A 115,343-nucleotide genomic window follows, 5' to 3' on the forward strand; every position below is an offset into this window, starting at 1 on the left:
CCCCGCCTCGCCACCCCCCTCTCGCCCCTCTTTGTTTTTTTTTTTTTTTTTTTTTTTTCCCCCCCCCCCCCCCCCCCCCCCCCCTCCCCCCCCCCCCCCCCCCCCCCCCCCGCCCCGCCCCCCCCCCCCCCCCCCCCCTTTTTTTTTTTTTTTTTTTTGGGGGGGGGGGGGGGGGGGCCCCCCCCCCCCCCCGTCCGGTCGAGCATTCCGAAGGAGCTCGAAGAGCGGCTGGCCTTACTCCTCGATGCCCTTGGTGCCGCGCCGCTTGAGGTAGGCGTCCCAATAGAAATCGTCGGCATTTTCCGCGGTGACGATGGAAAAGCCGTTGTCGACGAAGGGCACGCTCATGGCGTTGAATCCCGACCGCCGGGCGTCGTTCATCGGGTCGATCAGTTCGGGATGCTTGGCCATCCACAGCAGCATGAACCCCATATAGCCCTGCATGCCCTGGTTCGGGTTGACTGAGCCAAAGATTTCGCCGGCCTTTATCATGTCGAGGATCTTGGCGTTGACGTCGGCCAGCATGACCCGGATCTTGCCGCCGCCTTCCTTGGCGGCCTGAGCTGCGCCGATTGCCGAGTTGGCTTCCGGCATGAACACCGCGCCCAGATCGGGATGCGCCTGAGCAAGGCTGAGCACGGCCTGATAGGCCTTCGTCGCATCCTGGTTCGACGCCGCGCGGCCGACGAGCTTCATATCCGGCCATTTGGCCTCCATGCGGGCGATGAAGGCGGCAATGCGCTTGTCGTGATTGTCCTGTCCGGGGTTTTCGAGAACCGCGTACTCGCCCTTGCCGTCCATCGCCTTGGCGACTGCATCGGCAGCATAGGTGCCTTCGGCGACGTTGTCGGAGGTGATGTAGGACACTCGTTTGGAGTTGGGCGAGTCTGCGGCGAATGTGACTACTGCCGTTCCCTGCTCAATGGCCCGATTAATTGGCTCGATGAAGGGATCGGAGTTCATCGGATGGACCAGGATGCCAGCCGGCTTCTGAGCCAGCGCCTGGTCGAACGTCGCTATTTGCTTGTTCACGTCGTATTCGGGGGTCCCGGTATATTCGGTCTCGCAGCCGAACTGTTTTCCAGCCTGCTTGAACATCTCGTAGACCGGGAACCAATATTCGACGCCGGAAACCATAACGTTCATCACGTATTTTTCACCCGGCTCGCACTTGAACGGGTTAGCGGCCTGGGCAGCGGCGTGGCTTGCCCCCAACACTGTGGTGGCGGCTGCCGAAATGGCGAGCATGCTCAAAAATTTGCGCAAGAGTCCTCCCTCGGCCGAAGCCTGGTCAATTGGGCGGTCGGACACTTGCGTGCCGCCGCTTGTGGTTGATGAGGCCGAACCTCCTCCCGAGGCCCAGCGGTTGATCATTCGCAGCAGTTGGCTCGAGTGTCAATAAAATTCACATACAGAAATATATTTCACAACTGCTCGTACACCCGCCCAGCCGAGACGACAAAGCGCCGCCATCGCAGCGGCTGTCCTCGTTCACGAGGACCGGCGCCGAAGCCGTTAGGGTCGCCAGTGTTGGTGAGTGAACAGCCAGGCAAGCTCAGGTCAGCGGTTTCAACTGACCTGGCGATGCTTTCCTGAATGACCTACGACCGTTGTAGGTCAAGGCAGGCAGGGATTGAATGTCAGGGACGGGCCTTCTTCCCCTCTCAGGGGACTTCAGATCGTCCAGCCTTAGACATGCACGGCAATCGAATTGCGCTCCACCAAGCGGGCCGCCAGGACACGGTGCTCGAAAGGTAAGGTGGCCTCCGCCAGCCTCTTCAAGAGAAGCTCCGCCGCCGCCGCTCCGATCAAATGGGCGGGTTGCGCGATGGCTGTGATACCTTGTGCCACGAACTGCATCCAGTCGAGATCGTCGAAGCAAAGCAGCGAAACGTCTCCTGGAATCGCAAGCTTCAGTGCGGAAGTCGCCTCCAGAACGCCTGTCGACATCACACCGTCGGCGGTGAATAGAGCGGACGGCGCATTGCGCATCGTCAGCAGATCGAGCGCCTCTTTGCGGGCCGCCTCGCTGGAGTAGACCGTCACGCGGCGGATCAACGGCAGATCCGGCTCGATTCCTGCGGCACGATGGGCTTCCAGATACCCCAACAGCCGTTGCCAGCTTGGATGGAGGTAGCGAACGTCAGCGCTGGAGAGATCGACGTTCGCCACAAACGAGACGACATCATCGCGCTGGCCCGGACCCAGTTCGGCCAGTATGCCGATGCGGTTGTGTCCGGCCTCAATCATCGCAGCGATGCTGCTGCGCGTTACAGACACGTTGTCGACCACCACGGTATCGGTTTCCAGGCCCGCCACGATGCGGTCGAACTGCACCACGGGACAGCGGGCCGCGACTGCCTCACGAAGATGATCCGGCTGATCCGCGAAGGTCGACGAAACGATCAAACCGTCGACCTGTTTTTCCAGCAGCAGTTGCACTGCCTCTCGCTCGAGTTCGGCATTTTCGTCACTATTCGTAACGATAACCCCGAAGCCGCCACGGCGCGCGACATCTCCTATTCCACGCAAGACGCTCGCGTAGAACGGGCTTTCGATGTCGCCGACCACAACTCCGATAGTCTGCGTTTTACCGGTGATCAGACCTTTTGCCAGGCGATTGGGGCGATAGCCGAGCGCTGCTGCGGCGGCGCGCACCTTCTCCTGAACCTCGGGGCTGCTGTAACCGTAGTCGCCAAGCACACGCCCCGCCGTGGCGGAACTGACCCCGGCCCGGCGAGCAACCTCTATGATGGTTGCGTTTTTTGACGATCTTTGAATCACTCAGCAAGCTCCGCCGCCCATTCGTGCGTCGTAACGACGAGCTAGTGGCAGTTAGGTCCACCCCGCAAGCCCGAACACAGCAGCACTCGCCGTTGCACACACTATTGCAATCAGAGCACCTCAGACAGAAAGCGCCGAAGACGAGGGCTTTGCGGATTGTCGAAAAGGTCCGCTGGTCGCCCTGCCTCGACAATCCGTCCCTCGTCCATGAATACGACCTGGTTTGCAACCTTGCGAGCGAAGTTCATCTCGTGCGTAACGACGACCATCGTCATCCCGCCCCGTCCGAGGTCGGCCATCAAGTTCAGGACACCCTTCACCAATTCCGGATCGAGGGCGCTGGTGACTTCGTCGAACAGCATAATTTCGGGCTCGAGGGCCAGGGCTCGCGCGATGGCCACCCGCTGCTGCTGTCCGCCCGAAAGATTTGCCGGCCGATGGTCTTTGCGCTCCAAGAGTCCGACTTCATGCAACCTCGCTGAGGCCGCGCGCTCAGCCTCCACGCGCGACATGCCTCTTACCTTGCGCAGCGCCAAGGTGATGTTGGCGAGCGCACTGCGGTCGGGGAACAAATTGAATTGCTGGAAAACCATGCCGACACGACGCCGGAGCTGGTCAGGGGTCTGGCTGTAGATGCTTTCGCCATCGAGGAGGATGTCTCCGGCCCGACATTCGACGAGGCGGTTGAGGCAACGCAGCAAGGTCGACTTGCCCGAGCCGGATGGCCCGATCAGGCAGGTGACCGTCCCGGGCTCCACTTTCAGACTGACGTCATGGAGCACCTGGATGGCGCCGTAGGCCATGTCGATATTCTTGACCTCGATGCTGCCACCCTTGAAGCGTGCGGGCGCCTTGGCTGCGCCCGGTAAACCGGCGTCAGCCAGCTCGGCGACTTCCTTGAGGCCGCTCTGCACGCCGCTGATACGCTTGCCGACGCGCATGCGCGCGTCGATGTAGTTGACGAGGTGGGTTAGCGGCACCGTGATCACGAGATAGAACACGCCGGCCAGCAAGAGTGGTGACAAATTGCCGGTCAGCACGGCCTGGTCTTGTCCGACACGAAACAGTTCGCGTTCGGAGGCGAGCAGGCCAAGGAAATAGACCAGGCTGGAGTCTTTGACGTTGCCGATGAACTGGTTGACCAGTGCCGGCAGGACGCGGCGGATGCCTTGCGGGATCACCACCAGGCGCATGCCTTGGCCATACGTCATTCCGAGAGTACGGGTGGCGTCGATCTGACCACGCTCGACGCTCTGAATGCCGGCCCGGAAAATTTCTCCGATGTAGGCGCCGGCAATGAGGCTGAGTGCCAGAATGCCCAGCGGATAAGGCGATGGACCGAACAGATCGCGGCCCAACCGCGCGAAGCCCTGGCCAATGATCAGAATAGTCACAATGGCGGGAAGCCCACGAAAGATATCGGTGTAGACCCGTGCGAGGAGTTTCAGCGGCCGGTTTTCGGAAATCCCCATCACGGCGAGGACGATACCGATCAGCGTCCCGAAAAACGTCGAGGCGACGGCAAGGATCAGGGTGTTCTTGAGGCCGACCATCACCATGTTTGGCAGAACGTCTGCCATCGCCTGGAAATCAAGGAAGCTGCGGGAGAAGGTATCGAACCAGCTCATATCAGGTCCATCTATAACTCGGCCGGGCACCGTTGCTCACGGGCCCGGCCGGAAAACACAGCGAAGTCGCTCGAATTCACTTCTTGGGCAGATATTGATCCGGCATCGGGGTGCCCGCGAACCATTTTTCGTGCAGCCGTTTCCAGGTGCCATCGTCCATTGCCTCGCGCAGCGCCTTGTTCAGTGCCTCGCGGAAGTTATCGTTGCCTTTCTTGACGACGAACCCGGCTGGCGCATCGAAGGACGGTACGTTCATTGTTATCTTCAGGTTTTTGTAGCGTTCTACATACTGCTTGGCCGACTCATAGTCGGTGAAATGGCCATCGATCGTCCCGTTGTTCAGCGCCGCCACTGCGGTGTTGTTGTCGGGGAACTTGACGATGTCGCCCTTCAGATTCTTCTCGGCATAGATTTCCTGCAGCGTCCCCTGGATGACGCCGATGCGCTTTCCGGCGGTGCTCTCATTGCTCGTCAGAGCCGGATCGGCCGAAATGATCGACAGATAGCCGGCGATATATCCGTCGCTAAAATCCACGGTCTTCTTGCGCTCCGCGGTCGTGCCAATCGCGGCGACAGCGACGTCGAAGCGGCCGTTGGCGACGGATGGCAGCAGCGCCGAGAATTCCTGGCCGGTGAAGACGACCTGCTCCTCCTTGAACCCGAGCCGGCGCGCCACGTCGCGGAAGAGTTCAGCATCGAAGCCGGTGAAGTTTCCATTGGCGTCGGTGAAGACGTAAGGTTTCGCATCGCCCATCGTTCCGACGCTGATCGCCATCGGGTCGATGAGATTGTAGGGGTTGTCGCTCGCCTTTGCCTGCGTGGACCAGGCCAATGTGCCAAATCCTGTCACCAACGCGACGGTCAGCGCCAGCCCGCATTTCACCAGGTGGCGCCTGCTCGAATTTGTTTGCATGTCTTCTCCTCTTAATCGGCCGAACCCGGCCTTGCGGTTCCACTCGACGTCTGATCCATCAAAAATGCTCTTAGGTGGCGTTTCGTTGAGCGGATGAGAACGTTATCACTTCCCCTAGCATTATCCGTTCCTCGCGTCAATTGTTTCGGAGAATTTCGCAGCTAGACAGCTTTCCCGGGTGGAGCGTGCCGGGCCCCGCGGGGGATCTCGGGCGTCATGTTCCCGATATCTATTGCTGACGCATGGCCGATTGCGCCGTAGTACTGGCAGGTTGCAGCCGCCGCCTCTGCGGCATGTCGGAGAATGTCCTGAGGCGCCTCTTCGTTAAGCAGGCCGAGTAGCGTTCGGGCGATGAAGGTGTCGCCCGCGCCCAAGGTGTCGACGGGTTCGACCAGCCGCGCCGGAGTGTGGTAGGAGACCGAGTCTCTGTGAAGCACCGCGCCGGCTCGACCGCGAGTTACCAAAACCCACTTTGAACCACATGCAAGCAGCTCGGATACGATTGCGGCCAATTCCTTGTCGTCGAGACCATCCCCTGAGACGGAAGCCAGATAGCAGTAAGGTCCAATCTTTCGCCGATGCTCCGGTTCCCGTCGCGTAGAAAGATCGTAAGATAATAGAGAGTTACCTGACACTGAGGCAATCCACGGGTCTAATCCGCTGGACTGGCCGATATGCACGGCCTGAAAGCCTGAGAGAAAATCCAGATCTTCATGCGTCGGCGTGAACATCGAAACACCGAGGTCGAAATCCAGGAAAATCCGATCGGCGTTGTGGTGACCTATGAGGCAGTAAGCGGTCGGCCCTTCGAGGCGCCGCAATCGGGTGATGTCAACGCGCTCCGACGCCAGTGCGGTGCAGATCAGGTCCCCGGCCCGGTCTTTTCCGATCGCTCCAACATAGGCCGACTGCCCGCCGAAGCGGCTCAGGTGGACTGCAACATTGAGGCAGTTTCCGCCAGGATACATCTCGCCGCGATCAAGGTAGCAATCGACCACGTTATCGCCCATCGCGGCAATCTTGACCATTGCAGGACTTTCAGCTTATAGGATGTGATAACGTTCGCACAATGACTGCTACCTGTCAATTGCGCGCCGACCCCAACTCTGTCAGCGAGACGAGGATGCTCATGATTTCCGCCCTGCCTGCCGACGTAGAACGCGCTCTGAACGCCACCGCGGGCAGGCGGTTTTCGCACCTCTTTCTCGTGGCGTGCGGCGGCTCGCTCTCGATCATGATGGCAGGCAAATACTTCCTCGACCGCCACAATGGGACATTCGCCTGTGACAGCTACAACGCGGATGAATTCGTCTGCCGAGATCCGCGGCGGTTGGGACCTGACACGCTCGTTGTCCTTTGCTCGCAGACAGGAACCACCAAGGAGACAGTGCGGGCGGCCAATCATGCCAGGACGCGAGGCGCAACGACAATCGGCATGACGCTCGACCAGACATCGCCCCTCGCGCGGGCGGTCGACCACCCGATTGCCTACCAGGCTTCGTACACGACGGGCAAAGCAATCGATGCAGCCTACAGCAATTACGGCGTGCTCTACATGCTGCTCGCCGGTTTGATCGATGCTCGGGAGGATGGCGGGCTAACCGGTGACCTGCTGATCTCCCTGGGCCATCTTCAACCGGCCATCGAGCGCGCGCACTGGGCCTACGCAGACCGGTTCGAGGCGTTTGCCCCTCGCTTCGCACCTCGAGAGGCAATCTACACACTAGCCAGCGGTGCCAGCTACGGTGCGGCCTATTCCTACGCCATCTGCGTGCTCATGGAAATGCAGTGGTACGACTCGCAGGCAATACACGCGAACGAGTTCTTTCATGGCCCATTCGAAGTCGTGGATAAGGATGCTTGCTTCATTGTCTTGCTGGGTTTGGATGAGACGCGGAGCCTTTCCGAACGCGCCCGCGATTTCCTTATCGAGTACGGCAGCCGGGAAAACATCCTGGTGCTCGATGGAGCCGAACTCGACCTCAGCGGTATGTCCGAACACATCAAACCCTATCTCGTGCCTTTGGTCTTCTTCGACACTCTATGGCGTTTTGCCTACAAGCTGGCCGGTTTGCGCGATCGGCCAATGCTCGAGGGCCGGCGCTACATGAAGAAGCTGTCGGACTACTAGTCCCGCCGCGCGTGTGGCGATCTCACACTCAGCCCATCTTCCGCGTAGAAGGATTTCTCTATGACTGCATCCCCTAAGCCGCGTCATGTCGTCGTTGTCGGCGCAGGCATCTTTGGCACATCGACCGCGCTGCACCTCGCCCGCCTTGGCCTTGATGTGACCATTGTCAACGACGGCGCGCCGTCCAATGGTGCATCCGGCCGTTCACTTTCCTGGCTGAACTCAGCGCGACGCGCGGACACTGCCTATCACCGCTTGAGGCTTGCAGGCATCGATCGTTATCGGACCCTGGCCGCTACAAGGCCGGAAGCCGCATCGTGGCTTCGCTTTGACGGCGGCCTCACCTGGGATGCAGATGACGAGGCGAACCAGATCGCGTCGATGTGGCAGTTGGAGCAGGATATTGGTTATGACTCGCTTCTGCTCGACCCTGCCGAAGTTGCCGCAGTGACGCCCGGCATCGATGCCAACGCGATCGCCCCGCAGGGCGCCATCTTCAATCCTGGCGAAGGATGGGTCGACCTGCCGTCTTTGATCGATCGGCTGCTCAATGAATTCCGCTCCCGCGGCGGCAAGCTTGTTCAGGACGCTGGACGCGTGCGGATAGTTGCCACAGGCGGTCGCGCACGTGGCGTCATCACTGCTGGCGGTACGCCGGTCGAGGCGGATGCAGTCGTCCTTGCCGTAGGGCCAGCGACGCCTTGCATGCTTGCGGAGATCGGAGTCCATGTCCCCGACGCCACCCCGATTTCACTTCTCTTGAAGACCAAACCGATCAAGACCGACCTCCGTGCCGTGCTGAATACGCCGCGTGTTGCGGTGCGCCCGACGCCGGATGGCGCACTTGTTTTGGATTCGGCATGGTCGGAGGAAGAAGTCATGGTCAACTCAGACGGCACTTACACCGTGCACGACAAAACCGTAACGGGACTGCTCGACGAAGCTACCGCCGTGCTCGACGGCAATCCGCGGCTCCAACTCGCAACCTACGCCGTTGGCCCGAAGCCTATCCCCGGCGATGGCGAGCCGGTGCTTGGCTCCGTCGAGACCGTCGCCGACCTTCACGTCGCTTTTAGCCACAGCGGCGCCACGCTTGGACTGATCGTCGGCGAATTGCTGGCCAAAGAAATCGCCTCCGGCAATCCGCATCCCATGCTTGCAACCTTCCGCGCCAACCGTTTCGGCTAAAAGGGCAATCGCGGCCGAGATCGAACTGTCCAGATGAGCCGCGGTGGCATTGTCCAGATGACCGCCTTCGGAGGTTGATCCGCGAAGCTGACTAGGATAACATGACAATCGTAGTTTAGTTTTAGCCGCGGCCGCAGCAAGGCTGGCCCTTCACGCGCGGCGCCATCAAAACCTTTGAAACTCAGCGCAGAGCGCCTGCCCGGCGTCTGTGCGACATGGCGTCCGCAACAAATGATCGACAAGAATCAGATTGCAGCAGAACAGGCAACGTTTCGAGCCTTCGCAAACAGCTATTTGCGTGAGCTGAATTCCGGGATTCCGGTGTTCCACCGCATCGGAGAACGGAACTTCGATTGCGTGGAGATTTCCCTGCCGTCGCGGCATGCCGTGCTGCGCATCGAAATGAAATCCCGATCGCTTTGCGGAATGCACCTGTTTGGACAGATCTGGATTCGTCAGGATGCAGGTCCGAACTGGCACGAGATAGAACCGATCCTGGCCGTGCATCTGCTTGTGCTGGGAGCCAGAGAAGCCGGATCGGCCACGCACCGACAAGCCGATGTGGAGCTCCTCGAACGGGTTCTTCAGAGCTGTCAGGCGACGAAGCGTTACCTCGATGCCGCCGATCGGGCGCCGCCACCGATCGGCTTTATAGCCGCGGAACAATCCCTGTATTTTGGACATCCTCTGCATCCGACGCCCAAGAGCCTGCAGGGCATGTCGAACTGGCAGCAGGATGTCTATGCCCCCGAATTGCGCGGCGGTTTCCAACTGGCCTATTTCGCCGCCGCTGCCGACCTCGTCCGCGAGGATTCCGCCGGCATCGCGGTGACCGCGATCGTCAGCTCACTGCTGGGGAATGACGCCGGCAAGGTCGCCGCAGGTAACGGCGAGATGCTCCTGCCCATGCATCCGCTTCAGGCGCAAGCGTTGATGCTCGACCCGGCGGTGCGCGCGCTCATGGATTCAGGGCAGATCCGGTATCTCGGCCCGGCAGGGCCGGTGTTCACGGCGACTTCTTCGGTGCGCACGGTTTACAGCGATGATGCCGCCTGGATGCCGAAATTCTCGCTGCCCATCCGCATCACCAACTCGAAGCGCGTCAACAGGCGGCACGAGCTGGAGGCGGGCGTTGCGGTGGCGCGCCTGTTCGAGCGCGCCGGGATCGACATGTTCGAGCCGCGCCTCGGCTTCCTCCACGACAGCGCATACGTGACGCTGGATTTTTCCGGGCAGGCCGAGAGCGGTTTCGAAGTCATCTTCCGCGAAAACCCGTTCCGGGGCCGCGCCGACCACCCGGTGATCACCGTTTCGGCACTGACGGCCGAACCACGTCTCGGGCACAGCTCATTGTTCGAAACCGTCGTCCGGCGCGTCGCGCAGGATCAGGATATCTCGGTGCGGCAGGCGTGCCGTCGCTGGTTCGAATGCTATCTCGACTGTGCGCTCGATCCGCTGGTCAAACTCTACGATCGGTTCGGCGTCGCGCTGGAAGCGCATCAGCAAAACAGCTTGCTTGACCTGTCGCAGCAGGGGCTGCCCAGCCGATACCTCTATCGCGACAGCCAGGGGTTCTACCTCTCGAACAGTTTCAGGGCCCGGTGGTATGGCCTGATGCCCGAGGTTGTCCAGATCCGCAGTCTTTTCTTCGACGACCGCGAGATTCGCGAGCGGCTCTCCTACTATCTCATCGTCAACCAGATCTTCTCGGTCATCGCGCGCGCCGGGCATGACGGCCTGGCAAGCGAGGCCGAACTGCTCGCCATCCTGCGAGCGCGGCTCAAGAAGCTGGCGCAAGAACTCACTGGCGCGGGCGGGGAGTTCGCGACCAGCCTGCTGGACAAGCCGCACATCACCGCGAAGGCCAACCTGGCAATCCGACTCGGGGATGTCGATGAGCTGGCCGAGGGCGGCAGCGCCGTCTACACGCATTTTCCCAATCCACTCAGCCGTGTCGGGCTATTTGTCGCCGCGGAGCAGGCACATGCCATTGCCTCTTGATCTCCACGGCATCCCCGAGCTGCGTGTGATGCGCCAGCTCGCGGAAGCCCTGGTCTATGAGGGCCTGGTCGATTGCGCGGTGTCGCGAGACGGCGGGAAAGCCCGCTTCGAATGGCGCTGCGGCGGCGCCTCGATACGCTGCGAGGGATCGATCGGCGCCTTCGGCCGGGTCAGGGTTGTCGCCGAGACGATCGAGCGGGGCTGCGCCGACCAATGGCGCCCAGCGACGCTCGGCGATCTGCTTGCGAGCATAGACACCTGCCCCGAACGGCGCGCGCAACTCACGTCCGAACTGGATCGGACGCTCGATTTCAGCGCCTGGAACCAGCTCAATCTCCGGCCCAGACCGCGCCGCGATCTGCCATTTGCGCAACTCGACAGCGCGATCGATGAGGGTCATCCCTATCATCCGTGTTTCAAGGCGCGCACCGGCTTCGACTACGCCGACCACGCGGCGTACGGCCCGGAAGCAGGCAACGCCTTCCAACTGGCCTGGCTGGCGGTCGCGCCCGAACGTCTGCACTCGGCGTTTCCCACGGACGAGCAGGCTTTCTGGATGCACGAACTCGGCACCGAAACCTACGCGCTGCTGGACGAGCGCCGTGTCCGGCTCGGCGACAATGCAAGGCGGTTCGGCCTGATGCCGCTGCATCCCTGGCAATGGAAAGCGTTACAGGGCTCGGAGCTGTCGCGCTGGCTGGCGGAGGGCTCCGCCGGTTTCCTCGGCCATGCCGGCGATCGCTATAGCGCCAGCCAATCCGTGCGGACGCTGTTCAATCGCGATCACCCGCGACGCGCCAATCTCAAACTGCCGATGAATCTCGTCAGCTCGTCGGCCAGGCGCATCATCGAGCCGCATTCGGTGTGCAGCGCGCCGTCGATCAGCCGCTGGCTCAAGGACATTGTCGCCAGCGATACGCTGTTCGAGGCGCGCTATCCGCTCACGATCCTCGCCGAATATGCCGGCACGATCGCAGATCGGGAAGGACCGCTGGCAGGACAGATCGCCGCGATCTGGCGGGAGGACGTTACGAGCAGCCTCCAGCCCGGCGAAACCGCGGTGCCGCTCAACGCGCTGATGGCCTTGGAGAGTGACGGCCAGCCGTTCGTCGCGGACTGGGTCGAGCAGTACGGGCTGGACGCCTGGCTCGACAGGCTTGTGGCTACGGTGGTGATGCCGGTGTTTCACCTGCTCGTCGGCCATGGCATCGCGACGGAAGCGCATGGCCAGAACTTGATCCTGATCCATCGCGATGGCTTGCCCGTGAGGCTGGCGATGCGCGACTTCCACGACAGCGTCGAATATGCGCCGGGCTTCCTGCGCAATCCCTCCATTGTTCCCGACTTCCTCGCCTTGAACCCCGCCTATCGTGACGCCGCGCCCAACCAGTACTACTGGATGGAGAGCGCCGATTTGCTCGGCGAGCTCTGCCTGGACGCGCTGTTCGTCTACAACCTCGCCGAGATCTCGCATCTGCTGCGGCATTTTTACGGCCTCGACGAAGACAGCTTCTGGTCAGGCGTCGGCAGGCAGTTGCAGGACCATTGCCGGCAGTTCGGACTGACACACCGGCAGGCCGCGCTTGGCCTTTTCCAGCCACGCATCCGCACGGAATCGCTGCTGCGACGCAAGCTCGCGCCACCGGGCACCGAATGCGCTCACGAAATCCCAAACAGCCTTGCAGTCGCGTAAGGAGACAGAAAAATGATCACCATCAACGACACGGTCTTTGATCGAACCTATTTCCGCGACGCGGCGGATCGCATTGCGGCCGCGGTGCAACTCGACAAGCGCGCAGGCGACCGTTTTGCGGTCTGTTTCTCCGAGGCGCAGGATTGGCTGGCGTTCTTCTTTGCCGCGCGCGCGGCCGGCGCCAGCGTGCTGCCGCTGCATCCCTCGACGCCATATGCCGCGGCGCGCCGGCAGGCGGAGACGGCGAAGTGCAACTGGCTTTTCTACAACCGGCTGGATGGCGAGCCGATCTGCGAGGAGCGCGCCAGCGAAGCTGGACAGCTGCTGCAGATGAGTTCTGGCACGACCGGCGAGCCGAAATGCATCGCGCGCGCCTGGAGCGACATAGACGACGAGATCGACAGCTACACCTCGGCGTTTGTCGAGCCACAGGACATGACCCCGTTGATCGCCGGCCCAACCACCCATTCATATGGCTTGATCTGCGGCGTAATGGTGGCGCTGAAGCGCGGCCAGTCGCCCGCCATACTGGACACCGGGAACCCAAAATTCCTGCTGCGCAAGCTGCGCGAAACGGAGCGCCCCTATCTGATCTCGTCGCCAGCCATCCTTCACACCCTTGCCAGGCTTTTGCCGGCCGGCGAGCAGATCCACGCAACGATGACATCCGGCACCCTCTTGCCCGACCCCTGGTTCGGGCAGATCAGGGCCAAGTCCAGGCACATGTTCCAGCAGTACGGGTGCTCGGAATCCGGCTGCATCGCGATCAACCCTGATGTGCAGTCGGCTAATGAAATCGGCTCTGTGCTGCCGCGCTTCGCGTTGCGCGACGCCGGCACGGCCATTGAGCCGAAGGAAATTGCCGTCGAGCGCAAAGGCGTGGTCGTCGAGACGCGCGACCTGGGCTACCGCCGCGACGACGGCATGCTGGTCTTCCTGTCGCGTCTCGACGACCTGATCAACGTCTCGGGCCTCAACGTCTATCCGAAGGAAGTCGAGGACGTGGTCATGACGTTCGCCGGCATTGGCGACGCGGTCGTGTTCCGCAAGCAGGATGCATTCGCGGGCGAGCGCGTCGCGCTTCTGTTCAGCGCCGAACATGCGGTCGACCGGTCGCAGCTTCGACAATGGTGCGCCGAGCGGCTTGCAGCACACCAGATGCCGTCCGAGATCGTTCAGGTGGAGCGGATCCCGCGTCAAGCGAACGGCAAGATCAGCAGGCGCGACGTGGCTGCGCGCTACGGCACGGGCGAATTCGCGCCGGCACGGACGGAGGCAGCCTGATGACCTACGATCAGATAGTCGACGCGATCGGGACGGTCCTGCGCGACAGGCTCGACAACCAGCACATGGATGGCTTCGCGCCGCAAGCCAGGCTGAACGAGGATCTGTATCTCGATTCCGTGCTCATTCTCGAACTCATGCTGGCGCTTGAACTCGACCACGGTGTCGCGCTTCCCGAGGAGGTGGTCAGCCGTCAGGATCTGGACACGGTGGACGACCTGGCGCGGCTGTTCGTCAACGCCTCGGAACAGAATGGAACACTGATTAAGCCGGCTAAGGAACTTGCTCTCGCTTGCGCGGAACAAGAAGCGGCTGAGCGGATCGGCGTGCATGGCGAGGACTTCGTCGACATCAAGGTGCATTGCTTCGTCAGCAATGTCTGCCACGCGGTGAAGCAAAGGCAGCTTGATCATCGACCTTTCTTCTTCGGCGTCTGGGATGCGGGTTTCGCCGTCGATAAAAGCTGGCGGCTGGCGTATCACGCGCCTGAAATCAACCACGACTTCTTCCGCGATTGGTTCGAGCGCCTGTACGGCGCCAAGGTCCGCCAATGGTATCGGCCGGACGCAGCCAAGGTAGAGAACCTGGCGACGATGCTGGAGCTCCTGGAACGCAAGAAGCAGAGCGAGTACCTGATGGTCATGCTCGATCTCTTCCACCTGCCGGAGCGCGAGAACAAGTTCAACCAGAATCCGTTCCCGCACTATCTGATGTTGGAACACACCGAGGATCCGGCGGTTTGGATGGTTCTAGACCCCGATTTCCGCTGGGAAGGCAGGATCGAGAAGCAGAAAGTCATCAATGCGATCATGCAGCCGACCGTTGCCGGCGGCTTCATCTTCGACGCTGCCGACATCAGGAAACCGTCCGCCGTCGATCTGCGCGACTATTTCCTTGCCTGTTTCCATGAAGACGACAATCTGCTGACGCGCGCAACGCGCGAAGTCGTTCGGGCGCATTTGGAAGGCCGCGACGGCGTGAAGCTGCCCGAGTTGTCGATTGCGCTGCGCGAGCTGCCGGTAATCTCGATCCGCAAATACGCGCTGGAGCACGGCTTCGCCTTTTTCTGGCGATCGCTGCAGCTTTCCAACGCCGGGTTCGACACGATCTGCGACGACATCGAATCCCTGATCCAGGAATTCAAGGCGCTTCACTACGCCGTCATGAAGCTCAGCCAGACAGGCGACGAAGCCCTGGCGCCGCGGGTGTTCGAGAAACTCGATATGCTGGACGCAATGGAGCTCTCGCTGAAGCGCCGCCTTGCCCAAACCTATCGGGTGTGGTGCGACACGCGCGGCCTCCTACACGCGCCGCGCCACGATGTCGAGGATGCCGTGGCATGAGGCTGTCGCTCTGCACGATCACGTTCCGCCATCACCTGCTGTCGCTGGAGGACATCGCGCGATGGGCGGCGGCGAACGATTTCCAGGGCATCGAGCTCTGGGGCGCACACGCACGCAACATGCAGCATATGACCGACCGCAACGCCGACTGGATGGCGGCGTTCGGCCTTTCGGTGCCGATGCTCAGCGACTATCTGCCTCTCGATGAGGATCTGGCGTCGCTGCGTCACGCCACGTCGAACCTCTGCCGCCTGGCCGGCCGCTGGGGCGCCCGCAAGGTGCGCACGTTCGCCGGCAAGTCGGCAAGCAGCGACACCTCGCCCGAAGCGCGCTGGCGACTGTCGGCGCGGCTCAAGGACGCCTGCATGATGGCGCAGGACCAGGGCTGCCAGTTACTGGTGGAGACACATCCGGGAACGCTTGCCGATACACTGTCGTCGACGCAGCGCCTGCTCGAGGAGGTCGACCATCCGGCGCTGGGCATCAATTTCGACACCTTGCACGTCTGGGAAGGCGGCGCCGATCCGGTCGCCGCGCGTCGCGCCCTGTTGCCGCATATCCGGCACTATCATCTGAAAAATGTCCGCTCGCGTGCCGACCTCGCCGTCTTCGAGCCGGCAAACGTCTATGCCGCGGCCGGAAAGCGCACGGGCATGACCGCACTTTTCGACGGCGCGGTGGACTATCTGCAATTCCTCGACGAATTGTTCGAACGCGAGGAGGTGGATGCCTCGCTGGAATGGTTCGGCGGCGACTGCTTCAACATACTCGCCAACGACGCCCGCAATATGCGCCTGCTGCGGGCGGACCGCGAAGCACCGGTTCGCGCCGGCGTAGCGTAAGCGACCGCGTTTCGAGACCAGTTTCAGGGCCGGCACAGGTCACTCCCGCGCCAGCCTTTTCGACGCGCCGTGGCGCTCCGGGTCAGAACCGCGCCGTGACGCTCAGACGGAACGAGCGGCCCGGATCTTTGTGTGGTTCATTGCCCGGCCCTAGTTCCGCAAAATCCTGACCGTAGGCGGCTCGGTCCGTATAATCTTCGTCGAATATATTGAGAGCGTCGGCGCGCAGCGTGAAGTTCGGCTTCGAAGGCGGCGTCCATTCGACATAGGCGTTCACCACCTCATAGCCCGGCAGTTCCTTCTTTGCGCTTGTCGGGTCGGTGTCATGCCGCACCAAGGTCCTGTCGGTCCTCAAGGCGATTTCGATGTCGCCACCGACGTTGAGGCCCCAATCGTCGAACGTGTAGCCGCCGCCGATCATCACGATCTGACCGAGAGGTGTCGTCAAATAGCGGCCGATCTCCGTATCGGCCGGCATGCCGTCGACGTCGGCATTGATATCGGCATATTTCACACTGACAAAGCCGGCGTCCCAATCATAGCGGCCGCCGATTTCCCAGCCCTTCGAATCGAGATCGAGCGTTCGGATCGATGTATCCCCGGGAAGGTATGGCGCGCGTCCGTAGACCGGCAGGCGTGCGTTGTCGATGTTCGTACGGAACAAATTGGCCTCGAAAGTGAAGCCGTTGTAACGCATTTCCAGCCCCGCAGTGTAGTTGTCAGATGTCACCGGCTCTGGACCCTCGCCATAGGTCCAGACTGGATTCTGGATGAAGTTCTCCGCCAGCGGAACACCACCCCAGACATGCGAGGTGCCGGCCTTGACCGTCAGGAATTCCGGTACGAGGTCGTATTCGCCGGAAATGTTGCCGCTCAGGCCCGCATTGTTCCAATCCGAATCATCGACGCCGGTGAACCATTGATGGTCCCCACGTGCGCCGAAGGAGATCCTGGCCCGATCGAACGGCTCCAGGCGGGCTTGGGCATAAGCCCCGACGTTGCTGGCGCGTTCGTCGGCAAATTCGAAGAAACCGGGGAAGCGCGAATCCAGTGCTGCCTTGTCGCTGTAGAAATCGAGACCCGCGGTGACGCTTCCGACGTCGAGCGAAAAGCGGTTTTCGACCTTGCCGTTGAGGCTGGTCGTTTCTCCGAAGGCTGGCCCAGTGACGCCTGCCTGGGGACCGCGAGGGGCCGTAACTTCTGTGCCCAGTTCGGTCCGGGAATATGCAAGCACGATCTTCGGATCCCACCAGCCTTCCGGTGAGGTGTCGGTATATGTGAAAACCGTATTCTGTCGGCGCAGATCGTAGTTGCGGGTCACTGGCTCCGCGCCATTATCGATATAGACATTGGCGCGATAGGGGCGCAGTTCGTCGTCGCGGACCTGCTCGTGGCTGAGCTCGAAACGATGGCCCTCGACGCTCTCGTAGGCGATCTTGGCCAACCCGCTGATCAGATCGGTGCCGGTCCCCAGCATCTCCTGGCCGTTGCCGGCGGTGAAGTTGTCGCCACGGCCGTAGTTGATGTAGCCGAGATACTCGAAGCCGTCCTGCCGGCCGAAGCCGCTGACGCCGGTGGTGAACGTCTCGCTGTTGGTGTCCCATATGCCGGTGACGAAACCGCCAAAATTGCCGCCGGGTTCGAGCAGATCGACGGCGTCCTTGGTCTCGAATCCAAGCGAGCCCGCCAGTGCGCCCGGACCGGCGTCGGCCGGCGCGACGCCTGCCTGCACCGACGCGGCCTTTAGAAGTGCCGGGTCGAGCAGATAGGTGCCGTTGTGGTGGAACACCTTGTTGTTCTGTCGTGACCCGTCGACAGTCACGGCCAGATTGTTCTCATCGACGCCGTTGACGTAGATCTTCTGCGTGCTGGGGATCGCGCCGCCGACGGCGATCTGCGGCTCACCGGAGAACACCTCCCTCAAATCCTGCGGTTTCTTGCGATCGATCTCCTGCTGGTCGATGGTGATCAGGTTGGCGCCGGCCGTCGCGTTGGCGCCCGCCCCCACATCCACGACGAGAATGGTGTCGAGTTGCGTGCCCCCAGCGGGAGCTTGGCTGTCTTGATTTTCTTCGGTGGTGCTCGTTCCGGCTTCCGCCTCCGGGGCGGGGGCAGACTGCGCCAGCGCGTCGGGACACAAGAAAATGGACATCGCGGTGCTGACGGTCAGCGCGCGCAACAGATCTGATGACATCGGCTAAATCCCCTCGAATACGGTAGCCCCGGCTGGCGCGAACCGCGACTGTTGGGACTGCCTTAACCCATCGGTTGCGCTGCGGCAATAAACTTGATAATAAAAATCCAGTTATGCAAGCCGTTGTAAGTGCTGCGGTTCGAGCGCTGCAGCCGCGGAGCTTACTCAGGCGTGGTGCAGGACGGTCAGCCGACCGGCGATGTTTTCGACCCGCATCGAGAAGCCAAAAATGCTCTCCAGTATATCCGGCCGGATGATGTCGCCGGTTTCGCCCGATGCGATAACGGCGCCGTCCTTCATCGCGACGATGCGGTCGGCGTACGAGGCTGCATGATTGATGTCGTGGAGCACGATGAGCACCGTCTTGCCGTGCTCGTCGGCGATGCGTCTCAGTGTCCGCATCAGGTTTCTTGCATGAAACATGTCTAGGTTGTTCAGCGGCTCGTCGAGAAGGATGTAATCCGTCCCCTGGCAGAAGGTCATGGCGACGAGGGCGCGCTGCCGTTGCCCGCCTGACAAGGTGTCGATGAAGCGCAGCGCCAGGTCGCTGAGATCGAACTGTTCGAGCGACGCCGCGATGATTTCGCGGTCTTTCGCGGTCAGCCGCCCGCGGTTGTGCGGGAAACGACCGAACCCCACCAGTTCGGCGACACGCAGGCGGCTTGCGACGCCGGGATCCTGTCTCAGGATGGCCATGATCCTGGCCAACTGCCGGCTCGGCGTCGTATCGACCGGCAGCCCGTCGACGGTGATGCGGCCGCTTTGCAGGGGCCGCAGGCGGGCGATCAACGACAACAGGCTGGACTTGCCAGCGCCATTCGGTCCGACAAGCGCCGTGACGCCGCCCTTCGGCACGGTCAGGCTGACATTATCCAGAATGCGGCTGCCGCCAAGAGCCAGGGAGACGCCTGCAATCTCGATCATTGCCGGCCCCCGGCAAACAGAATGGCGAGGAACACGATGCCGCCGACAAACTCCACGACGATGCCGAGGCTGCCTTCCCCGCCCAGAGCATGCTGGAGGATTGTCTGGCCGCCGACGAGCACGATTATCGCCGTGAGCGCGGCTGCCGGCAGAAGGATGGCGTGCCGGTCGGTGCCGACGATGCGCTCAGCGAGCGAAACCACCAGCAGCCCCAGAAACGCCATCGGTCCAACCAGCGCCGTCGACGCCGACACGAGCGCGGCGACAACAACCAGCAGCCCGGCAGCCGTGACGCGCCACGCCACGCCGAGCCCAATGGCTGTGTCGGTGCCCAGCGCGAGCACATCGAGAACATGTCGCGCCCGCCAGGCGATGGCGACACCCGCCACGGTGATCAGGCCGGCCAACAGCAGGAGATCGGGTTCCACCGCATTGAAGCTGGCGAAGACCGTACCCTGCAGTACGGCGAAATCGTTCGGATCCAGCAGCCGCGCCAGCAACGTCGTCATCGATCGGAACAGCACGCCCAGCACGACGCCAGTCAGCAGCATCAGCGTCAGGTCGAACCGCCGGCGAAGCATCGGCAGGAACAGCGCCAGCGCGAGGCTGGTCATTGCCGTGAAATTGCCGAAGAAGTGCAGGCTGGGATCGATGCCGGCAAAGCCGAAACCGCTCAGCGCAAAAACCAGCGCCGTCTGGCAGAAGACGTAAAGCGCATCCAGGCCCATGATCGACGGCGTGATGATGCGGTTGGCGCAAACGGTCTGGAACACGACCGTCGAAACCGCCACCGCCACGCCGACCAGAACCATCGCAGCCAGCCGCGCTGCGCGCAGTTCGACCACGAAGGCGAGATCGCCGCGCAGGCCGATCGTCATGAAGGCCACGCCGACCAGCACTGCGACTGCCGCCATTATCACGAGGCGGCCCTCGTGCCGCACCAGGCCGCGTTGCATCAAAACTTCAGTCATTGCTGTTTCGGCCAAGCAGCAGGACTAGGAACAGCACCGCCCCGACGACGCCGAGGATCGTGCCGACCGGAACCTCGTAAGGGAAACGGATGAGCCTGCCCATGATATCGCAGGCAAGCACCAGCGCCGCGCCACCGCCGGCGACCCATGGCAAGGTGTGGCGCAGGTTTTCGCCGGCGAAGCGCGATACGATGTTGGGCGCGACAAGGCCGACGAACGGGATCGTACCGACGACGACCACGGTCAGCGCGGTGATGGCCGAGACGATGACCAGGCCGAGCCGAAGCATAGCGGCATAATTCAGGCCGAGCCCTATGCTGACGTCCCTGCCCAGCGAAAGCATCGTCAGGCGGTCGGCCGTCCACCAGGCCAATACGACCAGTGCGCCCGCAACCCACAACAGTTCATAGCGCCCGCGCAGGATGCCGGAAAACTCGCCCGTCATCCACACTTCGAGATACTGCAGAAGGTCCAGGTGCCAAGCGGCAAAGATCGCGGCGGCGCCAATGACGCCGCCATAGACCAATCCGAACAGCGGAACGAGAAAAGGTTGTGTCGGCGGCAACCTATGCGCGAGCATGAGGAAAACGGATGTCCCGGCGAGAGCGGTCACCGCCGCGCCGGCTGCCTTCCATCCAAGCGATGCATCGGGCCAAACCAGCGTCACCACCAGTATGCCGAGTGCCGCCGATTGCGCGGTTCCAGCCGTCGAAGGCTCGACGAAACGGTTGCGGGCAAGCGTCTGCATCACAAGCCCTGCGATGGCCAGGGCGCTGCCGGCCAGAAGTGCCGCCAACGTCCTCGGCAAGCGGCTGATCATGATCAGCCGCAAGGCTTCCGGATCGGAGGCCAGACTGCCTATGGCAAGCTCTCCGACGCCGACGAACAGACTGGCCACAAACAGCGCCAGCAGGGTTGCGGCGCCGATTGCCTGATAGGCGAAGCCTTGAGAGCCAAGCGATCCGGCGGTCATTGGGTCCGCGAGAAAGCGTCTCGAATGGTCTCAAGCACGCGCTTCGTCGACTGGACGCCGCCTGCAGCGATGTAGAAATCGGCTGCCGGCATGTAGACCACCTGCCCTTTCTTCCAGGCTGTGGTTTCGGCCACCAGTTCATTGTCCAGCGTCGCCCTGGCGTTCTGCTCCCCCGAGCCGATCGCCGCGGCGCGATCGAGCACGATGAGCCAGTCCGGATTGGCGTGGCGGAGGAACTCGAAGGAGATCGCTTCGCCGTGGGTGGCGGCCTCGACATCCTCGACCGCCGGCGTGAGCTCGAGCGCCGAATGCAGCCAACCGAAGCGGGACTCCTTGCCGTAGGCGGTCACCTTTGGGCCGCTGGTCATCAGGATCAGTGCCGTGCCCTTGCCCTTGACGGCGGCACGTGTGGACGAAAGCGCCTCATCGAGTTCCGAAGCAAGCGCCGCCGCCTCGGCCGGCTTGCCGACGAGAGCGCCGTAGGCCGTCAGGCGCTGCTTCGCCTGCGCGAACAGATCATCGCCATTCATCGTCATATCGATGCTCTGCGCAATCTGGCTGGTCGCCGCCAGTTGCGGCGATGAGCGCCCGCCGACAATGATCAGGTCCGGCGCCAGCGCGCTCAGCGCCTCCAGATCGGGCTCGAAGATGGTGCCGACGATTTCCGCGCCGTCCTTCAACCCGGCGAGTTCGGGCACATAGAGCTTATCGGGCAAGCCGGCGATCTTCACGCCCAGGCTGTTCAACGTATCGACCGCCGCAATGTCGAACACCGCGAGCGTTTGCGGCGTCTTGCCGACCGTTACCGGGCCGTGCGCGGTCTCGATCTCGGTTGCGAACGCCTGAACGAGGAAAAGCGCCAATGCCGGCAAGGCCAGGACCGGCTTGAGCCATCTCATGAGCATGCTCCGTAGCGAAGACGACGCTTCAATCGCGCCAGGCCAGCGGCTGGAGATTTTCGCGGAAGGCGAACCGGACGAGATGCGATTCTATGACCTGCTTGGTCTCGGTCAATGCGGTGGTGTCGGCCGCTTCCACCACTATGTCCAGCCGTTCGAGACCGGCATTCATGGTAGCCGTGCCGCAGGAGAAGCGGCACTGCCCATGCCCATCGCCATAATCGACCTCGACCTTGTGCGCGAAATGCTTGCAAAGCTGCTGGAGATATTTGCCCGCATTCGGCGTTTCGCAGCGCGTGGTTGCAGTCAGCATCGAGACCTCATAATATGATGTTTACACTCCACTTATCGTAAGCTATCCGTTCGGACAAGTCGGCGTCGCTGAGCAGTCCGCCGCAAGAAATGCCTGTAGCGACAGCCCCTCGCGTAGCCATGCTCCTGGCAGGCCAGACCTTCGAACAGAAAAGCGTCCCAATGCTGCGCAGATTTTTCGCCTACTACCGCCCCTGGAGAAGTCTGTTCATCCTGGATTTCTGCTGCGCGGTTCTGTCTGGCCTGCTGGAACTCGGGTTTCCGATGGCCGTCAAGCTGTTTGTCGACGAGCTGTTGCCGACTCAGCAGTGGCTGCTGATCCTTGCTGCGTCGGCCGGCCTGCTTGCCATCTACGTGGTGAACACCGGACTGATGGCGGTCGTGGTCTATTGGGGCCATATGCTCGGTATCAACATCGAGACCGAGATGCGCCGGAAGAGCTTCGATCACCTGCAGAAGCTCTCGTTCCGCTTCTATGACAATCACAAGACCGGTCACCTCATCGCCCGGGTCACCAAGGACCTGGAGGAAATCGGCGAGGTTGCCCATCATGGCCCGGAAGACCTGTTCATCGCGATCATGACGTTCATCGGCGCCTTCGCGCTGATGTTCCTGGTCAATCCGCAGCTTGCGCTGATTACGGCGGCAATTGTGCCGCTGGTCGCCTGGGTGACAAGCCGCTATGGCGCGCGCATGACACGCAACTGGCAGGCGCTTTACGGGCGGGTCGGCGATTTCAACGTTCGCATCGAGGAGAATGTCGGCGGCATGCGGGTGGTGCAGGCTTTCGCCAACGAAGACCACGAGCGCAACCTGTTCGCGCGCGACAACGCCAGCTACCGCAAAACCAAGCTCGATGCCTATCGCATCATGGCCGCTAGCACGTCGCTGAGCTACATGAGCATGCGGTTGATCCAACTGGTGGTGATGATCGCCGGAAGCTACCTCGTGCTGCGTGGCGAACTTTCCAGTGGCGGCTTCGTTGGCTTCCTGCTCCTGGTCAATGTGTTCTTCCGGCCGATCGACAAGATCAATTCGGTGATTGAAACCTATCCGAAAGGCATCGCCGGATTTCGCCGCTATGCGGCCCTCCTCGACACTGAGCCGGACATCGCGGATCGGCCCGGCGCATTTGACGCACCGACGCTCAAAGGTGCCATCAGCTACCGGGACGTCAGCTTCGGCTATAGCGGCGAACGGCCGGTTTTGAAGAACATCAATCTCGACATCGCAGCAGGACAGACCATCGCCTTCGTCGGGCCATCCGGCGCCGGCAAGACGACCCTGTGCTCGCTGCTGCCGCGTTTTTACGAGGTCGACAGCGGGTCCATCACCATCGACGGTCTGGATATCCGCGATATGACGCTGGCTTCGTTGCGCGGCCAGATCGGTATCGTCCAGCAGGACGTGTTCCTGTTCGGCGGCACGATCCGCGAGAACATCGCCTATGGCCGGCTGGACGCGGTCGAGAGCGAGATCGTCGAGGCGGCGCGCCGGGCGCGCCTCGACGAACTCATCGCCTCGCTGCCGGAAGGCCTCGATACGATCATCGGCGAGCGCGGCGTAAAACTTTCGGGCGGTCAGAAGCAGCGCCTGGCAATCGCGCGCATGTTCCTGAAGAACCCGACCATCCTCATCCTGGACGAGGCGACGTCGGCACTCGACACGCAGACCGAGCGGGAGATCCAGCAGTCGCTGGCAGAGCTTGCGCAGGGCCGAACGACGCTGGTGATCGCGCACCGGCTGGCGACGATCCGCAATGCCGATCGCATCGTGGTGGTCGCCGATACAGGCATCGTCGAACAAGGTCCGCATGATGAACTGGTGGCGCGTGGCGGTGCTTACTCACGACTGGGCGCGGCTTCAGATTAAATGAGATGCCGCTCGCAAAGCTCGGGCCGAGGAGAGTTCTCCTGAAACGCACCCGATCGGGCTGCGCAACCAAGGCCGCTCCAGCCCACGCTACGAGATCGAAAAGGATTTTCCCTCCGCTGGGCGTGAGGTGATTCCAAGCGGCGGGCGAGCCCGCCGCATGGAAGTCGAATCCCGACCGTGTGGCCGAACGCTGTTATCGGCTCCCCCACATCCCCTGTCCGTAACCCGGTGCGGGCTTATCGAAGATCGATTTTCCTGCCGAGGTCGGTGCGCTGTCGGTCGTGTCGACACTCGCTGTGCCGCTCGGGTCGAGCGCGTAGCCGTTGTCGGACACCATCGAATGGTCACCGGTCTTCGGATAGAAGGAGCCATGGCTGTAGTCGGAGCCATAGTGGTCGCTGCCGGCAAAAGCCATGCCGGAGGCAAACAGCAAGGTGGCAGTGGCAAGAACGATCTTGAGCATTTCAATTCTCCATTTTTGAGGGTTAGCGTTTGGCCTCAACGCGCCGTGCCCCGCACCGCATCGATGAGGCCGTCTTTTCATGCCCTTTGGGCAAACCGACCAACCGCTATCCTCCTGGATGTGCGGCGGCAGGTTGTTCAGCGCACGGTCTCTTGTTGCGTTCGTGCGCTGTTCGGTGGGCTGCTCAATGGCAGCCGAGATCATCACCAATCGGCAGTGTCAGCGCGGCCGTACGAATGGCGGCTGTTGCCGATCAGCCGTCGCGTAGCGGGGTTGACGTCTGCCCCTTGTCGATCATGGCGTTGCAAGAGCCGGCGAGCCCCTTCATGGCCCGGGTGGTTTTTGCCAACAAGGCTCGCGCGGAGCCGGTCGGGGAAATCGTATGAAGCAACTGGCCTATGCATTTTGAACCTCAGGTTTCGGAGCAAAACGTGTCGCCCCTCGCCAAGACTAGATGTTCGGTCTTAGGCTCTGGATATTTTCGTGCCGTCCGTTTATTCTTCCGCGTCTTCGGATCTTATTGTCATACACCGCTTTCGTTTCAGGCGTTTTTCTGCATCGCGGTGGGAGTGTTTCGTTTGTTTCAGAGGCACGCGCGACGGGCGGGACGCATTTTGTGGATGATCGTCCTCGATGGCGCGACACCGGCTTGCGCATGCCACAGGCCTGTCCGCCTCGGCTCGACCCAAGGACAGACAGGCTCAGCCTCGGCTTACGGCCGGATGTTGTGGTTGACGCGGAAGAGGTTCGCCGGATCGTATTGGCGCTTGGCCGCGACGAGCCGCTCATAGTTGGCGCCGTAGGCGGCGCGTACACGCGCCTCGCCTTCATCATCCATCATGAAGTTGATATAGGCGCCACCATGCGGGTTGTGCTTGTGCACCGCGGCCCAATACTCGCTTGCCCAGCGCCTCAGTGCGGGCGCCTTCGTCGGGTCGGGGTCGATGCCGGCGATAACCATGGACCAGCGCGCTCGCCGCGCTCCCCACGCGGTAGCGTCCGGAGCCACTTCCTGGGCCGCTCCGTCGATGGGGTAAAGATGCATCAGCGACAGCACGCTCGGGGTCTTCGAGCCGTGCTCGGCATGGGCTGCGATGGCCGCATCGGACAGCTCGTCGACATAATCGCCCTTCCAGTACCACTGCAAGCCCCTCGGCAGCAGCGGATCAAACAGCGCCTGCAGATCGACGAAGGGCATCTGCATCATACCGTCCATCAGAGGCCTGGGAAGCGCGTCGCGCACGGGCCGCATCGCCCGGACGCCGTCCTCCTCAGCGCCGTTGTAGCAACTGATCAACGCGCAGACGCGCCTTCCCCAGATCTCGCGCGGGAAAGGGTCGCAGGAGGGCACCGTCTTGATGCCGAAGAACATCCCGAGCTCTCGCTGCGCTCCGGGCAGGAAGTCACGGTACCAGCGCATGATCTCTGCGGCATGTGCGATGTCGAAGAAGATCGGCCCGGCATAGACATCCTTCGCCGGATGCGCCTGAAATGTGAAGCGCGTCACGACGCCGAAGTTGCCGCCGCCCCCGCGCAGCACCCAGAACAGCTCCGGGTGTTCGTCCTCACTTGCCGTCACGACGCTGCCGTCGGCCAGTACGACCTCGGCCGCAAGCAGATTGTCGATGGTGAGGCCGTGTTTGCGTGTTAGATGACCGGTGCCGCCGCCCAGCGTCAGTCCGGCGATGCCTGTGGACGAGACGAGGCCAGCCGGCACCGCCAGCCCATGAGCGCTGGTGGCGCGGTCGACATCGCCTTGGGTGCAGCCGGCCTCGACGCGGACCGTGCTGGTCCTGAGATCAATATCGACCCGTTTCATCGGCGACATGTCGATGACCATTCCGCCGTCGCAACTGCCGAACCCTGGACCGTTGTGGCCGCCGCCGCGAATGGCAAGAAGCAAGTGCTTGTCTCGGGCATGATTGACTGCCGCGACGACGTCGGCGACCTCGGCGCAGGGGATGATCCAGCGCGGCCGCTTGTCGATCATGGCGTTGTAGAGCCCGCGTGCCTCTTCATAGGCCGGATGGTTTTGGTCAATGAGGCTCGCGAGGAGCCGGTCGGGGAAATCGTGCGAAGTAACTGGCTTATCCATATTGAACCCTCAGGTTTCAGAGCAAGACGCGTCGACACTCGCCAAGACTAGATTGTTCATCCTGGGCGCTGGACATTTGCGCTTCGCCGGTTGAATTTGCCGCATCTGCGGCTGTTCTTGTCATACACCGCCTTCGTTTCAGGCGTTTTTCTGTGGTGTGGTGGGAGTGTTTCGTTTGTTTCAGCGCGCGCCCCACGGGGATATCAGGCGACACGTCAGCGCCGGCGATGTCTCCCACGCGCCGAAACAGTTGAAACAAATCACGCGTCGCCCGAACGCGTGCTGAAACAAAGAGGGGCTATTATCCGCCCTCGCGGGATCACGCGAACAAAGGGAACGACCATGCGGCCTGATAATCCGGTGCCATCCACACACACAGGCTATGCCCTTTTTGACGCCAACCATGTTCTCGTCGACAGCAATCCGCAGATATTTGGAAGCCGGCGGCTCGACCGCGGCGAGATGCAGCCGACGGACGCCATTGCCGCAGTCGCCGAAGCCCTATCACGTCTAAAGAGTTTCGACGGCCGCCCCATCGAGCCGGGCAACGCATTTGTTGAAAGCGCCGCAGCGCGATGGACGCAAATCGACGACGCTCCAGTTGAAGCCGAGACATTGGATGGCCGATGGAAGTTGCTCACCGCACATCCTCGGCCGGATGGCGGCATGGCCCTGGTAAGCGTCGACATTACCGAGATGAAGCGAGCGCAGATCGCGCACCAGGAGAACGCCGAGATATTCCGCTGCATCACGGACAGTCACCCGCTGCCGGTTTGGGTGGTGGACGCGGGAAGCGGGCACATCCTCTACGAAAGCCTCGATGCGTCGAACCTGCTTGGCCGAAAATGGACGCCGAACGAGCCGCAATTCCTGACGGATCATTTCGTGAATTCTGGCGAATTCGATGAAATCAGTTCTCTCGCCAGCAACAGCGAGATCGTCCGGGATCACGAAATCCAGCTCAGAAACACAAGCGGATCGGCCGTCTGGTGTTCGACCAACTGCCGTCGCGGCGTCTATGGCGGGCGCCCCTCGCTCATCATCGGCGTATTGGACATCACGGAACGCAAGCAGCGCGAGGATCTGTTCGGTTTCCTGATCAAGCATCACCCGTTGCCGGTATGGATGAACGATGCAAGTTCGGGGGAACTCATCTACCAGAGCAATGCTGCCGAACGGCTGCTTGGATGGAGCAAAAAGGCGCAACGCGAGACGGTGCGGCTCGGCGATTACTTTGTCGACCCCGAGAAACACCGGGAAATAAATCGCGAGCTCATGCAAAAGGGCGTCGTCGAAAATTGCGAGGTGCTCCTCAAAAGACCCGACGGCCAGGAGTTCTGGGCCACGGGCAATCTCAGGATCGTCGAATTCCAGGGCCGGCGAGTGGTTCTCGCCGGCATCGCCGATGTGACCAAGCAGAAGAAGCGTGACGGTGAAGTCGCCGCGGCGCGGGAGATGCTCGCGGACGCCGTTGAATCACTCTCCGAAGGATTCGCACTGTACGACGAAGACCACCGCCTGGTCATGTGCAACAGCCTTTACCGCGAGCTGAACCACCCGGTGCGGGATCTCGTCGAACCGGGTGTGGAATGGGACGAACTCCTTCGCGAATCCGCCAAGCGCGGCGTGTTCCGCAATGCGGTTGGGCGCGAGGATGAGTGGCTCGACGAGCGGATCCAAAGCCGGATCGAGTTCCATTCCCATTTCGAGGTGCCCCTCTCCGACGGCAGATGGCACTCGGTATCGATACATCCCACCGATCTTGGCGGCTTCGTCGTAACGCGCGCCGACATCAGCGAGCGCAAGAAGGCCGAGGCATTCGAGCGCGACGCCACGACACTGCTGCAAAAGGTGCTCGATGCCTGCCCTTCGCCGATACGCATGACCACGTTCGAGGGAGAAACGCTCTACCGCAATCCTGCCACCAGAGATCTCTACGCCGACCGTCCTCGGATAACCGACCATTATGTCGATCCAGACTACAGCGCAATGTTGGAGCGCACCCTGGTCGAAAAGGGCAGGATCGATGATTTTCGGGTCCAGCAGTACGACACCGAGAACAAGGCCTTCTGGGCTTCGATTTCCGCTCGCCTGATCGATTTCCAGGGAAGGCAGGTGATAGTGTCGAACACGACTGATATCACCGACATGATCACCGCCCAGCAAGAAACGCGCAAGGCCAACGAGCGGCTGATCGACGCGATCGAATCTCTGGCCGAAGGGTTTGCCCTCTACGACAGGAACGATTGCCTGGTGCTGGCCAACAGTAGGTACCGCCAGATGCACGCGATAAGCGCGGATGTGCTCATTCCCGGGGTGAACTGGTTCGATTTCCTCCGCGTGACCGCAGAGCGCAACCAGTTTCCGGTTCCACCCGACAAGATCGACGACTGGCTTGCCGAGAGGGCAAGGGACCGCCGCGAATTCCGGCAACAGGAATTCCGTCATACGGACGGGCGTTGGTTTTTCGTCTCGAACTGTCCGACCCGCGAAGGCGGGTTCGTGGTCACCCGTGTCGACATTACAGAGCGCAAGCGGGCCGAGGAGGCCGCCAAGGAAGCGGACGAACTGGTCCGTAAAGTCCTCGAAGCCTGCCCCGTCAACATCCAGATGACCCGCGCGCATGACGGGAAGCTGCTTTACCGCAGCCCCGCCACCGTTGAGCTGCTCGGCGACGTCACCAGCGCCGTCGACTATTATGTCGACCCTTCAGAGCGGAGGCGATACGTTGAGCGGCTGCTCGCGACGGGGTTGGTCGACGATTTCGAAACCCAGCTCAAACGCAAGGACGGTGGTACCTGCTGGTGCTCGATTTCGTCTCGACTGATCGATTACCACGGTGAGAAGGTGATCGTTTCCCACGCCTACGATCTCACCGACCGTATCGACATGCAGCAGGAATTGGAGCGGCAGCGCGAGACGCTGCACCAGAACGAAAAAATGTCGGCGCTCGGTGGATTGCTGGCCGGGGTGGCGCATGAGCTCAACAATCCGCTCTCGGTGGTGCTTGGCCTGTCATCGCTGTTGAAGGAGACCGCTGCCGACGCCAAGGTCGTGGAACGCGCCGACAAGATAAGCAAGGCAGCCGAACGCTGCGCCAGGATCGTCAAGACATTCCTGGCTATGGCCAGACAGCAGCCGACGCGAACCTCAAACGTTGCGATCGATGACATCATTTCCGAAGCGGTCGAAGTGGCGAGCTATTCGATTCGATCGTCGGACATCGGGCTTTCAGTTCATCTTGAACCTGGTCTTCCCCTGATCTGGGCGGATCCCGATCAGCTTGGCCAGGTGCTGATCAACTTGCTTGTCAATGCAGAACAGGCGTTGCACGGCTGGGAAGCACGACGGACAATCACGGTTTCAACGCGGCTTCATCCCACAACCGGCAACATAGTCGTCAGCGTTGCCGACACGGGTCCGGGAATTCCCAAAGAGATACGTCCCCGCATTTTCGAGCCGTTCTTCACGACCAAGGAGATTGGGGCAGGGACTGGGATCGGGCTGTCCTTTTGTCATCGGATCGTTCAATCCCATGGAGGAACCATCGAGGTCGAATCCCCCGAGGGGGGTGGCTCGACCTTCATACTTTCGCTGCCTGCTTCGGACCGTCTCGACGAAGGAACCGAAACGGCCGAAGACGAGCTCCCGAATTCAACCGGCATTGCCTGTCTGGTGGTGGACGACGAAGAGGAAGTGGGTGAGCTGGTTGCTGAGGTGCTCAGGCGAGATGGTTTCAACGTCACCATTGCCAAATCCGGCGAAGAAGCGCTGCTGCACCTCAAGAACCGCACTTTCGCGGTGATCCTGAGCGATCTGAAAATGCCTGATATGGACGGACGGGGATTGTTCAACCAGATTGCCAAGCTCCATCCGGCCGAACTCGACAGGTTAGCCTTCCTGACAGGGGACACGATCAGTCCGGACGCGCAGATGTTCCTGCGCGCCGCGAAACGGCCCTACCTTGAGAAACCGATCAAACCGAACGAGCTCCGTTCGTTTGTCTCAAATCTGGTCAACAACAATGCTTGACAGACCCGTTGATTTGCACGTCACTTTAGAGGCAGCTTATCCATTAGGCTGGTTGCTCGGTGGTCGATTTTGACGACGCACGCACATGTAGTGGTCTGCGATGACGAACCGGATATCCGCTACACGGTAGCGGAATATCTGGAGCACCATGGCTATGCCGTGACGCCCGCCAACGCGGGGCCTGCCCTGCGTGAACTTATTGAGAGCCAGCACGTCGATGTGGTCATATTGGATATCCGAATGCCAGGTGAGGATGGCCTCTCCCTGGCGCGATATCTACGAGAGCACTCAGACGTTGCCATTATCATGCTGACCGGATCGGCGGAAATCGTCGACCGCGTTGTCGGATTGGAGATTGGCGCCGACGACTATGTCGCGAAGCCCGTCGACCTGCGGGAGCTGCTGGCGCGGGTCAAGGCCGTGCTGCGCAGGACATCGGCGAGCGAACGCGCTGCGGGGAAAGCGAGTACTCCGGGCCCTCACCAGCTCCAGTTCGGCAAGTGCCGCTTCGACCCGGACGCACACAAATTATACAATGCCGAGGGAATCGAAATAGCGATCACCCCGATGGAGTTCCGGCTTCTGAAAGTATTCAGCGAACATCGCGGACGCGTACTCAACCGCGATCAACTGCTCGAACTCGCCCATGACCGCGGGTGGGATCCCTTCGATCGCAGCATCGACATTCGCGTTTCGCGCCTGCGGAAGAAAATCGAGGTCGATCCCTCCAAGCCGGAGGTGATCAGGACGATCCGCGGCATGGGTTACCTCTATTCTTAAGCGCGCCGCCGCCCGGCTAGACCAGCGCCTCACCCCTTGCGGCTTAGGTGTTGAGATTTTGTGGCTCCAGGGATAGCCCCGCTCAAACTTCTGAATTTCGGGGATCCAGCTGCGTTGCCCTTGGCGTCCACTATCACGTGTGGGCGCTGAAATGCTGGCATGCAGGCCAAGCCTGCCGCTCGACACCCGGGATCTGGGATGGTGCCGCAGCCGCCAGAATTGCGAGGCTGCGACACGTTTCCTGCGCCGACGACGCCGGCACCTTGAGCGCGGGTCAGAGCCGTTCGATGCCGAGAAAGTCCGGCGCTCCCACCCAGGCGGCCTTGAAACGCGCGTCCATCTCTTCGGCGTCCGCTGTCCTGCCGGTCCTGCGGAAAACCTCGCGCAGGCCCCAGAGCGCCCAGGCGTTGTTTGGGGTCTGCTCCAGCACATGCTCGAAGGCTGCCGCGGCCGCCTCGTGCTCGCCTGTGGCCATGTAGACCGCGCCGAGGGTCTGCCGGACCGGATAATACCAGTAGGCCGGTTCCATATAGGCAAGGCCGTCCTCGATCGCGACCGCCGCCTCAAGCTTGTTGCGCGCTTCCCGCAGGTTGCCCTGGTGCTGGGCAATGCGGGCCTCCACGATCAACGCGCTCAATTCCAGCAGGTCCGGCGCCGGAAGTCCTCCCGCCGTCTCCGTGGAAAAATCGGTCTCGGCGGCGAGCTTGCGGATTGCGGCGGTCTCGGCGCGCGCCGCCTCGCTCGCACCCTTTGCGGCGAAGGCGACGCCCCGCGCATATCGCCAGGTTGCCTCGACGTAAGGCAGGGCGTTTGCCGGCACCGGCAGCGCGAGTATGACCTCAGGATCGCTGTACTGGGCGTGCGCAAAATAGGCGGCCGCCTTGATCGGCTGCAGCCCGGCCACCTTCCTGGCAGTGGTGTTGGAGACCAGGGATTCGAGCTTTTTGGTCGCCTCAGCGATTGCCTCGACGTCGCCCGCCATCTGTGCGGACGTCATCAGGAAATGCAGGTTGTGCGGATAATAGCCGTCCGTGTAGACACCGGGCGTGCTCTCCGGTGCTATGCCGACGCGCTCGAAATAGGCCTCGTCCGCTGCCACCGCCTCGCGGTTGATTTCCAGGCTGTCGATCCACCGGCCGACCTGGTGATAGATGTGCGCTGGCATGTGCACGATGTGTCCGGCGCCGGGCATGAGGGCGGCAAGCCGGTCGGCATGGGCTTCGGCCCTCTCCGGCGTCGCGGACGCCTCGACGGCATGGATATAGAGATGGATCGCGCCGGCATGATCCGGATTGCGCGCCAACACCCGCTCCAACGAGGCCACAAGCTTGACCGTGTCCGGCTTTGGCGTTGCTCCGCCGTCAAGCCAGTAGTCCCAGGGCATCAGGTTCATAAGCGCGTCAGCGTAGAGCGTGGCGATCTCGTCATCCTGCGGATGGCGGTCTGCAAGTTCCGCCATCGCCGCGGCATAGGCCTGGTTCAGGGCGCCCTGGTCGGCCGAAGTATCGGCGCTGTAGCGCTTGGAGAGCGCGGCGATAAGGTCCTTTTCCCGGCTGGAGGCGAGGTGCGCTAGCTTGCGCGCCTGAGCGACGGCTTCGGCGGCGTTCGCGGCCGCCTCCTGGCCCATGCTGGCGTTGATGTTGGGGCCGAGCACGTAGGCCTCGCCCCAGAAACACATGGCGCAGGTTGGGTCCAGCTTCTGCGCGGCCCTGAAAGCGCGCTGCGCTTCGGCGTGGTTGAACGCCCACGCCCAGCGCAGGCCCTGGTCGAAATAGGCCTGCGCCAGCGGGTTGGCGGTGGTGACAGGATAGGAATGGCTGCCGAGGTTTTCGAAAAGCGGGACACTTGTCGAATCCTCTCCAACCGCCGCCGCCTGGGCCTGGCGATGCGGAACGCCCGTTTCATGGGCATTGGCGGCGGGCGCGGCCAGAAGGGCGGCCACGCTGGCACAGGCCATTAGCGGGAGCCTAAATGAAAGCTTCATGGTTTCAGCCCGCCTTGTCTTGTTGGCCGCGCTTCGAGCCGCGGACCACCAAACCAATTTCGGACCGGCTGATCCCGATGTCCCTCAAGAAGGCATCGTCCATTGCCGCAAGGGTCCGTTCCGCCATACGGTGAATCCGGTAATTCCGGAAAGAGCGGTAAGCTGCTCGCATTATCGACATTGCAACACTCCATTGATTGGCGCCGCGGGATGCAGCGGTGCCATCGCATTTAAACCATCCCTGTTTCAGGCGTTTTTCCGCGCCGACAGCGAAGTGTTTCGTTTGTTTCAGCGGCGGGGAGCGCTTCCCACGAAGTGTGAATTCCGAGCTGCCAGAGTCGCACGGGTCCTGGTGATGAATGGTGAAACCGGCGCCCGTGATCAGCCACGCTCGCTCGCGCGTCAGATGGCAGCACCGGGAGCCAGCCCCACAGTCCGTCAAGACGCCTTTGCAGTGTGCTCGAGCGGCGTTTCCCCGCCGCCATGCTCCATGAACACCAGCCGCCGAGCTTCAGTACGCGGCGGAACTCAGCCAACGCGTCCTTCGGGTGCGGGATGGGACAAAGCGATTAGATGACGACTGCGGGATCGGCCTAGTATTAGCCAGAACGTCTAAGGCCGTTGAAGCTGGAGGAGGCATCGCCGGCGCCCTGCCCTTTGAAGTCGATGATTTGCCTTCGAGGCATCCGCCGAAACTTCTGCTTCGGCAAAATTCTGTGAATCGGCTCTGTGCTGTTCAAGCCCGGAAGGGACCAGAGATAATGCAGCCCGCCTATCGATCTAATCGCCGATTATCTGCTGCCTTCCGAAACGGCACAATGCGCCAACTCTGGTTTTTCCCCAGTGATGCTCCGAGGATTGTATGCATTTCGTTGGGCAGCGCAGATCGTTGCACGGCAAGCAGCCTAGCGTCCGGGCTTGCGCAATACAGGCCGTCAGCGAACCCTGTAGAACGGATTCGGCAGCAGGAACAGCTTCTCGGCATGCCCCCCGAACAGGTCGGATGGCTGGTCACCGATATTGGCAATTATCGTGTAGCCGGCCTTTTCGATTTCGGCTCTTATGGGTGCCTTGAAATCTGCAGCGGAAGCATATTTGGCTCCAGGCTGGACCATGTAAAGTTGCTCATAGCCGGCATAGCCCGCCGATTGCAGGTTCTGTTTGGTCGCCTGACGCTGGTCCTCCGGACGTCCGGTGATGAAGAATACTGCGACTTTCGCCGTTCGCGCCTGCCGGAAGACCTCCAGCACAGGGTCGATGGCCGGATCCTTCGCGAGTTGGTCCCAGGCGGCCCAGCCACAGGGACCGTCGATTGCGATGTCGCAGGCGCCCCCGATCGGACGGCCGAAGTTGTCGCGTGTGATCACCTCCCAGTTGGCCAAAGCCGTCTCGTCGATATCGAGCACCAGCGCGGGGCGAGGCACCTCCATAGCGCGCTTGACGACCCAATCGCCTGCCTGCTTCGCCACTGCCGCAAGGTCGCGATCATAGTCGCCGGAATCATGATAATTGGCGGCTGCCAGCATCGCGTCGCCGACATTGCCTGGCTGGGACGGGCTTGTGAGAAGGAGTGAGCCGTCGGCACGCGCCGACCCGGGCACATTTGTGCCAATCATCAGGACGATTGCCCCGGCGGCCGCACCACGCGCAATTCTATTCCAAATAATCGTCTGCATCACGAGACATTGCGGTCGCGAGAAGTCCTCTGTCAAGCAAGGCAAGGCACAGGTCCTCGAAACTGCGGCGCTGAATTAGAGGATTCCGAAATAACCGACGCACGTCCTGAATGCGCCAATTCCATAGTCCGGCCGCCGACGACCATCACTCAAAACCACCTCCTCAACGAGACGGTGGACCAGCCAACCGCAGCGGAGTAAGGGTGCGGTGTTCGAGGCTGTTTGGGTCATCTTACGAAAGCACGTGGCGCCGCATGACGTGCAAACGTTGCGAATGCGATTAGACCGACTATCGGTGGAGTAGTCATGAAGAAGACTGTCGTTAGAGTTGTCTGTGCCATCGGCCAAGCGGGACAGCTCGGCCTCAAAGGGGGCCTTCCCTGGGAAGGCAACCGATCGCCGGAGTTTGTCGCTGACGTTGCGCGATTTTTCGACCTCACCAGAGGGCACGTCTTGCTCGCCGGTCCCAAGACGATCGCGAGCGTTCCCGATTTTGCTCGCGCGGATCGGGAACTTGTCGTCGTTCGCTCCAGCATGGATCCGGAGGACACGCTCCAGCGCTTTGCGGGCCGCGTCGTCTTCATCGGTGGCGGTCCACCGGTGTGGGAAGCCTACGCGCGCTTCGTTAGCCACTGGGATGTCACGCGCCTGCCCTATGACGGGCCGGCGGACCGCTGGTTCGACGCAAGATGGCTTACGGCGGGCGGCGACGTCGCCAGAAATCACCCCGACCAATGAAGGCTCGGCACGTTTCGATCTGGGGAACATTTAGACTACTGGGCGACCCAAGTTCCGATCCGCATTTTATGCAACTTTGACCTGTAGCGGCTAAGTTAAAATGTCCTGGTCTGGCAAAGTAGGAATCTCGCTCCTGCTTATGTTTGCCGATCTCTCGCGTTCGACAGCACAGGAGATTGCAGGTCGGGACTGGCGTGATGAGCGAGCGGGAGCTGCAAGGCAGTGTTGTCGAGAGTTATAGAGCGGCGGATGACGAGCATTGCCAAATCTTGCCAATGCCGCCCATACAACGGCGCGAACAATCGCGCCCATCCCTGAGTGGCTGTTTTTCGCGCTCACCTCATTTTGCCAAGGATACTGTCCGATGTCTGCGACGCCGTGCCTTTGGCCAAAGCCATGACGGATCACTCCGCCGCCACTCGATCAATGTCCCTCGCGAGCCTGGGATGGACGGATTTTTTCGGCGATCAGTTGGGTCCGCATGAGGCAAACCTCGTCCCAATGCGTATTGCAACGGTGCACCGTGATCGCCTGACCGGCATATCTCAAACAGGGCAAATGGATCTGACGCTGCCGACGCATACGAATACTGGCGATTACGCCGTTGGCGACTGGGTCCTTGCCGATCCCCATGCCCACCTGCTGCACCGCCGCCTGACGCGCAAGGCAGTGCTGGAACGCCGCACGGGCACCAAGGTGCCGCAGCTTGCCGCAGCCAACGTCGACACGTTGTTTATCGTCACCTCATGCAATGCTGATTTCAACCCCGCTCGGCTAGAGCGCTATCTGGCGCTGGCGAACGAGGCCGGAACAAATCCAGTGATCCTGCTGACCAAGGCCGATACCGTGGCTGACGCCCGGGAGTACGAAAAGCAAGCCGCCGCACTACAGCGGGGGCTGATCGTAGTGACGTTGAACCCCCGCACGGCTGATGCCGCAATCGCCTTAGCCGCCTGGTGCGGCGCTGGACAAACAGTTGCACTGGTCGGTTCCTCCGGCGTGGGCAAATCGACTCTGGTGAACACGCTGGTCGGATCAGCGCAGCAATTGCCTCAACAGACCGGAGACGTTCGCGAACACGATGCCAAAGGACGCCACACCACCACTTCGCGATCTCTGCACCCCATTGCAGGTGGCGGGTGGGTGATCGATACGCCAGGAATGCGAACGCTGCAGGTTAGCGATGTGGCTTACGGCATCGACACGCTGTTCGCCGAGATTACCGAGCTTGCCCCGCTCTGCAGGTTCCGCGACTGCACTCATGCTCATGAACCGGGCTGTGCGGTACAAGCAGCTTTGGCCGCTGGTACGCTGGCTCCCGAGCGCCTTGCTCGCTGGCGCAAACTCACCGACGAAAACCGCAACAACACGCCAGTTCAAACCCGGCCTCGTGGCAGCAATCTCACCAGCGGTCACGGCAAACGGCGTTGAACGACAAGGCTTGAGCTCAGGCACTGTCCTCAAAGACACTGGAAGCAGCGCGGCACAAGGCCGAGGTAGGCGCTCAGATCGTGGGTCGCCTGAAGCAACCGGGATCAACCACTGCGAGCGACGTGGCGGGCGTTGCCGTTCAACGGGCACCGCGGTGGAACGACCGCGGTGCCGTAGTCTGTACCCGCACACCTAGCAGTTCGCTCCAGTTTGCGGATCGCACGCTTTGTTTTCTTGCTTCTGTGGTTTGGGCTTGGCCGCCTGCTCAGGCTCGGCCTGCTGCTGCTCGGCGGCGGGCTGCTCCTCGGCCTTCGGCTTCTCAGGCTTGGCCGCCTGTTCCGGCTCGGCCTGCTGCTGCTCGGCGGCCGGCTGCTCCTCGGTCTTCCGCTTCTCAGGCTTGGCAGCCTGTTCCGGCTCGGTCTGCTGCTGCTCGGCGGCAGGCTGCTCCTTGGCCTTCCGCTTCTCAGGCTTGGCCGCCTGTTCCGGCTCGGCCTGCTGCTCGGCAGCGGGCTGCTCCTTGGTCTTCGGTTTCTCAGGCTTGGCCGCCTGTTCCGGCTCGGTCTGCTGCTGTTCGACGGCCGGTTGCTGCTCGGTCGTCGACTTCTCAGGCTTGGCGGTTTCTTCCGGCTCAACCTGTTCGCCGGTCGCCGGCGCCTGTTCGGTCGCTGCTGCGCCTTCGGTCGGCTTCGATTTCCGGCCGGCCTGAACCTGCCTCACCTCCTCGATGTCTTTGAGCTCAGCTGGTTTGGCATCGGGATCGGCTTTCACCTCACCTTCAAAGACCGTGACGGTATTGTTTTCCAATTTGCCGGCCTGCTCGGGCGTCTCGGTCTCGCTGACCTCGACGACAGTCACCTGCTGGTTCGTCTCCTTCTCGATCACATCGACATCAATGACTTTGTTGATCACCACGGTGTTCTGGATCGTCACGTCGCCGGCCGGCTCGGCCGCCTCCACAATGCGCACAAACTCCGGCTCATCACGGATAACGACGACAGAAATGTCGTCAGCAAGGAATTCGCGGGTGGGGACCACTACCCAGTAAAAATCCGGCGTGGTGTCGATGGTCACCTCGATCGAAATCAAATCGGGATCGCGGCGCGGCGGCAGCGGAGCCCAGATGACGTGCTCCCTTTCGCGCCGCCAACTCACCCATGCTGGCGCCCAACGAGTGCCGGGAACCCAGTACCAGCCGATGTCGTCGGCATAGCCCCAGCGGCCGTAATGGTAGGTCGCCCACCCGAACGGCTCGTCGGACACCCAGAGCCAGCCATACTGCTCGGTATAGACCCAATGCCCAATGGTATATGGACGCCAATCGTCAGGTACATCAACCGGGACGAAAACGGTCGCTCCCCGGTACGAAACCCAATCACCATGGGAAGACAGTTCATCGTAAAATGTGCTGATCGAAACGGAAACGTCGGTGGCAGCCCTCGCCTCGGACACAAGCGACAATGGCGCCACCGGGCTGGGAATCTCGACGACCGTGAGCAAGCCGGCGGTTACGCCGCCCAGCATCAGCCGTACAACGTTTTGGGCAAGGACGCGTTTCATCGCAGTTTCCTCCGAAACAGATCGCCCTTCATCGTGGAAACTCACCGGCTGTCGAATTGTTCCGGCTTGGCATCACCGCGCCTTGCTACAGGGTCGTCTTGACTTCCCCGATCTCGGCACCAACTACGGTTATATGAACGCCACAAAAAAGACCCGTCGCGATTTTCTTTTCCGGGTTTGCCCCATCGCGGGATCGTAACCCCCGGCTCGGCTGCCATGTGCCCCGGGCCGCGGGGCAAGCACATAAAATCGACATCGAACGTAGGCAGGCCAGCACCGGCTCTGGGGCATCGGTTTTGAGCAAGATCTGCCTCGAATTGGCCCGTTAAACCATGCTTGAGGCAGCCCGCTCAACTGAGAATACGAGTATTCGAAAATGCAAGGTAACATCAAGGCGCGGCGCAAGCCGACCATCCGCATCTCGAAATCGGACCATGCGCGTTTATCGGCGCTTGCGAGCACCGTGGCCGCACGAAATCCGCAGGCTTCCGATGACCTGCTCGCCGAACTCGAGCGAGCGCGCATCGTTTCCGATGGTTTGATGTCCGCGGGCGCCGTCCAGATGGGTTCGATGGTGACGTTCAAGCCCGATACCGGTGATGCGAAAACGGTGACGCTGGTTTTTCCTGGCGATGCGGACATCTCCGAAGGCAAGGTTTCAATCCTTACGCCGATCGGCACGGCCCTGATCGGCCTCTCGGCCGGACAGTCGATCATGTGGACCGCGCGAGATGGGCGCCGGCATGAATTGTCGGTGCTTGCCGTGAACCGGCCTGCCCGCGAAGGCGATGCAGCCGATCAGCGTGCACCAGCACCTTCAACGACGGCGGGCGACTAAAGCGCGTCGCGTTTGACCGGCCTCATGCGGCGCGCTTTAGGTTGTTGTTTGTTTCCGCGAAAACTGCGGGCATCAACGAGGACCTCAAGCGCCTTCTCCACGAACGCCTCGTGATATGGACAACCGGTGCTGAAGCAAACGGCCCGGCCCTACGCCGACCCGCTCTTACCAGCCGGCGGTTGGATGGATCGACTCGGGTTAGGTGGGCCTTGCCGCGTGGCAAAAAAATAACAGGTTGGCTGTCGGGAGGCGCACCACTTGTTCGTCCTGTGGACACGAAGCAACGAAACCAGGTGAAAGACCCGTGAGCGAGTTTAGATCATCGAACACATATGCGGTCGATGTAATCCAGGCCGACCTTATGATGGCGTTCATCGGTCCCGTTCAGGCCGGCGAGCCGCCCAAGGGCTGGTTCGACTGAGGTCTGATAGTCGCGGCACGAACAAATACCACCCAAGAACCGAGGAGATTAAAAATGACGAAACTCGTGACCTGCCTGTGGTTCGACCACGGCGAAGCGCGCAAGGCGGCAGAGTTCTATGCCGCCACCTTTCCCGACAGCCATGTGGATCGGCTGAATGCGGCCGCGTCGGACTATCCCGGCGGCAAGGAAGGCAATGAACTGACGGTCGAGTTCACAGTGCTCGGCCAGTCTTTTCTAGGCCTGAACGGCGGCCCGAATTTCAAGGCGAACGAATCCGTCAGCCTGATGGTGCTGACCGAAGATCAGGAAGAGACCGACCGCTACTGGAAGGCGATCGTTGGAAACGGCGGCAGCGAGAGCGCCTGCGGATGGTGCAAGGACCGGTGGGGCTTCTCCTGGCAGATCACGCCGAAGCGGCTGATGGAACTGACGACCAGTCCCGACCGCGCCAAGGCCAAGCGCGCGATGGAGGCGATGATGACGATGAAGAAAATCGATATCGCGGCGCTGGAAGCCGCAGCAGCAGGCTAACCCGATCCACGGCAACGACGCCCTGGTGAACTCAACGAATGGAGATGACCATGCCCAACACCGTTAAACTGCACCGGGTTCTCGCCACCAAGCCCGAAAAGGTCTACCGCGCATTTCTGGAACCTGACGCGGTCGCGAGTTGGCTCCCGCCCTTCGGTTTTACCTGTACTGTGCATGAGCTTGAGGCGAAGGAAGGCGGCAAGCACAGAATGTCGTTTCGAAACTTCACGACCGGGCACAGCCATTCCTTCGGCGGCACCTATCTGAAACTCGTCCCCGGCGAGACGCTCGTCTACAGCGACGTGTTCGATGATCCGAACCTTCCGGGCGAGATGAAAGTGACCGTCACGCTGACGGCCGTTTCAGTCGGAACGGAGATGACGGTGGTTCAGGAGAACGTGCCCGATCTGATCCCCGTCGAGGCATGTTATCTCGGTTGGCAAGAGTCGCTGCGCAAGCTTGCTCACCTCGTCGAGCCCGAAATCACGCAATAAACCGTCTGCGTGATCTCGTCCGACTGCGACAACAAGGAAACCAAATGACCAACCAGCAGATCACCATTGCCACCACGATCGCCGCGCCGATCGAACGCGTCTGGGAGGCCTACACGACGCCCGGCGATATCACGCGGTGGAACTTCGCTTCCGACGACTGGTGCTGCCCAAGCGCGGAAGCCGATCTAAAGGTGGGCGGCGGCTACACGGCGCGCATGGAAGCCAAGGACGGCAGTTTCGGCTTCGATTTCGAGGCGGTGTACGAAGAGGTCGAGCCGTACAAGGCGATCGCATTCGCCATGAGCGACGGGCGCAAGGCGCGTACGACCTTCGAAGCCGCAGGCAACGGTACGAAGGTGACGACCATATTCGATGCCGAGACGCAGAACTCCATCGAGATGCAGCGTGACGGCTGGCAGGCGATCCTGGACAACTTCGGGCGTTATGTTGAATCCAGCGCAGGACATGAGCAAGTTCAAGGAGGTCGCTGAACTCCGCCGGAAGCAGTTTTTTCAAGCCCTGTCGGCGGAGACGATCGTCGAGATGATAGCGCTCTAAACGCCCGAGGCGATGATCGAGATCGAAGCCATAGCAGCCGTGGCTGCAGACGACGGTCTATTCGCCTCGGGACCTTTCAATCACTATCCGCTGCAGTCCTGACCGGTCGCGCTATGCACTCAAGCGAAACCGTGTGACGTCAATGGCCGCGGCCATCAGCGTCTGCGTGTAGAGTGCCTGCGGATTGCTGAAGATCGCCTCGGTCGGCCCTTCCTCGACGATCTTGCCCTGCTTCATGACGATGATGTAGTCGGCCATGGCACGCACGACGGCGAGATCGTGGCTGATGAACAGGTAGGACAGTTCATGGTCGGCCTGCAGCTTGCGCAGCAATTCGACGATCTGCTTCTGGACGGAGCGGTCGAGCGCCGACGTCGGCTCGTCGAGGACGACCACCTTGGGCTTGAGGATCATCGCCCGCGCGATGGCGATGCGCTGGCGCTGGCCGCCGGAGAATTCGTGCGGGTAGCGATTGCGCGCATTCGGGTCGAGCCCGACCTCACGCAAGGCCTCGACGGCGCGGAGGTCGCGTTGCCTGCCCGACAGGGTCGGCTCATGCACCAGAAGCCCTTCGGTGATGACCTGGCCGACGGTCATGCGCGGCGACAGCGAACCGAACGGGTCCTGAAAGACCAGCTGCAATTCGCGCCGCAGCGGCCGCATGGCCTGGCGGTCGGCGGCAGAAATATCGCGATCGCCAAAGCGGATGAGCCCATCGCTTGGCAGGAGCCGCAGCAGGGCTCGGCCGAGCGTCGATTTCCCTGAACCGGATTCGCCTACGATGCCGATGGTCTGGTTGCGTTTCAGCCGTATCGAAATGTGGTCGACCGCGCGCAGGATCAGCGGCTCTCCGGCGAGAAACCCGCCGCCGATCTTGAAGGTCACTTCGACATTCCTGCCTTCGAGCAGGACAGGCGCATTTGGCGGTGGCGGCGCCTTGGTTCCGGTCGGCTCGGCGGCCAACAGCATCTTGGTATAGGCATGCTGCGGATTGACGAAGATCGCTTCCGCCTCGCCCTCCTCGACGACTTCGCCGTAGCGCATGACATAGACGCGGTCGGCAAAGCGCCGGACAATGCCGAGATCGTGGGTGATGAAGACGATCGCCATGCCAAGCTTGCGCTGCAGCTCGGCAAGCAGCATGAGAATCTGCGCCTGGATGGTCACGTCGAGCGCGGTCGTCGGTTCGTCTGCAATCAGTATGTCGGGGTCGTTGGCCAGCGCCATGGCGATCATGACCCGCTGTCGCTGGCCACCCGACAATTCGTGCGGATAGGATTTCATCCGCCGCTCGGGATCGGGAATATGGACCAGCCGCAAGAGCTTGAGCGCCTCTTCGCGTGCTTGCGCCGCGCCAAGGCCACGATGCCGGCGGATCGGTTCGATCAGCTGGTTGCCGATCGAATAGAGCGGATCGAGCGAGGTCATCGGCTCCTGGAAGATCATGCTGATCTTGCGGCCACGGACTTGGTTGAGCTCGGACTTGCTCAGGGTCAAAAGGTTGCGGCCGCGATAGTCGACGACGCCGGTCGCCTCGCCGTTCGAGGCCAGCAGGCTCATCGCCGCCATCATCGTCTGGCTTTTGCCGGAACCGGATTCGCCGACCACGGCAACGGTTTCGCCTGCATTGACGTGGATGTTGATGCCCTTGACCGCCTCGACCACGCCGTCAAGCGTGCGGAAGCGGACGCGAAGGTCCTTGACGCTGAGGATCGTTTCGGAGGTGTCCATCTCAACGATCCCTCGGGTCGAGCGCGTCGCGCAGGCCGTCGCCGACGAAATTCAGCGCGAACAGTGTCGAGACAAGGAAAAATGCTGGGAACAAAAGCAGCCAGTTGGCGGTGCCGATGTTCTTGGCGCCGGTCGAGATCAGCACGCCCCAGCTGGTCATCGGTTCCTGCACGCCGAGCCCGAGGAACGACAGGAAACTCTCCAGGATGATGACTTGCGGCACCAGCAGCGTCATATAGATGACCACTGGGCCAAGCAGGTTGGGAATGACGTGGCGGATCAGAATGCCGCGCTGGCCTATGCCCATCGCCTCCGCCGCCTGGACATATTCCTGCCGCCGGATCGACAGCGCCTGGCCGCGCACGATGCGCGCCATGTCGAGCCACAGCACGGCGCCGACCGCCAGGAACATCAGCACGAAGTTCCGACCAAAGAACACCACCAGCATAATGACGAAGAAAATGAACGGCAGCGAATAGAGCACATCGACAATGCGCATCATCACCTCGTCTATCCTGCCGCCGGCAAGGCCGGCCGCAGCGCCGTAGAGCACGCCGATGACGCCCGCAACGACCCCGGCGAGCAGGCCGATGGCCAGCGAGATGCGCCCGGCCATGAGCGTCCGCGACAGGAGATCGCGGCCGGTATTGTCGGTGCCGAACAGGAAATACTGCTGCCTGATTGAAGCGCTCATCACCGCTTCAAGGCCGTCAGCCGCTTTGCTCTCTATCTTGGTGTTGTCGAAGGCATCGGAACGGTCGAGGTAGCGGACATTGCGGTCGTCGATCGGCTTGCGCGATGTGACGGTGACGAAGATGCGATTGTCTTCCTGCCGCCACTGCTTGATGTCGACCCGCATGCGCTTGATCGCCTCGTTGAGCGCGGTTTCTATCTTGTCGGGCTTCGGATAGGCCGACAAGCTCGGCGGCATGCGCACATAGTCGGCGTAGATGGTGGTGTATCGATGCGGCACCAAAGAGGGTCCGAACACGCTGAGGATCGCGATGAAGGCAAGATAATACAGGCTGAACATGGCGGCGCGGTTGGCCTTGAGGCGCGCCCAGGCATCGCCCCACAGGGAACGGCCGACGATGGCCGGAGCGGTGGCTGCGATGTCAGTCATAGCGCACCCTCGGATCGACGAAGGCATACATGACGTCGACGATCAGGTTGAAGACGATGGTGAACAGCGCGATGACCACCACGGTGCCCATGACCAGCGTGTAGTCACGGTTGAGCGCGGCCTCGACAAAATAGCGGCCGATGCCGGGAATGGAAAAGATCGTCTCGACGATGATCGAGCCGGTGAGCAGTGCCGCCGCCGCCGGGCCGGTGAAGGAGACGATCGGCAATATGGCACCGCGCAGCGCATGTTTGACGACCACCGACCAGTCCGACAGGCCGAGCGCACGTGCGGTGCGAATGTGGTGCGAGCGCAACGATTCGATCATCGAGCCGCGCATCAGGCGGGCGACGATGGCGATCTGCGGCAGGGCGAGGGTCAGCACAGGGCCGATCTTGTTGAGCAGGGCGCCATCGCCCCAGCCGCCGATCGGCAGCAGTTTCCAGGTCAGACCGAACAGAAGCTGGATAACCGGCGCGATGACGAAGGTCGGAATGGTGCTGCCGGCGGTCGCCAGAGCGATCACCGAATAGTCGGCAAGCTTGTTCTGGTTGAGCGCGGCAATGGTGCCGAGGAGGCCACCGAGCAGCAGCGCCAGGATCAGGGCCGAGGCGCCGATCTGGATCGAAACGGGCAGGCCCCTGGCAAACAATTCGCCGACAGTGAAATCCGGCATGTTGTAGCTCGGACCGAAATTGCCGCGCAGCAGATTGCCGAGATAGTGGACATATTGCAGCCAGAGCGGGTCATTGAGACCGAACTGCGCTTCGAGATTGGCCTTGATCTCGGGGCTCAGGCCCCGCTCCTGATTGAACGGGCCGCCAGGCGCGACGCGTATCAGGAAGAACGCCATGGTCACGATGACCAACAGCGTCGGAATGGCGGTCAGAAGCCGCCGGAATACGTAACGCAGCATCGGTTCCCCGCTTTGCTAGCAAACCGGGACCGCCGCCTCTAACGCATGACCCGAGCCGAAGGTCCGGAGAGGATCACGTGCAAAATCAAGGCGTTACAGCGCCCTGTGCGCGCCCCAAAGGACGCGCGGCGCTGTAAAGGAGCGGCAGTCCGGCCAAGGGATCAGTCCTTGGAGATGAAGCGGGACGGATGCACATCCATGACGTTGTCCTCGAAGCCATGAACCTTCGGAGAAACGATATCCTTGTAACTATAGTAGAGAAGCGGGATGTTGCCGACGTCATCGACGAGGATGCGCTCGGCCTCGGCGAGTTCTTTCATCCGCTCTTCGGGCTTGCCGCCGGCGGCGGCCGCCTCGTCCATGGCCTTCTCGAATTCCGGGCTGTTGTAGCTCGAATAGTTGTTGCCGCTTGCCTTGCGGGAGATGCCGAGGAAGGTTTCCGGATCCTTGTAATCCGCAATCCAGCCGGCACGCGCCACGTCGTAGTCGCCCTTCTGCTCAAGGAAGGAGTAGTGGGTCTTGGTGTCGGTGTTGAGCAGCGTGATTTCGACGCCGAGCGGCTTCAACTGCTCCTGGATGGCGACTGCAGTGTTCTTGTGGTTTTCCGACGTGTTGTAGCGGATTTCCATCTTCAGCGGTTTCTCGGGCGTATAGCCAAGCTTCTCGAGTACCTTCTTGGCCTCATCCTCGCGGTCGATCTGCGACATGTCCGCGTATTTGGCCATTGCCGGCGTATAGCCCTCAATGCCCGGAGGCACCATCGAATAGCCGGGCAGCATTGAGTTCTGCCAGACCTTTTCGGCAAGGAAATCGCGGTCGACTGCCATGGAGATGGCATTGCGCAGTTCGACGTTGTCCCACGGAGCCTTGTCGGTCTTGATCGAAAAATAGTAGGTGCCGAGGTAAGGTCCAACGCGAATCTGATCTCCAAACTTGGCCTTGAGATCGGCGAGCTGCTCGGTCGGGAGGTCGTCGTAGCTGTCGAGTTCGCCGGCCTCGAAGCGCTTTATCGCCGACGAACGATCTTCGGTCGGGATGTAGTTGACGACGTCGAGCTTGACGCTCGCAGCATCCCAGAATTTCGGATTCTTGACCAGTTTGATGTGGTCGTTGGGAACCCACTCCGCCAGGGTAAAGGGGCCGTTGGAGACCAGATTGCCCGGCTTGATCCAATCGGCGCCGAGCTTGTCAATGGACGCCTTGCTGACCGGATAAGTCGCCTGGTGGGTCAGCATTTCAAGGAAATAGGGCGTGGGCGCCTTCAGCGTCACTTCCAGAGTATTTGCGTCGATTGCCTTGACGCCCATCTCCTCCGGCTTCGCCTTCTTGGTGTTCACCTCCTCGGCGTTCTTCACGGGATAGAGCATCGAAGCATATTCGGCGCCGGTGGCCGGATCTTCCAGCCGATGAAACGCGTAGACGAAGTCATCTGCCGTGACCGGGCTACCATCCGACCAGACACCGTCTTTGCGCAGCTTGAAGGTGTAGACGGTGCCGTCGTCCGATACAGTCCAGCTTTCGGCGGCGCCCGGAATGACGTTCGCCTTCTGGTCTTGCATGACCAGCCCCTGGAACAGGTCACGCAATACAGCGGCTTCGTATATTGTCGAGGTCTTGTGCGGGTCGAGCGACTCCGATTCGGCGGCGGTGCCGCGGTTGTAGACGACCTCGGCGAAGGCTGGCGTGTAGAACGTGCCGGCGGCCAAAGCCATGGTTGTGGCGAACACCGTCGCCTTCAGCATGTTTTTCAGCATGAAGTTCTCCCTGTCGAGGCGGCCGTTCAGCTGCGCCTCTTGAGTGTTGACGCCCCGAAGCCGATTAGCTGGCCCCTTTGAGCGCGCCGCCGGTTCCCTTTCCGGCAGCTGGTGGGCAAACAGTAACGTGGTGATTTTTTATTTCAACAGACTCGTGAGGTCACCCTAAGTAAGGCGCAGCGACAGCCACTGCGCGGCCGGCAGAACAGCGGTCGAAACCATGGACCGAGCCTTCCAGCTACGCAAAAGCAGCTCGGCCACGCCTCGGCCGAGCGATGACTCGCAGATACCAGCGCCGACGTGACCGGTGAATCTCACCAAGGCCTCTTGAGAAAGTCCCTCCCCGTTACGCGCCAAACAGCCGCCGGTCCCAGTAGACCGGCTGGTGCAGGCCTGTGTGGATTTTTGAAAACTCCGGATGCGCCGGATTGATCAGCACATTGCAATCGAGACGCGCCACGACACTCGGCACCAGCAGGATGGCGCTGCGCCGTTCTAAACACCAGGTTTCGCCGAATCCCTGGCTCACCATCGCCGGCATCGTGTCCCAGCCGGGCAGTGACGGGTGGGAAAAGACCTCGTAACTCAGTCCGCGCGGGATTGTGATTTCGATGTAGTGTTGGTTGGGCGGCAGTCGGCCGCTGCCATGCACCAGCTTTTCCAACAGGGCCGTCGAATAGTGCTCGCTGGTGTAGATGATAGGACTTCCGGGCGTGTTCCACCGCCCTGGCGCGATTGTCGAGCCGGTCGCATCGAAGATCGGGTAGGTGCCGGCCGGATCGCCGATACGAAAGGACGAGAGAGTGCGATCGAGAGTCTGCGCCGTCACGCAGCACTGCCGTACTTCAGACTTGCGAGAATATCGACCACCATTTCGGCACCGAACTCGCTCATGATAACGACGTCGATCGGTCGCTTGTCCTCAATCATCGGGTGCGGCCGAAACAGGAAATCGCGCGCTTCCTCCTCGTTCTGCCAGACATCGACAGCAAGGCCCCAGACGCGCGCGACGCGGGCCAATCGTGTGCCCTCGTCCGACGAGAGGCGATGTACCGCCTTGCGCCGCTCGTAGGTCGCCTTGGGGATCAGCCGGTATTTGAACTGAGCATCGCCAGGCGCCAGAAGATGCGCAACGCGCTCAAGTGCGCCAAAGGGAAGTCCATCCTCGATCCGGGAGATCAGCCCGAAAGGCGACCGCGCCGCCACCTCTTTAACGGGCAGCCCCAACACGTCGGCGACATTTCCGAGCGCTAGCATATCACTCTCCATTCCATGTGAGGCAATAATTAGCCTCACATGATGCGTCATGCAAGCCACCCGTTCAATCTGCGGCCTGTCTGCGAATACGAGAGCGTAACCGCAGGCGCAGAGAACGGCGATGCGTTCATCCTCTCTCTAATCCCGATCCGGGTTTGGATAGGTAGAGCCATCGTGCCAGTCACGATCATGCGAATACCGGTCCGAACCCGGCGGTTGCGACGATGCAGTCGCGCCCCCTGTTCTTTGCCACATAGAGATTCTGATCAGCGCGCAGCAAGATGTCATCCAAGATTTGGCCTGGTCCGTGCAGGCAAATCCCGATGCTGACGGTGATTTCTCGGTCCTCGATGCCGACTGCCCGTCTGACACCGCGCATGTTCTGTCTGATCCGCTCGGCCACTTCCAATGTCTTGTCGCGGCCAGCTTCGACCAGGAACACAGCGAACTCCTCGCCGCCGATGCGCGCCGCCAAGTCGCTTTCCCGAATCGAGCTGCGAATAACGCTGCCCATCTCCTGGAGGACGGCATCGCCGATGGCATGACCAAAGGTGTCGTTGATGGATTTGAAATGGTCGGCGTCCATGAACAGCACGGCGCCTTCCTTGAAGGCCTCGGAACCCACGATTGCCTCGGCCTCCTCAAAGAAGGTTTTCCTGTTGGCGAGGCTTGTGAGGTGGTCGATGCGTGCTGCCCGGTCGAGCTTGGCGGCCATCAAGGCGAGATTCAACTGCTGTCTCAGGAAGAAATAGCCGAGCGGAAATCCAACCGCGACGGTGATGACCGTTGTCAAAAACAAGTCCAAGAGGAGGCGGTCGGCAAAGAAGATACCATAGAAAACGAGGGTGAGAGTATCCGCACCGATGATGGCCGCCAAAACCACGACGCAGGTCTGCCTGAACAGCGAGAGCTTCCCGAAGCGTGTCAGAAAATAATGTGATGCCGTCATTCCGCCAACTGCCTTTGGGTAAACCCTAACCCGTGAGTGGTAAACACAAGTTACAACTAGCGGCAGCAATTTGGACACAACCCGCACGTCAGATCCTACACATTGCGCGAAAACCCTTGCACCTCGTGGGAAGTTGGGAAGGGCAATAGCCTGCAGCGGATCGCATGATATTGATGCAAGTCAATGGGGTATCCTTACTAAACCCTACGTTGTGGTCGATGGGATCGACGGCGCTTTCTCTGCAACGAGCAGGTTGCGCCGCTTTTGTTGAAGAAGTCGGGCGTCGAAGCGGGGCGCTGCGTCGGCGGATGAATTCCACGACTTGGCGGAAGAACCGCTTCAAGCATTCGCTTCCGGCAGGAAATCTTTCGTCGATTCCACTTTGCCACAATGTCTTAATCCGCCTTTAAGCAACCACGGGTAACATCTTTTGTGAGCTTCGGTATGTCTTGATGGGCGACGGACATGAACAGCGCGGAAACTGGGACAATAGCTATAAAGCGGCGCAATACGCGTCAGCTAAAACGCAAATTACACCAGTTTCGAGAACCGTCCGGAACGTCCGCGATCGAATTCGCACTGCTTGCGCCCTTTTTTATCCTGCTTCTGCTCGGCATGGTTGCATATGGCATTTATTTTGGCGCCAATCACTCCGTGCAGCAGATCGCAGCGGACGCCGCACGCACGGCGATTGCCGGGCTGAACGAAGTTGAGCGCCAGGCGCTGGTGACCAGTTTCGTCACCACCAATGCCGCGGGATATCCATTCGTCGATTCCGACAAGCTGACCTACCAGGCCAAGGACAGCACCGCCGACGGAAACCAGTTCGTCGTGTCCATCCAATATGATGCCCGCAACCTGCCGGTCTGGAATCTGTTCCCGGCACTGCCCATGCCTGGCACCACGATCTCAGGCCAGTCGACAATCCGGGTCGGAGGCATCTGAATGTCGCAAACTTTGGCGGGCAGGGTCGGCCGGGTCGCCCGCTCGATGCTTGGCGACCTGACGGCGAACTTCGCCGTCATGACGGCGCTGTGCGCACCGTTCGCGCTGGCGCTGGCCGCCTTCGCCATCGATGAAGGCTCGATCTATGTGGAGCGCCGGGAAGCCCAAGCAATGACCGATCTGGCGGCAATCACCGCCGCCTCCAACATCAACAACATTGAAGCCGCGGTGGTGACCACGCTCGGCGACAACGGAATGCCGGGTATCGTTGTTCAGAAGGCAGAGCAGACGATCACCCCTGCCCTTGGAAAAACTATCGTGTCGGTCACCCCCGGCCGATATTCAGCAGAGTCGTCGCTCGGCGTCGACAAGCGCTTCAAGGCCGGCAAAACGCCCTACAACGCCGTCCATGTCACGCTGAAAAAGGTTCCTGCCCGCTATTTCGCGAGTTCGCTTATCCCTACGCCGGTGATCGGCACCCAAGCCGTGGCCAGCATAGCGCCGCAGGCGATGTTCTCGGTCGGGTCCAGGCTTCTCAGCGTCAATGGCGGCATCCTCAACGCTCTTCTCAGCAAGTTCCTGGGCGGCAACATCGCGCTCAGCGTCATGGACTACAACGCTCTGATCGCTGCCGACGTGAACCTGCTTTCGTTCATCGATGCCCTTGCCGTTGAGATGCAGCTGACGGGTGTCAGCTATTCGGAGGTGCTGGCTTCGAAAGCGACGGTGGGCGAGATAGCGACCGCCATGGCTAATGTTTCACCCGTTGGCAGCACCAGCAAGCTGGCTTTGCAGACAATCGCGTCAAGGACCACCAACACGGTCAAGATACCGCTCAATCATCTTGTCGATCTTGGTTCAATGGGCCAGTTGGGCCTCGGGCAAAAGTCGCCCGGCTTTTCGGTCGACGCCAGTGCCATGGGCATGCTGACCACCGCTGCTGCACTGGCCAACGGCTCGAAGCAGGTCGAGCTCAATCTCGGAGCCGCCATTCCGGGGCTTGCCTCCACCACGCTTGCCATTGCAATCGGCGAACCTGCACAATTCTCGCCATGGCTGACAATCGGCGAGAAGGGTGCTGTGGTGCGTACGGCGCAGACGCGGATCAAGCTGGTGGCGTCCGTCGGCGGCAGCAATGCGACTCTCGGTGGCGGCATCAGCCTGCTGGCCGTCAAACTGCCGTTGCATGTCGAGGTGGCCTCTGCCGAAGCCAAGCTGACCGACATCAGCTGCCCGACGGGGCACCCCGACAGTTTGAAAGTTACCATTGCCGCACGTCCGGGCCTTGCCTCGCTGCACCTTGGCGCCAGCGATGCCGATAACAGCCCCTCCGCCTTCGCCGATTTCAGCAACCCACAGTCGTTTCAAAATGCCGAAATCGCGCAGGTCAGCGTGAAGCTTCTGTTTCTCACCCTCAATCTGATCGGCGTGAATGGTTCTGCAGCCGTTGAGATCGCCAACAACGATCCGACGATCTTGATCTTCAACAGCACCGACATCGCAAGCAAGACGATAAAGAACGCCTCGACGAAGAACCTGACGCAATCTCTCACCACGTCGCTGGTAAACAATTTGTCGCTTTCGGTCAGTGCGCTGGGCCTCGGGCTTGATGTAACCGCCTTGCTCGGAACCGTGAAGCCGGCAGTGGTGGCGCTGCTGAACGGCGTGACGGCGCCGGTCGACGAATTGGTTTACAACGTGCTTGGGGCACTGGGCGTGCGCGTCGGCGAGGCCGATGTCCGGGTCATGGGCGCGACTTGCGGGCGCTCTGTGCTTGTTCAGTGAGTTGGAGAGATCAGTCGGCTCGTCCGAGAAAGCAGCCCAACGGCGGCAGCGACAGAATCTTTTCCTGCAAGGCGGCACCAGCGCCAAGGTCGATCGTCTCTGCGACATCCGTACCCTGCGGCAACGGCCAGTTGGCCGGCTCCTCGGCGAAGTTGAAAACGCACAGCAGCTTCTCGCCGCCGCCTTCGCGAATGAAGGCAAGCACTTCGCCCTCGGCATCGAGAAAACGGATCGAACCTTGTACCAGCGCCGCATGCCGCTTGCGCAACGCCAGCATCGCCCGATAGCTGGCCAGAACTGACTTTTCCTCGCCGTTCTGGATATCGACCGCGCGGGCGCGATGGCTTTCCGGGATTGGAAGCCACGGCCTGCCGATTGAAAAGCCGGCATTGTTGGCGCCCTTCTCCCACACCATCGGCGTGCGGCAGCCATCCCTGCCCTTGAACCCCGGCCAGAAGCGGATGCCGTAAGGATCGCGCAGATCCTCGAACGCCAATTCCGCCTCCTCCAGCCCGAGTTCCTCACCCTGATAGAGGCAGATCGATCCACGCAGGCATGACAGCAGTGCGATGGAGAACTTCGCCGTCCTTTCCGGGTCGCCGCCGGACCTTGTCCATCGCGTCACATGGCGAACGACATCGTGGTTGGAAAACGCCCAGCAGACCCAGCCGTCGGAGACAGCACTCTCGAACGCTTCGACGCAGCCACGCACATGCGCCGCCGAGAATTGCGGACCGAGCAGGTCGAATGTGTAGCACATGTCGAGCTTGTCGCCGCCGCTGGTGTAGGCGGCGAGCGTCTGCAACGAACGGGCTTCGTCGCCGACCTCGCCGACAGCGACGCGGCCCTCATATTCGTCGAGCAACGCCCGAAACCGCTTGAGGAAAGCCAGGTTTTCGGGCTGCGTCTTGTCAAACAAATGCTCCTGATAGAGGTACGGATTGGTTTCGGTGTTGGTGCCTGCGACGCTTGACGCCAGGGGCGGGTTGCTGCGCAGCCAGCGGTCATGGACATAGTAGTTGACGGTATCGAGGCGAAACCCGTCGACGCCGCGCTCCAGCCAAAACCGCACCGTTTCCAGCAGAGCGTCCTGAACCTCCGGATTGTGGAAATTGAGGTCCGGCTGCGAGGCGAGGAAATTGTGCATGTAATATTGCCTGCGGGTCGCGTCCCACTCCCAGGCTGGGCCGCCGAAGACCGACAGCCAATTGTTGGGCGCGGTGCCGTCGGGCCTCGGATCGGCCCAGACATACCAATCCGCCCTGGGGTTATCGCGGCTCGTACGGCTTTCGATGAACCATTCGTGCCGGTCGGACGAATGCGACAGGACCTGGTCGATAATGACTTTCAGGCCGAGACGGTGCGCCTCGGCGACCACCGCATCGAAATCCTCTGATGTGCCGAACATCGGATCGACGGCTGTATAGTCGGATACGTCGTAGCCCATATCGGCCATCGGCGACTTGAAGAAGGGCGACAGCCAGACGGCGTCAGCGCCAAGCGATGCGACATGCGCCAGCCTCGATGTGATACCACGCAGATCGCCACTGCCGTCCCCCGTCGTGTCCCGGAAGGAGCGCGGGTAGATCTGGTAGATGACGCAGCCGCGCCACCACTCGGCGTGGTCACTTGCCACTCGGGTTCTCCTTTATCTGAGCCTGCGCGGCTTCGTGTTCGATCATGAAAATCACCGTTCGTCCCGGCACCGGCCGTGAAATTCCGGCTGCGCCGTCCGATGCTTCGATGGCTGGCTGCCAGCGAAATCCGTCGCGCTCCGGCAGCGTGAACATACATGCCCGGCGATCGCCATTGATGACAACGGCAAGGCGGCGATCATCGGTGCCGAGCATCATGACCAGGCGGTACCGCGCCGGATCGTGCCAGCCTGCCTTGTCGAGCGGCGTGCCGGTTTCAGTGAGCCAGACCGCGTCCGGTTGTTCTGATCCGGGCGGCGGCTCTCCAGTCAGGAAGCGCGTGTCGGAAAGCGCCGGCACGCAACGACGCATCGCGGCGAGCAAAACGGCGTATTGTTCCAGCGCCCGATCGCGCCCGGACCAGTCGAGCCAGGTGATCTCGTTGTCCTGCGCATAGGCGTTGTTGTTGCCCTTCTGGGTGCGGCCGAATTCGTCTCCGGCGGTCAGCATGATCGTGCCGCGTGAGGCAAACAGCGTGGCCAGAAGCGCACATCGGTCATCGAAACGTGCCGTAACGATCGCCCGGTCGCCGGTCTCGCCCTCGACGCCATTGTTCCAGGACAGATTGTCGTCGTGGCCATCGCGGTTCTGCTCGCCATTGGCCTCATTGTGCTTGTGCTCGTAGGCAACAATGTCGGCCAGCGTCATGCCGTCATGCGCGGCGATGAAATTGACGCTGCGGCTCGTCTGCTGGCCTGGCTTGGCAAACACGTCGGACGAGCCGGCAAGCCGGGTGGCGAGCGCGCCGACCATCCCGCTGTCGCCGCGCCAGAACCGGCGGATGTCGTCGCGATATCTGTCGTTCCATTCGAGGAAGCGCGGCGGAAAATTGCCAAGCTGATACCCGTCCGGGCCGATATCCCATGGCTCGGCGATGAGCACCCGGTCGCCAAGGAGCGGATCATCCCGAATAGCCATGAGCAGTGGCGCAGCGGCGTCGAACGCGCCATCGACCCGGCCCAGAATGGGCGCCAGATCGAAGCGGAAACCATCGACGCCGGCATGGCGGACAAAGTGACGAAGCGTGTCGAGGACCATTTCCCTGACGACCGGATGATCACAAGCGACGGTGTTGCCGGTGCCGGTGTCGTTGATCAAGCTGCCGTCCGGCCGATGCCGGTAGTAGGCGCGGCTGTCGAGGCCGCGCAGCGACAGCGTCGGTCCAAGCCTGTCGCTTTCGCCGGTGTGGTTGAAGACAAGATCGAGGATGACGCCGATGCCGGCCCCACGCAGCGTGGCAACCGTCTGCCGCAATTCCGCGAGACCGCCGAGCGCGAGGCGCGGGTCGAGCGCCATGAAGGTCACGGGATTGTAGCCCCAGGCATTGCGCAGCCCGAGCGGCGGCAAATGCCGCTCGTCGATCGATGCCGTCACCGGCATCAGTTCGACCGCCCCGACCCCGAGTTTTTTCAGATGCTCGACGGTAGCCGGATGGGCAAGGGCTGCAACCGTCCCGCGCTGGTGCTTCGGGATGTCGGGATGCAGCATGGTGAAGGCGCGCATCGGCACTTCATAGATCAGGCCGCCGGGCTGGAACAGCGGCGGCAAGGCAGGCACCGGCTGTGGCAGGGTGGCAGCAACCGCCTTCGGCAGCAGCGGCGCGGTATCGGCGCCCCCGCCCCGGCGCGCGGCGAGCCTGACGTCATAGACATAAGGCCTGTCGATTTCGACGGCATAGGGGTCGACCAGCAGCTTGTCGGGATCGAACCAAAGCCCATTCTCGGGCGTATAATCGCCATCGGCGCGAAATCCGTATCGAGTGCCGGCGGCGAGGCCGGCAACGAAAAGCGCGTGAACGCCCTCGCCTTCCGGCTGGAGTTCGAGCCGGTCGATCTCCCTCTCCCCCTGCTCATCGAAGATCGAGACCCAGAGCCGGGCGGCCGCGGACGACCATGCGGCAAAGCGGATGCCGCCGCGGGTGACGGTGGCACCGAGTGAGTTCATACGGCGACCCCTTCTCCCCTTGTGGGAGAAGGTGGATCGGCGCGCAGCGCCGAGACGGATGAGGGGTGCTGGAAGAAACGAGGCATGGGCGATTCGAGCAAAGGTGTGCGCCAAGCTGGAGCACCCCTCATCCGACCGAGCTTCGCTCGGCCACCTTGTCCCACAAGGGGAGAAGGGGGAGCTTCGCAACGCAGGCCGAACTCAGACGGCCGGCTGTCAACCAAACTCAAGTAATCACGCTCGGGTTGGCGCGGCCGGTATGGCTGCGAATCCCGGCGATATCTTCGGCTGCCGCAATCAGGTCGGCAAGCGCCTCCTGCGTGTCGAGATCGTGCCTGGACCTGTCCGGCTCGTAGCGCTCGATATAGACGCGCAGCGTCGCCCCCGAGGTACCGGTGCCGGAGAGACGGAAGACGACGCGCGATCCGCCTTCGAACAGCACCCTGATGCCCTGGTTCTTGGCTATCGAGCCGTCGACCGGGTCGTGATAGGCGAAATCGTCGGCGCTGGCGATCTTCATGCCGCGCACGCTGGTGCCGGGCAAGGAAGCGAGCCTGGCCCGCAATTGGTCGACCAGCGCATTGGCGCGGTCGGTCTCGACCTCCTCGTAGTCATGGCGTGAGTAGTAATTGCGGCCATAGGCGGCCCAGTGCTCGGTGACGATCTGCTTGGCGCTTTCGCCGCGGGCAGCGAGGATATTGAGCCACAAAAGCACGGCCCACAGCCCGTCCTTTTCGCGGACATGGTTGGAGCCGGTTCCGGCACTTTCCTCGCCGCAGATCGTCGCCATGTCGGCATCGAGCAGATTGCCAAAGAATTTCCAGCCGGTCGGCGTTTCATAGATGCCGATGCCGAGCTTTTCGGCGACGCGGTCGGCTGCACCGCTGGTCGGCATCGAGCGGGCGATGCCTTTCAGCCCGGCCTTGTAGCCCGGCGCCAGATGAGCATTGGCGGCGAGCATAGCCACCGAATCCGACGGGGTGACGAAAATGCCCTTGCCGATGATCAGGTTGCGGTCGCCGTCGCCGTCGGAAGCGGCGCCGAAATCCGGGGCATCCGGTCCCATCATCTCGTCATAGAGGTGCTTTGCGTGGACCAGGTTCGGGTCTGGGTGGTGGCCGCCGAAATCCGGCAGGGGAACGAAGTTGCGGGCGGTGCCTTTCGGCGCGCCGAGCCGGTTTTCCAGGATTTCCTTGGCATAGGGACCAGTCACGGCATGCATGGCGTCGAAGCGCATGCGGAAGCCTGACTTGAACAGCCCACGCAACGCATCGAAATCGAACAGATCTTCCATCAGCTCGGCATAGTCGGCGACCGGGTCGATCACCTCGACGGTCATGCCGCCCGCCTCGACGGTACCGATCGTGTCGAGGTCAACTGTGCCGATATCGGCGGTCTTGAAGCTCGAAATCACCTTGGTCTTGGCGAAGATCGCGTCGGTCAGCTTTTCCGCTGCCGGGCCGCCATTGCCGGCATTGTATTTGATGCCGAAATCCTCGTGCGGGCCGCCCGGATTGTGGCTGGCCGACAGGATGATGCCGCCGAAGGTGTTGTATTTGCGAATGATGTTGGAAGCGGCCGGCGTCGACAGGATGCCGCCCTGCCCGACCATCACCTTGCCGAAACCGTTTGCCGCGGCCATGGCGATGGCCTTCTGGATGACCTCGCGGTTGTAAAAGCGGCCGTCGCCGCCTATCACCAGCGTCTTGCCCTCGAACCCGTCCAGCGCATCGAAAATCGACTGGATGAAGTTCTCGGCATAGTGCTCCTGCTGGAACACCGGCACTTTCTTGCGCAGCCCGGACGTACCGGGCTTCTGGTCGAGATAAGGTTTGGTGGCGACGGTGCGTATCATGCGTCAAGCCCTTTTCGAAAGCAGCAAGCGATAGAGTTCGAGGTATTTTTCTGCGCTTTTATCCCACGAGACATCGGCCTTCATGCCTTGCCGCTGCATCGACGTCCAGATCGCAGGGTTGGCGTGCGCCGCGACCAGCCGGCGGATGGCGTGCAGCAAGGCGCCGGCATCGGCGGGTGCGAACTGGAAGCCGGTCGCCACACCTGCCGAAATCGCCGCTTCATTGGCGTCGATGATGGTGTCGGCAAGACCGCCGGTGCGGGCGACGACCGGCACGCAGCCATAGCGCAGGCCGTAAAGCTGTGTCAGTCCGCAAGGCTCGAAGCGCGACGGGATGATGATTGCGTCACAGCCGCCCTGCATGGTGTGGGAAAGCGCCTCGTCATAACCGACGACGACGCCGATGCGACCGCGATGGCGGGCGGCGGCGGCCAGCAGCGCGCCTTCGAGGCCGGCGTCGCCGGACCCCAGGATCGCCAGGCGGGCACCCCTCGCAACAATCCCGTCGACGACCGTTGCCAGTATGTCCATTCCCTTCTGCCAGGTGAGCCGGCTGATCACGCAAACGATCGGACTGTCGTCGCGGTCAAGGTTGAAACGATCCTCGACGGCGGTCCGGTTGGGGTGCCGCGCCTTCAATGTCCTGGCCGTGTAGCTGGAGACCAGATGCTTGTCGGTTTCAGGGTTCCATATCTCGGTGTCGATGCCGTTGACGATGCCATAGAGATCGACGGCCCGCATGTTGATGAGGCCATCGAGCCCCATGCCGAATTCCGGCGAGCGGATCTCCTGCGCATAGGTCGGGCTGACTGTGGTGATGGCCCAGGCGGCCTGCAGGCCAGCCTTGAGGAAACCGACGCCGCCATAATATTCGACGCCGTCGAGCGCCATGGCCGCCGCCGGCAGGCCGAGTTCGCCAAAGATGCCGGCGCCGAACTGGCCCTGGAAAGCGAGATTGTGGACGGTGATCATTGACGGCGTGCCGACCGCCTTGCCGTAGCGCATATAGGCCAGCGTCATCGCCGATTGCCAGTCATGGGCATGGACGATGTCAGGCTGGTAACCCGAGACGGCGCCGCCAGCTATGTCGCCGCCAACCTGGCTCAGGGCCGCGAAACGCCGCCAATTGTCCGGCCAGTCGGCGCCGGTGGCATTGCCATAGGGGCCGCCGGGGCGATCGAACAGATGCGGCGCGTCGAGCACGAACAGGTCGAGCCCCGCGATCTGGACGGCATGGACCGAAGCCTTGCCGCCTTGCAGCAGCGGATAGTGGTGAATGGGTTTTTTCTTTTTGAAGGCATCGATGATCTGGGGATAGCCGGGAACAAGCGTGCGCATCGCCACGCCCTTGCCGGCGAGCGCGATGGGCAACGCGCCGGTCACGTCGGCAAGCCCGCCAGTCTTGATCAGAGGGAATATTTCGGGCGTGACCGACAGGACCTGCATTCACGACAGTCCCAGTTTGTCGATCATGGCCTGCGTGACGAGGCAGATGCCCTTTTCGGAAACGCGGAAGCGCTTGGCGTCGAGGACGGGATCCTCGCCGACCACGAGCCCTTCGGGAATCCTGACGCCATGATCGATCACCACGCGCTTCAATCTCGCGCTGCGGCCGACCTGGCAGTCGGGCAGCATGACGACGTCCTCGAGCGTCGAATAGGAGTTGATGCGCGCGCCGGTGAAGATCAGGCTTCGCTTCAGCGACGCGCCTGAGACGATGCAATCGCCCGAGACCAGCGAGGATACCGCCGAGCCACGGCGACCATCCTCGTCATGCACGAACTTCGCCGGCGGCTTCAGCTCGGCATAGGTCCAGATCGGCCAGTCGCGGTCGTAGAGATCGAGCTCGGGCGTGATGTCGGTGAGGTCGATATTGGCTTCCCAATAGGCGTCGACGGTCCCGACATCGCGCCAGTAGGCTTCGTTCTCGGCGGTCGAGCGCACGCAGGATTTGGCGAAGCGATGGGCGATCGCCTTGCCGTGCTCGACGACATAGGGGATGATGTCCTTGCCGAAGTCACGGCTTGAGCCCGGTTCGGCCGCGTCGCGGCGCAGCTGCTCCATCAGGAACTTGGTCTTGAACACGTAAATGCCCATCGAGGCCAGGGCAAAATCCGGCTTGTCGGGAATGCCGGGCGGATCGGCGGGCTTCTCGATGAAGGAGATGATGGTGTCCTTCTTGTCGACATGCATGACGCCGAAGCCGGTCGCCTCCATGCGCGGCACTTCGAGGCAGCCGACGGTGACGTCGGCGCCGGCGTCGACATGCTGGCGAAGCATCAGCTCATAGTCCATCTTGTAGACGTGATCGCCGGCCAGGATGACCATGTATTCGGGCCCGTAGGCCTCGATGATGTCGATGTTCTGGTAGACGGCATCGGCCGTCCCCTCATACCATTGCGTTTCCGATACGCGCTGACTGGCCGGCAGGATGTCGAAGCTCTCGTTGCGCTCGGGCCGCAGGAAGTTCCAGCCGCGCTGCAGGTGGCGGATCAGCGAGTGCGCCTTGTATTGGGTGGCCACGCCGAGGCGGCGAATACCGGAATTGAGCGCATTGGAGAGCGCAAAATCGATGATGCGCGTCTTGCCGCCGAAATAGACCGCCGGTTTGGCGCGCCGGTCGGTCAATTCCTTGAGGCGGCTGCCACGGCCGCCGGCCAGAACATAGGCCATGGCATCGCGCGCCAGCGGCTGGGTCCGTTTTATCTCTGCCATTCTTATCCTCCCAAGTTACGCGCTGCGAGACATCGCCTAGTCCGGAGCAAATTCGAGCATGATCGTCGACAGCGGCGGCAACAGCATCGTCGCCGAGATGCCTCCTGCTTCCTTCCGAGCCTCGACGGCACCGTCATTGCCCTTGCCGGAACCGCCATAGTCGGAGGCGTCCGTGTTGATGATCTCGCGCCATCTTCCAGCCATTGGCAACGGCACGCGGTAATTGTCGCGCGGCACTGGCGTAAAATTGGAGATGACGGCGACCGGGTTTCCGCCCGGCGCGCTGCGCAGCCAGGCAAAGACCGAGTTGGCGCTGTCGTCGACGATCAGCCAGGAAAACCCCTCCGGTTCGCAATCGCGCGCATGCAACGCTGGCCGTGAGCGGTAGAGATAGTTGAGATCGCGCACCGTCTGCCAGACGCCGCGGTGGGCCCGGAAATCGAGCAGGTTCCAGTCGAGTGCGCGCGCCTCGCTCCACTCGCGGCGCTGGGCGAATTCCTGCCCCATGAACAACAGCTTCTTGCCGGGGTAGCCCCACATAAAGGCGTAGTAGGCGCGCAGCGTCGCGAATTTCTGCCAGTCGTCGCCGGCCATCTTGCCAAGCAGCGTCCCCTTGCCGTGCACGACCTCGTCATGGGAGAGCGGCAGCACGAAATTCTCTGAGAAGGCGTAGACCAGACCGAAGGTGATGTCGCCGTGGTGATGCTTGCGGAAAATCGGCTCCTTGGAGAAATACTCCAGCGTGTCGTGCATGAAGCCCATGTTCCACTTGAAGCCGAAACCCAGCCCGCCCTCATGCACCGGCTGCGAAACTTTTGGCCATGAGGTCGATTCCTCGGCGATCGTCATCACACCCGGATGATGACCATAGACTTCCTTGTTCATCCTCTGGAGGAAGCTGACCGCCTCGAGGTTTTCGCGCCCGCCTTTTTCGTTGGGAATCCATTCGCCGGCCTTGCGCGAATAGTCGAGGTAGAGCATCGAGGCGACGGCATCGACGCGCAAACCGTCGACATGGTATTTCTCGCCCCAAAACAGCGCATTGTTGACCAGGAACGAGACCACCTCGCGCCGTCCGAAATTGTAGATCGCGGTGTTCCAGTCGGGATGGAAGCCCTTGCGCGGGTCGGCATGCTCATAGAGCGCGGTGCCGTCGAAATTGGCCAGGCCATGCGCGTCCACCGGAAAATGCGCCGGCACCCAGTCCAGGATGACGCCGATGCCGGCGCGGTGGGCGCCGTCGACGAACCGGGCAAAACCGTCCGGATCGCCGAAGCGGGCCGACGGCGCATAGAGGCCCGTCGTCTGATAGCCCCAGGACGGATCATAGGGATGTTCGGAGATCGGCATGAATTCGATATGGGTGAAACCCGTGTCGACGACATACGGGATCAGCCGGTCGGTAAGCTCGTCCCATGACAGGAAGCTGCCGTCGTCGTGAAGCTGCCAGGAGCCGGCATGGACCTCATAGATCGACACCGCCTCGCGGCGGGCGTCGGCGTTGCGCCAGAAATTGCGGTGCGCCTCGTCACCCCATTGATGCGCCGGCGGAAGCGCCGTCACCGAAGCGGTGGCCGGTCGCAGTTCGGACTTGAAAGCGAACGGATCGGCCTTCAGCGGCAGCCTCACGCCATCGGGCCCGATGATCTCGTATTTGTATGGCCGTCCGGCGCCGATGTCGGGGATGAACAACTCCCAGATGCCGGTGTCGCGGCGGACGCGCATCGTATGCCTGCGGCCGTCCCATTCGTTGAAGTCGCCGACCACCGAAACGCGCCTTGCATTGGGCGCCCAGACGGCGAAATGCACGCCGGACGCACCCTCGTGATCGATGAGATGCGCCCCGAGCTTGTCGAACAGCCTGAGGTGCGAACCTTCGGCGATGTAATAGTCGTCCAGCGGACCAAGCACCGGACCGAACGAATAGGGATCGGTCAGCCACCAGTCACCGCCGGCATTGCGCGCGTGATAGCGCAGCGGCTGACGCTTTCTGAGCGACAGGCTGCCCTCGAAGAAGCCGCCTTCGTCGCGCCTGGAGAGTTCGCCGGCGTTCTTGCCGGTCAGCGTATAGGCAGTGACGAACTCGGCATGAGGGACAAAGCAGCGGGCGACAAAGCCCTTGTCGACCTCGTGCACACCGAGGACAGCGAAAGGATCACCATGCGTGCCGGCGACAATTGCCGCGACATCACCGGCCGACGCCAGTCCATCCGGCCCGCTTGTCGCAGCGGTCGCGCGCGGCTTCCTCATCAGGCAGTGACCCTCCCCGGCACCCGGACCACGTTGTTCGTGGCCTCATGCAATCATATCAGACGGGCACGTTCCAGATTTCTTTCGCATATTGGCGGATCGTGCGATCGGACGAGAACCAGCCGACGCGGGCGACATTGCGAATTGCCTTGGCGTACCAATCCGGGCTGTCGCGCCAAACGGCGTCGACATCGCGCTGGGTTGAGGCGTAGGCATCGAAATCCGCGGCGACCATGAACCAGTCGCTCTGATAGAGGCCGTTCATCAGGTCGCGATAGCGTTCCGGATCGTCAGGCGAAAAGACGCCCGTCGAAACGGCAGCCACGGCCTGCGCCAGTTCGGGAGAGGCTTCGATCACCGTTCGCGGATCGTAGCCGTTGCTGCGCCGCTCGGCGACCTCTTCGGTGGTCAGGCCGAAAATGAAAATGTTGTCGTCGCCGACGCATTCCTTGATCTCGACATTGGCGCCGTCGAGCGTGCCGATGGTCAGCGCACCGTTCAGCGCGAACTTCATATTGCCGGTGCCGGAGGCTTCCATCCCGGCGGTCGATATCTGCTCCGAAAGATCGGCGGCCGGCATCATGATCTCGGCCAGGCTGACATTGTAGTTCGGCACGAACACCACTTTGAGCAAGCCGCGAACGGCCGGGTCGCGGTTGATGACTTTGGCGACGTCGTTGGCGAGCTTGATGATCAGCTTGGCATTGTGATAGCTGGGAGCCGCCTTGCCGCCGAAGAACTTGACGCGCGGCATCCAATTGCGCTCGGGATGGGAGCGGATCTGGTCGTAGAGCGCGACTGTTTCGAGGATGTTCAGGAGCTGGCGCTTGTATTCGTGGATGCGCTTGATCTGGATGTCGAACAACGCCGAGGGATCAATCCTGATGCCGAGGCGGTCGGCGACGAGATTGGCAAGCTTGGCCTTGTTCGCCCGCTTGACTGCGGCGAACTTGTCGCGGAAGGCGGCGTCGTCAGCAAAGGCATCGAACTCCTTGATCGCGTCTATATCGTCGAGGAAGCGGTCGCCGATCGCTTCGCGGGTAAGCGCGGTGAGACCGGGATTGCACTGGATCAGCCAGCGCCGCGGCGTGATGCCGTTGGTCTTGTTGTTGATGCGGTCGGGGTAGAGCCGGTGGAGCTCGGCAAACACCGTTTCCTTCATCAGCTCGGTGTGAAGGGCAGAGACGCCGTTGATCGAGTGCGAGCCGACAAAGGCCAGATTGCCCATGCGCACCCGGCGCTCGCCGTTTTCCTGTATCAGCGAGATCTGGCTGATCTGCTCGTCAGAAAACTGCTCGGAGGCGCGCGCCTCCAGCAGCACTTCGGCGTTGATGGCGTAGACGATCTGCATGTGGCGCGGCAACAGCCGCTCGAACAGCGGCACCGGCCAGCTTTCGAGCGCTTCGGGGAGCAGCGTATGATTGGTATAGCCGAAGGTCCGCTTGGTGATGCTCCAGGCCTGGTCGAAATCCATGCCGTGGACATCCATCAACAGGCGCAGCAGCTCGGCCACCGCAATGGCCGGATGGGTATCGTTCAGATGGATCGCCGCTTTGTCGGGCAGCGACTGCAGGTCGCCATACTGGCTGAGATGACGCTGAATGATGTCCTGCAACGATGCGGTAGAAAAGAAATACTCTTGCCTGAGCCGCAGCTCCTGACCGGCCTTGTGGGAATCAGCAGGGTAAAGGACGCGCGACAAGGCATCGGCCTTGTTGCTTTCGGCGAGCGCACCGATGTGATCGCCGGCGTTGAACTTGTCGAGCAGTATCGGATCGATCGGCATGCCGGACCAGAGCCGCAGCGTGTTGACGCGGTTGGCCCGCCAGCCAACCACCGGCGTATCGTAGGCAACCGCCAAAACGTGTTCGATCGGTTTCCAGACGTGGCGCTCAAGCCTGTCGTCCTTTGAGGTGATCGAATCCACCGAGCCGCCGAAGCCGACCTCGAAGGCGCGTTCGCGCCGCTCGAACTCCCAGGGGTTGCCGTGATCGAGCCAGGTCTCGGGCAGCTCAACCTGCCAGCCGTCATGGATTTCCTGACGAAACATGCCGTTGGCGTAGCGAATGCCATAGCCATGCGCGGGGATGCCGACGGTTGCCATGCTTTCCATGAAGCAGGCGGCGAGCCGGCCGAGACCACCATTGCCAAGCGCTGCATCTGGTTCAAGGGCGGCGATGAGGTCAAGGTCGACGCCGAGAGACCGCAGCGCTTCGCGCATATTGTCCATCAGCCCGAGATTGGAGAAGGCGTCGCGCATCAGGCGACCGATGAGGAATTCCAGGGAGAGGTAATAGACGCGCTTTTCCTGATGGGCGTAGGCCTCTTGCGTCGCCTGCATCCAATGATCGACGATATGGTCGCGCACGACCTTGATCGAGGCGGTGAGCCAGTCGTATTGCGTCGCGACGCTGGTCCCCTTGCCGAGCCTGTATTTGAGGGCCTTCAAGACTTCCTCGGCAAGCGCCTTGGGATCGGAGTTTTCGAGAATGGGAGCTTCGGTCGTTATCGCGTGCGTCATGCTGCCTCTTGTGCGGTTGCCAAGATCATACCGGCTTTCACCATTCCTCCCAGCCCATGCTAGCTCATATTGTTATGCGTTCAATCGAGTTAGATTGCCGCGGGGAAGCTTACCCTGCGGCAGTTTAGCAACTTAAAGTGCGTCGCGTTTGGGCCTCTGCGAGGCACCTTGCTTTGGGCGACATGCATCAGGCCGCCAGTGCCGCCTCCGGCGGAAGCTTCGCTCCGGTCATGAAGGCGACGGCGTCGGACATCGTATATTGCTTGGGATCGATGACACAGAGGCGACGGCCCAGCCGATGGATGTGAATGCGGTCGGCCACCTCGAAGACATGCGGCATGTTGTGGGAAATTAGCACGATCGGCAGGCCGCGCTTCTTCACGTCGAGGATCAGTTCGAGCACGCGGCGGCTCTCCTTGACGCCTAACGCCGCCGTCGGCTCATCCATGATGACCATCTTCGAGCCGAAGGCGGCGGCGCGCGCCACCGCCACGCCCTGGCGTTGGCCGCCCGAGAGCGTTTCCACGGCCTGGCTGATGTTCTGGATGGTCATCAGGCCAAGTTCGGTGAGCTTGTCGCGGGCGCGCTTTTCCATTGCCGGGCGGTCGAGCATGCGCAGCCAGTCGCCCAGAAAACCCGGTTTGCGGATCTCGCGACCGAGGAACATGTTGTCGGCGATCGACAGCGCCGGCGACAGCGCCAGGTTCTGGTAGACGGTTTCGATGCCGGCTTCGCGGGCTTCGATGGGCGACTTGAAGAGCACCTGCTTGCCGTCCAACTCGATGATCCCCTCGTCCGGGACAACGGCGCCCGAGATCGCCTTGATCAGCGTCGACTTGCCGGCTCCATTGTCGCCGATCACGGCCAGGATCTCTCCCGGATAGAGATCGAAGTCGCAGCTGTTCAGTGCGGTGACGCGGCCGTAGCGCTTGACGAGGCCGCGCGCGGTGAGGATGGGCTCCTGGGTCATGGTTACACCGAAACCTTTCTGATCCACTGGTCGATCGCCACGGCGCCGATGATCAGCACACCGGTGAGCAGCACTTTCCATTGCGGATCGGCGCCCAGCATGTTGAGGCCCATCGAAACGACGCCGACGATCATCGCGCCGAACAGCGTGCCCAGAATAGAGCCGCGCCCGCCGAAGAGGGAAATGCCGCCGATCACCGTCGCGGTGATCGCCTGCAAATTGTAGTCGGTGACGGCAGCGGACGGCGAGATCGAGCCGTTGCGGCCGATGGAGACCCAGGCAGCGAAAGCGGCGATCAGCCCGGCAAGCGTGTAGACCGAGATCAGCACCTTCTTGGTCTGGATGCCCGACAGCTTCGCTGCCTCCGGATCGTCGCCGACAGCGTAGACATGACGGCCCCATGCCGTGTGATTGAGCACGTACCACAAGAACAGCACCAGCACGACCATGGCAATGACGCCGAACGTCAGCACCGCCGTGCCGACCTTGAAGTTCAGGCCAAACAGATGCAGCAGCGGGGCCTGGGCGTCGACGTCGGCGTCACGGATCGTCTCATTGGCCGAATAGATGAAGTTCGTGGCCATGACGATGTTCCAGGTGCCGAGCGTGACGATGAAGGGCGGCAGCTTCATGTAGGCGACCAGCAGCCCGTTGAGCAGCCCGCAGGCCGCGCCGGCGGCAAGCCCGATCACCACGGCAAGCAAGGTCGGCAGGCCATAGGTGACCGCGCAATTGCCCATGATCACGGCCGAAATCACCATGATCACGCCGATTGAAAGGTCGATGCCGGCTGTCAGGATGACCAGCGTCTGCGCGGCGCCGAGAATACCGACGATGGCGATCTGCTGCAGGATCAGCGTCAGCGTGTAGGACGAAAAGAACCGTCCTCCGATCGTGACGCCAAAGACAGCGATCGACAGGACCAGCACGATCAGCGGCACCGCAGCCGGAGTGGAATGCAGGAAATGCTGGATGCGCTTGACGAGCGACGTGCCATGCTCGTCAAAAGCAGCAACGCTTGTCTCGCTGTTCGCGAGAGCCTTTTCGAATTCCTGAACCTGAGACATGTTTCCTCCCATGAGGCTTCAGCTACGCGCCGACGCCCGTCAACCGTTCCCGATCTGCCGCCGGAATTGTTCGCGCTTGCGATTTCCGCATCGTCCACCCGAAGCGGCCGGGGATCAAGCCCCTGGCCGCTTCGGTCTGTTGCCTGTCAGACCGGCATCAGCCCCAGCACTTGGCGAGGCCTTCCTTGGTGTCGATGGACTTCACGCCCTCCGCGGGCTTGTCGGTCACGAGGTTGACGCCGGTGTCGAAGAAATCCTTGCCTTCGGTCGGCTTGGGCTTCGTCCCGTCCTTGGCGTAAGCGGCGATCGCTTCGATGCCGAGTGCCGCCATCTGCAGCGGATATTGCTGTGACGTCGCACCGATCACGCCCTCGGCGACCGACTTCACGCCGGGGCAGCCGCCATCGACCGACACGATCAGCACATTGCCTTCGAGACCCACGGCCTTGAGCGCCTGGTAGGCGCCGACGGCTGCCGGCTCGTTGATGGTGTGGATGACGTTGATGCCAGGATCCTTCTGGAGGAGGTTCTCCATCGCCTTGCGGCCGCCTTCCTCGTTGCCGTTGGTGACGTCGTGGCCGACGATACGCGGATCATCCTCATCGCCGATCTTGTTGGGGTCCTTCACGTCGATACCGTAGCCCATCATGAAGCCCTGGTCGCGCAGGACGTCGACCGTCGGCTGCGAGGGCGTCAAGTCGAGGAAGCCGATCCTGGCATCCTTCGCCTTGTCGCCCAGCGTCGCTGCGGCCCAGGCACCAATCAGCTTGCCGGCCTCCAGATTGTCGGTCGCAAAGGTCGCGTCGGCGGCGTCGAGCGGATCAAGCGGCGTGTCCAGCGCGATCACCAGCAGACCGGCGTCACGTGCCTTCTTCACCGCCGGGACGATGCCCTTGGTATCCGACGCGGTGATCAGGATGCCCTTGGCGCCGTCGGCGATGCAGCTTTCGATCGCCGCCACCTGGCTCTCGCTGTCGCCATCGATCTTGCCGGCGTAGGCTTTGAGTTCGACGCCGAGTTCCTTGGCCTTGGCGCTCGCGCCTTCCTTCATCTTGACGAAGAACGGGTTGGTGTCGGTCTTGGTGATCAGGCAGGCGCCGACATCGGCGGCGGACGCAGCCGAGGTGAATGCCATCAGACCCAGTCCGGCCGCGGCAAAAACGGTGGATCTTAGCAGTGCTGTCTTGGTCACGATTTTCCTCCCAGTGGGACCAGTTCGGATGCCGGCCAACCGGCATCGCATGAGCATCCAGCGACTTCTCCCAGCGTGGACGCTTGCCCAAGAGAATACCAGACTGAAGGTCCTGTCAATAATTAAATCACTCTTATTTATTATTGACAGCGTGGCGTCGGTCGCTCATTCTGGCCAAAAGCATTAAGGGAAACGACGGGAGGAGAAGGGGTGGAGACCGGCATACCAAGGCACGGTTCGCCCGAGGCAGCTAAAAGCCGCATTCACCGCGGCACCAACCAGAGCGGCATGCGGGACCACAATGAGCGGCTGGTGCTGTCGCTGGTGCGTCAGCACGGCAGCCTGGCGAAGTCCGACATTGCGCGCATGACCGGACTTTCGGCCCAGACCGTTTCGGTCATCATGCGCGAGCTCGAGGAGGACAACCTTCTTGTCCGCCAGGCGCCGCTGCGCGGCAAGATCGGCCAACCTTCCATTCCGATGGCGCTCAATCCCGATGGCGCCTATTTCATCGGCCTGAAGATCGGCCGTCGTAGCGCCGAACTCGTTCTGATCGATTTTCTCGGCAATGTGCGTTCGATGCTGCAGCATTCCTACCGCTATCCGGCACCGCGCGAGACGGTCGAGTTCGTCACCTCCGGCATGAAGACGATGCGCGGCGAACTCACCCCGGCGCAGGACAAGCGCATTGCCGGACTTGGCATTGCCATGCCGTTCGAATTGTGGAGCTGGGCCGATACGGCAGGTGCGCCGCGCGACGTCATGGACGAATGGCGCCACCGAGACATCCGCGCCGACATCCAGGCACAGTGCGAATTCCCCGTCTACCTGCAAAATGACGCCACCTCTGCCTGCGGCGCCGAACTGGTGTTCGGCAAAGCGGGCACGGCACGCGACTTCGTCTATTTCTATATCGGTGCCTTCGCCGGCGGCGGCATCGTGCTGAACGGTCACCTTTTCGGCGGACCAACCGGCAATGCCGGCGCGCTGGGTTCGATGCCGGTGCCTGGACCGGACGGCAAGCCGACCCAATTGATCGGCGTGGCGTCGATCGCCATGCTGGAAAAGGCACTCAACGCGCGCGGCGTCGAAGCCTCACATCTGTGGACGTCACCGGAGGATTGGGGCGAAATCGGCGTCGAGCTCGACGATTGGATCGCCTGCGCCTCGCAGGCGCTCGCCTATGCCATTGTGGCGGCGTCATCGGTTATCGATTTCGAGGCGGCGGTGATCGACGGATGGATGCCGAAGGCCGTGCGGCGCCGGCTCGTCGATGCCGTTATCGATGCTATCGGCAAGATCGACGGTGAAGGCCTGAAGCTTCCGGCCGTGCGCGAGGGGACTGTCGGCATTCATGCACGTGCCCTGGGCGGTGCCAGCCTGCCGCTTTCCGAGCGCTTCCTCATCGGCTCGACCACGATTTCCAGGAGTGCCTGAGCGATGCTGATCGGAATCCCGGTGCTGCTCGGTCCACAGCTGCTGGCGACGCTGCGTGCCATGGGTCATGGCGACGAGATCGCCCTTGTCGACGGAAACTACCCGGCGAAAGAGCAGGCACACCGGCTCATCCGCGCCGACGGTCATCATCTTGCTCCGATGCTCGACGCCATCCTCAGCGTATTGCCTGTCGATGACGCGGTGCCGGAGGCGCTGTTTCGCGCCTCGGTCAAAGGTGATCCCCTGCTTTCCGATCCCGTTCATCATGAGATGGAGGCGATCTGCGCCGAGCGTGCTCCGGGCCGCAAGGTGGTTGCGCTTGCCGGCGCCGACTTCTATCAACGGGTCAGGTCCGCACACGCGATCGTCGCGACAAGCGAGCCGCGGCTCTACGCCAACATCATCATCCGCAAGGGTGTGATCTATCCGCCGGAGACCAGGAAATCATGATCCTCTGTTGCGGCGAAGCCCTGATCGACATGCTGCCACGCACCACGACTGAGGGCGAGCCGGCCTTTGCCCCTTATGTCGGCGGCGCGGTGTTCAACACGGCAATAGCGCTCGGCCGGCTGGGAGCGCCCGCCGGTTTCTTTTCCGGCCTGTCGACGGATCTGTTCGGCAGCCAGTTCAAGGACGCGCTGAGGGCAAGCCAAGTCAGTTCCACCTATGCGCACACATCGCCCCGGCCGACCACGCTCGCCTTCGTGCGGCTCGACAACGGCCAGGCGACCTACACGTTCTACGATGAGAACACAGCCGGACGGATGCTGACCATCGACGATCTGCCGAAACTCGGCAGCGAGATCGAAGCCATGCTGTTCGGCGCCATCAGCCTGATCTCGGAGCCGGCCGGATCCGCCTACGAGGAATTCATGCGGCGCGAGCACAGCCGCCGCGTCATGATGCTCGACCCCAACATTCGGCCAAACTTCATCCCGGACAAGGCCAGGCATCTCAGGCGCATCCGCTCGATGATGGCCATGGCCGACATCGTAAAACTGTCGGACGAGGACCTCAACTGGTTCGGCGAAGCCGGCTCGCATGAGGACGTCGTCCGCAACTGGCTGGGTCGCGGTCCGACGCTGATCGTCGTCACCCATGGCAGCGAAGGCGCCGTCGGCTACACCAGCGATCACAAGGTAACGGCCGTGCCGGACAAGGTCGAGGTGGTCGATACGGTCGGGGCCGGCGACACGTTCAACGCCGGCATCCTGGCCTCGCTGCACGAGCAAGGCCTGCTGTCAAAGGAGGCGATCGCCAATCTGTCGGAAGACGCCATCCACCAGGCGCTGGCGCTTGGCGCCAAGGCTGCGGCGGTAACCGTGTCGCGCGCCGGCGCCAATCCGCCCTGGCGGCATGAAATCGCCTGATTGGACGGCGATGCGCTGAAGATGCGCTAAAACATCATCACTTTATGTTTCGCCCAGCCGAGCGCATGCGACACCAAGGCCGTGTCGTGCGCAACAAAGCCCCGGATTTCCGGCGTCTGATGGGAACCTGTCGGACTGAGAGGTAACAGGCTGCGACATTTCAGCAATTCGTCGATTGGTCCGTGCAGCTTTCTCGGCCGCGCCAACTCTGATACCAGCGGCCGGTTACCTGGCTAGTCCCGTTTTGAGGCCGACATGCAGTTCATCGATCTTGGCGCGCAGCGCGAACGAATCCGCGACAGGCTGAAAGCCGCCATCGACCGCGTCGTCGACGAGGGGCGCTATATTCTCGGACCTGAGGTAACCGAATTCGAAAATAAGCTCGCCGCCTATGTCGGCACCAAGCATGTCGTCGCCTGCGCCAACGGCACTGACGCACTGCTGCTGCCGCTGTTTGCGGCCGGCATCGGTCCAGGTGACGCGGTGTTCGTGCCGAGCTTCACCTTCGCCGCCACAGCGGAAGTGGTGGCGCTGGCCAAGGCCGAGCCGGTTTTTGTCGATGTCGATCCGCAGACCTACAATATCGACATCGCCAGTCTCGAGGCGGCCATTGTCATGATCAAGGCGGAAGGCCGGCTGAAGCCAAGGGCGATCATACCCGTCGACCTGTTCGGGCTCGCCGCCGATTACGAGGCGATCATGGCCATCGCCAACCGCGAAGGGCTGATGGTGATCGAAGATGCCGCCCAGGCGATCGGCGGCTCGAGCGACGGCAAGATGCTGGGTTCGTTCGGCGCGGTCGGCTCGACCAGCTTCTACCCGGCAAAACCGCTCGGCTGCTATGGCGACGGCGGCGCGATGTTCACCAATGAGGATGCGCTGGCCGAACAGCTCCGCTCGTTCGCCTTCCACGGCAAGGGCGAAACCCAATACGACAATGTCCGCGTCGGCATCAATTCGCGGCTCGACACTCTGCAGGCGGCGATCCTGATCGAGAAGCTGGCCATTCTCGAAGACGAGATGGTTGCCCGGCAAGCGGTCGCCAATCGGTATGCCGAAGGCCTCGGCGATATCGTCAAGGCGGCGCGCAATCTGGACGGCGGCCGTTCGGCCTGGGCGCAATATGCCATCGAGACGCCGAAGCGCGACGGGCTGAAGGCGCATCTCGGGGAAAAAGGCATCCCGTCGGTGATCTATTATGTGAAGCCGCTGCACAGCCAGGTCGCCTACCGCGACTATCCGCGCACGCCGACAGGTCTTGCCGTTTCTGAGGAGCTGCCGAAGCGTATCCTGTGCCTGCCCATGCATCCCTATCTGAGCGAGGCCGACCAGGACCGGATCATCGAGACCATTCGGAACTATATCGGCTCGAATTCGGCGCAAATCGCCGCCGCGTAGGCGCGCGATCTCCCCCCTAGAGGGGGAGATGTCGCCGAAGGCGACAGAGGGGGTAGCCTCAGCAGGTGCGACGCACATGGAAACGAAAGAGGGAAGTCGGCGCTTCACGCGTGGCGACCCCCTCTGGCCTGCCCTCTTTGCCAAAACTTGGCATCTCCCCCTCAACGGGGGAGATTACTGGCCCGCAGCCTTGCCGCTGGCGATGAAATGCGGATTGGCGAAGTCCACGTCATCGCTCTGGTTGCGCTTGCCGTAGGCCAGCGGCTGACCATCGAGCGAGCGCGTCATCCCGCCTGCGGCGCGCAGCACCGCGTCACCCGCCGCGGTGTCCCATTCCATGGTGCGGCCGAAGCGCGGATAGACGTCGGCCTCGGCGCTGGCGACAAGACAGAATTTCAGCGACGAGCCGACCGAGACGATCTCGGCAGCGCCCACCGTGCGGATATAGGCTTCGGTCTCCGGCGTATTGTGGGACCGGCTGGCGACGACGGTCAGTGGCGCCACGCCCGTTCTGGCCGAAATCGGCCGACGGCCGATGATCTGGTAATCGCCATTGACATCGATTGCTTCCGCCCTGCCCGGCCGGCCGGAAAAGAAGCGTCCGGTGCATGGCGCAAAGACCACACCGATCTCCGGCACGCCGTGGCGAACGAGCGCGATGTTGACGGTGAAGTCGGTCCTGCGGTGGACGAATTCCTTGGTGCCGTCCAGTGGGTCCACCAGGAAGAAGGCGTCGTCGAGGTCCGGCGGCACGATGCCGGCCGATGCCTCTTCCTCAGCCACGCAAGGGATGTCGGGTAAGGCGGCGCGCAGCCCGGCGAGAATGATCTTTTCGCTCTCGCGATCGGCTTCGGTCACCGGCGAGGCGTCTGATTTCTGGTCGACCGCGCAGCCGGCATCAAAAACACGCATCACCTCTCGCCCCGCCGCCAGGGCAAGGCGCTCGAACACCCCGAGCATCGATTCGTCGTCAGATGCCGCCGCCGCTATCGTATTGGTTTTCGGCAATGTCGCGCTCGTTCAGCCAGAGTTCCAGGGCCTCTACCATCTCCTCGGCCGACTTGCCGAGTGTCTTGAGATGGATTTCGGGATTTTCCGGGGCTTCATACGGTGAATCGACGCCGGTGAAATTCTTGATTTCGCCGTTCAACGCCCGCGCATAGAGGCCCTTCGGATCGCGTCTGGCGCATTCCTCAAAGGGTGTGTCGACAAACACCTCGACGAATTCACCGCTGGCCATCAATTCCCTGGCCATGCGCCTTTCGGCGCTGAATGGCGAAATGAAGGAAACAATGACGATCAGCCCGGCATCGGCCATCAGGCGCGCCACTTCGGCCACGCGGCGAATGTTTTCGACGCGGTCGGCGTCGGTGAAGCCAAGATCACGATTGAGCCCGTGGCGGACATTGTCGCCATCCAGGATGTAGGTGTGGCGGCCGGTGGCGAACAGCTTCTTCTCGAAAAGGTTGGCGATGGTCGACTTGCCCGACCCAGAGAGCCCGGTGAACCAGAACACGGCGGGCCGCTGGTTCTTCAGATCGGCGCGGCCGTGCTTGCCGACATCGAGCGATTGCCAGTGGATGTTCTCGGCGCGGCGCAGCGAATGCAGGATCATGCCGGCGCCGACCGTGGCGTTGGTGATGCGGTCGATCAGGATGAAGGCGCCGGTCGTGCGGTTCTCGGCGAACGTATCGAAGGCGATCGGCGCCCGCGTCGAGATGTTGCAAATGCCGACCTCGTTCATTTCGAGCGACTTGGCCGCCTCATGGGCAAAATCGTTGACGTTGACGCGGTATTTCAGGTCGGTGACGGTAGCGCTGGTCTGATCGGTCTCGGTCCGCAGGATATAGGAGCGGCCCGGCAGCAGCGCGTGCTCGTCGAACCAGACGATGTTGGCGGCGAACTGGTCGGCGACCTGCGGCCGCGCCGCCGGCGACACCAGCATGTTGCCGCGCGAGACCTCGACCTCGTCGTCGAGAACAAGGGTGATGGCCTGGCCGGCGACCGCCTGGCTCAGATCGCCGCCATGCGAGACGATGCGCCTGACATGAGCGGACTTGCCGGATTTGGCGACAACGACCTCGTCGCCTGGTGAGACGGAGCCGGACGCAATCGTGCCGGCAAAACCGCGAAAATCGAGATTGGGGCGGTTCACATACTGCACCGGAAAACGGAACGGCAGTTCGACAACGGCTTCATCGACTGACACGGCTTCCAGATGTTCGATCAGCGTCGGGCCGGAATACCACGTCGTCTTATCCGAGCGGCTGGTGACGTTGTCGCCGTAACGGGCAGACATCGGGATGGGCACGATCGTCTCGAAGCCAAGCTTGTGCGAAAATTGCCGATAGTCCTCGATGATTCGTTCGAACACCGTCTTGTCGAAGCCGACGAGGTCGATCTTGTTGACGGCGAGCACAATGTGCCGGATGCCGAGCAGCGAGGCGATGATCGAGTGGCGCCTTGTCTGGCGCAGCACGCCTTGCCGGGCGTCGATCAGAACGATGGCCAGATCGGCGGTCGACGCGCCCGTCGCCATGTTGCGCGTGTATTGTTCGTGGCCAGGCGTATCGGCAACGATGAATTTACGTTTTGGCGTGGCGAAAAAGCGATAGGCGACATCGATGGTGATGCCCTGCTCGCGCTCGGCCTCGAGGCCATCGACCAGCAGAGCGAAATCGACGTCGTCGCCCGTGGTCCCATGCTTGCGCGAATCACGCTCGAGCGCAGCAAGCTGGTCTTCGAAAATCTGCTTGGTGTCCGAAAGCAGGCGCCCGATCAGCGTCGACTTGCCGTCGTCCACCGAACCGCAGGTCAGGAAGCGCAGCAGCGATTTTTGTTCCTGCACCGCCAGATAATCGCGAATGCCGTCGGTGGGGGCGAGGCTCTCGGCCGTCATGTGGCGCATGCTCAGAAATACCCCTCGCGCTTCTTTTTTTCCATCGAGCCGGCTTCATCACGGTCGATCAGGCGGCCCTGCCGTTCGGAGGTGCGCGCCGTGAGCATTTCGCCGACAATGGCCTCCAGCGTGTCGGCGTCCGATTCGATCGCGCCGGTCAGCGGATAGCAGCCGAGCGTGCGGAACCGCACCAGCCGGTTCTCAACCGTCTCGCCGGGACGCAGTTCCATACGGTCGTCATCCTTCAGAATGAGCATGCCGTCGCGTTCGACGACCGGTCGCTCCTTGGCGAAGTAGAGCGGCACGATCGGGATGTCTTCCTGGAGAATATACTGCCAGATATCGAGTTCGGTCCAGTTCGACAACGGAAACACCCGGATCGATTCACCGGTCGCGATGCGGGTGTTGAATATCTTCCACATCTCCGGCCGCTGGTTCTTCGGATCCCAGACGTGTTGGGCATTGCGGAAAGAGAAGATCCGCTCCTTGGCGCGCGATTTCTCCTCGTCGCGCCGCGCCCCACCGAAGGCTGCATCGAAGCCGTATTTGTCGAGCGCCTGGCGCAGCGCCACGGTCTTCATCACATGCGTATGGGTGTTCGAGCCATGGTCGAAGGGATTGATATTGTCGCGCACACCATCGCCGTTGACATGGACCAGGAGATCGAAGCCGAGTTTTTGCGCCATCTGATCGCGAAAGGCGATCATCTCGCGGAATTTCCAGGTTGTGTCGATGTGGAGAAAGGGAAAGGGCGGCTTGGCCGGATAAAACGCCTTCATCGCAAGATGCATCAGCACGGAGGAATCCTTGCCGACCGAATAGAGCATGACCGGCTTGTCGAAGGTCGCCGCAACCTCGCGAAAGATATGGATGGATTCGGCTTCAAGCCGCTGCAGATGCGTAAGCGCGATGTTCATGGACTTTAAGCGTTCTCTCGTGCCGCCCGGATCTTGCATCGATGCATCGGGCGCAATTATTCAGCGGCCCGTCCAAGCTTCACCTCTGGACGATGTTCTTTTCGTGCAGGCGTTCTAGCAGATCGCCATTATCTATAACAATGCAAGACAGGCCTGCGCTGGAATGGTTCGAGAAAGAATTTTCCACGCAGGGACCAGAACCCGGAAATTCCTGCCCAGATCGCAGGGCCGTCGCCAGGAGGCGCTAGGACGGCGTTCCGATGGGAACAAGTAATTTTTCACCGTTGTGGTCGATCTCGATCAATTCACTCTTCTGGCGGGCTGCAAATCCTTTGTGGAAGATAATGGCGTTCATGAAGGCAAACGTCATTGCAAGCGCCTCGGTCCGCAACGGATAATCGACCAGTGAATGAATGAGAAGAAAAAACACGGAGAGAAACGCCGCCTTTTGAAGGGGATCGCGACGAACTCTAGCAAGCGCCATAAAAAGAATCACGAAATAAAGCGTCATCAATAGAACAGCAAGAACTCCGCCTTCGAAAGCGATTTCAAGATACTCGTTGTGAGCATGATTTACATATTGCCTGAAAATCATCCCTTCCTTTTCATATATCTGGTAGGCCTTTTGAAAATTTCCAAACCCGACGCCGGTTGCCCAATTCTCTTTGATCCCCTCAATGGTGGTGCGAGCAATCTCTCCTCGCCCGAAATCCGGGTCAATCGCGTCGGCCTCGATCTTCGTCCATGCGCCTATGGTAAACACTGAAAGTCCTATGAAAACTGCAAGGATGCCAATCCCACTCGCTCTGGAACGCGTTGAAAGAAAGACTATGGATAGCACGGTGATCGCTAATCCGATCAGAACACCGGCACGCGAACCGACGGCCAAAAGGAGCAGCAAAAGCGTGGCCAGCCCGAGCGATCCGGACACGAGATGCCCGCGGAACAGACCGTAATAAGCGACGAAGGGGATAGACACAAAAAGTAACGCCGCAAAATGATTCTCGTTGGCAAAAAGCCCGGCATTGATCGTGAAAGGCAACAATCCCTTTATGGCAATGTCGTCCGAGAGCGAATATTGAATCGCGCCTGCCAAGCCGTTACAGATAACACCCATAAAAAAGAACGGCAGAAGTGCAGGGACTTGCTCAGCACGCAAACGCAAAACGCTCAAAAAAAACGCCGCCAACGCCACCAGATACAACAGACATTCGATCGTCCGTCCAACGCCGACACTGACGAAACGAAATTGGGATTCCCCAACCAGCCCGGAATCTGCGAGCAGCAGTTCCGGTCGCAATCCACTGAACATCGCCGCAGGCAACGGAATGATCTGCACAACTGCCAGCGCCACAGCGAAGATAAGCAGCCACAGAACAGAATGGGGGAGTCTTTGGCCAGAGGCCTGTGAAAAGACCGCCGCCGCCGATAAAATTGCCGCGACCTCGATCAGCGTGTCCGTGTAAAGGCCGCTCGTAGTGCCACCACCGATCAGCAGCGCTATAAACAGAACCGATCCGAGGAGATACTTATCCCATTCCGATGGCCGGTCGCTCAAGATGAAAGTCTCTCGATGCTCAATTTGTGCATTACCAATGTGCCGACGTAGCGAAAGCGCCAGCTCTCGGCAATGGCGGCAGTTTCCAGCTTCAATAATTGCATGGGGCACCCAGTCGGTCCAACCGAAAACTCCTGACTGAGCGCCTGACGATTATATGTACCCTCCGGTATATTGAACCGCGCTATTTCGCCAGCAGGCCCCACGCACCTGATCGACCAGAACAACTCCTTTGGAAGCTTCAGGTTTCTTGCGGACGCAGCCATAGAAACCTTGTAGGAGCCCGGAGGCAGTTGGATATACTGCTGAAGGGCTGCGTTCTTGACCGGTGTATTCAGGAAGCGGACCGTCGCCCCCCCCTCACCTTCAACCGCATTTTCAGCCGTTGCAAGCGTAACTTCGAGACCCGACTGATCGCCGACCTGCCAATCGAAAGGCTTGCCGCCGGACACAGGCTCAAATGTGCTGTTGAAAATGTATCCGCCCAATTTCCGTTCTTGATCGGACAGACTGAAAAGAAACAACCGATACGCTTGTTCATATTTTTTCTGACCAAAATAGCTGTGGATCAGATAGGACACCTCGCTCGAGTTTGGTGGCGCACTTGACCCAGTCAAATCGAGCAGCAACCGATTTGCGAAATCGAGCCCGTCGGGGGTTTTCCCCAGCGTGACCAACAGATTGGACCTCCAGGGCGCCGCGGCCCTGAAGGCTGCCAGCACAGCCTGGTATCCATCGGGGTTCGAGAGGATTGTCGGCAGCCCCTCGGCGATATCAGGAAATTGATCTGGCCATCGCCGCAGCAAAATATCGATGTCGCGGACAGCCCCTGAAAGATCGCCCATTCCGATGGAGCGGCCTATCGACCTCTGGAGCGCGAGGATTTCGGTCTTGGATAATTTTCGGGCTTGGTCGAAAAACTCATAGGCCTGGTCTTCTTCACCCTTTCGGTACTTGATCTCGCCGATCAGGCTGTAGAGACGCGCGTCCGCAAGGTTAAAACGCAGCGCGCTTTCGGCCTTGGCAAGCAATGCGTCGAGATCGGGCGCATTGCTTGTATCGTTCAGGTCGTGGGTAATCTCACCTATCACGGCATTGACGTTCAACGGATCCAGCGCGAGGGAAACGGTTGGCGTTTCGGTTTCAAGAAACCGACTTAGCCCGATCGACGAAGCCGCCAACGCTAGAGCGAATGCGGCGAACCAAACGCCTGAACGCCGGAAATTTTGCATAAGCGGGCTGGTCTGCTCCGTCATCGACTTTGCCCTCAAGTTTCGGGGTGCCGTAGTCGTAATACTGGTAGTTCATGTATTTGTAGCCGTAGTTGTAATCGAACTTGTTCACTGCAAATTTCGACATCGCGGCTCCGACCACGTTCGCGCCGGCAGCTCGCAGGCGCTTCAATGCTGTCTTCGCCGACTTGCGCGTGACCTGATTGGTAGAAATGACCATCAATGTGCCCTCGGCAAGCCGGCTGAGGATGGGCGCATCTGAAAGGCCGACGACCGGCGGGGCATCGATTATGACAAGATCGAAGCGCTTGCCGAGATTGGTGATGATCAGCGCCATCTTTGGCGAAGAGAGCAGGTCCGCGGGGTTCGGCGGGATCGTTCCAGAAGTCAGGACGGTCACATTAGGATATTTCGTCGCCCTGAAAATGCTTGCCAGATCCTCCTTGCGGACGGTGTTCGTCAACAGATTGCTCAGGCCGATTGTGTTATCGAGTCCAAACAGCCGGTGAAGGTTGGGCTTTCGAAGATCGCCGTCGACAATGAGAACCCTGGCGCCGAGCGCGGCAAAATCCTGTCCGAGCTTGAACGAGGTGGTCGACTTGCCCTCGGAGGGTTCCGAACTCGTGACCAGCAGCGACCGCGGCGCGCCTTCGGCCCCGGAAAACTGAAGCGATGTTCGAAGCGAACGGTAGGCCTCGGACAGTCCTGATTTTGGATCGGCGATGCTGGCAATCAATTCCCGGTCATCAACATGCGGCAGGATGCCGAGCATCGCCAATCCCAGCTCCTTTTCGATCTGTTCAGGATTGGTGAACGTGTTGTTCAACAACTCAATGACATAGATAATTGACGCGCCCAGAGCCATGAAAAGAGCCAGCGCGATCACGAGATTGATGGCCAAGCGAGGAGAGTATGGGCGATCGGGCAGCGCCGCGAAATCAACAACTGCAGCGCTTTGTGTCTTGAGTTCCGAGCTCACGCCAACTTCATTCAGCTTGGCGATAAGATTTTCATACTGCGACCTATTCGAATCGACTTCTCGCTTTAGGATAGTGTATTTAATATTTTTATCATTGAAGACAACCTGTTGATTTTCCATTTCCGCTAGTTTTGACTTAAGGTCGGCCTCTTTGTTCTGGGCCTCCTGGTATTTCTGACGCAGTGAATCGGTTATCGTCAAAACTCCGCCATCATAAAGTCGTTGCAGTTCCTTGATCTGCGCCTGAAGCTGCTGCATCTCTGGAAAGCCAGGCTTCAATATGCCCAGCTTCTGCTGGTATTGACTAGTCAAATCTGCCAATTTCTCGCTGAGCCTCTGCAGACCTTCGCTCTCCAGGACTGGGCCGAGGCTTGCCCCGCGTCCCTTGTCTATCTGGTCTACCATCCGTCCAGCATCGAGACGTTCCTGGATTGCTGTCGCGAGCGCGGTGTTGAGAGCCTCGATGTTCAAGCCTATAAGCGACTTGTCGTCGCCGGTTATCGTGATGCCCGCATCCTTTGCATAGGCGACGAGTTCCTCTTCGGACTTCTGCAGCTTTTGCTTTACCTGCAAAACCTGTTCCTGGATGAATTGCCGTGCCAGGTCCGACGTCTCGCTGGTCTGATCGAGGCGCTGGTCGATAAAACTCTGCGCGACCTGATTGGCTATATCACTTGCGTATTTCGGATTCTGGTCGGCGAATGTAATCGACAGCAGGCTTGTATTGATAACCAGCGTGACCGTTAGATCATCCAGAATACGTTTGATCGCGATTTCCTCACGCTCCTCTGGGGTTTTCTCCTCTATGGAAGGCGATTTGGAAATTCCGAACGCACGATAGAGAATATTGCTAGGCGAGAAGTTCGGGGTCGGAAACAAGAAATCCGGCTTTTCGCTAAGCCCCAGTTGGAACACCACGCGCTGCGCCAAAGCCCGGCTTTTCAACTTTTCCCGAGCGGTTTGAAATGCCCGCAGGTCGCTGGTTTCAGAAACCACTTCAATGTCCTGGAAGACCTTGGCCGAAGGAACCAGCACTTCCAATTGCGTTGTCGCCTGATATTTTGGCGTCTGCATCATGGTAATGACGACACCGGCAACCAGTCCGGCTGCCGCCATCATGACGATCAGCCACCGATACTGGACGACGTAGAAAAACAGTTTGAGTGGATTGAAGCGCTCGTCCTGCTCAGAGTGATCCCGACCATAGGGGCTATAGTTTTGCGCACCGTCATAATACAGGTCGGCAGACAAGGCCTGGCCATGTCCGGGGCCAGCAATTTGATGCTGTCTATTGCGATCGAGCATGGTGCGAAGCAATCCTACGGTTGTCTGCGTCCTGAATTCTGACGGGCAATGACTATATACCCGGGATCACCGCAATTCGGGCTGCATTGGAGGCGACGCCGAGGGCGTCCTTGAGGTTGTTCATGGCAATTTTCGATTTCGAGGCGAAGACGACAATCTTGTCGCCACCATAGATGCGTGGGTTGCGGCTCTTGCCGGCGCGGATCTGCTCCACATTGTAATTTGCGACCAGAGTATTTTGTCCGATATTGCGATAGATAAAGACCTTTTTCGCATCGCCAACGGGGTTGAACCCTCCAGCAAGGGCGATCGCATCGATAAGAGAAGAATTGCTCGACACCGGAAAAATACCGGCCCTGGTGACTTCGCCGTCGACGGTAATGCGCTGTCCGATCGATTCCTTAATGTACACCGACACATCGGGCGACTGGAGATAGTTGGCGCCGTAGGCCGTTTCGATTTCCTGCTCCAGTTGACGGACGGTCTTCCCTGCCGCGGTGACGGTTCCGATAAGTGGAAGCGAAATTTGTCCGCCGGCGTCGACTTGAACGGTTCTGTTCAAATTGTCGACCTGGAACACATTCACCTCCAGCACATCATTGGGCGACAAGGGCTGCTCGTTGCCGTTCTGGCTGTTTTGCGGCGCAGGCAGTTCCTTTACGACCTGCAGGGCGCCGCCGCTGGAGAGCGGCGCCGACGATGACGTCAGTTGCAGCGCATCAACCGATGTCGGCGAAGACGACGATGTCGTTGACGAGGTGCTCGTGCAGGCAGACATCGAGAGCGAAGCGAGCAAGGCACATATCGCGCCCGTATAATTTTTTGCGAAATGAAACACACCCATTACGCTGCCCCACCCTTCAACAGGCGACCCAATCCTGCAAAGCGACCGACGTTGCCGGGGCTTGGCTTTTTCGAGCGTGCCTTTCCGACCGGCTCGAGGGGCTGGTTCGCCAATATTTCGCCTGGGCGTTTCAACACCATATTGCGGGCCTCTTCTTCCCCACATCGCTTCGCGGCAAAGGCAACCGCCTGCGAAAGCCCAGGGCGCCGGCGGGTGGCGCCATGGGCGTCCGAAGCGATAATATCTACCCTACCTTCGTCAATCAGCTTTTCCGAATAGTAAAGCGCCGTGCGTCCAAAAGCACCAACAATCGAGTCTGCGGTAAGTTGAATTAGGCAACCCACTGCATTCAATTTCTCAACAATGTCGTAATTTGTCTTGATCCATGTCAGCCGCTCAGGATGGGTAAGAATCGGAACGAACCCGGCGTTTATGAGGCGCAGAGCGAAATCTTCCAGCCTGGGCGGCAAGACGTGATGCGGTGGCTCAAATAGAAAATAGCGCGATCTGTTCAAGGTCGGCACGCTGCCCAGCGCCAATTGCTCCGGCAGATCCGGTGCTATATGCACGTCGGCGCCAACGTAAAGAGCAAGCGGTATTGCGGCACCGCGTAGCGCCTGTTCCAACTCTTGAACCGCGCGGCCAATATTTGCCGATCCGTTTTCGTACACGCCTGGCACGATATGCGGCGTGCACGCCATATGCGTCGTTCCGTCGGCCACCGCCAATCGCGCCATTTCCAGCGATTCAGCAAGACTGGGCGAGCCATCGTCAAGACCGGGCAAGATGTGGGAATGCAGATCGATCATAGGCGGCCGCGCTGAAGCAAACTGACGACTTCTCCCAAACAAAAGGCAAATGCGCCACCCGCACCAGAGCGAATGACGCATTTGTCAAAGTCGTGCAATACGGTAGGATTCAAGCTATTCGCTGACAGCGTGCAAGCCAATTACCAGCACTGCCGCACCACCCGTCACAGTGCCTCCCGGCGAGACGAATCCGCCCACGACGGAGCGCATTCAGGTTCGACTCAGGTGATAGAGCGGTATGGTTGACGAATTCCATCAATATTCCGACTCCAGCCGGCGCGCCAAGGCTACACAGAGGCACCGGGCATACAATATAGCAGAGCTAGTCACATGGCTCTGCTATATTGCCTACTGGGCGCCTTAAGGGCTGACGGCGCCGCCGCCGTCGCCGTCATCCTGCGTTGCAGCAAGGATACCAGCCGTGCCAGCCATGCCCAAAAATATACCGGCCGGGACCCAGGACTGGTTTCCGCCCGCACCAATCTGACCCGTATGCTCGGAACTAACGGCGGCAGCCGTCTGCTCGGAACCCACAACTTTCAGGCAGATATTGTTCTCGACACGAGAAATGTCGAGGCTTGAATTCGCAGGCACATCCAGGTTGCAGCCACCGACATTAACAGAGGCCGTCCCCTTGGCACCGACCACTATGCGGCTGCCGAAATCCAGCGCATTTCCCGCTTTTGCCGGGCCATAGCCGGCGGGTTGCGAAACCATTACGTCACCATTGGCGTGCCCGATGGAACCAATCGAGTTCGCCGCTCCCTGATAGGGTGTCGTACAGGTGCATGACGCATCCTGAGCGAAAGACGAAACCGGGCCGAAGCCGATCGAGGCGACAAATCCGGCCAACGCAATTTTTACAGTGAGGTTCATTCGTTTCGATCCTTTTTGTCCCGCCTCACCTCGGCCCCACCCGGGCACCAAGGTAATTAACAAGCGCGTAACAGCTTTTAACATTGATTCCAACCTGCTTCGCAAATGCGAGATGATTTTTGGTTTCTCATGTGTTTCATTGGACACACTCGCTTGCATCTACCATTTTCGTGCCGGCCCCTGTGGAAATTGTCGGAAAGGCAAGTTTATTTCGTGGCGTTTGAGGGCCATCGCGCCGATGCTTTGGTACAGGGGATTGTGGTCGACTCTGTTTAACGTGGGCGTGATCGCACATTCTATCTTTCGTTTTATGACAGGCAGTCGGCGTGAACTATGAGCCCTTATAGGCAAGATTTGTAGGTCGAACCTGCCTGAGCCGGCTGTCCGCACAAGATGCCATTCTCGGCAAGTTTGGCGGCCAAATCCGCGCCATCGGACGTGAGGCATTGCACAACGATGGCATCGGCAAACTTCGAGGCGACATTGCCGTCGCAAGGCGTCCCCATGCCGACCGGCTTGCAAGTCAGGGCGAGCCCCTGGTAGTCCCGGCGCCCGCGTCCGTTACGATGGCACGCAGGGATTGAGGCTTGGTAAACGCCACGCCGCGTAGCACAATTTTGCGGTTGCCGACGCGAAGATCATCGACTGCCTGGAATGAAAAAGCTTGCCATCAAACGCCCCAAGTGCCGCTTGCGGCTTTGGCGGACGAACAGGCGTTCTTTTTTTACGATAATGACAAAGAAGCCAACCGCAAACGCCAAGGCAAGGAGTGCCAGCAAGCTTAGTTTCTTGAACGACAAAAATCCTCACTCCCGCTGCGGCCAAGCGCGTGTCTCTATCACCTCTGGCGGCGACGCGCGGAAGACTCACCGTCGCCTGGCATCCATTTCAATCGAAGAAATTCCGTCAACTGCCCTATCGAGCTTCGCCGACTGTGCTGTCGAGATATTGGGTCAGCGCGCAAACCAGATGATAGAAAATGCTTGCCGGCACATCGGTCGCCAGCGAGCGGCCACGTTCATCGATCCGGTCTATCCACAGGCCGAGCGGTGCCGGATTGATGTTCCAACGGAACAGGCGGCCGACACGCGCTTCGATCTCGGGCTTGAGGTCAGGTCCTCCCGAACCGTCCAGTGCAATCGCCGCCTTGATCGCTTCGGCCTGCGGCCAACTTCGCGAGACAAGGTCGAGCGGCAGGCCTTGTCGCGAGACGGCACTATAAGCGAGGCCGGTGGCGCGATTGAGGCCGTTGGCAATGGCCGAGGCATAGAGCTTTCTGGCAAAGCCGGTCAGGTCACTCTGGCCGCTGCGCTCTGCGAAGTCGACCAGCAGCGAGGCCCATTCGAAATGGTGGCCGGGTTCGGTCCATGCGCCTTTCTCGCCCTCCGCCGGCCTCCACTCGGCATCGAAATATTCGCCCAGCGTCCAGCTTTCCGGATCGAAGAAATGGCTGCGAAAAAGATCGACGATGCGCGCGGCGCGGCGAAGATAGGCGAGCTCGCCGGTCGCCTGATGCCAGGCCAGGAAAGCCTCGAGCAGATGCATGTGCGGGTTGGAGCGCCGTTCGCCCTCGCCGCTCGACGTTTCGAGAAAGCCGGTCATGCGGTGATCCTCGAGATGTGCGTCGAGAAACGAAAACGTTTCTTCGGCAAGCCGCAATGCATCAGGATTGCCGACCATATGGGCATGCGCCAGCGCCAGCAGCACGCAGGAATGATCATAGGCATCCTCGGCCGCGTCGGCGACCGTGCCGTCGACATTGAGCGTGCGCACCCAGCCGCCATTGTCGGTGCGGCCGTTCCTGGCCATGAATTCGAGGCCGTGGCCGATCAACCGGTCGGCAGGCCCGTCCCAGCCGCGCGCCCTGGCGACGGCGAAGGCGTAGACTTGCCTGGCCATGGTGCGCATGCGCTTGGGCTTCTTCAGCGGTGTGGCGTCAAAGCCGAGCGCCTCATGAAAACCGCCATGGCGCTCGTCGACCCCGACCGTGGACCACAGCGGCACCGTCTCTTCAAACAGCCAGTGATGCACACGGCGCCGCCAGGCGCCGCTTTCGATCACGCGGTCGTCGGAGGGCGTGAACCTGGTTTCCAGCCGGCCGCTCTTTTCGAGCTGCTCGACGATCTTCTTGACGTTCTGGCTGCGGCTGACCGGGGCGACGAAGGTGGCATCGGCGGTCGAGACAATGGCAACGCCCTTCAAGCCGATGGCAGAGAGCAGGCGACTGTCGCTGCGGATGTAGGAGTTCTCGCAGTCGATGGCGACGACATCGCCGACGATGACATTGCCGTCATTGTCGGACGGACCGACATCGAGCAGCGATTGCCAAGAGCCGAGATCGTTCCAGCGGAAGCCGGCCGGCACCATGGCAATGTGGCTGGCGCGCTCCATGATGGCATAGTCGATCGACGTCGAGGGAATCGCGGCGTAGAGCTCCAGAGGCATATAGAGGCCGGAAAGATCCGATGTCGCCGCCTGGTAGGCAATCTCGGTGGCCTTCCAGATCTCAGGCTCGAAAGCCGTGAAGGCGTCGCGCATGGCGCTGGCGCGAAACAGGAAGATGCCGGTGTTCCAGTAGAAGTTGCCGGCCGCCAGGTAATTCCGCGCCGTCGCGAGGTCCGGTTTTTCGACGAAACGCGAGACATCGCAGATACCATCCTTCTCGCCGGCTATCTCGATATAGCCGTAGCCGGTCTCCGGCTGGCCAGGCTTGATGCCGAACACCACCAGCCGGCCGGCACGCGCCGCCGCGGTGCCGTTTTCCACGTTTTGCCAGAATTGCTGCGCGGTCGTGATTTCATGATCGGACGGCACCACCAGCACCAGGCTGTCGCCATATTCGGACAAGGTGCGCAGGGTCGCCAAGGCAACAGCGGCGGCGGTGTTGCGGCCGGTCGGCTCGAACAAGGGGCCGCCGCCGGAAAGATCGAGCCCGGCGAGATCGGCGTGGACGCGGTCGGCGTGCCGTTCCGAGGCAATCAGGAAGACCGGCGTTTCGCCATCCGGCCGCGCCGTCAGCCGCCGCAACGTCTTGACCAGCATCGAGCCATCGCCGGAAAAATCATGGAACTGCTTGGGATTGTCCTCGCGCGATAGCGGCCACAGCCGTGAGCCAACGCCGCCGCTCATGACAAAACTGACGATCCGCTCGGTCATGGGGTGACACCTCTGGCATTTTCAAACAAAGCAAGGAGCGCGGCCGCGTAGTCTCGGCGGCGCATTTGTTGCCGACTTTGCAGCACGGCGACACTGTCGCGGGCCAAGCGTGGACGCTGCCCGGCTTCGAGGAGTCGCTGCGCCAGCGCTTCTGCACTATCGGGTGCGAAGAAGAGCGATTCGGGCGCCTGCACCAGCGGACGGCGTCTTCCCAAGTCATAGCCGCTTCAGGCATCGAGACGAACCGTGTGCTGGATCAATCCCCGTGGATTTCCGGCAACAACTGCGTGAGGCGGCACATCCTTGGTCACAGATCTCGCTCTCCCGTCGATATCTCGGATACGCCACAACAGCCGCCATCAATGCTCAGCTTGACGAGCGCGACAACGCTTTTGCGTCACAGGCTTGCATGCTTCCCGTCCGTCATTCAAGGCAGGTTGTTCCGGTGCTCGTGAGACGTAATACGCTGCCTATCGCCTCAAAGCGGCACATCGTCGATCACACTTCGGCCAGGACGTTATTCCAGCGAACAGCTACGCTACCGTCTGTTGCCTCGTCAAGTTCAGATCACGAGAATTCGAACCGCGCGAATTTCGTCCGCGCAAAAAGCTCTTGCATCCCTTACCTGCATTGAGTTTCCGCCGAGCGCCTGCCGCGAGGATCCCTCTTGCCGGCGTATAAACCAGCCCCTTCGAACATCGGGACGGAACAACGCAGGAACGCTTTTTGATCCAGTCGGCGCCGGGTTCGATCGAGAGACGGCCGATGCCGCTGTGGACGGCGAGTGTTTGACGCTGGGTTGCTTTATCCGTGCTATCAAAACCGGTCGAGGCCCGGCCAGGTCGAAATTGACAGATCACCACTTGCAAATCGGTCGCGGCTGTCTTTTGCTCGCGCGACAGTTGTCCCGTTGAATGGTTGGCGAACGGATGAACAAAATCGATCGGCGACGGCCGGGGTCCGAAGCGGACGCCACCGTAAATGCCGCGCGGCTTGGAACGCGGTTGCGCCTCGCCCGCCAGACGCGGGCCATGACGCTGAAGACGCTGGCGACAGCTGCGCACTGCTCTGAAAGCCTTCTGTCCAAGATCGAGAACGGCAAGGCTTCGCCATCCCTGCCTATGCTTCACCGCCTGGTCGAAGTTCTGGAGACCAATATCGGCTGGATGTTCGAACAGGTCGACGACGACGAGGCGATCGTGTTCCGCGCAGGCGCGCGGCCACTGATCTCGCTCGACGCGCTGAGGCGCGGAGAGGGCATCTCGCTCGAACGCATCATTCCATATTCGCCCGGACACCTGTTGCAGTGCAACATCCATCATATCGAGGCAGAGGGTGAGAGCGAAGGTCCCATCCAGCATGTCGGCGAGGAAGTCGGCTACGTGCTTGCCGGCCGGATCAAGCTGATCGTCGATGGCAAGAGCCATGATCTCGCCACGGGCGATGCGTTCGTATTCAGGTCGGAGTTGCCGCACCATTACCGCAACATCGGCAAGGAGAGAGCCAGCATTTTTTGGGTCAACACACCAGCGACCTTCTGACGGCCGCTGTGAGATCAAATTCGTTGACAAATATTCAAGTCTCTTGAATGTTTGCCTCGTGCCTGTAGTACCAACGGCCAGCCTAACAGGTTTGGCCCGCAAGCAAGGGGAACCGTAAATGCGTCCGTTCAAATTTCTCTTCCGTTGCGCCGCCGTCTTGGCCATCTGCTCGACAGCGATGGGATCGGCGTTCGCCGATACGTTCGCTCTCGTCAACATCAACCAGCAGGCCCTGTTCTTCAACCAGATCAACGAGGGCGCGCAGAAGGCAGCCGACGCTGCCGGCGCCAAGCTGGTCATCTTCAATGCCAACAACGTGCCGAGCGCGCAAAATGACGCGATCGAGAATTACATCACACAGAAAGTCGACGGCATCATTCTGGTCGCCATCGACGTGAACGGCGTCAAGCCTGCAATCACCGCCGCGAAGGCGGCCGGCATCCCCGTGATCGCCATCGACGCGCAGATCCCCGACGGCGACAACATTGCGTTCATCGGCGTCGACAACGCCAAGGCCGGCGAGGATATCGGCAAATTCTACGCCGACTATGTGAAGTCGGAAATGGGCGGCAATGCCAAGATCGGCGTTGTCGGCGCGCTCAATTCGTTCATCCAGAACCAGCGGCTCGACGGCTTCAAGAAGGCGGTCACCGACAGCGGCCTGGCGATCACCTTCCTCGACACGGTCGACGGCCAGAATGTCCAGGAGACCGCAATGAGCGCTTCGGAGAATTTGATGACCGCCAATCCCGACATGACGACGCTGTATGCGACCGGCGAGCCGGCGTTGCTCGGCGCAGTTTCGGCCGTAACCAGCCAAGGCCGCACCGGCGACGTCAAGGTGTTCGGCTGGGACCTGACCAAGCAGGTCATTCAGGGCATCGACGATGGTTGGGTGGTGGCGGTCGTCCAGCAGGACCCGGCCGGCGAAGGCAAGGCCGCTGTCGAAGCATTGGTCAAGCTCAAGAAGGGCGAAACGGTCGAGCCGATCATCAATATTCCGGTGACGATCGTGACCAAGGACAACGTCGAACAATACCGCGCGATGTTTCAGTAGACTGCATCGATGACCCGTCCGCGGCGCCGCGAAGGGCTACGCCGCGGACGCTTGCAATCCCGTGGGATCCAAGATGAGCAGTGGCGAGACCTATCGGGTGCGGATGAGCGGCATCTCAAAGCGCTACAATGCCATTCAGACGCTCGATGACGTGTCGCTGGTGCTGAGGCCGGGCGAGGTCCTGGGGCTGGTTGGCGACAATGGCGCCGGGAAGTCGACGTTGAGCAAGGTGCTGTCGGGAGCGGTGGTTCCCGATGCCGGCACGATCGAGATCGATGGAACGCCGGTGACCTTCACTTCGCCGGCGGACGCGCGTGCGGCGCGCGTCGAGATGGTCTATCAGGATCTGTCGCTCTGCGACACGGTCGACGTCGCCGGCAATCTCTTTCTCGGCCGCGAGCCGCGCCGCCGCATCGCCGGCATTTCCTTTCTCGACAAGAAGCGCATGCATGAGCAAACGCGCCAGATGCTCGACCGTCTCGGCATCGTTATCGCCGACACGCGGCTCAAGGTCGAAAACCTGTCCGGCGGACAGCGACAGTCGATCGCGATCGGCCGCGCCGCCTCGTTCGAGCCGTCCGTGCTGATTATGGATGAGCCGACAGCGGCGCTCGCCGTCGCCGAGGTCGAGGCTGTGCTGGACCTGATCCGCACCGTCAGCGCCCGCGGCGTCAGTGTCATCCTGATCACCCACCGGCTTCAGGATCTGTTCCTCGTATGCGACCGCATTCAGGTCATGTACGAAGGACGCAACGTCGCCGAGCGACTGATCGGCGAAACCAATATCGAGGATGTCGTCAACCTGATCGTGGGCCGCAAGTTCAACGCTCGTTCGGCCACCAACGCCTATCGCGATGGAGCGCCAGCATGAGCGAAGCGACTTCGACTCGCTCCGCGCAGTCTCGAAGGGTCCGCGCAGGCACATGGCGAGATGCGGTGCTCGCCAACGGCAGCGTCGTGTCGATCGCGCTGTTCTTTCTTATCGTTAGCGTCATCTTTTCGGTGGCGACGGACGCCTTTCTGACGGCGCCCAATCTGCTGAACATCCTGCGGCAGTCGGCACCGCTGCTGATAGTCGCCGCAGCGATGACCTTCGTCATCACCACCGGCGGCATCGATCTTTCGGTCGGCTCCGTGCTGGCGCTGGTGGCAACGTTGTCGGCGACATTGCTGCAGTTGGGCCTGCCATGGCCGCTGGTCATCCTCGCCATGCTTGCGCTGGGAGCCTTGCTTGGCGCGGTGCAGGGCTATTTCGTCGCTTATGAGGGCATCCCGGCCTTCATCGTCACGCTTGCCGGTCTTTCGGTGATCCGCGGCGTGGCGCTGCTGATCACCGGCGGCTACTCGATCCCCATCGAGCCGGGCAGCCCTTTCACGGTGCTGGGCCGCGCCTGGTTGCTTGGCGTGCCGGCGCCGGCGTTGATCGCGCTGGCGATCCTGGCGATCGCCTATACCGCCTTCAACGAGACGCCGTTCGGCCGCTACGTGACCGGCATCGGCGCCAACGCCGAAGCGGTCAGGCGCGCCGGCGTGAACACGCGGCTGACGACGCTTTTCGTTTACGTGATTTCCGCCGCCGCGGCAGCTCTTGCGGGGATCATCATTGCTGCCCGGCTCGGATCCGGATCGTCGAATGCCGGACAAGGATTTGAACTCGAAGTGATCGCTGCCGTCGTGCTTGGCGGCACCAGCCTGTTCGGCGGCCGCGGAACGATCGTCGGCACCGTTCTCGGCGCGCTTACCGTGGCCGTCATCGGCAATGGCCTGATCCTGGCGCATCTGTCGCCTTTCCTGACGCCGATCGTCACCGGAACGATCATCCTGATCGCCATCTGGCTGAACTTCCGCCTGTTCCGCGGCGCCGTGCGGAGCCGTTGAGCCCATGAGTGATCTTTTCGATGACGCGGCTCCCAGGCAGAGGCTGGCGATCGGAGTCGAAACCGGTCATGTGATGACCGTGCTCGGCCCCGTTCCGGTCGAAGAAATGGGCGTCACGCTGATGCACGAGCACATCTTGCTCGACGGTGCGCGCAGCTGGAAATGTCCCTGTCACCCCGACGACATGGCGCTCGCCGAGCAGCCGGTGAACATTGAGATCATCGGCGAATTGCGCATGAACCCTTACGTCAATCGCGACAATGTTTCGCTCGATGACAGTGACTTGGCGCTGTCTGAGCTGCAACGCTATCGCGCGCTCGGCGGCCACACCGTCGTCGACGCGACCAATATCGGCATCGGCCGCGAGCCGGAAAAGCTCGCCCGTATCAGCCGCATGTCCGGCCTGAAGATCGTCATGGGCACCGGCTTCTATCTGGAGCACACCCATCCCGAATGGCTGAAGGCGATGGATGTCGACGCGGTGACCGAGTTCATCGTCAACGACGTCGGCGGTGGCGAGACGCAGCCGCCGATCCTGGCCGGCCTGATCGGCGAGATCGGCGTCAGCAAAGATTTTACATCGGAGGAACGAAAGTCGTTGCGAGCTTCGGCGCGGGCCTCGCGCATCACCGGCGTGCCGCTGTCGATCCACCTGCCCGGCTGGGAGCGGCTGGCGCACGATGTGCTCGATGTCGTGGAGGCGGAGGGCGCCGATCTTCGCCACACTGTGCTCTGCCACATGAACCCCAGCCACAATGATCTCGACTACCAGACAAGCCTTGCCCGGCGCGGCGCGTTCCTGGAATACGACATGATCGGTATGGACTATTATTATGCCGATCAGGACGCGCAATCGCCCTCCGACGAAGAGAACGCGCGGGCAATCGCCACGCTTGTCGAGGCCGGCTTCGGCGATCGCCTGCTCTTGTCGCAGGATGTGTTCCTCAAGATCATGCTGACCCGCTTCGGCGGTTTCGGCTACGGCTACATCCTCAAGCATTTCATACCGCGCCTGAAACGGCATGGCGTCGAGCAGCCAGCCATCGACCGCATGCTGATCGCCAATCCGAAAGCCGTGTTCTCGCGGCAGAATCAAGCCCAGACTTACGGCTGAGACTTACGACGGAGTTCAAATGTCCAAGAAAAAGATCCTGCTTGCCGGTGAATCCTGGGTGTCGACCGCCACCCATATCAAAGGCTTCGACCAGTTTCCGACGGTCACCTACCACACCGGGGCGGACGAATTGCTGACGGCCCTGAAGGCGACCGACTTCGACGTGACCTTCATGCCGGCGCATGAGGCACAGCGCAGCTTTCCGCAAACAATGGAGGCGCTTTCGGCCTATGACGCGGTGGTGCTCTCCGACATCGGCGCCAACACGCTGCTTCTGCATCCCGACACCTGGGTTCACTCCAAGCCCACGCCGAACCGCCTGCGGCTGCTGCGCGATTATGTGCGCGATGGCGGCGGGCTTTTGATGTTCGGCGGCTACTACAGTTTCCAGGGCATCAATGGCGGCGCGCGCTACCGCAAGACGCCTGTCGAGGAGGTGCTGCCGGTCAACTGCCTCGCCTTCGACGACCGCGTCGAGGTGCCGGAAGGGTTTTCGCCTGTCCTGAAAGGCTCCTCGGACCATCCGATCCTAAGGGGTCTCGGTTCGGATTGGCCAGTCCTGCTCGGCTTCAACGAGGTGACGCTGAAAGACTGGGCGGAAGTCCTGGCAACCGTGTCGTCGGATTATGGCTCGCTGCCGCTGCTCGTCACCGGCCACTATGGCAAGGGCCGCACTGTGGCCTGGACATCCGATGTCGGGCCGCATTGGCTGCCACCGGAGTTCATCGCCTGGAATGGCTACAAAACCCTGTTCGAGCAGATGCTGAGCTGGGCGACCGGTGAGAACTGAGCAATGCATATCCATGTCGTCGGCAATGCCTGCGTCGACACAATTTTTCGCGTCGGCCGCTTCCCCGCCGCCGGCGAGACTTTGAACGCCCGCAACTACGCCGACGGCCTCGGCGGCAAGGGAGCAAACCAGGCGGTTGCGGCCGCGCGCACGGGTGCTGCGGTAACGTTTTGGACGGCGCTCGGCAAGGACCGCGCAGGCGCATGGATCAGGAGCCGCCTCGACAGGGAGTTGTCTGACCTCGAGGCGATTGAATTCGACCTGCCAAGCGACCGCTCGACCATCGTCATTGGGGCCGGCGGCGAGAACTTCATCGTCAGCGGCGTCGCCTGCAGCGAGGCGTTCGATCCGATCGCACAAACCGCACTTGCGGGCCGAATCGCGTCTGGCGACATCGTTGTCTGCCAAGGAAACCTGCGAGGCGCCGCGATAGATGCCTGCCTGCGGGCAGCACAGGAAAATGGCGCGCGCACCGTCCTGAATGCCAGCCCTATCGATGCGGCGGCTCTGCCTGACTTCGGCCTGGCGCAGGTGTTGGTGGTGAATCAATCCGAGGCGAAAGCGCTGACCGGCCAGGATGACATGGCAGCCGCCGCCGACGCGCTGGCGGCCAAAGGCGCCGAGACAGTCGTGATCACGCTCGGTGCGGAAGGCTGTCTCGCCCTTGGCCCGGACCAGGGAGGATCGTTTCGTTTGCCGGCACCACGTGTCGAGGCGCTCGACACCAGCGGCGCCGGCGATGTCTTTTGCGGCTGTCTGGCCGGCGGGTTTGCCAAGGCAATGTCGGTTGCCCCGGCGCTGAAGTTCGCGCTCGCGGCTGCCGCAATTGCGGTGACTCGCCCGGGCACATTGATATCCTGTCCTTCCGCGTCTGAAATGGCGGCGCTCATCGATCAAACGGAGCTCTCATGACCCAACTCGGTCAATCAGGCGGCGACGCGCTCGTAGAACTTTTCGGCCGCACCAAGGTGGTGATCGGCGTCGTTCACCTGTCGCCGCTCCCCGGCGCGCCGCGCTATGACGGCGAGGCGGTCGAGGCGATCTATCAGCGCGGTCTTGACGATGCGAGATCTTATCTCGATGGCGGATGCGACGGCGTGATCGTCGAGAATCATGGCGACATCCCGTTTGCCAAACCTGACGATATCGGACCGGAGACAGCGGCCTATATGGCGGTTATTTCCGACCGTATCCGCCGCGAGTTCGGCAAGCCGATCGGCATCAATGTGCTCGCTAACGCCGCGATCCCTGCCCTTGCGATCGCCAGCGCCTCCGGCGCGGGCTTCATCCGCGTCAATCAATGGGCGAATGCCTATGTCGCCAATGAGGGCTTTGTCGAGGGCGAGTCGGGTCGCGCAGCACGCTACCGCGCCAAGCTGCGCGCCAACGGCATCCGCGTTTTCGCCGATGCGCATGTCAAGCACGGCGCGCACGCGATCGTTGCCGACCGCCCGGTGGAGGAACTGGTCAAGGATCTGGTCTTCTTCGACGCCGACGCCATCATTGCGACCGGTCAACGCACCGGGCACGCTGCGGATCTGAGCTATATCAGCATGATCAAAGAGGCCGCCGGCCTGCCGACGCTGGTCGGCAGCGGCGTGACGTCCGACAATGCCAACGATATCCTTGGCATCGTCGATGGGATCATCATCGCCAGTGCGCTGAAGCATGACGGCGTCTGGTGGAACCAGGTCGACCCTGCCCGAGTAAAGACCTTCATGGCCGGGCTGAGGCGATGACAAGCCATTGAGACACGCGTGAATCGAATCTATCGCTTCGCGCGCTTGGGCTTGGTTACGGAAGGGCTGACCTGCAGAGCCCATCCGGCTGCTCGAAGCTGCGGGGCTTCGAATGGAGGCGACGACCGGTTCGCCGCAAACGGCTGGAGGAATCAATCGAGAACCGTCGACGAAGACACGCGGACAACTCGCCCGGGCAAGCGGTTCGTCTGCGATGGCGCGACCGTCTGGCGCCGCTCGGCAACTTATGATTTCCAGGAGCCAGTCGCGCCCTGCCCGGCCGCCCACTTGGGACATTTCGGGTTCGCGGCTTGATCGCCGGCCTGAGATCGGCAACCGATATCGGCAATTGTGCTGACTTATGGCCTCAAATGCCTTACATTGCAGGTGATTGAGAGACGATTGAGATCGGCAAGAATGCTTGAAACACCTACCCGCATTGAGCCGCTGTTTTTTGACGACGCGGTACCGACCGTCCTGGCCGATCTCGCGATCGAGACGCAAAAGGCGGCCGATGAACTCGGACGAGCCCTGCATCCGGAATCGGCTGCCGAACTGGCCGATCTCGTGCGCGTCATGAATTCTTACTATTCGAATTTGATCGAAGGTCACAAAACCCGACCTCGGGACATCGAGAGTGCATTGGCCGGAGCCGAGATTGACCCTGAACGCCGATCTCTCGCCTTGGAGGCCAAGGCGCATGTCGAAGTTCAGAGGATGATTGACGGCCTCGGTTTGCGTGGGGAGTTGCCGAGCCCGACTTCGATCGATTTCATCCGGCGGGTTCATCGCGTCTTCTACGACGAGATGCCGGAGGAATTCCGGTTCGTCGACAAACCCGACGGCACCAGGGCCGAGATCGTGCCTGGCGAGTTCCGGTCGTCTCCAGAGCATGATGTTGTTGTTGGCCGCCATCAGCCGCCATCGTCTGACAGGGTGTTGGCCTTTATGGAGCACTTCGAGAAACGGTACGCGATGACCGAAAAGCAGGCCAGCCTGCGTATCATCGCGATTGCGTCAGCTCATCACCGCCTCAACTATATCCACCCTTTTCCAGACGGGAACGGCCGCGTCAGTCGCCTGATGTCTCACGCTATGGCGCTCAAGGCCGGAATCGGCGGCAATGGCCTATGGTCGATATCTCGTGGACTCGCTCGTGGGTTGAAAGATCGCGGCGAATACAAGCGCATGATGGATTACGCAGACAGTCCCAGACAGGGCGACCGCGACGGCCGAGGAAATCTTTCGGAATCAGCACTCAAGGATTTCGTCGAATGGTTCCTGACAGTCGCGCTCGACCAGGTGCGGTTCTCGATCACCATGTTCGACCTCAGAGGGCTTGAGGCCCGCTATCGCGCCTTGGTGAAGGATATCGTTGACGACAAACGGGCGCCTGATCTGGTGGCGGCGGTATTGCGGCACGGCAGGCTGCCGCGTGGCGAGGCCAATTTGGTGCTGAAGACATCCGAGCGCACGGCACGGAACACGTTGTCGGAACTCGTCCACCGCGGTTTCCTGAAATCTGATACTCCGAAGGCACCGGTCCGGATCGCTTTTCCTCTCGATTTCAGGGAACGGCTGTTTCCGAATCTCTTCACCGATGCCGAAGTCGATGTCCCAGAACCACCGTCACTGTCTTTCAGGTGAGTGGAATTTCAGGAACCATCCATTTCTATTTGAGGATGACAGTGACGGCCGTGACGATTCGAGGCCTTGGGGTCGTAGGAAGAAAGGCGCGCACCGCGACGACCCGCAGGCCGCAGTCACCTTGTCGTTGATCCAGCGCATTCCGACCGGTACCAGTCGACGAATTTTTTCAGCCCGTCTTCTGTCGAAACGCTCGGCTTGAAGCCGAAATCGCGCTCCAGCGCAGTCATGTCGGCATAGGTCCGCTCGACATCGCTGCTTTGCATCGGCTCGCTGTGGCGGATCGCTTTTACGCCGAGCAGTTTTTCCAGAGTGTCGACGAAATCGCCGAGCCGCACCGGCCGGTTGTTGCCGACATTGTAGAGCCTGCTCGGCGGAACTTCAGCCGATGGCGGCTTGTCGAGCACGGCAACGACAGCTCTCACCACATCCTCGACATAAGTGAAATCGCGCCACATCTCGCCATTGTTGAACACCCGGATCGGCTTGCCTTCGAGCATTGCCTTGGTGAATATCCAATAGGCCATGTCGGGCCGGCCCCAGGGACCGTAGACGGTGAAAAATCGCAAGCCGGTCTGCGGCACCCCGAAGAGATGGGCGTAGGTGTGGCTCATCAATTCATCGGACTTCTTGGTGGCGGCGTAGAGCGAGACGGGCTTGTCGACCTGATCGGTCTCGCTGAACGGCACCTTGCGGTTGCCGCCATAGACCGAGCTCGACGAGGCATAGACCAGATGCTCGAATGCGGGCTGCGCGCGACAGAATTCGAGCACTTCGAGATGGCCGACAACATTGGAACGGACATAGAGCCTCGGATTGTCGAGTGAATAGCGCACACCCGCCTGTGCGGCGAGATGGACGATCCTGACTATGCCTTGCCCGGCCAAAGCGTCGGCAAGAGCGTCCTGTTCGGCGATGTCGATCTGGTGAAATGAAAAATCCTTGTGAGGCTGCAAGCGGGCGAGGCGCCCCTTTTTGAGCGCCAGGTCGTAATAGTCGTTCATGTTGTCGACGCCGACGACCGCTTCCCCCCTGCTCAGGAGATGATGGCAAACATGGCTGCCGATGAATCCTGCGGCTCCGGTGACAAGTACAGGCAACAAGGTTCTCCACGCATATGCTGGCACATGATCGCGAAATCGAGATCGATTTCGGAGAGGATCATGGCAACATCAAAACGCTCATCAGAATGAACGGAACCGACCCAGTCCAATTCGTGTTTTAGCCGAAAGCCCCAACAGGCGCTACCGACAAGCTGTGCGGTCGACGCGTCAGCTCGCCTCGCGCAGGGCCTCGGCCGCCTGCAGGTCGACCGACACGAGCTGGCTGACGCCCTGCTCGGCCATGGTCACCCCGAACAGCCGGTTCATGCGGGCCATGGTGATCGGGTTGTGCGTGATGATGACGAAGCGCGTCTCGGTGGTGGCCGCCATTTCGTCCATCAGATTGCAGAAACGCTCGACATTGTGATCGTCGAGCGGTGCGTCGACTTCGTCGAGGACGCAGATCGGCGCGGGATTGGTCAGGAACACGGCAAAAATCAGCGACATCGCCGTCAACGCCTGCTCGCCGCCGGAAAGCAGCGTCATCGTCTGCGGCTTCTTGCCGGGTGGCCGCGCGAGGATTTCGAGACCGGCCTCGAGCGGATCGTCGGACTCGATCAGTTGCAGTTCCGCCGTGCCGCCGCCGAACAGATGCGAAAACAGCCGCTGGAAATGGCCATTGACCACGTCGAAGGCAGCCAGCAGCCGTTCGCGGCCTTCGCGGTTCAGGCTCTGGATCGCCTGCCGCAGCTTGCGGATGGCCTCGATGATGTCCTCGCGTTCTGAAACGATGGTCTCCAGCCGGTCCGACAGCTCCTTCTGCTCTTCCTCGGCGCGCAGATTGACGGCGCCGAGCCGCTCGCGCTCGATCTTCAGCCGGTCGAGCTGACGCTCGATCTCAGTCATCTCCGGCATCGGGCGGTCGGCCTCCAGGCCGGTGTGGCGGATGACCAGATGCGGCGGCGTGTTCAGCGTTTCCTGGATGCGCGCCTCGACCTCCAGCCGTCTTTCATCGGCAGCGGTCAGCCGCTCTTCGGCGCGGACTCGGGTTTCGCGCGCCTCGGCCAGCGACTGGATCGCTGATGTCGCGGCCTTGTCCAGTTCGGACTGCTTGTTTTCCGCTTCCTGCAACCGGTCGCCGGCGGCCTGGCGCAGGCTTTCGGCTTCGGCAAGCTGCGACAGCAAGGCGCGCCGTTTGGCGTCGATCTCGTCGGGTGCGTCGGCCAGCCTTTCGCGCTCGACCTCGGCCTCGGCCTTGCGTTCGCCGAGTGCGGCGATCTGCGTCGAGGCGTTTTCGGCGCGCTCCAGCCAGTTGCGGCGTTCCGCGCCGATGGCGTCGAGGCGGCGCGTGCGCGCTTCGGCTTCCCGCCTCAAGCCCTCGTGGACCGCGCGGGCATCGGCAAGGGTGGCGCGGTCGCGAGCGACGTTGGCGGCCGACTGATCGAGCTGCAACTGCAGATCACCGAGATCGGGAGCGCTTTGCAGCAGCATCTCGGCCTCGACGAAAGCCGCGGCCGTCTCTTCATGGCTGTCGACGACGCGCGCGCGCGCCTCGTCAAGTGCGGCGCGTCGGCTCGACAGCTCGCCGCCGGCCTTTTCGGCCTCGGCCAGCGCGTTGCGGGCGGCGTCCAGCCCATGCTGGGCATCACGCCCGGCCTGACGGGCATTGCGCTCGGCCTCGCTCGCTTGGGCAAGCGCCTGCTCGGCATGGGCAAGGGCCTGTTCGGCCTGGCGCAGGATGCGGTTCGCGTGGACCGCCTCGGCGTCGAGCTCGGACAGCCGGTTTTTCTGCGCCAGCCGCTGCGCGGCGGCGGTCGGCGCGTCGGCGCTGGCGGTGAAACCGTCCCAACGCCAGAGCGCCCCTTCGCGGCTGACCAGCCGCTGCCCGGGAGCAAGCTGCGCCTGCAACCGTCTTCCCTCAGCAGCGTCGACGATGCCGATCTGCGCCAATCGGCGGGCGAGTTGCGCCGGCGCGCGGACGACGCTGGCAAGGCTCTTGATGCCTTCGGGCAGAGCGGCGTCGCCGGGCTGGACCTCGCTTTGGCCCCAATGCACCGGCGCGCTGCGGTCGAGCGGCACGTCGAGATCTTCCCCAAGGGCCGCGCCCAGCGCCGTCTCGTAGCCGCGCTCGACGCTGATCTGCTCCAGCACGGACGGGAAGAGGTCGCCGCTCGCGGTATTCAGGATCTTGGCCAGCGTGCGGGCCTCGGTTTCGATTCGCGCCAGCTCGGCCTTTGCATCCTGAACCGGCGGGCGGGCGGCGCTCTCCGCCACGCGCGCCTCGGCGACAGCCTGTTCGGCGGCAATCGCCGCGGCTTCGGTTTCCTCCAGCAGCGCCAGCGCCTGTTCAACCAGAAGTTGCTTCTCGGCAGGATCGGCCAGGCCGGCGACCCTGGAGGCGATATCGGACAATTCCCGGTCGACATCGGCGAGTTGGCGGGCGAAACGGTCGCGGCGCTCCGCGGTGTCGCGCAGCGTTCGTTCGATCTGGTTGCGGGAAGCGGCGGCCTCCGCCCGTTCGGCGGTCAGCCCGGCGAGTTTGGCTTCACTGGCGGCAAGCGTCGACGCAGCCTGTTCGACCGCCGCGCGGGTGCTGGCCTCGCGGTCGGCGGCGCCGGCGTTCTCGGTGTTGAGCGCGGCTTCTTCGGCGGCGAGGCGATCAAGAATATCCGCATTGTCGCGGACCATCCGCTCCTCGCGGACGATGTCGCCGTCGAGCTGCTGGAGCCGGCGGTCGAGCTCCAGTTGGCGGGCACGGATACGGCCCGCTTCTTCCTCGATCTGCGTCTTGGCGATCGACAGGCGCTGGAAGGCGGCAGCGGCGGCGGCTTCCGCGTCGCGCAGGTCCGGCAACCGATGGGAGCCGATCCCTTGCTCCCTGGCGGCAGCCATCTGGGCGGCGGCGCGGTCGCCCACCAGTGCCGTGGCGATCGCCAGCGCCGAGCGCGCCTCGCCTTCCTGCGTCTTGGCCAGCGTCCAGCGCAGATGCAGCAGCGTCGCTTCAGCCTTGCGGATATCGGCCGACAGGTTCTTGAAGCGCGAGGCCTGGCGAGCCTGGCGCTTCAGGCTTTCGATCTGGCTTTCCAGCTCGCCGACGACGTCGTCCAGCCGTTCCAGATTCTGTTCGGCCGCTTTCAGACGCAGTTCGGCCTCGTGGCGACGTGTGTGCAGGCCCGAAATGCCGGCCGCCTCTTCCAGTAGCGCGCGACGCGCCTGCGGCTTGGCCTGGATCAGCTCGCCGATGCGGCCCTGCCCGACCATCGAGGGCGAACGGGCGCCGGTCGATTGGTCGGCGAAAAGCAGCTGCACGTCCTTGGCGCGGGCTTCCTTGCCGTTGATGCGGTAGAGCGAACCCGCCTCGCGCTCGATGCGACGCGAAACCTGCAACTCGTCCGCGTCGTTGAAGGCCGAGGGCGCGCTACGGTCGCTGTTGTCGAGGAAAAGCGTGACTTCGGCGGTGTTGCGGGCCGGACGCGTTCCGGAACCGGAAAAGATGACGTCGTCCATGCCGGACGCGCGCATGTTCTTGTACGAGCTTTCGCCCATCACCCAGCGCAGCGCCTCGACAAGGTTCGACTTGCCGCAGCCGTTGGGGCCGACGATGCCGGTCAGGCCGCGTTCGATGACGAACTCACCGGGTTCGACGAACGACTTGAAACCGAGCAGGCGAAGGCGCGAGAATTTCATTCGCGCCGCCCCAAAAGCGGGTTCTGCAAAAGTGTTCCGCGGTTTGGCGACAAGAACTCGCGGCGCAACAAAAAGTTGCGCACGCCGAAGCGCAGCCGCTTCGGCGCTGCCGAGACGTCAGAGCAGAGGGTCGATAATGGCCGAGATTTCCTCAATCGAAAGCGCCCCCTTGTAGGTCTTCCCGTTGATAAAGAAGGTCGGCGTCGAGTCGACCTTGAATTCATCGGCGCCGCGCTTCTGGACCGACCTCACATCGTCCAGAAGTTTCTGGTCCGTCAAGCAGGCCTCGAACGACTCCTGTGTAAAACCGGCCATCTTGGAGATTTGTAGCAGGGCGTCCTTGGTATTGGCGACACCTGCCCAGTTCGCCTGCTGCTTGAACAGAACGTCCACCATTGGGAAATAATTGTCCTTGGAGCAGCGCGCCAGCATGAAACCGGCCTCGGCGCTGGGATCGAAGGGGAACTCGCGCAGGATAAGGCGGGCCTTGCCGGTATCGATGTATTTCGTCTTCAGCGCCGGGAGGGTGGTTTCATGGAAATGCGCGCAGTGCGGGCAGGTCATCGAGGCATATTCGACGATGGCGACCTTCGCGTCGTCCTTGCCGAGCTGCATGTCGGGCAGTGCGCCGGGCTTCAGCAAGGCAGCCATGTCCACCGTGCCCTGGGCCTCAGGCGCCTTGGCCGCGGCCGGAGCGGCCGGCTTTGCCGGATCGGCCGGCGTCATCGCATCGGCGGGGGCCGCAGGCTTCACATCCTCCGCCACGGCTTTCTCGCCCGAGTCGCTGCAGGCGGCGAGCAGAGCCACCGCCGGAATGGCGGCCAGTGACGACAGGAGGTTTCTGCGGGACAAAAGACGGGGCATACGAATCACCTGACAATGGTTGGATTTTGCAATGCAAAGGCTAGAAAAGGCGAGAGTTGGCGCGAATTAAGGCATCGCCGTCCCCATTCCAATCGCCAAAACTTGGCTACGCGATCACGAAAGCGCGAGATTATGTTTTCTTTTGACCGAGAATGGTGGCGCCGAGCCGCTCCAGCGAGGCGCGCAGCCCATCATCCTCGATCATTCCGACAGTGCCTGACAGCTTCACCTTCTCGGCCGCGGTCAGCGGCCGGATGCTTGGTTTAAGCCGGCCTTTGTCAACCGTGACCGGCTTTTGCACGATTCTGATCCGACCGATAGCGTTGAAGCCGAGGAAGGCGTTGACCCGGTTGATGATCTCGCCGGTCTCGTGCTGCAGATGGAGCGCCGCCATGCCTTCGCAGGCGATGACCAGCACCGCCGGCTCGAACGGATCATCTTCATGCATGCGGCGCGGCCACTGGATCTTTTCGGGGCGCGAACGGCTGGCAAGCCGCGGCCCGGCAATCTCCTCCCACGACTGGACGAGCCCGATCGACATGCCGGCTCGCTTGCGCAGCACCGGATCGAGGATCTGGGTTGCGAGATCACTCACCGGAACGGGATTGCCGAAGGGCCTTTTCCCTGCCATGTGCGTTCTCCAGTCACGACCTTCACCATGCATCGGTTAGGCCAGTCCTCGATCAATGGCACTGCACGACCAGACCCGCAAGACCGCATCCGGAGACAGCGGCAAAGCCGCATCCGGAGAAAGTGGCGAGATCGCGTCCCGCCTGCTCGCCTGGTACGACGCGCATCATCGCGACTTGCCGTGGCGCATTGCGCCGCGCGAGTTGGCACGCGGCATGCGGCCCGATCCCTACCGGGTCTGGCTTTCCGAAGTCATGCTGCAGCAGACCACGGTCGAAGCGGTAAAATCCTATTTCCGGGCCTTTGTCGAGAAATGGCCCGATATCGAGGCGTTGGCCGCTTCAGCGACCGAAGATGTCATGAAGGCCTGGGCTGGACTCGGCTATTATTCCCGCGCGCGCAATCTCAAGGCCTGCGCCAATCTCGTCGCGCGGCAAGGCGGCAGGTTTCCGGATACGCAAGCTGGCTTGAGAGAGCTGCCCGGCATCGGCGCCTACACAGCGGCGGCGATCGCCGCGATCGCCTTCGACCAGCCCGCCGCGGTCGTCGACGGCAATGTCGAGCGGGTGGTTTCCCGGCTGTTTTCGATCGTCACGCCGCTGAGCGAGGCCAAGGGCGACATACGCACCTATGTGGAGCGCATGGTTCCAGCGACCAGGCCGGGCGATTTCGCCCAGGCGATGATGGATCTTGGCGCGACGATCTGCACGCCGCGCCGGCCGCGCTGCATGCTGTGCCCGCTGCGCGAGGATTGCAGCGCCATTATTTCCGGCGATGCCGAACGCTTCCCTGTCCGCCTGCCGAAGGGCGAGAAACCATTGCGGCGCGGGGCTGCTTTCGTTGCCGTACGCGGCGATGGCGCCGTCCTTTTGCGCAAACGTGGGGATAAGGGCCTGCTCGGCGGCATGACCGAAGTGCCGACGACCGGCTGGACCGCGCGGATCGACGGCGCCACCACGGACGCGGCGGCGCCATTCCCCGGCAACTGGAGGCCAGCCGGCCGGATTGGCCATGTCTTCACCCATTTCGCGCTCGAACTCGAAATCTTCAAAGCGATGGCCGATGTCGCCGCCCCAGCGGGTCATTTCTGGTCGCTGGCCGACGAAATTTCCGGCGAAGCACTGCCCACCGTCATGAAAAAGGTAATCGAAGCAGCGATACCGGGCGCGACGAAGAAGCAGCGCGCACATTGAATCGCCCACGTCGCCCCATTTGAACTGCGTTGAACGAGGACAAGAATGACCGAAATCCGCCACATCGTTTTCGACATCGGCAGAGTGCTGATCCACTACGATCCGAACCTGCCGTTCAGCCGTATCATTCCGAATGCCGAGGAGAGAAAGTGGTTTTTCGACAATGTCTGCACGCATGACTGGAACATCGAGCAGGACCGCGGCCGCACCTGGGAAGAGGCCGAGGCGTTGCTGATCGCCGAATACCCGGACCACGCCGAAAACATCCGCAACTTCCGCCGCCTCTGGCACGAGATGGTTCCGCACGCTTACGATGACAGCGTCCAACTCATGGACAAGCTGATCGAGAGCGGCCACGACGTCACCATGCTGACCAATTTTGCGTCCGACACGCTTGCCGAAGCCCGGCAGCGTTTCGACTTCCTCAACCGCCCGCGCGGTGTGACCATTTCGGGCGAGATCGGCATGATCAAGCCGGATCGCGGCATTTACGACCATCACGTCGCCGCGTTCGGCCTCGAGCCCGCGGCCACGCTGTTTATCGACGACAGCCAAAAGAATGTCGACGGCGCCAAGGCGGCCGGCTGGCAGTCGGTGCTGTTCACCGACGCAAAGACACTCGAGGCGGACCTCGATCGCCTGGGGGTCAGAGTGTGATCACTGTGACGGGCCTGACCGCAGTCGCTGAGACGCGCGGTCCACGGCGCTGCCATTGGATCCGTCTCGGGCGCTACTTGACGTGAGAAGCGTAGATGCGATCGAACTCACCCGTCGCCTTGGCAAGATGCAACCATTGGTCGACATAGGCCTTGAAGACAACGGCACCCTCAGGAAGCATATAACCCATTTCGCCATATTGGAGCGGCTTCTCGGGGTTGATCGCGCAAAGGCCGGGGTGAAGTTTCTCCTGCAACTCGGTTTCGACCGATTCGGCGATCATGATATCGGCTTTGCCGTCAAGGATTTGGCGGAAGATCGTGACGTTGTCCGGGTAGATCTCAATTTTAGCGTCACTGAGTTTTTCACGCACGAATTTCTCATTGGTCCCGCCGGGATTAACAATCACAGTCACATCCGGCTTGTTGACGTCGGCAATCGATTGGAATTTCGCCTCGTCCTCGCAGCGCGCAATCGGTGCCTTGCCATTGACGAGATAGGGCTCGCTGAAGAACACCTGCTTCTGGCGTTCCAAGGTCACCGAAATACCGCCCATCGCGATGTCACACTTGCCGGTCGTAAAATCGGCAAGCAATTTTTTCCAGGTAGTCGCCACGAAGTCCGCCTCGACCCCTAGTGAGCTTGCCAGAGATTTTGCGAGATCGATATCGATGCCCTGGTAGTTGTTCGCGGGCTTGTCATGAAAGGTGAAGGGCTTGTAGTCGCCGGTCGTACAGACGCGCAGCTTGCCGTTCTTGATAACCGCATCAAGCTGGTTTTCTGCGCCGGTGTTCTGCGCAATCGCCGGAGAGGCCAACAAACCCATGACGAGGGCGACGACAAACGGCGAGGCAAGAGCTTTCATGGATCTGGTCTCCGATGGATAAGAGAATCGAGCATTCGAGAAACGGTGGGCAAAGGTCAATAACTCTTCCTGGGGAATCGTTCACCGTGATCCTCCGGCGGCGCCGAAAACCCGAACCGGCTACCCGCGCCAGTGGTACCCACCTGACATAAGAGTCCGGCTCGGGATTCCTCTTGGCTGCACGCGAAGGAGCGGCATTTAGTTTGGGCCAACTCAGTCAGTCACCGTCGTGAAAACTTCGAGTACCAATTCTATTCCCACGTTCTGCCTGCATCAGCGGAGAACGCACGGCTGTAAATTGGGGTTTTCGGGTTGCGCTTATCCCAGTGGAATTTCACGATAACGTCCTTGCCGGCCACAACCTCACGGCCGAAGAATTCGCCTTCGTCGCCATTGAACGAGCCCACCTTTCCGTCGTCGAGTTTGCCCGCGTTGCTGTCGGCGCAGTAGATCGTCCAGAGACGCGTCTTTGGATCGAACAATCGCACGGTGAGGCCCTCGAACGGCTTTCCTCCCAACTCCGTATGAAAAATGTCGAAGTTGCCCAAACCCACTAGGATTTGGCGGAACTCCTCGGTCGCGTCGAATTCCTCCCACTCGTCGCTGCCGGCCAGTGGTTCCTTCAACGTACGATTCCTGATGTTCCAGTTGCCCACCAAATAGTCGAAATCATTTTTGGACGACGTCTCGCTCGCCGTTATCGCAAGTTTCCCGTCCGATGAAAGAGAGAACGCACTCATCTACTTTCCTTTGGATCGACGTCGTGCCAGCACTCCCATCGCCGCGGACATGACGAATGTATGGGGGTTTTCTTTCTTCGATGACTGCCGCGCGCTTCGCATGTCCGATCGCGGCAACAATTGGATGGGAACCCAACAGCGCGTCGTGATGCACGCCTGCCGTCACCTCCACGTTGCAACGCGTAAGCCGAAGACCCGTTCCGGGCACGATTCGCTTCGGTTAGCTCCGCCACTCCGTAGCGAAGTCGCGTTGCTCCGCGGGGCATCACCATCCGCAGGACAGTCGATATGATTATCGGCACATTCTGCATCCTGGGCGGACATGCGCTGTTGCATGATGACCGAGACTTAGACCCGATGGTTCGTTACCTCAGCCTGCGCGCCGCATGAGAACGATGTGCAACGAGACCTCTGTAGCGGTTACCGTCAGGCCCCTGCCCGCTCCATGCCGAGGCGGGCGATGCGGCGAAGCTCGTCGATCGGGGTCAGGCCGCCGCTGCGCTCATAGTGCCAGAATGTCCAGCCGTTGCAGGCATCCAGCCCCTGCACTTCCGCGCCGATCTTGTGGATCGATCCGGCGCTGCCGCCGACCGCCACAGTGCCGTCGGCGCGCACGCTGGCCGCCCAGCGCTTCTTGGCGTCGTAGAGCGTGGCGCCCGGCAGCATCAGCCCGGTGTCGATGAGGCTGACGAAAGCGACGCGCGGCTCGGCGCGCTTGCCGGTAAGCACGGTAAGAGCAGCGCCGTCCAGCGGCCGGACTGCATCGATGCGCTCGTTGGCGGCGTCGATATAGGCCTGCTCGCGCTCGATGCCGACGAAATGGCGGCCGAGTCGCTTGGCCACCGCGCCGGTGGTGCCGGAGCCGAAGAAGGGATCGAGCACTATATCGCCGGGCTTCGTCGAGGCCATCATGATGCGGGCGAGCAGCGCTTCGGGCTTCTGTGTCGGATGCAGCTTGTCGCCATTTTCGTTCTTGAGGCGCTCAGCGCCGGTGCAGATCGGAAACAGCCAGTCGGACCGCATCTGGATGTCGTCGTTCGACGCCTTCAGCGCTTCGTAGTTGAAGGTGTAACCCTTCCCCTTCTGATCGCGCGAGGCCCAGATCATCGTCTCATGGGCGTTCTGGAAGCGGCGGCCGCGGAAATTCGGCATCGGATTGGTCTTGCGCCAGACGACATCGTTGAGGATCCAGTACCCCAGATCCTGCATCTTGGCGCCGACCCTGAAAATGTTGTGGTAGGAACCAATGACCCATATGGTGCCGTTGGGCTTCAGCACGCGGCGCGCCGCCAGCAGCCAGGCCCGGGTGAAGGCGTCGTAGACCTCAAAACTTGCGAACTGGTCCCAGTCGTCGTCGACGGCATCGACCTTGGACTGGTCGGGCCGGTGCAGATCGCCGTCGAGCTGCAGATTGTAGGGCGGATCGGCAAAGATCACGTCGATGGATTTTTCGGGCAGCCGGTCGAGCGCGGCGACGCAATCGCCCTTCAGGATCGTATCGAGCCATTCGGATTGCTGGGGAGCATGGGAAAGCTCGTCGAGAAGACGCACGGCAGACATTGTTACACCCAAAGCACGCGTTACTGTTTACTCCCTGTTATGGTTACCGATCAGCGTAAATATTCGGTGAAGGCCTGGGGCGCTGACCCCGGGTAATTTGCGAAGATTGGGCTGTTGGTGTATGCCGCGCCGCCTGAACCGTCCCAGCCTCCTCCCTCCCGCTTTCCGGATCGCTATGCCCACGCCAGACCTTGTCATCTTCGATTGCGACGGCGTGCTCGTCGATTCCGAGATCATCGCCGCGCGCATCGAAGCCGAGCTGTTGACGTCGGCCGGTTACGAGATATCGGCTGAGGAGATTTCCGAAACCTATGCCGGGCTGACCTTCAAGGACATCATGATGCGGGTCGAGGAAAAATCCCGCGTCCCGTTCCAGGCCTCGCTGATCGATCGCGCCGAAGACCTGGTCGACCGCCGCCTGCGCAGCGACGTGCGCGCCGTCGACGGGGTGCACGAGGCGGTCGCCGCGGTGACGGCGCCGCGCTGCATCTGCTCGAATTCGCGCACCGAGCGGATCGAATTCATGCTGGAGAAGGTGCATCTGCTGCCGTTTTTCAGCGGCCGGATTTTTTCCTCGCTGGAAACACCAAGCGGGAAGTCCAAGCCGGCGCCCGACGTGTTTCTCTTTGCCGCGGCAAAGCTCCAGGCCGATCCGGCGAACACCTTCGTCATCGAGGATTCCGTGCATGGCGTGACCGGCGCCAGGACAGCCGGCATGCGTGTGATCGGCTTCACCGGAGCGGCGCACAGCTATCCCGGGCATGCCGACGCGCTGACCGAGGCCGGCGCCGAAACGGTCATCCGCCGCTGGGCGGAACTGAAAAGCGTGATCTCCGCCCTGTCGGAGTGGTCGGCGGATGGGTGAAGCAGGCGTCCAAATGGACGCGCAGATCCAAAGCCGTGGCTATTCGGCCGCGGCAACCTTCTTGTCGGTCTTCTTCGGCGGGCCTTCGTCATAGCCGGCGAACACCTGATAGTCTCGCGCGGTGGGCTCGGGAACGACAACATTCGAATCGGTGAAGACGAACTGGGTGGCACTCGAGGGATTGGTAACCTGGACCTGATGTTGGTGAAGCTGCGAGTAAAGGACCTCCTTGCCATGCATCACAGCGATACGGATCGGCATGGTGATGGTGCCAGGGCTGAACATCGGTCCCGGGACGACCTTGCCGGCGACGGCGATCTTCATCGTCAGCGAGCCGTTGGCGCGGATGCAGTCGCGGGTCACATCGGTGATCGAGGCCTGATAGACGATCTTGGCGGAATCATCCTGCTGGCCGCTGCTCGCGTCAAGCGCGGCAGCTTCTGCATCCAGAGTGGCGGCTTTTTTCTTGGGCTTTTGACTGCCCTTGGCATAGGTGTTGAAGAAGGCGGTGCCGTCGCGCAGCGTCACTTTCGGACAATAGGCCAGCAATTGGCTGGCGAGAACCTTGGGGTCCGGCGGTGGTGGCGGTGTCGTGTCCTTCTTTCCGAAGCCCAGCATGCTGCTGCCGCCTGATTGGCAGCCGGCGGCGATAAGCACAAAGCCGGCGAGCGCCAGACCCGCGACAAAACGACCGTTAAATGTATGAAACGCCATGAACTGCACTTCCCTCTCGCAAAGCGGGTGACGTATATCAACCGCGCGGCAAAAATGCGACTGAGCAAGTACGGAAATTAACCACTTTGCCGCGGACAATACCGCCCGGCAGCAATGGAACATGACGATGCGCTATGTGAGTACCCGCGGGGAAGCGCCCGTGCTTGGATTTTCCGACGCTGTGCTGGCGGGCTTGGCGCGCGATGGCGGACTTTATGTCCCTGAAACCTGGCCGCAGTTTTCGGCAGCTGAGATCCGCGCGATGCGCGGCCTTGCCTATCCCGACCTCGCCATCCGCGTGCTGTCGCCGTTTCTCGGCGGCGAGATCGCGATGCCGGTGTTTGAACGCTTGGTGCGCGAAGCCTATGCGACGTTCCGTCACGAGGCGGTCTGCCCGCTGGTGCAGACCGGCTCGAACATGTTCGTTCTGGAACTCTTCCATGGCCCGACGCTTGCCTTCAAGGACGTCGCCATGCAGCTTCTCGCCCGGCTGATGGACCATGTGCTTGCCGAACGCGACCAGCGCGCCAGCATTGTCGGCGCCACCTCCGGCGATACCGGCGGGGCCGCCATCGATGCCTTCGCCGGGCGCAACCGCACCGACATCTTCGTTCTTTTCCCGCACGGCCGGGTCTCGCCGGTGCAGCAGCGGCAGATGACGACGTCCATCGCCGCAAATGTCCATGCACTGGCGGTTGACGGCAATTTCGACGATTGTCAGGGCCTGGTGAAGGACATGTTCAACGATCACGGTTTTCGCGACCGAGTATCGCTGTCCGGCGTCAATTCGATCAACTGGGCCCGCATCATGGCCCAGATCGTCTACTACTTCTCATCGGCGCTGTCGCTCGGCGCGCCCGACCGGCCGATTTCGTTCACGGTGCCGACCGGCAATTTCGGTGACATCTTCGCAGGCTACGCCGCCAAGAAGATGGGGCTGCCGATCGAGCGGCTGATCATTGCAACCAACGACAACGACATTCTGGCGCGCACGCTGTCGAGCGGCGAGTACCGCACGAAAGGCGTCTTTTCGACCACGTCGCCGTCGATGGACATCCAGGTCTCTTCGAATTTCGAACGCTTGCTGTTCGAGGCGGCCGGCCGCGACGCCTCGACCGTGCGGCGCTACATGAGCGGCCTCAAGCAGTCCGGCGCCTTCACCATCGAAGCGGGCGAGATCGCCAGAATCCGCTCCGAATTCGACGCCGGCCGCTCGACCATGGACGAAGTCGCCGCCACGATCCGCTCGACGCTCGCAGCCAGCAACTATCTGCTCGACCCGCACACGGCCGCGGCCATGCACGTTGCGGTTGCAAGAACCACCAATGCCGTGCCGATGGTGGTGCTGGGCACCGCCCATCCGGCAAAGTTCCCGGCCGCCGTCGAAGCGTCCAGCGGCGTGTCGCTTGCCCTGCCCGCATGGCTAGGCGGGTTGATGACTTCAGAGGAAAAATACACGGTACTTCCATCCGACCTGAAAATGGTGGAAGATTATGTTAGCCGCCACACGCGGGCGGCAAATTAGGGAGTATCAGCTATATGGGTGTTGAGGTAAGCCGTCTGTCGAACGGCCTGACAGTCGCCACCGAAACCCTTCCAAGCCTCGAATCCGTCGCTCTTGGCGCCTGGATCAAATCGGGCGCCCGCAATGAGCGTAGCGAAGAGCACGGAATGGCCCACCTGCTTGAACACATGGCGTTCAAGGGAACCAGAAGGCGCAGCGCCTTCGAGATCGCCTCCGAAATCGAGGATGTCGGCGGCGAGATCAATGCCGCCACCAGTGTCGAGACCACCTCCTATTATGCCAGGGTGCTGAGCGACGACGTCCCCCTGGCCGTCGATATCCTGTCCGACATCCTGCAGGAATCCGAGTTCGACCCGCAGGAGCTGGAGCGCGAGCAGCATGTGATCCTGCAGGAGATCGGCGCCGCACACGATACACCCGACGACGTCGTCTTCGACCACTTCACCGAGACGGCCTTCCGCCACCAGACGATCGGCCGCTCCATCCTCGGCACGCCGGAAACCGTCAAGTCCTTCACCTCGAAGCAATTGCACAAATTCATCGAACGGCAATATGGCGCCGAGCGCATGGTGGTCGTTGCCGCCGGCGACATCAAGCACGACAACTTCGTGCGCGAGGTCGAGAAGCATCTCGGCGGTTTCCGCAGCAAGTCCGACAACACCATGCCGCAATATGCGCAATATGTCGGCGGCGATTTCCGCGAGGACCGCGACCTGATGGACGCGCAGATCGTGCTGGGGTTCGAGGGCCGCGCCTATCACGTACGCGACTTCTACGCCTCGCAGGTCCTGTCGATGATCCTTGGCGGCGGCATGTCGTCGCGTCTTTTCCAGGAGGTCCGCGAAAAGCGCGGGCTGTGCTATTCGGTCTATGCCTTCCACTGGGGTTTTTCCGATACTGGCATATTCGGCGTCCATGCCGCGACCGGGCAGAGCGATATCGCCGAATTGGTGCCGGTGGTCATCGGCGAGTTGCAGAAGGTCGGCGAGACCATCCTGCAGGAGGAACTCGACCGGGCACGCGCCCAGTACCGTGCAGGCCTGATCATGTCTGCCGAAAGCCCAGCCAGCCGCGCCTCGCAGATCGCCCGGCAAATGCTTCTGTTCGGCCGGCCGATCGCCAAGGAAGAGCTGATGGAACGGCTGTCGGCGCTGACGGTCGAGCGGTTGACGGACCTTTCGTCACGGCTGTTTTCGACCAAGCCGACGCTGACTGCCGTCGGACCGGTGGGCACGCTCGCTCCCTATGAGGCGGTCCTCGAGTCGCTTTCGGGCACGCAGACCACGGCCCGAAAGCTCGCCGGCTAAGTCCATCAAAGCGTCATGTTCGCGCTCCCTTTCTTTCGCCGTGACCTGCCGGCACTGAAGGGTGACCGGGTCACGCTGCGCGTGCCGCTGACCAACGACTATCGGGAATGGTCGGTGCTGCGCGGGGAAAGCCGAGCCTTCCTGGAGCCGTGGGAGCCGCGCTGGAACCCCGACGAGCTCGACCGCACGGCCTGGCGGCATCGCCTCAGCCGCTATCGCGAAGACTATGCGCAGGGAACGGCCATAGCCTTCTTCATCTTCGACAAAAGCAACGGTAAGCTTGTCGGTGGAATCACCCTCGGCAATATCCGCCACGGCGTCGCGCAAAGCGGCCATATCGGCTACTGGATCGGCGAGCGCTACAGCGGCCGTGGCCTGATGACCGACGCGGTCAAGGTGGTGACGCGCTTCGCCTTCGATACGATAAGGTTGCACCGGATCGAAGCTGCCTGTATTCCCGACAACGCCCGGTCGATCCGCGTGCTTGAAAAAGCCGGATTCCGGCGCGAAGGACTTCTCCGATCCTATCTCAGGATCAACGGCATCTGGCAGGACCACTACCTCTACGCCCGGATCGAGGACGATCCGCCGGGCGCGGAAACGAAGGACTGATTTTGACGAATTTCCTGCGAATCGGGTCGTTGTTCGCCTTTGTGCTGACGGCAATCGTCGTGCTCTGCGCGGCGTCTTCGGCCTTCGCCGTCGAACCGATCAAGATTGCCCGCGACGATGTGGCGCTCGACCTTTCGGGCGCCGTCGAAGTCTACCGCAACCAGGGCGAGAATTTTCAGGTGTCGACTGCTCCGGGACCGGACGGCATCGTGCGGCGCATCGAGGTCGAGGCCAATGATACGCGCTCGACCGGCGACTGGGCGGTGTTCGCGCTTGCCAACACCACCGACCAGCAGCTCGACAGGCTGATCGTCGCACCGCATTTCCGGCTGGTGAATTCCGGTATCTTCTGGCCGGATCTCGGCTCGACCCGCATTGCCGCGATCACGCCCAGCGAGGGCTTCGCGCTCGACCGCCAGAGCAGCCCCGACGCTGATGTGTTCCGGGTGACGCTGAACCCCGGAACGGTGATCACCTTCATTGCCGAACTGGCGTCGCCCAAACTGCCGCAGGTCTATCTTTGGGAGCCGGAATCCTACAAGGATTCGGTCAATTCCTACACGCTGTTTCGCGGCATCGTCATCGGCATCGCCGGCCTCCTGGCGCTGTTCCTGACCATCCTTTTCGTCGTCAAGGGGACCTCGATGTTCCCGGCAACCGCAGCACTCGCCTGGGCGGTGCTCGCCTATATCTGCATCGATTTCGGCTTTCTCAACAAGGTCCTGGAAATATCGCCCGGCAACGAGCAGATGTGGCGGGCCGGAACGGAGGTGGCGCTTGCAGCGACGTTCGTGGTGTTCCTGTTCGCCTATCTCAACCTTAACCGATGGCACGGCCATTTCAGCTACGGCGCTCTGGTCTGGATTCTGGGGCTGCTGCTGATCGCTGGCGTTGCAATCGTCGACCCGGCGGTCGCCGCCGGCATCGCCAGGCTGTCCTTCGCCGCTACCGCGCTGACCGGCCTCGGCCTGATCATCTTCCTCGGCATACGCGGCTACGACCGTGCCATCATGCTGGTGCCCAGTTGGGTCATGGTCCTGTTGTGGCTATGCGGGTCGTGGATGGCGATCACCGGCATGCTCGACAATGACATCGCCCAGCCGGCACTGGGCGGCGGGCTGATCCTCATCATCCTGCTCATCGGCTTCACCGTCATGCAGCACGCCTTTGCCGGCGGTGCGCTGCATCAGGGCCTGTTCTCCGATCTCGAACGGCAGGCGCTGGCCGTGGCCGGATCGGGCGACACGGTGTGGGACTGGGACGTGATGCGCGACCGCGTCGTCACCAGGCCGGATGTCAGCATCCAGCTGGGCCTTGCGCCCGACAGCCTGGGCGGCGCTGCCCGCAACTGGCTGCCGGTACTCCATGCCGACGACCGCGACACCTTCCGTACGACGCTCGACGTGGTGCTTGAACACCGGCGCGGCCGGGTGTCGCAGAATTTCCGCCTGCGCGGCGCCGACGGGCACTATCACTGGTTTTCGCTGCGCGCCCGGCCGGTGATCGGATCGGACGGCGAGGTCATCCGCTGCGTCGGCACCATGGTCGACGTGACGGAGCAGAAGAAGTCCGAGGAGAGGCTGTTGCACGATGCCGTGCACGACAATCTGACCGGCCTGCCGAACCGGGAATTGCTTATGAACCGGCTGGAGGCGATCATCTCGATCGCGCGCACCGAAGAGAAGGTCCGTCCCACCGTCTTCGTCATCGACATCGACCGGTTCAAGCAGGTCAATGACGGGCTCGGCATCTCGGCCGGCGATACCATCCTGCTCACTGTTGCGCGCCGGCTGCACCGGCTGCTCAAGCCGAAGGATTCGCTGTCGCGCTTTGCCGGCGACCAGTTCGCGCTGATGCTGCTTTCCGAGCAGGACCCGGCCCGCATCGCAGCCGTTGCCGATGCCATCAAGCATGCGATCAACAATCCGATTACCTTTGCCAAACGCGAGATCGTGCTGACCGCCTCGATCGGTCTGGTCACCTGGACCTCGGCGCAGAGTTCGGCCGAGGACATGGTCAAGGACGCCGAGCTTGCCATGCACCAGGCCAAGCGTTTTGGCGGCGACAGGATCGAACCGTTCCGACCCGCCTTTCGGACCGTCGGCACCGACCGGCTGCAGTTCGAGTCCGACCTGCGCCGCGCCATCGAACGGCGCGAATTCACACTCGCCTACCAGCCGATCGTGCGGCTGGAAGACGGCAGTGTTGCCGGCTTCGAGGCGCTTTTGCGCTGGGATCATCCGCGTCGCGGCATGATCCCGCCAGGCGATTTCATCCCGGTCGCCGAGAGCTGCGGCCTGATCGTGCAGCT

General features: G+C 61.4%; 91 protein-coding genes (1 of these 91 running past the window's edge). 38 read left to right on the forward strand and 53 right to left on the reverse strand.

Translation table 11 applies throughout. The features are described from left to right. Window positions 1-234: 234 nt before the first annotated feature. The 5 genes from AC0L2M_RS01275 to AC0L2M_RS01295 all read right to left on the reverse strand — a co-directional run bounded on the left by AC0L2M_RS01275 (window position 235) and on the right by AC0L2M_RS01295 (window position 6,353). Window positions 235-1,266 (reverse strand): substrate-binding domain-containing protein, encoded by a 1,032-nt coding sequence (locus AC0L2M_RS01275; RefSeq protein WP_287071218.1) that lies wholly within the window; start codon window positions 1,264-1,266, stop codon window positions 235-237. A gap of 423 nt (window positions 1,267-1,689) precedes the next feature. Beyond that, a complete protein-coding gene (locus tag AC0L2M_RS01280) occupies window positions 1,690-2,784 on the reverse strand; it encodes a LacI family DNA-binding transcriptional regulator (protein WP_473533819.1) in 1,095 nt (364 codons plus the stop codon). A 110-nt stretch (window positions 2,785-2,894) separates the two neighbouring features. Continuing rightward, on the reverse strand, window positions 2,895-4,412 hold the full coding sequence (locus tag AC0L2M_RS01285) for an amino acid ABC transporter permease/ATP-binding protein (protein ID WP_473533820.1): 1,518 nt from the start codon (window positions 4,410-4,412) through the stop codon (window positions 2,895-2,897). 76 nt (window positions 4,413-4,488) lie between these two features. Continuing rightward, window positions 4,489-5,325, reverse strand: coding sequence for an ABC transporter substrate-binding protein (locus AC0L2M_RS01290; RefSeq protein ID WP_473533821.1), 837 nt, complete (start codon window positions 5,323-5,325; stop codon window positions 4,489-4,491). Window positions 5,326-5,486: 161 nt separating this feature from the next. Then, complete coding sequence (locus tag AC0L2M_RS01295) at window positions 5,487-6,353, reverse strand: PfkB family carbohydrate kinase (RefSeq protein ID WP_473533822.1); 867 nt, start codon at window positions 6,351-6,353, stop codon at window positions 5,487-5,489. A 95-nt stretch (window positions 6,354-6,448) separates the two neighbouring features. Between AC0L2M_RS01295 and AC0L2M_RS01300 the strand changes: the two genes are divergently transcribed. From AC0L2M_RS01300 to AC0L2M_RS01330, 7 genes are all read left to right on the forward strand, one after another. After that, window positions 6,449-7,456, forward strand: a complete 1,008-nt coding sequence (locus AC0L2M_RS01300; protein WP_473533823.1) for an SIS domain-containing protein — start codon at window positions 6,449-6,451, stop codon at window positions 7,454-7,456. Between the two features lie 60 nt (window positions 7,457-7,516). Beyond that, window positions 7,517-8,644, forward strand: a complete 1,128-nt coding sequence (locus AC0L2M_RS01305; RefSeq protein ID WP_473533824.1) for an NAD(P)/FAD-dependent oxidoreductase — start codon at window positions 7,517-7,519, stop codon at window positions 8,642-8,644. Window positions 8,645-8,875: 231 nt separating this feature from the next. Then, on the forward strand, window positions 8,876-10,645 hold the full coding sequence (locus tag AC0L2M_RS01310) for an IucA/IucC family protein (protein ID WP_473533825.1): 1,770 nt from the start codon (window positions 8,876-8,878) through the stop codon (window positions 10,643-10,645). After that, window positions 10,629-12,338 (forward strand): IucA/IucC family protein, encoded by a 1,710-nt coding sequence (locus tag AC0L2M_RS01315; RefSeq protein ID WP_473533826.1) that lies wholly within the window; start codon window positions 10,629-10,631, stop codon window positions 12,336-12,338. Before AC0L2M_RS01310 ends, AC0L2M_RS01315 begins: the two co-directional genes overlap by 17 nt. 12 nt (window positions 12,339-12,350) lie before the next feature. After that, window positions 12,351-13,622 carry an AMP-binding protein gene (locus AC0L2M_RS01320; protein WP_473533827.1) on the forward strand — a complete coding sequence of 424 codons (1,272 nt, stop codon included), beginning with the start codon at window positions 12,351-12,353 and terminating at the stop codon, window positions 13,620-13,622. After that, window positions 13,622-14,965, forward strand: coding sequence for a DUF6005 family protein (locus tag AC0L2M_RS01325; RefSeq protein WP_473533828.1), 1,344 nt, complete (start codon window positions 13,622-13,624; stop codon window positions 14,963-14,965). The genes AC0L2M_RS01320 and AC0L2M_RS01325 overlap by 1 nt, the downstream gene beginning before the upstream one ends. Continuing rightward, window positions 14,962-15,807, forward strand: coding sequence for a sugar phosphate isomerase/epimerase family protein (locus tag AC0L2M_RS01330; protein ID WP_473533829.1), 846 nt, complete (start codon window positions 14,962-14,964; stop codon window positions 15,805-15,807). Before AC0L2M_RS01325 ends, AC0L2M_RS01330 begins: the two co-directional genes overlap by 4 nt. 82 nt (window positions 15,808-15,889) lie before the next feature. On the opposite strand, the gene AC0L2M_RS01335 is transcribed toward AC0L2M_RS01330, so the two are convergent. From AC0L2M_RS01335 to AC0L2M_RS01360, 6 genes are all read right to left on the reverse strand, one after another. Continuing rightward, window positions 15,890-18,001, reverse strand: a complete 2,112-nt coding sequence (locus AC0L2M_RS01335) for a TonB-dependent receptor domain-containing protein (protein WP_473533830.1) — start codon at window positions 17,999-18,001, stop codon at window positions 15,890-15,892. A 165-nt stretch (window positions 18,002-18,166) separates the two neighbouring features. After that, window positions 18,167-18,925, reverse strand: coding sequence for an iron ABC transporter ATP-binding protein (locus AC0L2M_RS01340; protein ID WP_091589887.1), 759 nt, complete (start codon window positions 18,923-18,925; stop codon window positions 18,167-18,169). Continuing rightward, entirely contained in the window at window positions 18,922-19,896 is a 975-nt protein-coding gene (locus tag AC0L2M_RS01345; protein WP_473533831.1) for an iron chelate uptake ABC transporter family permease subunit, read from the reverse strand. The genes AC0L2M_RS01340 and AC0L2M_RS01345 overlap by 4 nt, the downstream gene beginning before the upstream one ends. Then, on the reverse strand, window positions 19,889-20,869 hold the full coding sequence (locus AC0L2M_RS01350; RefSeq protein WP_287301443.1) for an ABC transporter permease: 981 nt from the start codon (window positions 20,867-20,869) through the stop codon (window positions 19,889-19,891). The genes AC0L2M_RS01345 and AC0L2M_RS01350 overlap by 8 nt, the downstream gene beginning before the upstream one ends. Beyond that, window positions 20,866-21,768, reverse strand: coding sequence for a siderophore ABC transporter substrate-binding protein (locus AC0L2M_RS01355; protein WP_473533832.1), 903 nt, complete (start codon window positions 21,766-21,768; stop codon window positions 20,866-20,868). The genes AC0L2M_RS01350 and AC0L2M_RS01355 overlap by 4 nt, the downstream gene beginning before the upstream one ends. A 28-nt stretch (window positions 21,769-21,796) precedes the next feature. Continuing rightward, window positions 21,797-22,081 (reverse strand): DUF2218 domain-containing protein, encoded by a 285-nt coding sequence (locus AC0L2M_RS01360; RefSeq protein ID WP_128172095.1) that lies wholly within the window; start codon window positions 22,079-22,081, stop codon window positions 21,797-21,799. A gap of 161 nt (window positions 22,082-22,242) precedes the next feature. Between AC0L2M_RS01360 and AC0L2M_RS01365 the strand changes: the two genes are divergently transcribed. Continuing rightward, window positions 22,243-23,952: an ABC transporter ATP-binding protein gene (locus AC0L2M_RS01365; protein WP_128179962.1), complete on the forward strand. Its 1,710-nt coding sequence runs from the start codon at window positions 22,243-22,245 to the stop codon at window positions 23,950-23,952. Window positions 23,953-24,148: 196 nt separating this feature from the next. Here the strand turns inward: AC0L2M_RS01365 and AC0L2M_RS01370 are convergent, their stop codons facing one another. Then, window positions 24,149-24,418, reverse strand: a complete 270-nt coding sequence (locus tag AC0L2M_RS01370) for a hypothetical protein (RefSeq protein ID WP_023799715.1) — start codon at window positions 24,416-24,418, stop codon at window positions 24,149-24,151. Between the two features lie 712 nt (window positions 24,419-25,130). Beyond that, window positions 25,131-26,513, reverse strand: a complete 1,383-nt coding sequence (locus AC0L2M_RS01375; RefSeq protein WP_473533833.1) for an FAD-binding oxidoreductase — start codon at window positions 26,511-26,513, stop codon at window positions 25,131-25,133. 342 nt (window positions 26,514-26,855) lie between these two features. Between AC0L2M_RS01375 and AC0L2M_RS01380 the strand changes: the two genes are divergently transcribed. Continuing rightward, window positions 26,856-30,545 carry a PAS-domain containing protein gene (locus AC0L2M_RS01380; RefSeq protein WP_473533834.1) on the forward strand — a complete coding sequence of 1,230 codons (3,690 nt, stop codon included), beginning with the start codon at window positions 26,856-26,858 and terminating at the stop codon, window positions 30,543-30,545. Window positions 30,546-30,614: 69 nt separating this feature from the next. Next, on the forward strand, window positions 30,615-31,325 hold the full coding sequence (locus tag AC0L2M_RS01385) for a response regulator (protein WP_419696340.1): 711 nt from the start codon (window positions 30,615-30,617) through the stop codon (window positions 31,323-31,325). Window positions 31,326-31,599: 274 nt separating this feature from the next. Here AC0L2M_RS01385 and AC0L2M_RS01390 read toward each other — a convergent pair whose 3' ends face one another. The 3 genes from AC0L2M_RS01390 to AC0L2M_RS01400 all read right to left on the reverse strand — a co-directional run bounded on the left by AC0L2M_RS01390 (window position 31,600) and on the right by AC0L2M_RS01400 (window position 34,925). After that, the gene (locus tag AC0L2M_RS01390; protein WP_236388072.1) at window positions 31,600-33,282 is read right to left on the reverse strand and encodes a tetratricopeptide repeat protein; all 1,683 of its coding nucleotides are present in this window, start codon (window positions 33,280-33,282) and stop codon (window positions 31,600-31,602) included. A gap of 31 nt (window positions 33,283-33,313) precedes the next feature. Then, on the reverse strand, window positions 33,314-33,490 hold the full coding sequence (locus AC0L2M_RS01395; protein WP_473533944.1) for a YjiS-like domain-containing protein: 177 nt from the start codon (window positions 33,488-33,490) through the stop codon (window positions 33,314-33,316). A gap of 754 nt (window positions 33,491-34,244) precedes the next feature. Further along, window positions 34,245-34,925: an HAD family acid phosphatase gene (locus AC0L2M_RS01400; RefSeq protein WP_473533835.1), complete on the reverse strand. Its 681-nt coding sequence runs from the start codon at window positions 34,923-34,925 to the stop codon at window positions 34,245-34,247. Window positions 34,926-35,291: 366 nt separating this feature from the next. Here AC0L2M_RS01400 and AC0L2M_RS01405 point away from each other — a divergent pair, with 366 nt between their 5' ends. Continuing rightward, complete coding sequence (locus tag AC0L2M_RS01405; protein WP_128179956.1) at window positions 35,292-35,723, forward strand: dihydrofolate reductase family protein; 432 nt, start codon at window positions 35,292-35,294, stop codon at window positions 35,721-35,723. 378 nt (window positions 35,724-36,101) lie between these two features. Continuing rightward, complete coding sequence (rsgA, locus tag AC0L2M_RS01410; protein WP_473533945.1) at window positions 36,102-37,154, forward strand: ribosome small subunit-dependent GTPase A; 1,053 nt, start codon at window positions 36,102-36,104, stop codon at window positions 37,152-37,154. Window positions 37,155-37,346: 192 nt separating this feature from the next. Here the strand turns inward: rsgA and AC0L2M_RS01415 are convergent, their stop codons facing one another. Beyond that, on the reverse strand, window positions 37,347-38,651 hold the full coding sequence (locus tag AC0L2M_RS01415) for a DUF6600 domain-containing protein (protein WP_473533836.1): 1,305 nt from the start codon (window positions 38,649-38,651) through the stop codon (window positions 37,347-37,349). A 436-nt stretch (window positions 38,652-39,087) separates the two neighbouring features. On the opposite strand from AC0L2M_RS01415, the gene rnk reads away from it, so the two are divergent. The 4 genes from rnk (at window position 39,088) to AC0L2M_RS01435 (ending at window position 41,489) form a co-directional block, all read left to right on the forward strand. Next, complete coding sequence (gene rnk / locus AC0L2M_RS01420) at window positions 39,088-39,549, forward strand: nucleoside diphosphate kinase regulator (protein WP_473533837.1); 462 nt, start codon at window positions 39,088-39,090, stop codon at window positions 39,547-39,549. A 475-nt stretch (window positions 39,550-40,024) separates the two neighbouring features. After that, window positions 40,025-40,504, forward strand: coding sequence for a VOC family protein (locus AC0L2M_RS01425; RefSeq protein ID WP_023799726.1), 480 nt, complete (start codon window positions 40,025-40,027; stop codon window positions 40,502-40,504). Window positions 40,505-40,554: 50 nt separating this feature from the next. After that, complete coding sequence (locus AC0L2M_RS01430) at window positions 40,555-40,998, forward strand: SRPBCC family protein (RefSeq protein WP_031255154.1); 444 nt, start codon at window positions 40,555-40,557, stop codon at window positions 40,996-40,998. Between the two features lie 44 nt (window positions 40,999-41,042). Further along, window positions 41,043-41,489, forward strand: a complete 447-nt coding sequence (locus tag AC0L2M_RS01435) for an SRPBCC family protein (RefSeq protein WP_236388067.1) — start codon at window positions 41,043-41,045, stop codon at window positions 41,487-41,489. A 178-nt stretch (window positions 41,490-41,667) separates the two neighbouring features. On the opposite strand, the gene AC0L2M_RS01440 is transcribed toward AC0L2M_RS01435, so the two are convergent. The 7 genes from AC0L2M_RS01440 to AC0L2M_RS01470 form a co-directional block, all read right to left on the reverse strand. Further along, a complete protein-coding gene (locus AC0L2M_RS01440; protein ID WP_236388066.1) occupies window positions 41,668-43,287 on the reverse strand; it encodes an ABC transporter ATP-binding protein in 1,620 nt (539 codons plus the stop codon). Between the two features lies 1 nt (window position 43,288). After that, window positions 43,289-44,410 carry an ABC transporter permease gene (locus tag AC0L2M_RS01445; protein WP_236388065.1) on the reverse strand — a complete coding sequence of 374 codons (1,122 nt, stop codon included), beginning with the start codon at window positions 44,408-44,410 and terminating at the stop codon, window positions 43,289-43,291. Continuing rightward, the gene (locus tag AC0L2M_RS01450) at window positions 44,403-45,326 is read right to left on the reverse strand and encodes an ABC transporter permease subunit (protein ID WP_023799733.1); all 924 of its coding nucleotides are present in this window, start codon (window positions 45,324-45,326) and stop codon (window positions 44,403-44,405) included. Before AC0L2M_RS01450 ends, AC0L2M_RS01445 begins: the two co-directional genes overlap by 8 nt. Window positions 45,327-45,487: 161 nt before the next feature. Then, window positions 45,488-47,080 carry a peptide ABC transporter substrate-binding protein gene (locus AC0L2M_RS01455; RefSeq protein ID WP_473533838.1) on the reverse strand — a complete coding sequence of 531 codons (1,593 nt, stop codon included), beginning with the start codon at window positions 47,078-47,080 and terminating at the stop codon, window positions 45,488-45,490. 346 nt (window positions 47,081-47,426) lie between these two features. Further along, window positions 47,427-47,909, reverse strand: a complete 483-nt coding sequence (locus tag AC0L2M_RS01460) for an RES family NAD+ phosphorylase (protein ID WP_473533839.1) — start codon at window positions 47,907-47,909, stop codon at window positions 47,427-47,429. Beyond that, a complete protein-coding gene (locus AC0L2M_RS01465; protein WP_473533840.1) occupies window positions 47,906-48,337 on the reverse strand; it encodes an antitoxin Xre-like helix-turn-helix domain-containing protein in 432 nt (143 codons plus the stop codon). The genes AC0L2M_RS01460 and AC0L2M_RS01465 overlap by 4 nt, the downstream gene beginning before the upstream one ends. 187 nt (window positions 48,338-48,524) lie before the next feature. Beyond that, window positions 48,525-49,220, reverse strand: coding sequence for a GGDEF domain-containing protein (locus AC0L2M_RS01470; protein WP_473533841.1), 696 nt, complete (start codon window positions 49,218-49,220; stop codon window positions 48,525-48,527). Window positions 49,221-49,751: 531 nt separating this feature from the next. On the opposite strand from AC0L2M_RS01470, the gene AC0L2M_RS01475 reads away from it, so the two are divergent. Both AC0L2M_RS01475 and AC0L2M_RS01480 read left to right on the forward strand, forming a co-directional pair. Beyond that, window positions 49,752-50,231, forward strand: coding sequence for a TadE family protein (locus AC0L2M_RS01475; RefSeq protein ID WP_473533842.1), 480 nt, complete (start codon window positions 49,752-49,754; stop codon window positions 50,229-50,231). Continuing rightward, window positions 50,232-52,016 carry a pilus assembly protein TadG-related protein gene (locus AC0L2M_RS01480; protein ID WP_473533843.1) on the forward strand — a complete coding sequence of 595 codons (1,785 nt, stop codon included), beginning with the start codon at window positions 50,232-50,234 and terminating at the stop codon, window positions 52,014-52,016. 10 nt (window positions 52,017-52,026) lie between these two features. Here AC0L2M_RS01480 and bglA read toward each other — a convergent pair whose 3' ends face one another. The 10 genes from bglA to AC0L2M_RS01530 all read right to left on the reverse strand — a co-directional run bounded on the left by bglA (window position 52,027) and on the right by AC0L2M_RS01530 (window position 68,167). Further along, the gene (bglA, locus tag AC0L2M_RS01485) at window positions 52,027-53,652 is read right to left on the reverse strand and encodes a beta-galactosidase BglA (protein WP_473533844.1); all 1,626 of its coding nucleotides are present in this window, start codon (window positions 53,650-53,652) and stop codon (window positions 52,027-52,029) included. After that, window positions 53,642-55,654, reverse strand: coding sequence for a glycogen debranching protein GlgX (gene glgX / locus AC0L2M_RS01490; RefSeq protein WP_473533845.1), 2,013 nt, complete (start codon window positions 55,652-55,654; stop codon window positions 53,642-53,644). Before glgX ends, bglA begins: the two co-directional genes overlap by 11 nt. 226 nt (window positions 55,655-55,880) lie before the next feature. Further along, entirely contained in the window at window positions 55,881-57,509 is a 1,629-nt protein-coding gene (locus tag AC0L2M_RS01495) for an alpha-D-glucose phosphate-specific phosphoglucomutase (protein ID WP_473533846.1), read from the reverse strand. 3 nt (window positions 57,510-57,512) lie between these two features. Then, window positions 57,513-58,955, reverse strand: coding sequence for a glycogen synthase GlgA (gene glgA, locus AC0L2M_RS01500; protein WP_128245169.1), 1,443 nt, complete (start codon window positions 58,953-58,955; stop codon window positions 57,513-57,515). Next, window positions 58,956-60,224 carry a glucose-1-phosphate adenylyltransferase gene (gene glgC / locus AC0L2M_RS01505; RefSeq protein WP_077381220.1) on the reverse strand — a complete coding sequence of 423 codons (1,269 nt, stop codon included), beginning with the start codon at window positions 60,222-60,224 and terminating at the stop codon, window positions 58,956-58,958. It abuts the gene before it with no gap. A gap of 36 nt (window positions 60,225-60,260) precedes the next feature. Beyond that, a complete protein-coding gene (glgB, locus tag AC0L2M_RS01510; RefSeq protein ID WP_473533847.1) occupies window positions 60,261-62,474 on the reverse strand; it encodes a 1,4-alpha-glucan branching protein GlgB in 2,214 nt (737 codons plus the stop codon). Window positions 62,475-62,532: 58 nt separating this feature from the next. Continuing rightward, window positions 62,533-64,995 carry a glycogen/starch/alpha-glucan phosphorylase gene (locus AC0L2M_RS01515; RefSeq protein ID WP_473533848.1) on the reverse strand — a complete coding sequence of 821 codons (2,463 nt, stop codon included), beginning with the start codon at window positions 64,993-64,995 and terminating at the stop codon, window positions 62,533-62,535. A gap of 187 nt (window positions 64,996-65,182) precedes the next feature. Next, a complete protein-coding gene (locus tag AC0L2M_RS01520) occupies window positions 65,183-65,965 on the reverse strand; it encodes an ATP-binding cassette domain-containing protein (protein ID WP_023802796.1) in 783 nt (260 codons plus the stop codon). Between the two features lie 2 nt (window positions 65,966-65,967). Next, on the reverse strand, window positions 65,968-67,032 hold the full coding sequence (locus AC0L2M_RS01525; RefSeq protein ID WP_128167623.1) for an ABC transporter permease: 1,065 nt from the start codon (window positions 67,030-67,032) through the stop codon (window positions 65,968-65,970). Window positions 67,033-67,189: 157 nt separating this feature from the next. Then, entirely contained in the window at window positions 67,190-68,167 is a 978-nt protein-coding gene (locus tag AC0L2M_RS01530; protein ID WP_236388945.1) for a sugar ABC transporter substrate-binding protein, read from the reverse strand. A gap of 267 nt (window positions 68,168-68,434) precedes the next feature. Between AC0L2M_RS01530 and AC0L2M_RS01535 the strand changes: the two genes are divergently transcribed. The 4 genes from AC0L2M_RS01535 (at window position 68,435) to AC0L2M_RS01550 (ending at window position 72,429) form a co-directional block, all read left to right on the forward strand. Continuing rightward, window positions 68,435-69,661, forward strand: coding sequence for an ROK family transcriptional regulator (locus AC0L2M_RS01535; protein ID WP_023802793.1), 1,227 nt, complete (start codon window positions 68,435-68,437; stop codon window positions 69,659-69,661). A gap of 3 nt (window positions 69,662-69,664) precedes the next feature. Continuing rightward, window positions 69,665-70,111 carry an RbsD/FucU family protein gene (locus AC0L2M_RS01540; protein WP_128167625.1) on the forward strand — a complete coding sequence of 149 codons (447 nt, stop codon included), beginning with the start codon at window positions 69,665-69,667 and terminating at the stop codon, window positions 70,109-70,111. Beyond that, window positions 70,108-71,031 carry a carbohydrate kinase family protein gene (locus tag AC0L2M_RS01545; RefSeq protein WP_473533849.1) on the forward strand — a complete coding sequence of 308 codons (924 nt, stop codon included), beginning with the start codon at window positions 70,108-70,110 and terminating at the stop codon, window positions 71,029-71,031. The genes AC0L2M_RS01540 and AC0L2M_RS01545 overlap by 4 nt, the downstream gene beginning before the upstream one ends. A 255-nt stretch (window positions 71,032-71,286) precedes the next feature. Beyond that, a complete protein-coding gene (locus AC0L2M_RS01550) occupies window positions 71,287-72,429 on the forward strand; it encodes a DegT/DnrJ/EryC1/StrS family aminotransferase (protein WP_473533850.1) in 1,143 nt (380 codons plus the stop codon). A gap of 174 nt (window positions 72,430-72,603) precedes the next feature. Here AC0L2M_RS01550 and cysQ read toward each other — a convergent pair whose 3' ends face one another. The 11 genes from cysQ to AC0L2M_RS01605 form a co-directional block, all read right to left on the reverse strand. Then, a complete protein-coding gene (gene cysQ / locus AC0L2M_RS01555; protein ID WP_473533946.1) occupies window positions 72,604-73,389 on the reverse strand; it encodes a 3'(2'),5'-bisphosphate nucleotidase CysQ in 786 nt (261 codons plus the stop codon). 10 nt (window positions 73,390-73,399) lie between these two features. Beyond that, window positions 73,400-75,337 carry a sulfate adenylyltransferase subunit CysN gene (gene cysN / locus AC0L2M_RS01560; RefSeq protein WP_473533851.1) on the reverse strand — a complete coding sequence of 646 codons (1,938 nt, stop codon included), beginning with the start codon at window positions 75,335-75,337 and terminating at the stop codon, window positions 73,400-73,402. Window positions 75,338-75,339: 2 nt separating this feature from the next. Further along, on the reverse strand, window positions 75,340-76,245 hold the full coding sequence (gene cysD, locus AC0L2M_RS01565) for a sulfate adenylyltransferase subunit CysD (protein ID WP_473533852.1): 906 nt from the start codon (window positions 76,243-76,245) through the stop codon (window positions 75,340-75,342). Between the two features lie 244 nt (window positions 76,246-76,489). Then, complete coding sequence (locus AC0L2M_RS01570) at window positions 76,490-77,803, reverse strand: O-antigen ligase family protein (RefSeq protein ID WP_473533853.1); 1,314 nt, start codon at window positions 77,801-77,803, stop codon at window positions 76,490-76,492. After that, entirely contained in the window at window positions 77,800-79,059 is a 1,260-nt protein-coding gene (locus AC0L2M_RS01575; protein ID WP_473533854.1) for a tetratricopeptide repeat protein, read from the reverse strand. The genes AC0L2M_RS01570 and AC0L2M_RS01575 overlap by 4 nt, the downstream gene beginning before the upstream one ends. Continuing rightward, window positions 78,947-81,319, reverse strand: a complete 2,373-nt coding sequence (locus AC0L2M_RS01580; RefSeq protein ID WP_473533855.1) for a GumC family protein — start codon at window positions 81,317-81,319, stop codon at window positions 78,947-78,949. Before AC0L2M_RS01580 ends, AC0L2M_RS01575 begins: the two co-directional genes overlap by 113 nt. A gap of 52 nt (window positions 81,320-81,371) precedes the next feature. Then, entirely contained in the window at window positions 81,372-82,163 is a 792-nt protein-coding gene (locus AC0L2M_RS01585) for a polysaccharide biosynthesis/export family protein (protein WP_473533856.1), read from the reverse strand. Beyond that, on the reverse strand, window positions 82,163-82,972 hold the full coding sequence (locus tag AC0L2M_RS01590; RefSeq protein ID WP_473533857.1) for a tyrosine-protein phosphatase: 810 nt from the start codon (window positions 82,970-82,972) through the stop codon (window positions 82,163-82,165). The genes AC0L2M_RS01585 and AC0L2M_RS01590 overlap by 1 nt, the downstream gene beginning before the upstream one ends. Window positions 82,973-83,332: 360 nt before the next feature. Continuing rightward, window positions 83,333-83,848 (reverse strand): hypothetical protein, encoded by a 516-nt coding sequence (locus AC0L2M_RS01595; RefSeq protein ID WP_473533858.1) that lies wholly within the window; start codon window positions 83,846-83,848, stop codon window positions 83,333-83,335. Window positions 83,849-84,486: 638 nt separating this feature from the next. Beyond that, a complete protein-coding gene (locus AC0L2M_RS01600; protein WP_473533859.1) occupies window positions 84,487-84,648 on the reverse strand; it encodes a hypothetical protein in 162 nt (53 codons plus the stop codon). Between the two features lie 115 nt (window positions 84,649-84,763). Then, the gene (locus tag AC0L2M_RS01605; protein ID WP_473533860.1) at window positions 84,764-87,004 is read right to left on the reverse strand and encodes an AGE family epimerase/isomerase; all 2,241 of its coding nucleotides are present in this window, start codon (window positions 87,002-87,004) and stop codon (window positions 84,764-84,766) included. A gap of 929 nt (window positions 87,005-87,933) precedes the next feature. Here AC0L2M_RS01605 and AC0L2M_RS01610 point away from each other — a divergent pair. The 9 genes from AC0L2M_RS01610 (at window position 87,934) to AC0L2M_RS01650 (ending at window position 96,770) form a co-directional block, all read left to right on the forward strand. Next, window positions 87,934-88,545 (forward strand): cupin domain-containing protein, encoded by a 612-nt coding sequence (locus AC0L2M_RS01610; protein ID WP_473533861.1) that lies wholly within the window; start codon window positions 87,934-87,936, stop codon window positions 88,543-88,545. A 118-nt stretch (window positions 88,546-88,663) separates the two neighbouring features. After that, a complete protein-coding gene (locus AC0L2M_RS01615) occupies window positions 88,664-89,602 on the forward strand; it encodes an ABC transporter substrate-binding protein (protein WP_473533862.1) in 939 nt (312 codons plus the stop codon). A gap of 73 nt (window positions 89,603-89,675) precedes the next feature. Further along, the gene (locus AC0L2M_RS01620; protein ID WP_128245138.1) at window positions 89,676-90,473 is read left to right on the forward strand and encodes an ATP-binding cassette domain-containing protein; all 798 of its coding nucleotides are present in this window, start codon (window positions 89,676-89,678) and stop codon (window positions 90,471-90,473) included. After that, a complete protein-coding gene (locus AC0L2M_RS01625; RefSeq protein ID WP_287227442.1) occupies window positions 90,470-91,480 on the forward strand; it encodes an ABC transporter permease in 1,011 nt (336 codons plus the stop codon). The genes AC0L2M_RS01620 and AC0L2M_RS01625 overlap by 4 nt, the downstream gene beginning before the upstream one ends. 4 nt (window positions 91,481-91,484) lie before the next feature. Continuing rightward, window positions 91,485-92,594 (forward strand): phosphotriesterase family protein, encoded by a 1,110-nt coding sequence (locus AC0L2M_RS01630; protein WP_287227444.1) that lies wholly within the window; start codon window positions 91,485-91,487, stop codon window positions 92,592-92,594. Between the two features lie 19 nt (window positions 92,595-92,613). Beyond that, window positions 92,614-93,384, forward strand: a complete 771-nt coding sequence (locus AC0L2M_RS01635; RefSeq protein WP_128245136.1) for a glutamine amidotransferase — start codon at window positions 92,614-92,616, stop codon at window positions 93,382-93,384. Window positions 93,385-93,387: 3 nt separating this feature from the next. Further along, on the forward strand, window positions 93,388-94,296 hold the full coding sequence (locus AC0L2M_RS01640) for a PfkB family carbohydrate kinase (RefSeq protein WP_287341588.1): 909 nt from the start codon (window positions 93,388-93,390) through the stop codon (window positions 94,294-94,296). Further along, on the forward strand, window positions 94,293-95,123 hold the full coding sequence (locus AC0L2M_RS01645) for a BtpA/SgcQ family protein (RefSeq protein ID WP_473533863.1): 831 nt from the start codon (window positions 94,293-94,295) through the stop codon (window positions 95,121-95,123). Before AC0L2M_RS01640 ends, AC0L2M_RS01645 begins: the two co-directional genes overlap by 4 nt. A 417-nt stretch (window positions 95,124-95,540) precedes the next feature. Beyond that, window positions 95,541-96,770, forward strand: a complete 1,230-nt coding sequence (locus tag AC0L2M_RS01650; protein ID WP_473533864.1) for a Fic family protein — start codon at window positions 95,541-95,543, stop codon at window positions 96,768-96,770. Window positions 96,771-96,886: 116 nt separating this feature from the next. Here AC0L2M_RS01650 and AC0L2M_RS01655 read toward each other — a convergent pair whose 3' ends face one another. From AC0L2M_RS01655 to AC0L2M_RS01670, 4 genes are all read right to left on the reverse strand, one after another. After that, window positions 96,887-97,870: an NAD-dependent epimerase/dehydratase family protein gene (locus tag AC0L2M_RS01655; protein WP_473533865.1), complete on the reverse strand. Its 984-nt coding sequence runs from the start codon at window positions 97,868-97,870 to the stop codon at window positions 96,887-96,889. Window positions 97,871-98,041: 171 nt separating this feature from the next. Then, complete coding sequence (smc, locus tag AC0L2M_RS01660) at window positions 98,042-101,500, reverse strand: chromosome segregation protein SMC (protein WP_473533866.1); 3,459 nt, start codon at window positions 101,498-101,500, stop codon at window positions 98,042-98,044. Window positions 101,501-101,617: 117 nt separating this feature from the next. Continuing rightward, window positions 101,618-102,364, reverse strand: coding sequence for a DsbA family protein (locus AC0L2M_RS01665; protein ID WP_287358019.1), 747 nt, complete (start codon window positions 102,362-102,364; stop codon window positions 101,618-101,620). 130 nt (window positions 102,365-102,494) lie between these two features. Further along, on the reverse strand, window positions 102,495-102,995 hold the full coding sequence (locus tag AC0L2M_RS01670) for a DUF721 domain-containing protein (RefSeq protein WP_023802726.1): 501 nt from the start codon (window positions 102,993-102,995) through the stop codon (window positions 102,495-102,497). Window positions 102,996-103,050: 55 nt separating this feature from the next. On the opposite strand from AC0L2M_RS01670, the gene mutY reads away from it, so the two are divergent. Both mutY and AC0L2M_RS01680 read left to right on the forward strand, forming a co-directional pair. Next, on the forward strand, window positions 103,051-104,187 hold the full coding sequence (gene mutY, locus AC0L2M_RS01675) for an A/G-specific adenine glycosylase (RefSeq protein ID WP_287245003.1): 1,137 nt from the start codon (window positions 103,051-103,053) through the stop codon (window positions 104,185-104,187). Window positions 104,188-104,232: 45 nt separating this feature from the next. Continuing rightward, on the forward strand, window positions 104,233-104,844 hold the full coding sequence (locus tag AC0L2M_RS01680; protein ID WP_473533867.1) for an HAD family hydrolase: 612 nt from the start codon (window positions 104,233-104,235) through the stop codon (window positions 104,842-104,844). A 73-nt stretch (window positions 104,845-104,917) separates the two neighbouring features. On the opposite strand, the gene AC0L2M_RS01685 is transcribed toward AC0L2M_RS01680, so the two are convergent. The 3 genes from AC0L2M_RS01685 to AC0L2M_RS01695 all read right to left on the reverse strand — a co-directional run bounded on the left by AC0L2M_RS01685 (window position 104,918) and on the right by AC0L2M_RS01695 (window position 108,009). Continuing rightward, window positions 104,918-105,709 (reverse strand): transporter substrate-binding domain-containing protein, encoded by a 792-nt coding sequence (locus AC0L2M_RS01685; protein ID WP_473533868.1) that lies wholly within the window; start codon window positions 105,707-105,709, stop codon window positions 104,918-104,920. Window positions 105,710-105,960: 251 nt separating this feature from the next. Then, window positions 105,961-106,449 (reverse strand): hypothetical protein, encoded by a 489-nt coding sequence (locus AC0L2M_RS01690; protein ID WP_473533869.1) that lies wholly within the window; start codon window positions 106,447-106,449, stop codon window positions 105,961-105,963. 426 nt (window positions 106,450-106,875) lie between these two features. Next, window positions 106,876-108,009, reverse strand: a complete 1,134-nt coding sequence (locus AC0L2M_RS01695) for a site-specific DNA-methyltransferase (protein ID WP_287305132.1) — start codon at window positions 108,007-108,009, stop codon at window positions 106,876-106,878. Window positions 108,010-108,184: 175 nt separating this feature from the next. Here AC0L2M_RS01695 and AC0L2M_RS01700 point away from each other — a divergent pair, with 175 nt between their 5' ends. Next, on the forward strand, window positions 108,185-108,874 hold the full coding sequence (locus AC0L2M_RS01700; protein WP_473533870.1) for an HAD family hydrolase: 690 nt from the start codon (window positions 108,185-108,187) through the stop codon (window positions 108,872-108,874). 39 nt (window positions 108,875-108,913) lie between these two features. On the opposite strand, the gene AC0L2M_RS01705 is transcribed toward AC0L2M_RS01700, so the two are convergent. Next, window positions 108,914-109,588 carry a hypothetical protein gene (locus AC0L2M_RS01705; protein ID WP_473533871.1) on the reverse strand — a complete coding sequence of 225 codons (675 nt, stop codon included), beginning with the start codon at window positions 109,586-109,588 and terminating at the stop codon, window positions 108,914-108,916. Window positions 109,589-109,715: 127 nt separating this feature from the next. Between AC0L2M_RS01705 and thrC the strand changes: the two genes are divergently transcribed. The 4 genes in view from thrC to AC0L2M_RS01725 are tightly spaced (at most 15 nt apart) and all read left to right on the forward strand, a layout consistent with a single transcriptional unit that may run on beyond the window. Then, window positions 109,716-111,113, forward strand: a complete 1,398-nt coding sequence (gene thrC, locus AC0L2M_RS01710) for a threonine synthase (RefSeq protein WP_473533872.1) — start codon at window positions 109,716-109,718, stop codon at window positions 111,111-111,113. Between the two features lie 14 nt (window positions 111,114-111,127). Continuing rightward, window positions 111,128-112,420 (forward strand): M16 family metallopeptidase, encoded by a 1,293-nt coding sequence (locus AC0L2M_RS01715; RefSeq protein ID WP_027152378.1) that lies wholly within the window; start codon window positions 111,128-111,130, stop codon window positions 112,418-112,420. 15 nt (window positions 112,421-112,435) lie between these two features. Next, window positions 112,436-113,032, forward strand: coding sequence for a GNAT family N-acetyltransferase (locus AC0L2M_RS01720; protein ID WP_473533873.1), 597 nt, complete (start codon window positions 112,436-112,438; stop codon window positions 113,030-113,032). Between the two features lie 2 nt (window positions 113,033-113,034). Further along, window positions 113,035-115,343: the 5' portion of an EAL domain-containing protein gene (locus AC0L2M_RS01725; RefSeq protein ID WP_473533874.1), read on the forward strand. It continues 580 nt past the right edge of the window; the window shows 2,309 of its 2,889 coding nt (coding positions 1-2,309); it begins with the start codon at window positions 113,035-113,037; its stop codon lies off the right edge, out of view.

The sequence above is a fragment of the Mesorhizobium sp. WSM4806 genome (assembly GCF_055811635.1).

Coding starts and splice junctions, on each gene's coding strand:
- AC0L2M_RS01285 (WP_473533820.1), bottom strand. CDS start 4,412: ATGAGCTGGTTCGATACCTTCTCCCGCAGCTTCCTTGATTTCCAGGCG.
- AC0L2M_RS01290 (WP_473533821.1), bottom strand. CDS start 5,325: ATGCAAACAAATTCGAGCAGGCGCCACCTGGTGAAATGCGGGCTGGCG.
- AC0L2M_RS01295 (WP_473533822.1), bottom strand. CDS start 6,353: ATGGTCAAGATTGCCGCGATGGGCGATAACGTGGTCGATTGCTACCTT.
- AC0L2M_RS01300 (WP_473533823.1), top strand. CDS start 6,449: ATGCTCATGATTTCCGCCCTGCCTGCCGACGTAGAACGCGCTCTGAAC.
- AC0L2M_RS01305 (WP_473533824.1), top strand. CDS start 7,517: ATGACTGCATCCCCTAAGCCGCGTCATGTCGTCGTTGTCGGCGCAGGC.
- AC0L2M_RS01310 (WP_473533825.1), top strand. CDS start 8,876: ATGATCGACAAGAATCAGATTGCAGCAGAACAGGCAACGTTTCGAGCC.
- AC0L2M_RS01315 (WP_473533826.1), top strand. CDS start 10,629: ATGCCATTGCCTCTTGATCTCCACGGCATCCCCGAGCTGCGTGTGATG.
- AC0L2M_RS01320 (WP_473533827.1), top strand. CDS start 12,351: ATGATCACCATCAACGACACGGTCTTTGATCGAACCTATTTCCGCGAC.
- AC0L2M_RS01325 (WP_473533828.1), top strand. CDS start 13,622: ATGACCTACGATCAGATAGTCGACGCGATCGGGACGGTCCTGCGCGAC.
- AC0L2M_RS01330 (WP_473533829.1), top strand. CDS start 14,962: ATGAGGCTGTCGCTCTGCACGATCACGTTCCGCCATCACCTGCTGTCG.
- AC0L2M_RS01335 (WP_473533830.1), bottom strand. CDS start 18,001: ATGTCATCAGATCTGTTGCGCGCGCTGACCGTCAGCACCGCGATGTCC.
- AC0L2M_RS01340 (WP_091589887.1), bottom strand. CDS start 18,925: ATGATCGAGATTGCAGGCGTCTCCCTGGCTCTTGGCGGCAGCCGCATT.
- AC0L2M_RS01345 (WP_473533831.1), bottom strand. CDS start 19,896: ATGACTGAAGTTTTGATGCAACGCGGCCTGGTGCGGCACGAGGGCCGC.
- AC0L2M_RS01350 (WP_287301443.1), bottom strand. CDS start 20,869: ATGACCGCCGGATCGCTTGGCTCTCAAGGCTTCGCCTATCAGGCAATC.
- AC0L2M_RS01355 (WP_473533832.1), bottom strand. CDS start 21,768: ATGAGATGGCTCAAGCCGGTCCTGGCCTTGCCGGCATTGGCGCTTTTC.
- AC0L2M_RS01360 (WP_128172095.1), bottom strand. CDS start 22,081: ATGCTGACTGCAACCACGCGCTGCGAAACGCCGAATGCGGGCAAATAT.
- AC0L2M_RS01365 (WP_128179962.1), top strand. CDS start 22,243: ATGCTGCGCAGATTTTTCGCCTACTACCGCCCCTGGAGAAGTCTGTTC.
- AC0L2M_RS01370 (WP_023799715.1), bottom strand. CDS start 24,418: ATGCTCAAGATCGTTCTTGCCACTGCCACCTTGCTGTTTGCCTCCGGC.
- AC0L2M_RS01375 (WP_473533833.1), bottom strand. CDS start 26,513: ATGGATAAGCCAGTTACTTCGCACGATTTCCCCGACCGGCTCCTCGCG.
- AC0L2M_RS01380 (WP_473533834.1), top strand. CDS start 26,856: ATGCGGCCTGATAATCCGGTGCCATCCACACACACAGGCTATGCCCTT.
- AC0L2M_RS01390 (WP_236388072.1), bottom strand. CDS start 33,282: ATGGCCTGTGCCAGCGTGGCCGCCCTTCTGGCCGCGCCCGCCGCCAAT.
- AC0L2M_RS01395 (WP_473533944.1), bottom strand. CDS start 33,490: ATGTCGATAATGCGAGCAGCTTACCGCTCTTTCCGGAATTACCGGATT.
- AC0L2M_RS01400 (WP_473533835.1), bottom strand. CDS start 34,925: ATGATTGGCACAAATGTGCCCGGGTCGGCGCGTGCCGACGGCTCACTC.
- AC0L2M_RS01405 (WP_128179956.1), top strand. CDS start 35,292: ATGAAGAAGACTGTCGTTAGAGTTGTCTGTGCCATCGGCCAAGCGGGA.
- rnk (WP_473533837.1), top strand. CDS start 39,088: ATGCAAGGTAACATCAAGGCGCGGCGCAAGCCGACCATCCGCATCTCG.
- AC0L2M_RS01425 (WP_023799726.1), top strand. CDS start 40,025: ATGACGAAACTCGTGACCTGCCTGTGGTTCGACCACGGCGAAGCGCGC.
- AC0L2M_RS01430 (WP_031255154.1), top strand. CDS start 40,555: ATGCCCAACACCGTTAAACTGCACCGGGTTCTCGCCACCAAGCCCGAA.
- AC0L2M_RS01435 (WP_236388067.1), top strand. CDS start 41,043: ATGACCAACCAGCAGATCACCATTGCCACCACGATCGCCGCGCCGATC.
- AC0L2M_RS01440 (WP_236388066.1), bottom strand. CDS start 43,287: ATGGACACCTCCGAAACGATCCTCAGCGTCAAGGACCTTCGCGTCCGC.
- AC0L2M_RS01445 (WP_236388065.1), bottom strand. CDS start 44,410: ATGACTGACATCGCAGCCACCGCTCCGGCCATCGTCGGCCGTTCCCTG.
- AC0L2M_RS01450 (WP_023799733.1), bottom strand. CDS start 45,326: ATGCTGCGTTACGTATTCCGGCGGCTTCTGACCGCCATTCCGACGCTG.
- AC0L2M_RS01455 (WP_473533838.1), bottom strand. CDS start 47,080: ATGCTGAAAAACATGCTGAAGGCGACGGTGTTCGCCACAACCATGGCT.
- AC0L2M_RS01465 (WP_473533840.1), bottom strand. CDS start 48,337: ATGCTAGCGCTCGGAAATGTCGCCGACGTGTTGGGGCTGCCCGTTAAA.
- AC0L2M_RS01475 (WP_473533842.1), top strand. CDS start 49,752: ATGAACAGCGCGGAAACTGGGACAATAGCTATAAAGCGGCGCAATACG.
- AC0L2M_RS01480 (WP_473533843.1), top strand. CDS start 50,232: ATGTCGCAAACTTTGGCGGGCAGGGTCGGCCGGGTCGCCCGCTCGATG.
- glgX (WP_473533845.1), bottom strand. CDS start 55,654: ATGAACTCACTCGGTGCCACCGTCACCCGCGGCGGCATCCGCTTTGCC.
- AC0L2M_RS01495 (WP_473533846.1), bottom strand. CDS start 57,509: ATGATACGCACCGTCGCCACCAAACCTTATCTCGACCAGAAGCCCGGT.
- glgA (WP_128245169.1), bottom strand. CDS start 58,955: ATGCAGGTCCTGTCGGTCACGCCCGAAATATTCCCTCTGATCAAGACT.
- glgC (WP_077381220.1), bottom strand. CDS start 60,224: ATGGCAGAGATAAAACGGACCCAGCCGCTGGCGCGCGATGCCATGGCC.
- glgB (WP_473533847.1), bottom strand. CDS start 62,474: ATGAGGAAGCCGCGCGCGACCGCTGCGACAAGCGGGCCGGATGGACTG.
- AC0L2M_RS01515 (WP_473533848.1), bottom strand. CDS start 64,995: ATGACGCACGCGATAACGACCGAAGCTCCCATTCTCGAAAACTCCGAT.
- AC0L2M_RS01520 (WP_023802796.1), bottom strand. CDS start 65,965: ATGACCCAGGAGCCCATCCTCACCGCGCGCGGCCTCGTCAAGCGCTAC.
- AC0L2M_RS01525 (WP_128167623.1), bottom strand. CDS start 67,032: ATGTCTCAGGTTCAGGAATTCGAAAAGGCTCTCGCGAACAGCGAGACA.
- AC0L2M_RS01530 (WP_236388945.1), bottom strand. CDS start 68,167: ATGGCATTCACCTCGGCTGCGTCCGCCGCCGATGTCGGCGCCTGCCTG.
- AC0L2M_RS01540 (WP_128167625.1), top strand. CDS start 69,665: ATGCTGATCGGAATCCCGGTGCTGCTCGGTCCACAGCTGCTGGCGACG.
- AC0L2M_RS01545 (WP_473533849.1), top strand. CDS start 70,108: ATGATCCTCTGTTGCGGCGAAGCCCTGATCGACATGCTGCCACGCACC.
- AC0L2M_RS01550 (WP_473533850.1), top strand. CDS start 71,287: ATGCAGTTCATCGATCTTGGCGCGCAGCGCGAACGAATCCGCGACAGG.
- cysQ (WP_473533946.1), bottom strand. CDS start 73,389: ATGCTCGGGGTGTTCGAGCGCCTTGCCCTGGCGGCGGGGCGAGAGGTG.
- cysN (WP_473533851.1), bottom strand. CDS start 75,337: ATGCGCCACATGACGGCCGAGAGCCTCGCCCCCACCGACGGCATTCGC.
- cysD (WP_473533852.1), bottom strand. CDS start 76,245: ATGAACATCGCGCTTACGCATCTGCAGCGGCTTGAAGCCGAATCCATC.
- AC0L2M_RS01575 (WP_473533854.1), bottom strand. CDS start 79,059: ATGACGGAGCAGACCAGCCCGCTTATGCAAAATTTCCGGCGTTCAGGC.
- AC0L2M_RS01580 (WP_473533855.1), bottom strand. CDS start 81,319: ATGCTCGATCGCAATAGACAGCATCAAATTGCTGGCCCCGGACATGGC.
- AC0L2M_RS01585 (WP_473533856.1), bottom strand. CDS start 82,163: ATGGGTGTGTTTCATTTCGCAAAAAATTATACGGGCGCGATATGTGCC.
- AC0L2M_RS01590 (WP_473533857.1), bottom strand. CDS start 82,972: ATGATCGATCTGCATTCCCACATCTTGCCCGGTCTTGACGATGGCTCG.
- AC0L2M_RS01595 (WP_473533858.1), bottom strand. CDS start 83,848: ATGAACCTCACTGTAAAAATTGCGTTGGCCGGATTTGTCGCCTCGATC.
- AC0L2M_RS01605 (WP_473533860.1), bottom strand. CDS start 87,004: ATGACCGAGCGGATCGTCAGTTTTGTCATGAGCGGCGGCGTTGGCTCA.
- AC0L2M_RS01610 (WP_473533861.1), top strand. CDS start 87,934: ATGAACAAAATCGATCGGCGACGGCCGGGGTCCGAAGCGGACGCCACC.
- AC0L2M_RS01615 (WP_473533862.1), top strand. CDS start 88,664: ATGCGTCCGTTCAAATTTCTCTTCCGTTGCGCCGCCGTCTTGGCCATC.
- AC0L2M_RS01620 (WP_128245138.1), top strand. CDS start 89,676: ATGAGCAGTGGCGAGACCTATCGGGTGCGGATGAGCGGCATCTCAAAG.
- AC0L2M_RS01625 (WP_287227442.1), top strand. CDS start 90,470: ATGAGCGAAGCGACTTCGACTCGCTCCGCGCAGTCTCGAAGGGTCCGC.
- AC0L2M_RS01630 (WP_287227444.1), top strand. CDS start 91,485: ATGAGTGATCTTTTCGATGACGCGGCTCCCAGGCAGAGGCTGGCGATC.
- AC0L2M_RS01635 (WP_128245136.1), top strand. CDS start 92,614: ATGTCCAAGAAAAAGATCCTGCTTGCCGGTGAATCCTGGGTGTCGACC.
- AC0L2M_RS01640 (WP_287341588.1), top strand. CDS start 93,388: ATGCATATCCATGTCGTCGGCAATGCCTGCGTCGACACAATTTTTCGC.
- AC0L2M_RS01645 (WP_473533863.1), top strand. CDS start 94,293: ATGACCCAACTCGGTCAATCAGGCGGCGACGCGCTCGTAGAACTTTTC.
- AC0L2M_RS01650 (WP_473533864.1), top strand. CDS start 95,541: ATGCTTGAAACACCTACCCGCATTGAGCCGCTGTTTTTTGACGACGCG.
- smc (WP_473533866.1), bottom strand. CDS start 101,500: ATGAAATTCTCGCGCCTTCGCCTGCTCGGTTTCAAGTCGTTCGTCGAA.
- AC0L2M_RS01665 (WP_287358019.1), bottom strand. CDS start 102,364: ATGCCCCGTCTTTTGTCCCGCAGAAACCTCCTGTCGTCACTGGCCGCC.
- AC0L2M_RS01670 (WP_023802726.1), bottom strand. CDS start 102,995: ATGGCAGGGAAAAGGCCCTTCGGCAATCCCGTTCCGGTGAGTGATCTC.
- mutY (WP_287245003.1), top strand. CDS start 103,051: ATGGCACTGCACGACCAGACCCGCAAGACCGCATCCGGAGACAGCGGC.
- AC0L2M_RS01680 (WP_473533867.1), top strand. CDS start 104,233: ATGACCGAAATCCGCCACATCGTTTTCGACATCGGCAGAGTGCTGATC.
- AC0L2M_RS01685 (WP_473533868.1), bottom strand. CDS start 105,709: ATGAAAGCTCTTGCCTCGCCGTTTGTCGTCGCCCTCGTCATGGGTTTG.
- AC0L2M_RS01690 (WP_473533869.1), bottom strand. CDS start 106,449: ATGAGTGCGTTCTCTCTTTCATCGGACGGGAAACTTGCGATAACGGCG.
- AC0L2M_RS01695 (WP_287305132.1), bottom strand. CDS start 108,009: ATGTCTGCCGTGCGTCTTCTCGACGAGCTTTCCCATGCTCCCCAGCAA.
- AC0L2M_RS01700 (WP_473533870.1), top strand. CDS start 108,185: ATGCCCACGCCAGACCTTGTCATCTTCGATTGCGACGGCGTGCTCGTC.
- AC0L2M_RS01705 (WP_473533871.1), bottom strand. CDS start 109,588: ATGGCGTTTCATACATTTAACGGTCGTTTTGTCGCGGGTCTGGCGCTC.
- thrC (WP_473533872.1), top strand. CDS start 109,716: ATGCGCTATGTGAGTACCCGCGGGGAAGCGCCCGTGCTTGGATTTTCC.
- AC0L2M_RS01715 (WP_027152378.1), top strand. CDS start 111,128: ATGGGTGTTGAGGTAAGCCGTCTGTCGAACGGCCTGACAGTCGCCACC.
- AC0L2M_RS01720 (WP_473533873.1), top strand. CDS start 112,436: ATGTTCGCGCTCCCTTTCTTTCGCCGTGACCTGCCGGCACTGAAGGGT.